Below are 115343 nucleotides of genomic sequence, written 5' to 3' on the forward strand. Positions count from 1 at the left end.
AGGCATCGCCGTGCCGATCGCCGGATGGCATCTCGTCTTTTTGTACCGCCATTTGTACGACGAAGGGGCGAAAGAAGCGCTGTTATGGCATTACCGAAAAACGGTCGTCTTCGACTTGGTTCGCTATGCTGTTTTGCATGGGGGATGCATCGTTCTTCTTGTCGCGGCGGTCATATGGATTCATGGAACGATGTTTCTCACCGCACCCGTGTTGGTGCACCTGTTTCTGCTGTTTTCGTTTTACCAGTTGATTGGGCTTGCCTTGTTAGGCGTCTTTGGCAGCCTAGATATCGCCTTATCGGTCATCGCGGTCTATACCTTTATGGAAGTCGCAACGCAAGGAACGTTCATGCCGTGGCCACATCTGTTTTTGTTTCAAGCGCCGGCCGATTCGCTGTCCCTCCTTCTCCCCATGATGTGGCTGGGGGCGGGCATCGTGATCGCCGCCATTTTGATTGGACGGGAGTTTTGGTAAACGAATTGGAAGCCATCGGCTGAATGTGGGAATGAGGAGCTTCTATGGAACGATGTCCGTTCGTTTAGTGCACCCGGCCGCATACTCCTCTTGTCGCTTCCATGGTCAGGAAGTGGGAAGTCGTTTCTCCTTTTTATCATGGCTAATTGAGATGGCCGCCGTAAATCGAAAAAAGCTCTCTATAAAGTCTTGACTGACTCCTTTTTGTCGCTTCATTTGTTTGCCATGGCGAATTATGCTACAATGCAAAAAGGATGAATGAGAAGGACAGGGGGATTTGGCACGGTGGCATACTATTGGCTCGCGGCGGCGGTCATCATCCTCGATCAATGGACGAAATGGCTTGTCGTCCGCTATATGCGACTTGGGGAAAGCATCCCGATCATCGACAACGTGCTCTACATTACGTCGCACCGCAATCGCGGGGCGGCGTGGGGCATGCTGGAAGGGCAGTTTTGGCTCTTTTATTTAATTACGGTGATCGTCGTGGCGGCGATCGTGATCTACATCCGCCGCCTGAAGCCTTCTGAACGCCTGGCGGGCGTAGGGCTTGGGCTGATGCTCGGTGGGGCGATCGGCAATTTTATCGACCGCGTATTCCGGAAAGAAGTGGTCGACTTTATTCATACGTACATCGGCACGTACAGCTTTCCGGTGTTCAATATCGCCGACTCGGCGCTGACCGTCGGCGTCATCTTGCTGTTTGTCCATATGTTTTTTTTCGCGACACCAGAGAAAGGGAATGAGTAGATGGACACGATCACGTTTCACATCGAAGACGAATATGACGGCGAACGAATTGATAAAGTGATCGCGGCGCTCAATGAGGAATGGTCGCGTTCGCAAGTGCAGCAATGGATCAAAAGCGGGCTTGTGACCGTCAATGGCGAGACGGTCAAGGCGAACTACAAATGCGAGGCAGGCGACGCGGTCGCCGTTTCACCGCCGGAGCCGGAGCCGCTTCATGTCGAGCCGGAGCCGATTCCGCTGGACATTTATTATGAGGATGAGGATGTCCTTGTCGTCAACAAACCGCGCGGCATGGTCGTCCATCCGGCGCCCGGGCATATGCGCGGCACGCTTGTCAACGCGCTTCTCGCCCATTGCCGCGACCTGTCTGGGATCAACGGCGTGCTTCGCCCCGGCATCGTCCATCGGATTGACAAAGACACATCAGGACTATTGATGGTGGCGAAAAACGACGCCGCCCACCGCTCGCTCGTTGAGCAGCTTGTGAACAAAACGGTGACGCGCCGCTACAAGGCGATCGTCCACGGCGTCATTCCACACGATTACGGGACGATCGACGCGCCGATCGGCCGCGACAAGCGCGATCGAAAGAAAATGGCCGTCACCGAGGAAAACGGCAAGGAAGCCGTCACCCATTTCCGCGTGCTCGAGCGGTTTCGCCATTATACGTATGTGGAGTGCCAGCTGGAAACGGGGCGGACGCACCAAATTCGCGTCCATATGAAATACATCGGCTATCCGCTCGCTGGCGACCCGCAATACGGGCCGAAAAAAACGCTCGCCATCGACGGCCAGGTGCTTCACGCCGGGGTGCTCGGCTTCCGTCATCCGAGAAGCGGCGAGTATTTGGAATTCGAAGCGCCGTTGCCGCCGGAGTTTGCTGAGCTGCTTGACTGGCTGCGAAAAAACGATTGACAAACGAACACGCCCCCTTTACAATGAAAACAGGTGAACAGGAACCTTTAAGTTCAGTCCTGTGAGGCTGAAAAGGGGTCGGAATGACAAAGAAGGGCGATGTATGCCCATCTTGTTTGGTGATAAGCGCGCCATCCCCCGCTTCACAGGCGGGGGGTTTTTTGTGCAAACGGAGGTGGCTTGGATGCAAAAGGCGGTCGTGATGGACGAACAGGCGATTCGCCGCGCTTTGACGCGCATCGCCCACGAAATCATCGAACGAAACAAAGGCATTGACGGCTGCGTGCTTGTCGGAATTAAAACGCGCGGCATTTACTTGGCGCGCCGCTTGGCGGAGCGGATCGAGCAAATTGAAGGGGCGTCCGTTCCCGTCGGTGAGCTTGACATCACCTTGTACCGCGACGATTTGACCGTGAAGACGGACGACCATGAACCGCTTGTGAAAGGAACGAATGTGCCGTTTCCGGTGACCGAGCGGAATGTCATTTTAGTTGATGACGTGCTCTTCACCGGCCGGACGGTGCGGGCGGCGATGGATGCGGTCATGGATTTGGGCCGCCCGGCGCGCATCCAGCTCGCCGTGCTTGTTGACCGCGGCCACAGGGAACTCCCGATCCGCGCTGATTTCGTCGGCAAAAACGTGCCGACCTCTCGTTCGGAACTGATCGTCGTGGAGCTTTCGGAAGTGGACGGCATCGATCAAGTCTCCATTCATGAAAAATAGCGAAGCACCCTTTTAAGCGCAGTCCCGTGAGGCTGCAAAAGGGGCGGAATCGTTTCGGCTGTTTCTGCACCCTCTTTGCGTCTTCGCGGGCAAAGAGGGATTTTTTTGTGCACACTAGAAAGCAAGCCTCGCTCATTTGATCAAAGGAGTGACGAAAGATGAACAAACCGGTGTTGGACATTCAAGACCGCCCGACTGTTGGGCAATGGATCACCTTAAGCCTTCAGCATTTATTCGCCATGTTCGGGGCGACGATTTTAGTGCCGTACTTAGTCGGCTTAGATCCGTCGATCGCCTTGCTGACAAGCGGGCTTGGAACATTGGCGTTTTTGCTCATTACGAAATGGCAAGTGCCGGCGTATCTTGGCTCGTCGTTCGCCTACATTGCGCCGATCATCGCGGCGAAAACGGCTGGCGGCCCGGGAGCGGCCATGATCGGCAGCTTCCTCGCCGGATTGGTGTACGGGGTTGTCGCCCTCATCATTAAAAAAGCCGGCTACCGCTGGGTGATGAAACTGTTGCCGCCGGTTGTGGTCGGCCCGGTCATCATCGTCATCGGCCTCGGCTTGGCCGGGACGGCGGTCGGGATGGCGATGAACGGCCCGGACGGCAAATACAGCTTGCTCCATTTCTCGGTGGCGCTCGTGACGCTCGCGGCCACGATCGTCTGCTCCGTGCTCGCGCGCGGCATGTTGAGCTTGATTCCGGTGCTTGTCGGCATTGTCGTCGGCTATCTCTACGCGTTGGCGGTCGGGCTCGTCGATTTGTCGAAAGTGGCGGCGGCGAAATGGTTCGAATGGCCGGATTTCCTGATCCCGTTTGCCGATTATCCGGTGCGCGTCACATGGGAGATCGTGATGCTCATGGTGCCGGTGGCGATCGTCACCTTGTCCGAGCATATCGGCCACCAGCTCGTCTTAAGCAAAGTCGTCGGCCGCGACCTCATTCAAAAACCGGGGCTGCACCGCTCGATTTTAGGGGACGGAACGGCGACGATGATCTCCGCCTTGCTTGGCGGTCCGCCGAAAACGACGTACGGGGAAAACATCGGTGTGCTGGCGATCACCCGCGTCTACAGTGTCTACGTGCTGGCCGGCGCGGCGGTCATCGCGATCGCTTTCGGCTTCGTCGGCAAAATCACGGCGCTGATCAGCTCGATTCCGACGCCGGTCATGGGCGGTGTGTCGATCTTGCTGTTTGGCATCATCGCCTCGTCCGGACTGCGCATGTTGATCGACAGCCGCGTCGATTTCGGCCAGACGCGCAATTTAGTCATCGCCTCGGTCATCTTGGTCATCGGCATCGGCGGAGCGGTGCTGAAAATCAGCGACAGCTTCCAAATTACCGGGATGGCGCTCTCGGCCATTGTCGGCGTCCTCCTCAACTTGATTTTGCCGGGGCGTCCGCAAGCCGCGGAAAACCTATTTGAAGAAAACCAGAGCGACCATGTCGCCTAATAGGAGAAAGCACCTTTTAAATTAAGTCCCGTGAGGCTTAAAAAGGTGTGAAAACAGGCGCATCCAGGGCCGGAGTGCACCTTCTTCGGCTCTGCCATGCGCCGATCGTCACACCTTGCCCAGCCGGCAAGGTGTTTTTTTGCAAAAAAAGAAAGGGAGAGAGGCCAATGACCCATCTTTTTACATTGAGCGAACTGCCGCTTTCCGACATCACCCGGCTGCTTGATGAAGCGGAAGCGTTCCGCAACGGGCGCGCTTGGCGCCCGGCGGCGCCGATGTACGTCGCCAACTTGTTTTTTGAGCCGAGCACGCGCACGAAATGCAGCTTCGAGATGGCGGAACGGAAGCTTGGGCTTCATGTCATCCCGTTTGACCCGGAACGCTCGAGCGTGCAAAAAGGGGAGACGCTGTACGATACGGTCAAGACGCTTGAGGCGATCGGCGTCGACGCCGTTGTCATCCGCCATCACGAAGATGCGTATTTCGAAGCGCTCCGCCATGCGGTCGGCATCCCGGTCATCAACGCAGGCGACGGCTGCGGGCACCATCCGACCCAGTCGCTCTTGGACTTATTGACGATCCGTCAGGAGTTTGGCGCCTTCACTGGCTTGACGGTGGCGATCATCGGCGACATCCGCCACAGCCGCGTCGCCCGCTCGAATGCGGAAGTGTTGACAAGGCTGGGGGCAAACGTCCTGTTTTCCGGACCGGAAGAGTGGAAAGATGAAACGAATCCGCACGGGACGTACGTCGACATCGATGAGGCCATCGCCTGCGCCGATGTCGTGATGCTTTTGCGCATCCAGCACGAGCGCCATGGGGAAACAATGGGGCTGACGAAAGAGGAGTACCATGCGCGGTACGGGCTGACGCTTGAGCGGGCGCGGCGGATGAAATCGGGCGCCATCATCTTGCATCCGGCGCCGGTCAACCGCGGGGTCGAAATCGCAAGCGAACTTGTCGAAGCGAAGGCATCGCGCATTTTTAAACAAATGGAAAACGGCGTCTACGTCCGGATGGCTGTCTTAAAACGGGCAATGGAAGGGAGAATGGAGCATGGGCGTATGGCTGAAAAATGGCATGTCGTTCAATAAAGATGGGGAATTGATGCGGACACATATCAAAATCGAACACGGAACCATTGCAGCGATCCTCTATGAACAGCCGCTGGAAGCGAATGAGGAGGACGTGATCGACGTTGGCGGCCGTCTCATCGTTCCTGGCCTGATCGACTTGCACGTTCATTTGCGCGAACCGGGCGGCGAAGCGAAAGAAACGATTGAGACAGGCACGCTCGCCGCGGCGAAAGGCGGCTTTACGACCGTTGCCGCCATGCCGAACACGAACCCAGCGCCGGATCGGAAAGAGCAGATGGAATGGCTGCAAGCCCGCATCCGCGAAACGGCGCGCGTCAACGTGCTTCCGTACGCGGCGATCACGATTGGGCAAAAAGGGGAGGAGCTGACCGATTTTGCGGCGCTAAAAGAAGCAGGGGCGTTCGCCTTTACCGATGACGGCGTCGGCGTCCAGTCGGCCGGGATGATGTTTGAAGCGATGAAACAGGCGGCGGCGCTCGATATGGCGATCGTTGCCCATTGCGAGGACGACACGCTGACAAACGGCGGAGCGGTGCATGACGGCGAGTTCGCCCGGCGCTATGGACTTCGCGGCATTCCATCCGTCTGCGAGGCGGTGCACATCGCCCGCGACGTCTTGCTTGCCGAGGCAGCCGGATGCCATTATCACGTCTGCCATATCAGCACGAAAGAATCGGTGCGCGTCGTCCGCGACGCGAAGCGGGCCGGCATCCGCGTCACCGCCGAAGTGACGCCGCACCATCTGCTCTTGTGCGATGAGGATATTCCAGGGCTTGATGCGAACTACAAAATGAACCCACCGCTGCGCAGCCGCGCGGACCGTGAAGCGCTCATGGAAGGGCTGCTCGACGGCACGATCGATTTTATCGCCACCGACCACGCGCCGCATACGGCTGCGGAAAAAGCGAAAGGCATCGAGGCGGCGCCGTTTGGCATCGTTGGGCTCGAAACGGCGTTTCCGCTCTTATATACCCATTTCGTCAAAACAGGCGTGTTTACATTAAAGCAGCTTGTCGATTGGCTGACGATCAAGCCGGCGCAATGTTTCGGCCTCAAGGCCGGGCGGCTTGCCGTCGGGGCGCCGGCGGATATTGCGGTCATTGATTTGGAAACAGAAGAAGCGATTGATCCCGAGACGTTTGCGTCCAAAGGGAAAAATACGCCGTTTGCCGGCTGGGTGTGCCAAGGCTGGCCGGTGATGACGTTTGTCGGCGGTACACTCGTATGGGAGAAAGGAAGGGCGTAAAGATGAAACGGCAGCTGATTTTAGAAGATGGTTCGTTTTTTGTCGGCGAAGCGTTTGGCAGCTTGAAAGAGACGACCGGGGAAGTCGTCTTTAACACCGGCATGACCGGATACCAAGAAATTTTGACCGATCCATCGTATTGCGGGCAAATCGTGACGATGACATATCCATTGATCGGCAACTACGGCATCAACCGCGACGACTTTGAAGCGATCCGCCCGCATGTGCACGGGTTCATCGTCAAAGAAGCGTGCGTGAAGCCGTCCAACTGGCGCGGAGAACTGACGTTGGACGAGTATTTGAAAGAAAAAGGCATCCCTGGCCTTTCCGGCATCGACACGCGCAAACTGACGCGCCTTATCCGCCAATACGGAACGTTAAAAGGGATGATCTGTGGGCTAGATGTCGATCCGGTGGAAGCAGCAGCCAAGCTGCGGGCGATGGAGTGGCCGCGCGACCAAGTGCGGCGCGTCTCAACGAAAAGCGCCTACCCGAGCCCGGGGCGCGGTGAGCGCATCGTCTTGATTGATTTCGGGATGAAACACGGCATTTTGCGCGAACTGAACAAGCGAAATTGCGATGTGATCGTCTTGCCGTACAACGCCACCGCTGAAGAGGTGCTCGGCTGGCATCCGGATGGGGTCATGCTTTCCAATGGACCGGGCGACCCGAAAGACGTGCCGGAAGCGATCGAGATGATCCGCGGGATTCTCGGCAAAGTGCCGCTCTTTGGCATCTGCCTCGGCCATCAGCTGTTCGCGTTGGCGTGCGGCGGGAATACGGAGAAAATGAAATTCGGCCATCGCGGCTCGAACCATCCGGTCAAAGACTTGCGCACCGGCAAAGTCGCCATCACGTCGCAAAACCATGGCTATACCGTCACGCACGAGTCGCTTTCTGGCACCCGGCTTGAGGTGACGCATATCGCCTTAAATGACGGCACGGTCGAAGGGCTGCGCCATCTCGATTTCCCGGCGTTTACGGTGCAATACCATCCGGAAGCGTCGCCGGGGCCAGAAGATGCCAATCCGCTGTTTGACGAGTTTTTGGCGCTCATCCGCCAGTTCAACAAGAAAGGAGAAGTCATCCATGCCTAAGCGCCGCGACATTGAAACGATTTTAGTCATCGGCTCGGGGCCGATCGTCATCGGCCAGGCGGCCGAGTTCGACTACGCAGGGACGCAAGCGTGCTTAGCCCTAAAAGAAGAAGGATACAAAGTCATTCTGGTGAACTCAAACCCGGCGACGATCATGACCGATACGGAAATCGCCGATAAAGTCTATATGGAGCCGCTGACGCTCGATTTTGTCGCCCGCATCATCCGCAAAGAGCGGCCGGACGCGATTTTGCCGACGCTTGGCGGCCAAACGGGCCTCAACTTGGCGGTTGAGCTCGCCAAGGCCGGCGTGCTTGAAGAGTGCGGCGTGGAAATTCTCGGCACGAAGCTCGAGGCGATCGAAAAGGCGGAAGACCGCGAACAGTTCCGCGCCCTCATGAACGAGCTTGGCGAGCCGGTGCCGGAAAGCGCGATTATTCACAGCCTGGAAGAGGCGTATGCGTTTGTCGAACAAATCGGCTATCCGGTCATCGTCCGCCCCGCGTTCACGCTCGGCGGCACGGGCGGCGGCATTTGCACGAACGAAGAAGAGCTTGTCGAGATTGTGTCAACTGGCTTGAAGATGAGCCCGGTGCATCAATGCTTGCTCGAGCGGAGCATCGCCGGCTACAAGGAGATTGAATACGAAGTGATGCGCGACGCCAACGACAACGCGATCGTCGTCTGCAACATGGAAAACATCGACCCGGTCGGCATTCATACGGGTGATTCGATCGTCGTCGCCCCGAGCCAGACGTTAAGCGACCGCGAATATCAGCTTTTGCGGAACGCGTCCTTGAACATCATCCGCGCCCTTGGCATCGAAGGCGGCTGCAACGTCCAGCTCGCGCTCGACCCGGACAGCTTCCGCTATTACGTCATTGAAGTGAACCCGCGCGTCAGCCGCTCGTCGGCGCTGGCGTCAAAAGCGACGGGGTATCCGATCGCGAAACTGGCGGCGAAAATCGCCGTCGGGCTGACGCTTGACGAAATGATCAACCCGGTCACCGGGAAAACGTACGCCTGCTTCGAGCCGGCGCTCGACTATGTGGTGACGAAAATTCCGCGCTTTCCGTTTGACAAATTTGAATCGGCGAACCGCCAGTTGGGCACGCAAATGAAAGCGACCGGCGAAGTGATGGCGATCGGCCGGACGTTCGAAGAATCACTGTTAAAAGCCGTTCGTTCGCTCGAGATCGGGGTGCATCATCTGGAATTGAACGAGGCGAAAACGGCCGCCGACGACGTGATGGAAAAACGGATCCGCAAGGCGGGCGATGAACGGCTCTTTTACATCGCCGAGGCGCTCCGCCGCGGGGTGACGGTGGAGACGCTGCATGAATGGAGCCAAATCGACCGCTTTTTCCTGCATAAGATTCAAAACATTATTGAGATGGAAACGGTCTTGAAAAACCACCCGGGCGACCTTGACGTGTTAAAAAAAGCGAAGGGGCTCGGCTTCTCCGATGCGGCGATAGCGGCGTTATGGAACAAAACGGAGCGCGACATTTACGCGCTGCGCCGCCAACGAGGCATCATGCCGGTGTACAAAATGGTCGATACGTGCGCAGCCGAATTCACGTCGGAAACGCCGTACTACTACAGCACGTACGAGGAAGAAAACGAATCGATCGTGACGGAAAAACCGAGCGTCATCGTGCTTGGCTCCGGCCCGATCCGCATCGGCCAAGGGATCGAATTTGACTATGCGACCGTCCATTGCGTCTGGGCCATTAAGCAGGCCGGCTATGAGGCGATCATCATCAACAACAACCCGGAAACGGTCTCGACCGACTTCAGCACGTCGGACAAACTGTATTTCGAGCCGCTGACGGCCGAAGACGTGATGCATGTCATCGACCTCGAGCAGCCGATCGGCGTCATCGTCCAATTCGGCGGTCAGACGGCCATCAACTTGGCGGCGGAACTCGAGGCGCGCGGCGTCCGCTTGCTTGGGACAACGCTTGAGGATTTGGACCGCGCCGAAGACCGCGACAAATTTGAACAGGCGCTCTCGGAACTCGGCATTCCCAAACCGGCCGGCAAAACCGCCGTTTCGGTCGAAGAAGCGGTCGCCATCGCCGAAGAAATCGGCTACCCGGTGCTCGTCCGTCCTTCGTACGTGCTCGGCGGCCGGGCGATGGAAATCGTGTACAATCGCGGCGAGCTGCTTCATTACATGGAACACGCCGTGCGCGTCAATCCGCAGCACCCAGTGCTTGTCGACCGCTACATCACTGGCAAGGAAGTCGAAGTCGATGCCATCGCCGACGGCGAGACGGTCGTCATCCCCGGGATCATGGAACATATCGAGCGGGCCGGCGTCCATTCCGGCGATTCGATTGCCGTCTACCCGCCCCAGACATTAAGCGCGGAAGTGATCGACAAGATCGCGGATTACACGATCCGACTGGCGCGCGGGCTGCATATTGTCGGGCTGTTGAACATTCAGTTTGTCGTCTCGGGAAGCGATGTCTACGTCTTGGAAGTGAACCCGCGCTCAAGCCGCACGGTGCCGTTTTTAAGCAAAATCACCGGCGTGCCGATGGCGAATCTCGCCACGAAAGCCATTTTAGGGACGAAGCTCGCCGAGATGGGCTATGAGACGGGCGTCTGCCCGGTGCGCCCTGGCGTGTACGTGAAAGTGCCGGTGTTCTCGTTTGCGAAATTGCGCAACGTCGACATTTCGCTCGGCCCGGAAATGAAATCGACCGGCGAAGTGATCGGCAAGGACGTGACGTTTGAAAAAGCGCTCTATAAGGGGCTTGTCGCCTCGGGCATCCATATCCAGCCGCATGGGGCGGTGCTGTTGACGGTGGCCGACAAAGACAAAGAAGAAGCGGTCGAGCTGGCGCGCCGCTTTGCCGACATCGGCTACCAGCTGTTGGCGACGAACGGCACGGCGGAAACGTTGAAAGCGGCCGGCATTCCGGTGACGGTCGTCAATAAAATCCACTCGGCGTCACCGAACATTTTAGATGTCATCCGCCAAGGGAAGGCGCAAGTCGTCATCAACACGCTGACGAAAGGGAAGCAGCCGGAAAGCGACGGCTTCCGCATCCGCCGCGAAGCGGTCGAAAACGGCATCCCATGCTTGACGTCGCTTGATACGGCAAGGGCGATGCTGCAAGTGCTCGAATCGATGACGTTTTCAACGACGGCGATGACGGAAGGGCTGGTGCGGTCATGATCGGCCGCGAACGAATGACGGTCGCAAGCCAGCGGTTGATCGCCGAGCGGACGTATGAATTGACGCTTTCAGGCCGCCTCGTGCAAGAGATGCGCCAACCGGGCCAGTTCGTTCATGTGAAAGTGGCCGCATCCGCCGATCCGCTCCTGCGCCGCCCGCTCAGCCTTTGCCATATCGACCACAAGCAGGGGCAATGCACGATCATTTACCGCCAGGAAGGGAAAGGCACGGCGCTGTTGGCGCAAAAACAGCCGGGCGACACGGTCGATGTGCTCGGCCCGCTCGGCAACGGCTTTCCGCTCGAGGCCGCGCCGGCGGGCAGCCGGGCGCTGCTAGTCGGCGGCGGCATCGGCGTCCCGCCGCTCTATGAACTGGCGAAACAGCTCACAAAGCGCGGCGTCAAAGTGGTGAGCGTGCTCGGGTTTCAAACGAAAGCGGCGGTCTTTTACGAAGAGGAATTTGCCGCGTTCGGCGAGACGCATGTCGCGACCGATGACGGCTCGCACGGAACGGCCGGGCGCGTCACCGATGTGATCGAAGCGCGCTCGCTCGAGTTTGACGTCTTGTACGCCTGCGGTCCGAAGCCGATGCTTCGGGCGCTTGCGGAACGGTTTCCGAACCGGCCGGTGTACGTGTCGCTCGAGGAGCGGATGGGCTGCGGCGTCGGGGCGTGTTTCGCCTGCGTCTGCCATGTGCCAGGGAGCGAGACGGCGTATAAAAAAGTATGCAGCGACGGCCCGGTGTTTCGGGCCGGGGAGGTGGTGCTATGAACCGGCTTGCGGTCGAACTGCCGGGTCTTTCGCTCAAAAACCCGATCATGCCGGCGTCCGGCTGTTTTGGATTTGGCCGCGAGTACGCCCGGTTTTACGATTTAAGCGTGTTAGGCGCCATTATGATCAAGGCGACGACAAAAGAGCCGCGCTTTGGCAACCCGACACCAAGGGTGGCAGAAACGCCGGGCGGGATGTTAAACGCCATCGGCCTGCAAAACCCCGGCCTTGACAAAGTGCTCGAAGAAGAACTGCCGTGGCTTGAACAGTTTGACGTACCGATCATCGCCAACATCGCTGGCTCGACGGTGGAAGAGTACGTCGAGGTAGCCGAAGCGATTTCCAAAGCGCCCAATGTCCATGCGTTAGAGCTCAACATTTCCTGCCCAAACGTGAAAAAAGGCGGGATTGCGTTCGGCACCGTGCCGGACGTGGCCGCGGAACTGACGCGGCTTGTCAAAGAAGTGGCGGCTGTCCCCGTGTATGTGAAGCTGTCTCCGAACGTCACCGACATCGTGGCGATGGCAAAAGCGATTGAACAAGCGGGCGCCGATGGCTTGACGATGATCAATACGCTCGTTGGCATGCGCATCGACGTGAAAACAGGCCGCCCCGTTTTGGCCAACGGCACCGGCGGCTTATCCGGCCCGGCGGTCAAACCGATCGCCATCCGCATGATTTACGACGTGAGCCAGGCGGTGTCGATTCCGATCATCGGCATGGGCGGCATTCAAACGGCGGAAGACGTGCTCGAATTTTTTTACGCCGGCGCGAGCGCGGTTGCCGTCGGAACGGCCAACTTTGTCGACCCGTTCGTCTGCCCGACGATCATCGCCGACTTGCCGGCGCTGCTCGATGAACTCGGGATCGGCCACATTTCCGAATGCATAGGAAGGAGCTGGAAGACTGGTGCACACGCCGTTCATTGTCGCGCTTGATTTTCCATCAAAACAAGAGGTGGAGCGGTTTTTGCGGCCGTTTGCCGGAACACCGCTGTTTGTGAAAGTCGGCATGGAGCTGTACTATCAGGAAGGTCCCGCCATCGTCGCGTTTCTCAAAGAACAAGGGCATGCCGTCTTTTTAGACTTAAAACTGCACGACATCCCGAATACGGTGAAACAAGCGATGAAAGGGCTCGCCCGTGTCGGCGCCGATTTGGTGAACGTCCACGCTGCCGGCGGCCGGTGCATGATGGAAGCGGCGATCGAGGGGCTTGACGCCGGCACGCCAAGCGGAAGAATGCGGCCGCGCTGCATCGCTGTCACCCAGCTGACGAGCACGGACGAGCGGATGCTTCACGAGGAGCTGTGGATTTCCCGCCCGCTTGTGGAAACAGTCGGCCATTACGCCGCCTTGGCGAACGAAAGCGGCCTTGACGGCGTCGTCTGCTCGGCGAACGAAGCGCCGCTCATCAAAGAACGGTGCGGCGCCTCGTTCCTCGCCGTCACCCCGGGCATCCGCTTTGCCGATGAGGCAGCGCACGACCAAGTGCGCGTCGTCACGCCAAAGCGCGCCCGCGAGCTCGGCGCCGACTACATTGTCGTCGGCCGCAGCCTCACCCGCGCCGCCGATCCGCTGAAAGCCTACGAACGCCTGCAGCACGAATGGAACGGAGGAGAGAAAGAATGAAACACGACATCGCCGCCAAATTGCTTGAAATCGGGGCGGTCGCCCTGCAGCCGAACGAACCGTTTACCTGGTCCTCGGGCTTGAAATCGCCGATTTACTGCGACAACCGCCTGACGCTCGCTTACCCCGACGTGCGCCGCCTGATCGCCGCCGGCCTCGCCGAGCTCATCCGCACCCAGTTTCCCGAAGCGGATCTCATCGCCGGCACCGCAACCGCCGGCATCCCGCACGCCGCCTGGGTGAGCGAACGGCTCGGGCTGCCGATGTGCTACGTCCGCAGCCAGGCGAAAGCGCACGGCAAAGGAAAACAAATCGAAGGCCAAGCCGAACCGGGTCAGCGCGTCGTCGTCATCGAAGACTTAATCTCGACGGGCGGCAGCTCGCTTGCGGCCGTCCGTGCCTTGAAAGAAGCGGGCTGCGACGTGCTTGGCGTCGCCGCCATTTTCACGTACGGGCTCGACAAAGCGAAACAGGCGTTTGCCGCAGAGAATTTGCCTGCCTACACGCTTACGGACTACAACACCCTCATCGAAACGGCCGTCCGCCTTGGCGCCGTCAGCGAGCACGACTTGGCGACATTGCGAAAATGGCGGGAGAATCCGGAGGAGTGGGGGAGCTAAAAGAGGAAAAGAGGAGCGCGGACCAAAGGATGGTTCGCGCTTTTGTCATGGACGAAGCGGGGAGATGACTCACTCGCCATCGGCGTCATTCCATGGGGAAAAACGGAGTGCGACAGCGTCTAATGTCGTCAATATTTCGTGGGTTTTCTGAACATGAGCAAGTTTCGCTCACCACCAAGCATGAACATAACCATTCGTGGATGGTTATGTTCACAGAAAAAACGGGTGGCTTGGCATTCAAATAAAATGATCATTTACAGCATTTCGCTTAGTGGTCACGATCATCATCACAAGCAACCATTCGCATTCTCCATTTCACCTACAAATATTTTACTCACACCTGCGGATTTCCCTGCTGGCAATCAAGATTGGAACCGTGCCGCCGTTTCGATTCAACCTTCCAAGCCAATTGATAAAATCGACATATCCGCTGTCTTCCGCGGCAATTACACGGGAACGGTATGGTTTGACGCGATCCGGCTCATGGAAGGAAACGTGGTGACGAAAAACAAATACGATGCCAGCGGAAATGATGTCACGGAAGAAGTGGATGAAGAAGGCTATGTGGCGAAAAAGAATTATGATGCCGTAGGAAACTTGTTAAGCGAGTACGATAAGAAAGGAAACAAGAAAGAGTACACGTATGATTGAAGAAGGGATATCTGACGTTAAAAAAGTTTTTCTATCCTGAAAATACCCGAACTTCAAAATGTGCAAGGTTTCAGAGTTCGACATAGCGGCATTTTCATCCCTTCGATGGTGACGAAATCTTTTTGTCATGGGAGTCTATATAGATCGTAAAGTGAATTTTCATCTCATGATGTACAATGAACGGGTATAATATGTTTAAAAGGATCCATCTTCCTTGAAAGGAGTGAAAACGTTATGGATTTTGTAAGAGTAATCAAAAACAGCAATGACTTAGAAAAGATCATCGATTTGCCTCAATCATTAAAAAATAGAAAAGTGGAAGTCATTATTCTTCCTTATGCGGATAAAGAAGATTTGGAACAGCCAAAAAAAAGGAATCTAAGAGGGGCTCTGTCCAAATATAAAAATGAGACTTTGCAAGCCCGAGAAAGCGATGCTTGGTCTAAAGCTGTGGTGGATCAATATGAAAATCATTGATGCGAATATTATTTTAAGATATCTGCTTAATGACCATGATGAGTTGTCGGGCAAAGCCGCAACGATTATTGAAGATAACAAAGTATTGTTGCTAAGAGAAGTAATCGTTGAAGTTGTTTATGTTCTTGAAAAAGTGTACAACGTAAAAAATGACGAGATCAGCGATATTCTTTTAGAATTGCTCAAATACGATAATATCGAGGTGGATGATATCGAGGTCGTAGAGGAGGCGCTTGCTCTGTTTGGCAAAAGGCGCTTGGACTTTGTCGATACCCTTTTATACGCCTATAACAAAGTGAAGGGATATCAAGTGTATACTTTTGATAAGAAGCTGGATAAGATGCTTGAGGAATAGCCGGCCATTACGGCTGTTGCGTTCTTCTTTTGGGGAATATGTAAGCGACAAAGGAGAAGATGCCGATGTCCTTGCCTCGGTTTTCCAATGTGTCGTACGAGCAATATTGGGCGTTGCGGGAACAAAGCGATGAGTGGCTTGAATATATTGATGGCGCTGTGTATATGGCTCCGTCGCCAAGCATCAAGCATCAGCTTGTTTCGAGCAACCTTCATACCGAATTGGGCCTTTATTTTCGTGGGAAGCCGTGCAACGTGTTTGCGGCGCCGACCGATATTGAACTGGCTAGCGACAAGTTTCCCGATCGCAAAGTCGTCATTCCGGATTTAAGCGTTATTTGCGATTCAAAAGGGTTTACGGAAACGAAGTATGTCGGCGTGCCTACTCTTATCGTTGAGATCTTGAGCCCTTCCAACCAGGCGCACGATTTAGTGACCAAATTCAATTTGTATATGGCGTACGATGTGAAAGAGTATTGGATCGTCAATCCGATGAAAGAGGCGATTACCGTCTATACGCTGAACGAGGAAGGACTGTATGAGCAGGCGGATGTGAAAGCGGGAACGGGTGTGGTGCAGTCGGCATGCTTTCCTGGGCTTCAAGTGGCTCTTGAGGATATGTTTCGTTGAGACGGATGGCAGACGTGCATGGAGTTGCATTCGTGATGGCGGCTTGTGGTTGACTCGACAAGTTTGCAAAGCGGGCTGTCCGTAAGGCCAATGCAGCTGGTCTTACAGACAGCCCGCTGTCTTTTATGCGGCACTAGACCGTTTCGGTTTGCGGGAGTTCGCGCAAATCGCCCGATGCCGTGTTGGGCGGCCATTGGGGCGGGTTTACGATGGTTTCGCCGCTTGTTCTTTTTGCCTCTGTTTCATGGCGCGGACGAGTTCTTCATCCGGCGTGACGTAGAGCGTTTGCTCGTTTTCGTAAATGACAAATCCCGGCTTGGCGCCGCTCGGTTTTTTTACATAGCGGATGCGCGTGTAGTCGACAGGCACGGAGCCGGAGTGGCGGGCCTTGCTGAAGTAGGCGGCAAGATTCGCCGCTTCCAAGAGCGTCTCGTCAGACGGCTGCTTGTTCCGGATGACGACGTGCGAGCCGGGAATGTTTTTCACATGCAGCCAAACATCGTCCTTATGGGCCAGCTTTGTCGTGAGATAATCGTTTTGTTTGTTGTTTTTGCCAACGAGTATTTCCGTGCCGTCGCTTGCGACGTAGCGGTCAAGCTCGGGCGCGGTTGGTTTGCGCTTTTTTGCTCCTTTCGCCGCGCGCGGGCGCAAATAGCCTTGTTCAATGAGCTCGTCGCGGATTTCCTCGACATCTTTCGGCGAGGCGGTTTCGAGCTGGCTTAAAATCGTGTCGCAATAGGCGATGTCTTCTTTCGTCCGCTCGATTTGTTCTTGAACGACGGCGAACGAGTTTTTCGCTTTTTGGTATTTTTGAAAGTACTGTTGCGCGTTCTCGGACGGCGATTTTTGCGGGTCGAGCGGAATGGTGATGGTGCCTCCGTTTTCGTCGTAGTAGTTTGCGACCTCGATTTCCGTCATGCCGCGCTTTATGGCGTACAAATGGGCGGTGAGCAGTTCGCCGTACAGTCGATAAACGTCGGCTTTCTTTGCTTCTTCGAGCGTCTGTTCGAGCTTTAGGAGCTTTTTCTCGTTTTTCGCCTTTTCGTTCGCCATGAGACGCTCGATGTCATGAGCTTGCTGCTTGACGCGGTCGCGCTCGGCCTTGCCGAAATAAAAGCGGTCCAATAGCTCGCTTGCACTCGCAAACGGTTGGCCTTCGATTTTTAAGTGCTTAAGCGGCAAAACGTAAAACCATTCTTTTTCCCCGTTCGTGTACATCATCGGGGCAAAGCGGCGGCGCCGAACGTCATCGATGAGCGCGAGGAAGCTTTTCGGCAGCGTCGTCCGGTTGGCGAGTCCAGCGCGGAACACCGCCTCATTGGCAAATAGCGGCGAAATGCCGCTGAAGGCGGAAACAAGCTGATGGGCGAGCTTGCCGGCGTGAAAGTCGATTTTTTTCAGCACCATTTCTTCCGTCGCCTCAAGCGGGTTCAGCTTGCCGTGCGTCGGTGGGGCGACGTACGGATGCCCGGGAAGCACCGTCCGGTAGCGGTTGACCGACGGCGGCAAATGTTTCAAGCTGTCGATGATCGTGTCGGTCGATGCATCAACGAGGATGATGTTGCTATGGCGGCCCATCACTTCAATGATGAGCCGCTTTGTCTGCACGTCGCCGAGTTCGTCGCGGCCTTTTGTGTCCATGACGATGATGCGGTCAAAATCGACTTGGCGGACCGCTTCGATGACGCTTCCTTCCAACTGTTTGCGCAGCCGCATGCAAAACATCGGTGGCTCGGATGGGTTGTTGTACGTTTCGTTTGTCAAATGGACGCGGGCGTACGTCGGATGCGCCGACAGCATCACTTTATGGTTATGGCCGCGGGCGCGCACAAGCAGCACGATCTCATACGCCGACGGCTGGTGGATTTTCGTGATCCGCCCGCCCGCAAGCGCCTCTTCGAGTTCACCGACAATGGCGTACGTAAACACTCCGTCAAAGGACATGGAAAACACCTTTCTATTTCGTTTGTTTGCTATTTCGATCTTACCATACGACCCGCCGTTTTGAACATTTCTTTGAATATTACCTGAAGACGGACGAAGATGCCCGACGAACATGTTGCATAAAATGGGGAGGCCCGCTTTTTTGACACGATTTTTTCCCTTATGGGGGAGATGGCGTGGCAAAGGGCCCCACGACTCCTTATGTTTGTGTCGCTAAACATCATGGCGGGGACTATCATTTTTTGGGACATGTATGAATAAGCATAGAGAAGCGGGAACGGCGTGCGAAAAAATGGAAGGACGGAGGGAGACAGATGCAATGGCATACGCTCGCGGCAAGCGATGTCGCGCACGAGACGAAGACGAATGTCAAGACCGGGCTTACTGCGGCGGAGGCGGAAAAACGGCTGCGGCAGTTCGGGTACAACGAGCTGGCGGAAGGGAAGAAGGAGTCGGCCATCGTTGTCTTTTTTCGCCAGTTTCAAGATTTTATGGTGCTTGTGTTGCTTTTGGCGACGGTGATTTCCGCGTTTTTAGGCGAGTATGTGGATGCGGTGGCGATTGTCGTCATCGTGATCATGAACGCCATCCTGGGGTTTATCCAGGAGTGGCGGGCGGAAAAGTCGCTTGCCGCCTTAAAACGGTTGTCCGCTCCGCAAGCGGTTGTGTTGCGCGGCGGGGAGTGGGTGAAAGTCCCCACGCGCGAGCTTGTTGTCGGCGATGTGGTGAGACTTGCAAGCGGCGACCGGGTCGGGGCCGACATCCGCTTGATTGAGGCGGCCGGCCTGGAAATCGAGGAGTCGGCGCTGACGGGCGAATCAGTGCCGGTGGCCAAATCCGCCGCCCCGCTTCATACGAAACAGGCGTCGCTCGGCGATTTGCACAATATGGCGTTTATGGGGACGCTCGTGACAAGAGGGAATGGGGTCGGGATTGTCATCGCCACTGGGATGAAAACAGCGATGGGACAAATCGCAACGATGCTCGAAGAGGCGGATGCGGGGGCAACCCCGCTCCAGCGCCGGCTCGAGCAGCTTGGGAAAATTTTGCTTGTCGTCGCATTGGCGCTGACGGCAGCGGTCGTGGCCGTAGGTGTCATTCAAGGGCACGACCTGTATGAAATGTTTTTGGCTGGTGTGTCGCTCGCGGTCGCCGCCATTCCGGAGGGGTTGCCGGCCATTGTGACGGTCGTCTTGGCGCTTGGCGTGCAGCGGATGATCAAACGAAACGCCATCGTCCGCAAGCTTCCGGCGGTGGAAACGCTCGGCTGCGCTTCGGTCATTTGTTCCGACAAAACGGGGACGATGACGGAAAACATGATGACCGTCACGCAAGTATGGGCAGGCGGGCGGACATTTGCGGTAAGCGGCGTTGGTCTTGAAACGGATGGCGAGTTTTCTGAACGCGGCCGGACGGTTGATCCGAACCGCGTTCCCCAGCTCGCTCGCCTGTTGACAATGGGGGTGCTTTGCAATAGTTCGGAGTTGAAAGAGGAAAACGGCCGGCGTTACGTCGACGGCGATCCGACGGAAGGAGCGCTGCTGGTCGCGGCGGCCAAAGCTGGATTGGCGAAAGGAATGCTTTTGCGTGAGTACACGATCGAACAGGAGTTTCCGTTTGATTCCGAGCGGAAAATGATGACGGTGATCGTCCGCGACCGAAACGGCCGTCGGTTTGTCGTGACGAAAGGGGCGCCCGATGTGCTGCTTGAGCGGGCGGACCGCCTTGAATGGAACGGCCGCGAGCAGATGCTGACCCCGGCGTGGAAAGAAACGATCGAGAAGGCGATTCGCCAGATGGCGTCTTCCGCCTTGCGCACGATCGCCGTCGCGTATCGGCTGCTTGCGGAAACGGAACGGATCGAGTCGGAGAAGGATGCGGAGACAAAGCTTCGGTTCCTCGGCGTCGCCGGCATGATCGATCCGCCGCGGCCTGAGGTGAAGCAAGCGGTGGCGCGATGCAAAGAAGCGGGCATGAAAACGGTGATGATCACCGGCGATCACGTGTTGACAGCCACCGCCATCGCCAAACAGCTTGGCGTGCTCCCGCCCGGCGGCAAAGTGATGGACGGGGCGATGTTGTCGAAGCTGTCGGTCGATGAGCTCGAACGCGTAGTTGATGAGATTTACGTGTTTGCCCGCGTCGCTCCCGAGCATAAGCTGAAAATCGTCAACGCCCTCAAGCGTCGCGGCCATATTGTCGCCATGACCGGCGACGGGGTGAACGATGCGCCCGCTCTGAAAGCAGCTGATATTGGCGTCGCCATGGGCCGTTCGGGGACGGAGGTGGCGAAAGAGGCGGCGTCGCTCGTTTTGTTGGATGACAACTTTGCGACGATTGAGGCGGCGATCGAAGAAGGGCGCAACATTTACGAAAACATCCGCAAGTTTATCCGCTACTTGCTCGCCTCGAACGTCGGGGAAATTCTCGTCATGTTGTTTGCGATGCTGCTTGCCTTGCCGCTGCCGCTCGTGCCGATTCAAATTTTATGGGTCAATCTTGTCACCGACGGTTTGCCAGCCATGGCGCTCGGGCTCGACCAACCAGAAGAAAACGTGATGAAGCGGCCGCCGCGCCGTCCCGATGAAGGGGTGTTCGCCCGCGGGCTCGGCTGGAAAATCGTAAGCCGCGGTGTTTTGATCGGCGTTGTTACGCTGGCTGCGTTTCTGACCGCCTATGAACGGAGCGGCGAGGATCTCGTTTACGCCCAGACGGCGGCGTTTGCGACGCTTGTGTTGGCCCAATTGATCCATGTGTTCGACTGCCGTTGCGACCATTCGGTTTTTGACCGCAGTCCGTTCGGGAACATATACCTTGTCGCGGCGGTGATCGTGTCGCTGCTTTTGCTCGTTGTCGTCATCTATTACCCACCGCTTGCCGCAGTGTTCCATACGAAGCCGCTCGCAGCGGTCGATTGGCTGCTCATCATTGGCTTGTCCGCCTTGCCGACATTTTTGTTTGCTGGCTCGCTTTTTACGAGAAAATAAAAGGATGGATATGTTATAATAAAAAGGGTGATAGAGGAACGCTCTATGACCTTTTCTTTTTCATCAAGGCAACGACGGATGTGATGATATGGTTTACAGCATGACCGGCTTCGGCGCAAGCACAAAAAAAACGGATCGTTTGATGGTGGCGGTGGAAATGAAATCGGTCAACCACCGGTTTTGCGAAATTTCCATTCGCCTCCCTAGACAATGGCTCGTGTTTGAGGATAAAATAAAGAAAGCAATTTTGCCGTACGTGCGGCGCGGAAAAGTGGAAGTGTTCGTCACGATCGCCGGCGAAGGACTTGTAAAGCGGAACGTACATATTGATTGGGATTTGCTCGGCCAATATTGGGCCGGGTTGCAGGAGGCAGCAAAGCGATTTGCCGTTGACGGCAGCGTGACGGCGGCCGAGCTGCTTCGGCTTGATGGGGCGGTCGAAGTTGTGGAAGAGGAAGGAGCGAACGAGGAGGTCGAGCCGCTGCTTTTGGCCGCTGTCGATGAAGCGGCAAAGGCACTTGTTGCCATGCGCCGGCGCGAAGGGGAGGCGCTTGCCGCGGATTTGCGCGCCCGTCTTCATGAAGTCGAAGCCGGGGTGGAAGCCATTGAACAGCGGGCGCCGCTTGTTATTGAACAATACCGCGAGCGGCTTGCGCGCCGCCTGCGCGAATGGGCGCCCGCTCCGGTCGATGAGGCGCGCCTGCTCACAGAAGTGGCGGTGTTTGCCGAAAAGGCGGACATTCATGAGGAATTGAAACGCATCCGCAGCCATTTGGCGCAAATGGCAGACGCCTTAGAAATGGACGAACCGATCGGGAGGAAGCTGGACTTTTTGGTGCAAGAGTTGAACCGGGAAGTCAACACGATCGGCGCCAAGGCAAACGACAGCCTGATTGCCGCGCAAGTCGTTGAGATGAAAAGCGTGCTTGAGAAAATGCGCGAGCAAGTGCAAAACGTGGAATAACTGTTTAAAACGACTTGTTGGCGGCAACAATATCGGATATGGCAGGTGGGCGTGTCATGATGATGAAATTTATCAATATCGGGTACGGAAACATGGTGTCAGCCGCCCGCATCATTACGATTGTCAGCCCTGATTCGGCGCCGATCAAACGAATCATTCAAGATGCGCGCGAAAGCGGCAAGCTCGTTGACGCGACGCACGGGCGGAGGACGCGCGCCGTCATCATCATGGACAGCGATCACGTCATTTTGTCGTCCGTGCAGCCGGAAACGGTGGCGAACCGCTTATATGGAAGCGACGATTTCTCCGAGGAAGGGTAGGGTTTTGGGCGTTGAAGAACGAACGTGGGTTGTTGATCGTCATGTCGGGTCCGTCTGGCGTTGGCAAAGGAACGGTGCGCAAGGCGCTGTTTTCGCAGCCGGACATCAATCTTCATTATTCGGTGTCGGTCACGACGCGCAAGCCGCGCGAAGGCGAAGTGGAAGGCGTCGACTACTTCTTCCGCACGCGCGAGCAGTTTGAACAAATGATTCGGGAAAACAAGCTGCTCGAGTGGGCGGAATACGTCGGCAACTACTATGGCACGCCGATCGACTACGTGGAGAAGACGCTTGCCGAAGGGAAAGATGTGTTTTTAGAGATCGAAGTGCAGGGAGCGATGAAAGTACGGCGGGCGTTTCCAGAGGCGCTCTTCATTTTCCTTGCTCCGCCAAGCCTCACGGAGCTTGAAAAGCGGATCATGGGACGCGGCACCGAGTCGAAAGAGCTGATTGAAAATCGGCTGCGGGCGGCGAAAGAGGAGCTTGAAATGATGGACGAGTACGACTATGTCGTGGAAAATGATGAAGTGGAGCTCGCCTGCGAGCGGATCAAGGCGATCGTCATCGCCGAACATTGCCGGCGCGAACGCGTCGCCGAGCGATATAAACGGATGTTGGGGGTGGAATGACGATGCTGTATCCTTCCATCGATTTGCTGATGCAAAAAGTCGATTCGAAATACAAGCTCGTCACGGTAGTGGCCAAACGGGCGCGTGAGCTGCAGGACGGTGCGGAGCTGATGGTGAAAAAGCCGGTGTCGAAAAAATTTGTCGGCCAGGCGCTCGAGGAAATTGCCGGTGACAAGGTCGAATTAGTGGAGGAGGAAAAATAACAACCTAGCTTTAGGTTGTTATTTTTTTCAATGTCGGGGGGTGGCCAACATGATCAAGGGAAAACATATTTTGCTTTGTGTGACCGGGGGGGTGGCGGCGTACAAGGCGGCGGCGCTCACCAGCCAGTTGACCCAGCGCGGCGCTGAAGTAAAAGTGATCATGACAGAAGGGGCGTGCCAGTTCATTACACCGCTCACGTTTCAAGCTTTGTCGCGCCAGGAAGTGTATGTCGATACGTTTGCCGAAAACAACCCGGCCGTCATCGCCCATATCGATTTGGCGGACTGGGCTGATCTCGTTTTGGTCGCACCGGCGACGGCCAATACGATAGCGAAGCTGGCCGCCGGCATCGCCGACAATATGGTGACGACGACGATTTTGGCGACGAAAGCGCCCGTCTGGATTGCTCCGGCGATGAACGTCCATATGTACGAGCATCCGGCCGTCCAGGCGAACATTGAGCGGCTCTGTAAGTTCGGCTACCGGTTCATCGAACCGTCGGAAGGCTACTTGGCGTGCGGCTACATCGGCAAAGGGCGTCTCGAGGAACCGGAGAACATCATTGCCCATATCGAGCGGTTTTTTGCCGGCGATCCGCCGCTGTTTCGCGGGAAGCGCATTCTTGTCACCGCCGGGCCGACGCGGGAGAAGCTCGACCCAGTCCGCTATTTCTCTAACTATTCGAGCGGAAAAATGGGCTACGCCATCGCCGAAGCGGCGGCCCGCTTCGGCGCTTCGGTGACGCTCGTCTCCGGACCGACGGCGCTCCCATCGCCCGATGGCGTCGAGACGGTGGCGGTTGAATCGGCGGAAGAAATGTATGAAGCGGTTTTGTCTCGCTTTGCGGAAACGGACATCGTGATCAAGGCGGCGGCGGTCGCCGATTATCGGCCGAAATATGTGGCGGCGTCCAAAATCAAAAAGCAACCGGGTGATTATGTGGTGGAGATGGAGCGGACGGTGGACATCTTGAAAGCGCTTGGTGAGCGGAAAACGGGACAGATTTTAGTTGGATTTGCCGCTGAGACGGACAACCTTGAACAGTATGCGTTAAAAAAGCTTGAAGAAAAGCGGCTTGATATGGTCGTCGCCAACAATGTCACCGAAGAAGGGGCAGGGTTTGCCGGCGATACGAACATCGTCACCATCTTCCGCCGCGACGGCGTCGTTCGGCCGCTGCCGCTCATGACGAAACGCGAGGCGGCCGAGGAAATTTTAAAAGAAATTCACGCGTATATCGAGGCGATTCGATGAAAGTAGCATCCGTGATTGTCGATGTCCCGTCCCGGCAGACGGACCGCCCGTTTGATTATTTGATTCCGGAACGCTGGCAAGGCATCATCCAGCCGGGCATGCGGGTGACGGTGCCGTTTGGGGCGCGGCGTTTGCAAGGGTTTGTCGTTGATGTGAAAGACCATTCCGACATCAAACAACTGAAACCGATTGAGCATGTGCTTGATGTCGTGCCGGTGTTAAACGAAGAGCTGCTTGATCTTGGCCGCTATTTAACGGAAACGACGCTTTGTTTTGCCATTTCGGCGTACCAGGCGATGCTGCCGGCAGCGATGCGGGCGAAATATGAAAAAACGCTCCGTTTGACAGATGAAGAGAAGAGAGAGAGGTTGCCGGATGAGGTAAAGCCGCTGTTTGCCGGGCGGACGGAAGCCGCTTGGAAAGAGGTTGAGGCGGCCGGTTTATGGCGGGCGGCGCAAAAAGCGGTGCAGCAGGGCGTGCTCGAGGCGGTCTACAAGGTGAAAGAAAAAGCGGGCAAGAAAACGGTGAAGCACGCCGCTCTTGCCATTCCATCGGAACAGGCGAAACAGGAGCTCGGGTCGCTGCCGGCAAGACAAAAAGAGGTGCTTTCATTTTTGCTTGAAAAAGGGAAGGCGGCGTCGGTTGCCGAACTGCAAGCGGTGCTTGGCGTCTCCTCAGCGCCGCTGAAAGCGCTCGTCGACAAAGGATTTGTGGTGCTGAACGATGTCGAGGTGTACCGCGACCCGTACGAGCATCGCACGTTTCAGCCGAGCGAGCCGCCGGCGCTCACCCAGGCGCAAGAGGCGGCGTTGGCGAAGATCGCCGCTTCGGTGCGCGCTGGGGAGCATCGCACGTTTTTGCTGTATGGCGTCACCGGCAGCGGGAAGACGGAAGTGTATATGCAGGCGATTGATGAAGCGTTGCGCCAAGGAAAGGAAGCGATCGTTCTCGTGCCGGAAATTTCGCTGACGCCGCAAATGGTCGAGCGCTTCAAAAGCCGGTTCGGCTCGAAAGTAGCGGTGCTTCACAGCGGGCTGTCGGTCGGCGAAAAATATGACGAATGGCGGAAAATTCACCGGAAAGAAGTGCAGCTTGTCGTCGGTGCGCGTTCGGCTGTGTTTGCCCCATTTGAAAACTTAGGGATGATCATCATCGATGAGGAGCATGAGACGAGCTACAAGCAAGAAGAAATGCCGCGCTATCATGCGCGCGATGTCGCCATTTACCGCGCTCGCCGCCACAGCTGCCCGGTCGTGCTTGGCAGCGCCACCCCCTCGCTTGAGACGTTCGCCCGCGCCGCCAAAGGGGTGTACGAGCTGCTCGAGCTGCCGGAGCGCATCAGCGACCGCGGCCTGCCGGACGTTCATGTCGTCGATATGCGCGAGGAGCTGCGAAGCGGCAACCGTTCGATGTTTTCACGCCGGTTGCTTGACGAATTGCGCCGCCGGCTTGAGCGCGGCGAGCAGGCAGTGTTGCTGTTGAATCGACGCGGTTATTCGACGTTTGTCATGTGCCGCAGCTGCGGCTATGTCATCCGCTGTCCGCACTGCGACATTTCGTTGACGTACCATCGCGCCGGCGAGCGGATGAAATGCCATTATTGCGGGCATGAAGAGCCGCTTGTCCCTCGCTGTCCATCGTGCGGAAGCGAACACATCCGCTTTTTCGGGACCGGCACGCAAAAAGTGGAAGAAGAACTGACGAGGTTGCTGCCGAAAGCGCGCGTCATCCGCATGGATGTCGACACGACCGGCCGCAAAGGGGCGCATGAAGAGCTGCTTTCCCGTTTTGCCGCCAAGGAAGCCGATATTTTGCTCGGCACGCAAATGATCGCCAAAGGACTTGATTTTCCGAACGTCACGCTTGTTGGTGTGCTGGCGGCCGACACGATGCTTCATTTGCCCGATTTCCGCGCCGCGGAAAAAACGTTCCAGCTGTTGACGCAAGTGAGCGGGCGCGCCGGGCGGCACGAGCTGCCCGGCGAAGTCATCATTCAGACGTATACGCCTGACCACTACAGCATTGAACTGGCCGCCCGCCACGACTACCGCGCCTTTTACCAGCGGGAGATGGCGCTGCGCAAAGCGCACGGCTATCCGCCGTACTATTATTTGACGCTCATTACCGCCGCCCACGAAGAGGCGCCGGCTGCGGCCAAAGCGGCGGAAAAGATCGCCGCCTATTTGCGCAAGCATCTGTCGCACGAAGCGGTCGTTCTCGGCCCGGTTGCCTCGCCAATCGCCCGTCTTCACGATAGATATCGCTACCAATGCATGATAAAATACAAACGGGAGCCGAATTTGACCGCGGCGCTCAAGGCGGTCATCGACCGCTACCAAGCCGATGCCGCCCATGGCGGAGTGACGATTACGGTCGACACGAATCCGTATATGATGATGTGAAGATGGAGGAATGACATTGGCCGTTTTGTCGATTGTGATGCATCCAAATCCAATTTTGGAACAGCCGTGCGCGCCGGTGACGATATTTGACCGTCGGCTCGGGCGGCTGCTTGACGATATGTATGAAACGATGCTTGCCGCTGACGGGGTGGGCCTAGCTGCCCCGCAAATCGGCGTCGCGGAACAGGTTGCGGTCGTTGATGTCGGAGATGAGCACGGACGCATTGAGCTCATCAACCCGGTCGTGATCGAGGCGCGCGGCGAACAAGTGGATGTTGAAGGCTGTTTGAGCTTTCCTGGTTTGTTTGGCGAAGTGCCGCGCGCGAAATTTGTGAACGTGCGGGCGCAAAACCGGCGCGGCCGCCCGTTTACGCTTTCCGCGACCGGTTTTTTGGCGCGCGCCCTGCAGCATGAAATCGACCATTTGCACGGCGTGCTGTTTACGTCGAAAGTGATTCGATATTGCGATCTTGAAGAATTGGAAGGATAGATGCCAATGACGAACATTGTGTTTATGGGAACACCTGACTTTGCCGTGCCGATTTTGCGCCAGCTGCTTGATGACGGTTATCATGTTGCAGCGGTCGTCACCCAGCCGGATAAGCCAAAAGGGCGGAAGCGCGAGCCCGTTCCGCCCCCGGTGAAAGTGGAAGCGGAGCGCCGCGGCATCCCGGTGCTGCAGCCGACAAAAATTCGCGAGCCGGAGCAATACGAACAAGTGCTGGCGTTTGCGCCCGATTTGATTGTCACGGCTGCGTTCGGGCAAATTTTGCCGAAAGCGCTGCTTGATGCACCAAAATACGGCTGCATCAACGTCCATGCCTCGCTTCTGCCCGAGCTGCGCGGCGGGGCGCCGATCCATTACGCCATTTGGCAAGGGAAAACGAAAACGGGCGTCACGATCATGTATATGGTGGAGCGGTTGGACGCCGGCGACATGTTAGCGCAAGTCGAAGTGCCGATTGCCGAAACGGATACGGTCGGCACGCTCCATGATAAATTGAGCGCCGCCGGGGCTAAACTACTATCAGAAACGCTTCCACTTTTATTGGAAGGAAACATTGCGCCCGTTCCGCAAGATGAGGAGAAAGCGACGTATGCGCCGAACATTCGCCGCGAGCAGGAGCGGATCGATTGGACGCAGCCCGGCGAAGCCATTTACAACCATATTCGCGCCTTCCATCCGTGGCCGGTCACGTATACAACGCAGGATGGGCACATTTGGAAGGTTTGGTGGGGTGAAAAAGTGCCGGCGCCCCGTTCGGCGCCGCCGGGCACGATTTTGGCGCTCGAGGAAAACGGCATTGTCGTGGCCACCGGCAATGAGACAGCCATTCGCATCACCGAATTGCAGCCGGCCGGAAAAAAACGGATGGCGGCGGGCGAATTTTTGCGCGGCGCCGGCAGCCGGCTGGCGGTCGGCATGAAGCTAGGAGAGGATCATGAACGTACGTGAACTTGCTTTAGATACGCTGTTAGCCATTGAACAAAAAGGAGCGTACAGTCATTTGCAATTAAACGAAGCCATTCAAAAAGGACGCCTTGACGGGCGCGATGCGGCGCTGTTGACCGAGATTGTCTACGGCACGGTGCAACGGCGCGACACGCTCGATTATTATTTGGCGCCGTTTTTGCGCAAGGCGCGCCGGCTTGAGCCGTGGGTGCGCGTGCTTCTTCGGTTGACGCTGTATCAAATGGTGTATTTGGATCGTGTTCCCGACCGCGCCGCCGTCTTTGAAGCGGTTGAAATCGCCAAACGGCGCGGCCATCGCGGCATTGCTTCACTTGTCAACGGCGTATTGCGGGCCATCGGCCGCGAGGGGCTGCCGTCGATCGAGGCGGTTGATGACGCGGGCAAGCGGCTCGCCCTTGCCACCAGCCATCCCGAGTGGCTCGTTCGGCGCTGGATCCAGCAATATGGTTATGAAGAAGCGGCGCGCATGTGCGAGACGAATTTGCGCCCGCCGCAATCAACGGCCCGCGTCAACCGGCTGCGTGCGACTGTCGAAGAAGCGCTTGAGCGGCTGCGCGCTGAAGGGATGCAGGCAATCCCTGGCCATGTCGCTCCGGAGGCCATCCGGGCGGAAAAAGGGAATTTGGCTCATACGGAGACGTTTCGCGCCGGTTGGCTGACGATTCAAGATGAAAGCTCAATGCTTGTCGCTCGAGCGCTCGACCCAGCCCCCGGCGAGCGGGTGCTTGACTGCTGCGCGGCGCCGGGCGGGAAAACGACCCATATCGCCGAGCGGATGGACGGGCGCGGCGAGGTCGTTGCTGTTGATATCCACGAACGTAAGGTAATGATGATCGAACAGCAGGCCAAGCGGCTCGGGCTTGACAACGTTGCGACGCTCGCCCTTGACAGCCGCCGGCTCGGCGAGCGGTTTGCCCCGGAATCGTTTGACCGCGTTTTGGTCGATGCGCCGTGCACTGGATTCGGCGTCATTCGCCGCAAACCGGAGATCAAATATACGAAAGGGAAAGACGCCATCGCCGCGCTTGTCGAGATTCAGCAAGCCATTTTGCGGGCGGCCGCCCCGCTTTTGAAAAAAGGCGGTACGCTTGTCTACAGCACATGCACGGTGGAGCGCGAGGAAAATGAAGAAGCCATCGCCCGCTTTTTAGCGGATCATCCGGACTTTTTCCTCGACGCCAGCCTTGCCGAACGGATGCCGGAACCGGTGCGGCCGCATGTGAAAGGCGGCATGTTGCAGCTTTTGCCGCATCATTTTGACTCTGACGGGTTTTTTATCGCCCGACTGCGAAAGAAGGTGTAAAAGCATGGAAATGGTTCGTCCGGCTGCCCGCCGCTCTGTCGGCGAAACGCAGCCTCCGTTGCCATCGATTTATTCGCTCACGCTAGACGAATTGAAGGAATGGCTTGTCGCTCAAGGCGAAAAGCCGTTTCGGGCCACGCAAATTTACGAGTGGCTGTATCAAAACCGTGTCACCGATTTTGCCGACATGACGAATTTGCCGAAGCGGCTGCGCGAACAGCTAGCGTCATCGTTTTCGATCACGACGTTGAAAACCGTGGTCAAACAAACGTCTAAAGACGGAACGATCAAATTTTTGTTTGAGCTCCATGACGGCTATTCGATCGAGACGGTGCTCATGCGTCATAACTACGGCAATTCGGTGTGCGTCACGACGCAAGTCGGCTGCCGCATCGGCTGCACGTTTTGCGCTTCGACGCTCGGCGGACTGAAGCGTCATTTAGAGGCGGGCGAGATCGTCGCCCAAGTCGTGCAAGTGCAAAAGGCGCTCGATGACACGAATGAACGCGTCAGCAGCATCGTCGTCATGGGCATCGGCGAGCCGTTCGACAACTACGATGCGCTCATCAAGTTTTTGCGCATCGTCAATCACCCAAAAGGGTTGAACATTGGCGCCCGCCATATCACCGTTTCCACCAGCGGCATCATCCCAAAAATTTACCAATTTGCCGATGAAGGAATGCAAGTCAACTTCGCCATTTCGTTGCATGCACCGACGAATGAGCTGCGGACGAAACTCATGCCGATCAATAAAGCGTACCCGCTGCCCAAGTTGATGGAGGCGGTTCGGTATTACATTGAAAAAACCGGCCGGCGCGTGACGTTTGAATACGGATTGTTCGGCGGGGTGAACGACCAGCTTGAGCACGCCGAGCAGTTGGCCGAGCTGATTAAAGGGCTGAAATGCCATGTGAATTTGATTCCGGTTAACTACGTGCCGGAGCGCAACTATGTGCGCACGCCGCGCAGCCAAATTTTCGCCTTTGAACGGGCGTTGAAAAAACATGGAATCAATGTCACCATTCGCCGCGAACATGGACACGACATCGATGCCGCCTGCGGACAGCTTCGCGCGAAGGAGCGAAAAGAGGAGACGAGGTGAATCGGATGCGAGCCGTTTTCCGAACTGACATCGGCCAAATTCGCGAACATAACGAAGACAGCGGCGGCGTATTTGTCAATCAAAGCGGCCAATATTTAGCGGTCGTCGCTGACGGGATGGGCGGCCATCGCGCCGGTGATGTGGCCAGTTCCATGGCGGTGGCGTATTTGCAGGAGCGATGGGAGAAAGAGAGTAGCCTTGCTTCGCCGGCTGAGGCGGAGCAATGGCTCAAGACGCAAATTGCGGCGGCGAACGAACAACTGTTTCGCCATGCCTGTTCCCACCCGGAATGTCAAGGAATGGGGACGACGGTCGTCGCCGCCGTTTGCGCTAATTCGTTTGCGACGGTTGCCCATATCGGCGACAGCCGCTGCTACGTGCTCAACAAAAGCGGAATTCAGCAGCTGACCGACGACCATTCGTTGGTCAATGAGCTCGTCAAAAGCGGGCAACTTTCGAAAGAAGCGGCTGAGCATCATCCGCGCAAAAACGTGCTGTTGCGGGCGCTTGGCACGGAACCGGCGGTGAAAATCGACGTGAAAACAGTGGCGCTCGACGAGGGCGACATGTTGTTGTTATGTTCGGACGGGTTGTCCAATAAAGTGCCGGAAGCGGACATGATACATATTTTGACGGGTGCCGGCACGCTGGAAGAGAAGGCGGAGGCGCTTATCCAGCTCGCCAACGGGCGGGGCGGAGAAGACAACATTTCGCTGGCGGTCATCGATGTTTCAGCGGAACGTGAAGGTGGGTGATCGGCGTGCTCATTGGAAAGCGATTGAATGACCGCTATAAAATCATCAGCCTCATCGGCGGCGGCGGCATGGCCAACGTGTATTTGGCCCGCGATATGATTTTGGAACGCGATGTTGCTGTCAAAGTGCTCCGCCTTGATTTTGCCAATGATGATCAGTTCATCAAACGGTTCCGCCGCGAGGCGCAAGCGGCGACGAGCTTAAACCATGAACATATCGTCTCCATTTATGACGTCGGCGAAGAGGAAGGCGTCTATTACATCGTCATGGAATATGTGCGCGGCGCGACGCTGAAGCAATACATCCAGCAGCACGCTCCGCTTCCGGTCGAACGGGCGCTTGGCATCATGGACCAGCTGACATCAGCGATCGCCCATGCCCATGAGAACGGCATCATCCATCGCGACATTAAACCGCAAAACATTTTGCTTGATGAGCACGGCAATGTGAAAGTGACCGACTTCGGCATCGCTGTGGCGATGAGCGGCACGACGATCACGCAGACCAACTCGGTGCTCGGTTCGGTTCATTATTTGTCGCCGGAGCAGGCGCGCGGGGGCATCGCTACTGAAAAATCAGACATTTATTCACTCGGCATTGTCATGTTTGAACTCGTCACCGGTCGGCTGCCGTTTTCCGGCGAATCAGCCGTTTCGATCGTGTTGAAGCACTTGCAGGCGGAAACGCCGTCGCCGAAGGCGTGGAATCCGGACATCCCGCAAAGTGTGGAAAACATTATTTTAAAAGCGACGGCGAAAGACCCGTTTTACCGCTACCAATCCGCGCGCGAAATGAACGAGGACATTCGGACAGCGCTGGATCCAAGGCGGCGCAATGAGCCGAAATTTACCATACCCGATGACGATGAGGAAGCGACGAAAGCCATTCCGATGATCAAACATGCGGAAAGCGCGGCGTTGGAGCAAGAGACGCTTGTGTACGAGGAAAAAACGAGCGAACCGGTTCATACGACGGGCGAACCGAAACCGAAGCGGAAACGGGTATGGATTGCCTGGCTTGTGGCTGCCTTGCTGTTCATTGGAGCTGCCGGCATCAGCGCGGTCACATGGATTCCGGACCTCATTTTTCCAAAAGAAGTGACGATGCCGAACGTGGTCAACAAAAACTATGATGACGCTGTTGAACAGCTGTCGTCGCTCGGTTTGGAAATCAAAGATACGATCGATGTAGAAGATGATCAAATCGAAGAAGGAAAAGTCGTGCGCACCGATCCAGAAGCCGGCATGACGGTGAAGAAAGGTGCCGGCGTCATTATTTATAAAAGCATTGGAAAAAAGAAAATCGAATTTCCAAGCTTCATTGGCGATGATATTGCTGCGGCGGAGGAGGAGCTGCGCGCCGAAGGATTTACCCGCATCACACGCAGCGGCCGCTACAGCGACAAGCCGGAAGGGACGATTTTGGATCAATACCCGTACGCCGGTGATGAAGTCGTGCCTGATGAAACGGAAGTGATGTTCACCGTCAGCCTCGGGCCGGAGAAGGTCACCGTTAAAGATTTGACTGGCTATACGGAAAAAAGCGTGCGCGACTACGGCGCGGATCAAGGGCTGCGCATTGACGTGAAGTACGAGTATTCGGACGAGGTGCCAGAAGGGCTTGTCATTTCGCAAACTCCAGCGGCGAACGAGCGGGTAAAAAAAGGGGAAACCATCACAGTCGTCATTTCCCGCGGGCCGGAGCCGAAGCCGTCCAAAACGGTAGTGAAAGAGATTATGATCCCATATGAACCGGCGATGCCGGGGCAAATGGTTGAAGCCCAGCTTTACATCCAAGATGCCACCCACAATATGTCAACGCCATACAAAACATACCGGCTGACGGCGCCAGCGACCGAGATGGTCGAGTTTGAAATTCCATATGGGGAGACCGCTTATTACCGCGTCATTGTCAACAATGTCGTCAAAGAGGAAGGATCGATCCCGTACCCAGAAAATAACGGAAAAAAGGGGTGAGGCTATGGCGGAAGGGCAAATCATTAAGGCGTTAAGCGGATTTTATTACGTCCTGTCCGAAGGCCGCGTGTTCCAATGCCGCGGGCGCGGTGTGTTCCGCAAGAAAAAAGTGACGCCGCTCGTCGGCGACCGCGTCGTTTTTCAGGCGACGAGCGAAACGGAAGGCTATATTTTGGAGATTGGCGAGCGGCAAAATGAGCTTGTGCGGCCGCCGATTGCCAACGTCGAACAGGCGATTTTAGTCTTTTCGGCTGTAAGCCCGGACTTCAGCGCCAAGCTGCTCGACCGCTTTCTTGTCTTGGTTGAATCGAAACGCATCACGCCGATCATTGTCATCAGCAAAATCGATTTGTTGGATGGCGAATCAAAAGAAGAGATTGCCCGCTACGTGCATGATTACCGGCGCATCGGCTACGACGTGATTGAAACGTCAGCAGTGACCAAGGGCGGCCTCGATGAACTGGCGTTGCGCCTTCGCGGCCGCGTCTCAGTCGTCGCCGGGCAGTCCGGCGTCGGCAAATCGTCCCTATTAAACGCGCTCCGTCCGGATTTGCGGTTGAAAACGGGCGACATTTCCACCCATTTAGGGCGCGGCAAGCATACGACCCGCCATGTCGAACTGCTTGAGGTCGCCGGTGGGCTTGTCGCCGACACCCCAGGGTTTAGTGCACTTGAGTTCGACCAGATCGAGCTTGACGAATTGCCGCATTATTTTCCTGAATTCCGAACGTACGGGGAAGGGTGCAAGTTCCGCGGCTGCCTTCATATCGCCGAGCCGAAATGCGCTGTGCGTGAGGCGGTCGAGGCCGGGGAGATTCCGTCGTACCGCTATGACCACTACGTTAGTTTTGTTGCCGAAATGAAAGAACGAAAGCCGAGGTATTGAACATGATTCGAATTGCGCCATCGATTTTATCAGCCGATTTCGCCCGCCTGGCTGAGGAGATTCGTTCGGTCGAGGAAGGCGGGGCGGATTGGATTCACGTCGATATCATGGACGGGCATTTCGTGCCGAATTTAACGTTCGGGCCGCCGGTCGTGGCCGCCATTCGACCGGTGACGAAGCTGCCGCTTGACGTCCATTTGATGATCGCCGACCCGGACCGATACATTCCGGCGTTTGCGAAAGCGGGCGCGGATGTGATTTCCGTCCATGTTGAGGCGTGCGTGCATTTGCATCGGACGATTCATTTTATCAAAGAACAAGGCGTCAAAGCCGGGGTGGTGCTCAATCCGCATACACCGGTCGAGATGATCCGCCATGTGATCGGTGATGTCGATCTCGTCTTGTTGATGACGGTCAATCCAGGGTTTGGCGGACAGGCGTTCATTCCGGCGGTCGTGCCAAAAATCCGTGAGGTCGCCCGGATGGCCAGCGAACAAAATAAAGAGGTCGATATTGAGGTCGACGGCGGCATCAATGCGGAAACGGCGCCGCTTTGCGTGGAAGCCGGGGCGAACGTGCTTGTCGCCGGCTCGGCCATCTACAATGAACGGGATCGAGCCGCCGCCATTCGCACGCTTCGCGAAGTGTGCGCCAACTAGCCAAAAAGGCAGCGCCGCTTTTGCCATCTTATCGAGCCGCAGGGTGATGAGAGCAAAGAAAAGGACGGAAGATGGCCGCCTCGGCCCTTGCTGAAAGGGGGAAACGCATGTGTTGATCCATATTGTCGGCGGCGGTCCGCGCCACCTTCTTCCCGATTTGCGCTCGTATGATGGGAACGATGTGCAGTGGGTCGGCGTCGACCGCGGTACGAAAGCGCTGCTGGATTTCGGACTCCGTCCGGTGCGGGCGTTTGGCGATTTTGATTCGCTGCCGGCAGAGGAGGTCAAGCGGCTAAGGGAGATGCTGCCGGAGCTTGACATTTGGCCGGCGGAAAAAGATAAAACGGATATGGAGATCGCTCTTGACTGGGCGGTTAGGCAGACAGATGGGGCCATCCGTCTGTTTGGGGCGACCGGCGGGCGGCTTGACCATTTGTTTGGCAACGTTGAGCTGCTGTTAAAGTACGCCGGGCGGCCCATTGAACTCATCGACCGGCAAAACGTGCTCACCGTCCATCTGCCCGGCGTGCATACGGTTGCGCGCGACGATCGATACCGCTATGTGTCATACATCCCGATTTCCGAAACAGTGGCGGAGCTTACGCTTATCGGATTTAAATATCCGCTAACAAACTGTCATATTTCCCGCGGTTCGACATTATGTATTAGTAACGAACTTATCCAATCTTCCGGTACTTTTTCGTTTTCAGAAGGCATATTAATGATGATAAGGAGCAGCGATTTTGCCGGCTGCCCGTAGTCGCGCTTGGCTTATGACGGAATATAATGGATAAGGAAATGGCGGGAAGCTCGTTATGATCGGTGTGAGGAGGGAATCGGGATGAAGTTTTATACGATCAAGCTGCCGAGATTTTTAGGCGGAATCGTGCGGGCGGTGTTGAACGCATTTAAAAAAGGATAAGAAAAAAGCACCATTTTTGGTGCTTTTTTGTTGCCGCCGAACAAAAGGAGGGTTGCAACCTTTTGGGCGGCTTCTTTTCGTTAGGCCGTTAGACGCGTTTCACTTTTCCAGATTTCAGCGCGCGCGCCGAAACCCAAACGCGTTTCGGTTTGCCGTCAACTAAAATGCGCACTTTCTGCAAGTTGGCTTTCCATGTGCGGCGGCTGGCGTTCATGGCATGCGAACGCGAGTTGCCGAACGATTTCTTCTTGCCGGTAATGAAGCACTTCGCCATCGTTTTTCCCTCCTTGCTTTCACATCCCTCTAAAAACACTATTATAATTTACCATACAACTGTAGGGATTGCAATAGACGTGCGGTTTTCTTTCAAGAAACTGTCCTTGACATATATTTCAGTTTTCGGCTAAATAATACTAGTGGGCGGACGGGAAGCGCTTTGAAAACAGAAAGCGTTATAGTACAATAGGGGTAGCTGTGCGAGATACGCAAAGGGGGAACGAGCATGTCGATCGAATGGCAAACGAAATACGGGCGCATCGAAGTCGCCAATGAAGTCATTGCGATGATCGCGGGGGGAGCTGCCGTCGATTGCTACGGCATTGTCGGAATGGCGTCGAAAAACCAAATTCGCGATGGGCTGTCGGAAATTTTGCGCCGGGAGAATTTTTCCAAAGGGGTTATTGTCCGCGAAGAAAACGGCGAGGTACATATCGATATGTACATCATCGTCAGCTACGGAACGAAAATTTCCGAAGTCGCTCATAACGTGCAGTCGAAAGTGAAGTACACGCTCGATCAGACGCTCGGGCTGGCGGTTCAGTCGATCAATATTTACGTTCAAGGGGTTCGGGTGTCAAACCCGTAGTAAGGAGGAGTTAGCCGGTGACAATGAGGACGCTTGACGGAAGACGATTTGCCGATATGGTGCAGCAAGGGGCCGCACATTTGGCGAACAACGCCAAGACGGTCGATGCGCTGAACGTCTTTCCGGTTCCAGATGGCGATACAGGAACAAACATGAACTTGTCGATGACGTCCGGGGCGAAAGAAGTGAAGGCGAATGCCTCCGACCATATCGGCAACGTCGCCGCGGCGCTGGCAAAAGGGCTGTTGATGGGGGCGCGCGGCAATTCCGGCGTCATTTTGTCGCAGCTGTTCCGCGGATTTGCCAAGGCAGTCGAAGGCAAACAAGCGGTGAACAGCTTCGAATTCGCCGCCGCTTTGCAGGCGGGGGTGGACACAGCCTATAAGGCGGTGATGAAGCCGGTTGAGGGGACGATCCTCACCGTTGCCAAAGAAGCGGCGCGCAAGGCGGTGGAGGTGGCAAAAAAAGAACGCGACGTGATCGCCGTGATGGAAGCGGCGCTCGCCGAGGCGAAAGCGGCGCTGCAGCGCACACCCGAATTGCTCCCGATCTTAAAGGAAGTCGGTGTCGTCGACAGCGGCGGTCAAGGGCTCGTATACATCTATGAAGGGTTTCTTGCTGCTTTGAAAGGAGAAATCGTGAGCGCCGCACGCGCTGAGGCGCGGATGGACGATCTAGTGAAAATGGTGCACCATCAAAGCGCGCAAAGCCATATTCATGCCGATGAGATCGAGTTTGGCTACTGTACGGAATTTATGGTCCGTTTTGAGCCCGAAAAGCTGGCCGAGCACCCGTTTTCCGAAGAAACGTTCCGCCGCGAGTTAAGCCAGTTCGGCGACTCCTTGCTCGTTGTCGCGGATGAAGAGCTTGTTAAGGTGCACATCCATTCGGAAACGCCGGGTGAGGTGCTGACATACGGTCAACGCTACGGCAGCTTGATCAATATTAAAATTGAAAACATGCGCGAACAACATGCCAACATCGTCGGCAAGGAGGCAAAAACGCTTCCTGGCGTTGCCAAAGAGGAAGCAAAGCCGTACGGCATCGTCGCCGTCGCCATGGGCGCTGGCGTGGCTGAACTGTTTCGGAGCATCGGTGCACACGCCATCATTGAAGGTGGGCAAACGATGAACCCGAGCACGGAAGAAATCGCTGACGCCATCCGCCTCGCCAACGCGGAAACGGTGTTTGTGCTGCCAAACAACAAAAACATTGTGATGGCGGCAAAACAAGCGGCGGAGCTTTCCGAACAGCGGGTGATCGTCATCCCGTCGAAAACGGTTCCGCAAGGTCTGGCGGCGCTCTTGGCGTTCAATCCGGCGCAATCGGCCGAGCAAAATGAGCGGGCGATGACGGCGGCGCTGTCGCGAGTGAAAACGGGGCAAGTGACATTTTCCGTGCGCGATACGACGATTGACGGCATCGAGATTCAAAAGGGCGATTACATGGGGTTATGGGATGACCGCATTATTGCCGCTGACAAAGACAAACTCGCCGTAACGAAGCGGCTGCTTGATGCGCTCATTGATGAAGAAAGCGAAATCGTGACCATTTTGTACGGCGAAGACGCAACGGAGATCGATGTGGAAACAGTCGTTGCCTATTTGGAAACAAAACATGACGGGGTCGAAGTGGAAGTGCATAACGGAAAGCAGCCGCTGTATCCATTTATCATTTCCGTCGAATAATATGTTAGAATAATAGAAGGGAGCATTCCCTTCTATTTTTCTTATTTTTCTGTTTTGTGGAGGAATAGCGGAGATGAAATACAAAAGCGTCTTTGATATCATTGGCCCGGTGATGGTCGGGCCGTCAAGTTCACATACGGCCGGGGCGGTGCGCATCGGTTTGGTTGCGCGCAAGTTGTTTGGCCGAAAGCCGACGTGGGCGCGCATTTCGTTTTACGGCTCATTTGCCGAAACGTATCGGGGGCATGGCACCGACGTTGCCATTGTCGCCGGGCTGCTTGGGTTTGACACGTTCGATGAACGTCTTCCGAATGCGCTTGAGATCGCCCGAGCGGAAGGTGTAGATGTGTCGTTTTCCGCCGAGGAGGCGATTCCGCATCATCCGAATACGGCGCGCCTGCGGATTGGCGATGATGAAGGCGAGCTTGAGCTCGTCGGCATTTCGATCGGCGGCGGCAAAATCGAAATCGTCGAATTGAATGGGTTTGCCTTGAAGCTGTCTGGCCACCATCCGGCGCTGCTCATTATGCATAATGACCGGTATGGGACGATTGGGGCGGTGGCTTCGGTGTTGGCGAAACAGAAAATCAACATCGGCCATATGGAAGTGTCGCGCAAGGAGAAAGGGAAAGAGGCGCTCATGGCGATCGAAGTTGACCAGCCGTTGACCGATGATCTGATTCAAGAATTGGAGCAGCTGCCGAACATCATTCAAGTGGCGAAGCTTGCGGATTGAAAAGAAATCGGTTTCATGTTGATGTGCATCAAAGAAGATAAGCCATGATGGAGAGAGGACAGGTGGGAATCAAATGTTTCGCAATGTGGCTGAACTTGTGGCGTTGGCCGAAAAGGACAGCATCAAAATCGCTGAAGTGATGATTCGTCAGGAAGTGGAAGTGAGCGGGCGAAGCCGGGAAGAGGTGATCGCGCAAATGGATCACCATCTAGCCGTCATGGAGCGCGCCGTCGAGAGGGGACTCGAAGGGGTTGTGTCCCGCTCCGGATTGACGGGCGGAGATGCGGTGCGGATGCAGCGTTATATTGAGGGCGGCCGTTTTTTGTCCGGAGAGACGATTTTAGACGCCGTCAGCAAAGCCATGGCGACCAACGAAGTGAACGCAGCGATGGGCGTCATTTGCGCCACGCCGACGGCTGGGGCGGCCGGCGTCGTCCCGGGGACGCTGTTTGCCGTGAAAGAGAAGCTGCGGCCGACAAGAATGGAAATGATTGAGTTTTTGTTTACAGCCGGGGCGTTTGGCTACATTGTCGCCAACAACGCCTCGATTTCCGGCGCCGCCGGCGGCTGTCAAGCCGAAGTTGGGTCGGCGGCCGGCATGGCCGCCGCGGCGCTGGTTGAGCTGGCCGGTGGGACGCCTGCTCAAGCGGCCGAAGCGATGGCCATCGCCTTAAAAAATATGTTGGGATTAGTATGCGACCCGGTTGCTGGCCTGGTCGAAGTGCCGTGCGTCAAGCGGAACGCGATGGGGGCGGCGAACGCCATGATCGCTGCGGATATGGCGCTAGCCGGCATTAAAAGCCGCATCCCGTGCGATGAAGTGATTGAAGCGATGTATCGCATCGGTGCAGCCATGCCGGTGGCGCTCAAAGAAACGGCGCAAGGGGGGTTGGCCGCGACGCCGACTGGCCGCGCCATTGCGGCCCGCATTTTCGGCGCTTCTGCGGCATCGAAGTGAACGAAGCGATGCAGCAGCCGGTGACGGCGGTCAAAGGCATCGGTGAAGAGACGGCGGCGGCGCTTGCCGACATCGGCATCGCGACGGTCGGTGAGCTGCTTGCGTACGCCCCGTACCGCTATGATGATTACAAACAAAAAGATTTGGCCGCCGTCCGCCATGAAGAAAAAGTGACAGTGGAAGGAAAAGTATACAGCGCCCCGCTGTTGACGTATTACGGAAAGAAAAAATCGCGCATTTCCTTCCGCATGCTGGCCGATCGCTACTTGATCACCGTCGTTTGTTTCAACCGTCCCTATTTGAAGGAAAAAATCGCCCTGAACGAGACGGTGACGGTGATCGGCAAATGGGACCGGCATCGGCAAACGATCAACGCCTACGAGCTTCGGTTCGGACCGGCTCCGGAGACCACCGGCATCGAGCCGGTTTACTCCGTGCGCAGCCCACTGACGGTGAAAACGATGCGCCGGTTGATGAAAGCGGCGTTCGAACAGTTTGGCGAGCACATTCCCGACCCGCTGCCGCCCGCTTTGCGCCGCGCTTATCGCCTTGTCGACAAACAAGAAGCGCTCCGCGCCCTTCATTTTCCGCGCACGCGCGAAGAATTGCATCAGGCGCGGCGCCGGCTCATCTATGAGGAGTTTTTGTTGTACCAGCTGAAAATGCAGGCGCTCCGTCGATTGATGCGCGATGAGCGGCGCGGCGTCGTTCATTCGTTTTCTGAAGAGCGGCTTTCGTCCTTTCTTTCCGGATTGCCGTTTGTCTTGACGAACGCCCAGCGCCGTGTCATCGGCGAAATTTTGGCGGACATGCGCTCGCCGCGGCAAATGAACCGGCTTTTGCAAGGCGACGTCGGTTCTGGCAAGACGGTCGTTGCCGCTGTCGCTCTTTACGCCGCCGCTTTGTCCGGATTTCAAGGAGCGCTGATGGTGCCGACGGAAATTCTGGCTGAACAGCACGCCCGCTCGCTCGCCGAGCTGTTTGCCGATACGGATGTGACGATCGCGCTCTTGACAAGCTCAGTGAAGGGAAAGCAGCGCAAAGCGGTGCTTGCCGAACTGGAAGAAGGAACAATTGATATCGTCGTAGGCACGCACGCCTTGATTCAAGAAGGAGTGCAGTTTCGCCGGCTCGGCCTCGTTATTACGGACGAGCAGCACCGGTTTGGCGTCGAACAGCGCCGCGTTTTGCGTGAGAAAGGGCATGCACCGGATGTATTGATGATGACGGCGACGCCGATTCCGCGCACACTCGCCATTACGGCGTTCGGCGACATGGACGTATCGGTGCTCGATGAAATGCCGGCCGGACGAAAAAAAGTCGAGACGTATTGGGTGAAGCATCATCAGTTCTCCCGCGTGCTCGATTTTATCGAAAAGGAATTGCGCCGTGGTCATCAGGCGTATGTCATCTGTCCGCTCATTGAGGAGTCGGACAAATTGGATGTGCAAAACGCCATCGATGTCCATAGCCAGCTTGTCCATTATTATCGCGGGAAATATGAGATCGGCTTGATGCACGGCCGGCTGTCGGCCGACGAAAAAGAACGCGTCATGAGGGCGTTCAGCGAAAACCGCATCCATGTGCTCGTCTCGACGACGGTCGTTGAAGTCGGCGTGAATGTACCGAATGCGACGGTGATGGTCATTTACGACGCCGAACGGTTTGGCCTCGCCCAGCTCCATCAGCTGCGCGGGCGGGTCGGGCGCGGCGACGCCCAGTCGTACTGCATTTTGATCGCCGACCCGAAATCGGAAGTCGGCAAAGAACGAATGCGCATCATGACGGAAACGGCCGATGGGTTTGTGTTGGCCGAAAAAGATTTGGAGCTGCGCGGTCCGGGCGATTTTTTCGGTACAAAACAAAGCGGGCTCCCGGAATTCCGCTACGGCGATCCAGTGCATGATTACCGCATTTTGGAAGTCGCCCGCCGCGATGCCGCCAAGCTCGTTTCCTCGGCCGCGTTTTGGCGCGATGAGGCGTACGCCGGGCTGCGCGCCGAGCTGGAAGCGTCCGGCATACTCGATGGGGAAAAGCTAGATTAATAGACAGGGGAGGAGGCGCCGGCGCATTCGCGCCCCGCTGTTTTTTATGGTAATTGATTTTTTGGCCAGTGGAAGCCTATATTTTTATTGCTCGGACGGAGGAGGCAGGAGATGCCTGTCCCACTATTTCGTTTGTGGGCCTCGAGGATGGAGCAGAAAGCCGTTTGGCGAGGGGGGCGTCGGATCCACAGCGGCCGACAGCATGTGGCGCTGTTCATTTTTTGTGCTTGCATTTCGTTTTTTGATATTATATATTACTTTTAGTACCTAGTCATAAAATCGGACGGTGTCACGAATCGATGAGAAAAAGCAAACGCGAACGGCAACGGTTGTTGCAGGAGACGATCCGGGAAAACCCGTTTATCACCGATGAAGAGCTCGCCGAAAAATTTTCGGTCAGCGTGCAGACGATCCGCCTTGATCGGCTTGAGCTGTCGATTCCCGAACTGCGTGAGCGCATCAAGAATGTCGCCCGCCAGTCGTTCGCTGATAAAGTGCGGGCGTTGCCGCTTGAAGAAGTGATCGGCGACATTATTGACATCGAGCCGGATGCGAGCGCCATTTCGATTTTCGATGTGAAAGAGGAGCACGTCTTTCGGCGCACCCGCATCGCCCGCGGCCATCATTTGTTCGCTCAGGCCAACTCGCTTGCCGTCGCTGTCATCCATGATGAACTGGCGCTGACAGCGAAAGCGACCATTCGTTTTGTGCGCCAAGTGAAAGAAGGGGAGCGGGTCGTAGCCAAAGCGAAAGTGACCGGAAAAACGGCGCACGGGCGCACAATCGTCGAGGTGAACAGCTACGTCGGCCAGGAGCTCGTCTTTTCTGGTACGTTTGAAATGTATCGTTCAAACATAGAGAAAAAGGATGGGGACAGCAATGAATATCGCGGTTGATGCCATGGGTGGAGACCATGCCCCGAGCGAAATCGTGCGCGGGGCGCTTATGGCCGCCGCCCATTTCCCTGACATCGAGATTACGCTGATTGGCGATGAAGAGAAAATTCGCCCGCATGTGACGGGTGAAGAGCGCATTTCGATCATCCACACCGACGAAGTGATCGAAGCAGATGATGAGCCGGTGCGGGCAGTGCGGCGCAAAAAGAACTCGTCGATGGTGCGCATGGCGGAAGAAGTGAAAGAAGGGCGCGCCGCTGCCTGCATTTCCGCCGGCAATACCGGGGCGCTCATGGCAGCCGGACTGTTTGTCGTCGGGCGGGCAGCCGGCATCGACCGCCCGGCGCTCGCCCCGACGCTGCCGACGTTGGATGGGCGCGGCTTTGTCTTTCTGGATGTCGGCGCCAACGTCGATGCAAAGCCGGAACATTTGCAGCAATACGCTTTGATGGGACATGTGTACGCAAAGAACGTGCGCGGCGTCGAAAAACCGCGCATCGGCTTGCTGAACGTCGGAACGGAAGACCAAAAAGGAAACGAAACAACGAAACGGGCGTTTGCCTTGCTCAAGGAAACGAACCTTCATTTCATCGGCAATGTCGAAGCGCGCGATCTGCTGCAAGGAGTGGCTGATGTTGTTGTCGCCGACGGCTTTGCCGGCAATGTTGCGTTAAAAACGATTGAAGGGACGGCGATGGCGCTCTTTTCCTTGCTCAAGCAGACGCTGACAAGCGGCGTCGCGGCGAAGCTGGCCGCCGCCGTCCTCAAGCCAAAGCTCGCCGGGCTGAAAAAAATGATGGACTACTCGGAGTATGGCGGCGCGGCGCTGTTTGGCTTAAATGCTCCGGTCATTAAAGCGCACGGGTCGTCCGATGCGAACGCCATCTTCCACGCCATCCGCCAGGCGCGAGAGATGGTGGTTCATGATGTCATCGGCACGATCAGAGCGGAGCTGGAACGGGCATAATCGGTAAAGGAGGAATCAAAAATGGGGAAAATCGCCTTTTTATTTCCTGGCCAAGGATCGCAGACGGTCGGCATGGCGAAAGACGCTGCCGAGCATGACGACCGCGCCCGTGCCGTCATCGCGGAGGCTGACGAGCGGCTTGGATTCGCGCTTTCCAAGCTCATGTTCAACGGACCGCAAGAAGAGCTGACGTTGACATATAACGCCCAGCCGGCGCTCTTGACCGCCAGCATCGCCTTGCTCCAGCTTGTCGACGGCGCTGGGCTGAAAGCGGACTATGTCGCCGGCCACAGCTTAGGCGAATATACGGCGCTTGTCGCCGCCGGCGCCATGTCGTTTGCCGATGCCGTCTACGCGGTGCGCCGCCGCGGTGAGCTGATGGATGAAGCGGTGCCGGCCGGTGAAGGGACGATGGCGGCGGTGCTTGGGATGGACGCTGATGCGCTTGAAGCAGTGACAAATGAAATCGCCGCCCAAGGCGATCCGGTCGAGCCGGCCAACTTCAACTGCCCGGGGCAAATTGTCATCTCCGGCTCGAAAGCCGGAGTGGAAAAAGCGGCTCAGCTTTTGAAAGAACGCGGCGCCAAACGCGTCATTCCGCTTGAGGTGAGCGGTCCGTTCCACTCCGCTCTCATGAAGCCGGCGGCAGAAAAACTGAAAGCGGTTCTTGACAGTTTGGTGATTCGTGACGCCGTCATTCCGGTCGTCGCCAATGTGACTGCTGAGCCGGTGACGAAAAAAGAGGACATCGCCCGCCTTCTCATTGAACAACTGTATTCGCCGGTGCGTTGGGAGCAGTCGGTGCGCACGCTTCTTTCGCTTGGCGTCGACACGTTTGTCGAAATCGGTCCGGGAAAAGTGTTGTCCGGCCTTGTGAAAAAAATCGACCGCAACGCCCGCGTTTATGCGGTGAACGATCTTGCTTCCTTCGAAGCGACCGTTGCGGCGCTGAAAGGGGAATAAAGCGATGCTCGAAGGAAAAATTGCTCTTGTGACCGGGGCGTCGCGCGGCATTGGCCGGGCGGTTGCTCTGGAACTTGCCCGCCAAGGGGCGAACGTTGCCGTCAATTACGCCGGCAGCGAGGCGAAAGCGAATGAAGTTGTCGAGGCCATCCGCTCGCTCGGCCGCGAAGCGATCGCCGTGCAGGCGGACGTCGCCCGCGCTGAAGATGTTGAGCGCATGGTGAAAACGACGATTGACCATTTTGGCCGCCTCGATATTTTGGTCAACAACGCCGGCATTACACGCGACAATTTATTGATGCGGATGAAAGAAGAAGAATGGGATGCCGTGATTAACACGAACTTAAAAGGAGTATTTCTTTGTACGAAGGCGGCAACGCGCCCGATGATGAAGCAGCGCTATGGGCGGATCGTCAACATTGCTTCGGTCGTCGGCGTGATCGGCAATCCGGGGCAGGCGAACTATGTCGCCGCCAAGGCCGGCGTCATCGGGCTGACGAAGACGGCGGCGCGCGAATTCGCCAGCCGCAACATCACCGTTAACGCCGTCGCACCAGGATTCATTACGACCGATATGACCGAAGCGCTCAGCCCGGAGCTGAAGGCGGAAATGTTAAAGCAAATTCCGCTCGCCCGCTTTGGCGAGCCGGATGATGTCGCCCGCGTCGTCGCTTTCCTCGCTTCCGACGCCGCGAGCTACATGACTGGACAGACGCTTCATGTTGACGGCGGCATGGTGATGCCGTAAGAAAAACAGTGCTAGTATTTTTTCTGCCAATCGACTATAATCATGAAGGGAGGTGAACGCAATGGCCGATGTATTGGAACGTGTAACGAAAATCATCGTTGACCGGCTGGGGGTTGACGAATCGCAAGTGACGCTCGAGGCGTCGTTTAAGGACGACCTGGGCGCTGACTCGCTCGACATCGTCGAACTCGTCATGGAACTTGAAGACGAATTCAACATGGAAATTTCCGATGAAGAGGCGGAAAAAATCGTCACAGTCGGAGACGCTGTGAACTACATAAAAAGTCGTCTGTAATGCTGCTTTTTTGCAAAGTCCCGTTGCTTCGAACGGGGCTTTCTCTGCTTTTTCAGGGATGCTCGGCGGGCCTTGCGGAAAAAAGCGCACGATTCCCGCTCGCGTAGCGGACCGGAGAACGGATATAATAGAAGAAGACACGGCCATTTTGTTCTGGAACGAAGTCGGAGGGCATTTTTATGTCAAAACAAAAAGATAAAGAGCGCATCCATGAAAAGAGGCGGGCGAAGTTTCAAGAGCTGCAAAAAAAAATCGGCATCACCTTTCGAAACGAAAAGCTGTTGATTCAAGCGTTCACCCATTCATCGTATGTGAATGAGCATCGGCGGCGGCTTCACGAAGACAATGAACGGCTTGAGTTTTTAGGCGATGCCGTGCTGGAGCTGACCGTTTCTCAATATTTATTTCAAAAGTTCCCGCATATGAGCGAGGGGCAATTGACGAAGCTGAGGGCGGCCATCGTCTGCGAGCCGTCGCTTGTGAAATTTGCCAACGCCCTGTCGTTCGGCGAGCTCGTCTTGCTCGGCAAAGGCGAGGAGCTGACCGGCGGGCGGACGCGTCCGGCGCTCTTGGCAGACGTCTTTGAGGCGTTCATCGGCGCTTTGTATTTGGATCAAGGAATGGACGCGGTCATCCGCTTTTTGGAGAAAACGATGTTTCCGAAAATTGATGAAGGTGCTTTTTCTCATGTGATGGATTTTAAAAGCCAGCTGCAGGAATTGGTGCAGCGGGACGGCAGCGGAACGCTTGAATACGCCATTTTGGAGGAAAAAGGTCCGGCCCACAACAAGGAGTTTGTCGCCCGCGTAGCGTTAAACGGCCAAGAGCTTGGCATCGGCGTCGGCCGCTCGAAAAAGGAAGCCGAACAACATGCGGCGCAAATGGCGCTCGAAACGTTGCAGGCTGCCGATCAGCAGTGAAGGCTGGCGCTGTTACGTCAGTCTTTTTTCTGTGAACGTGCGAAGGGATGGAGAGCAAACGCTGCTCATGGGTGTTTCGATGAACATGCGCGCCTTGAGCGGGGGAAGAAAGGCGTTTTTTTCGATAGCTCATATGGTAGGATGAAAAGATCGAACGTCTCGGTTTCCAAAAAGGGCTCCGGGGTGTTTGTGGTGGATCACAGTGGAAAGATGGTGAGGCGTCATACCATGTTCCTGAAACGATTGGATGTGATCGGCTTTAAATCGTTCGCCGACCGTGTATCGATCGAGTTTGTCCCTGGTGTGACGGCGGTCGTCGGTCCGAACGGGAGCGGCAAAAGCAACATTACCGATGCGATCCGTTGGGTGCTCGGTGAGCAATCAGCAAAATCGTTGCGCGGGGCGAAAATGGAAGACGTCATCTTCGCCGGCAGCGAATCGCGCAAGCCGCTCAATGTGGCTGAAGTGACGATCACACTCGACAATGAAGACGGCTTTTTGCCGCTTGAGTACCAGGAAGTGAGCGTGACCCGGCGCGTTTATCGCTCGGGGGAGAGCGAGTTTTTCATCAACCGCCAGCCGTGCCGTTTGAAAGACATCGTCGATTTGTTTCTCGATTCCGGGCTCGGCAAGGAGGCGTTTTCCATCATCGGCCAAGGCCGGGTCGAAGAGATTTTAAGCAGCAAACCGGAAGAGCGGCGCACGATTTTTGAAGAAGCGGCCGGCGTGTTGAAGTACAAGCTGCGGAAAAAAAAGGCGGAGGCGAAGCTAGCGGAGACGCAAGACAACTTGCACCGCGTCAACGATATTTTGCACGAGCTCGAACAGCAGCTTGAGCCGCTCCGCATGCAGGCGTCGCTCGCCAAAGAGTTTTTGGAAAAACGCGAAGAGCTCGAGCGATTTGAAGTGGCGCTGATGGTTCACGACATCGAGCAGCTGCGCGGGCAATGGAATGAGTTGAAGGAAGCGCTTGATGGGCACCAGCGGGACGAAGTGGCGCTGGCGGCGGCGTTGCAGAAAATGGAAGCCCAAATCGAACAGCTCCGCGATCAAATGACCGCCATTGACGAATCGATCGACGGTTTGCAGCAAGTGCTTCTTTTAGCCAGCGAAGAGCTTGAGAAGCTCGAAGGGCGGAAAGAAGTATTGAAAGAGAGAAAAAAGCATGCCGCGAGGCGAAAAGCGCAGCTGGACGACATAACGGCTGCACTGGCTGCGAAACGGCGCCGCTTGACGGAGCAGCTGCATGCCGAGCGGGAGGAACTCGCCCGGCTTGAGGCGGGCGCCGCAGCGCTCGAGCGGGAGCTGAAAGAAAAACAGGCTTTGTTTTCGGCGCATGAAGCCGACATTGAAGAAGAAATCGAGCGGCGAAAAGGTGATTACATCGACCTTGTTCATGAACAGGCGGCGTTGAAAAACGAACGCGCACATGTGGAGCAGGCGCTTGGCAAGCTGCATGCCAAACGGACGGCGCTCGATGAAGCGAACCGCCGCCATCTCGCCGAACGTGAACAGCTCGAGCAGAAGCGGGCGGCTTTATGGGCCGAGCAGACCCGCCTCGAACAGGCGCTGACGGAAGCGCATAACAGACAAGCCGCTCTCGCCGCGGCGCTCGCAGCGCAAAAAACGGAGCTCGAGCAGCATGAAGCGTTGCTGCATCAGGCGCGCCAATACCGGCAGCAAACCAAAGCGCGCCAGCAATGGTTGGAAGAGATGCAACATGATTATTCCGGTTTTGTCCAAGGAGTAAAAGAAGTATTAAAGGCGCGCGACCTTCTGCCCGGCATTCATGGCGCCATTGTTGAGCTCATTCGCGTGCCGGACCGCTATGAGACGGCGATTGAAACGGCGCTCGGCGGGGCGATGCAGCATATCGTCGTTGACAGCGAACAGGCGGCGCGGCAAGCGATTCACTATTTGAAAACGAACGGCTACGGGCGCGCGACGTTTTTGCCGCTTGACGTCATCCAAGCGCGCGCGCTTTCCGAACGGGAGCGGGCGGCGATTGACCGCCATCCGGCGTTTGTCGGCATCGCAAGCGAGCTCGTCGAATACGACCGCGCCTACAGGGCGGCGATCGCCCATTTGCTCGGCCATGTCATCGTGACAGCCGATTTAAAAGGCGCGAATGAGCTGGCCAAGCTTCTTCACTATCGCTATCGCCTCGTGACATTGGACGGTGATGTCGTCAGCCCTGGCGGGGCGATGACCGGCGGCGGGGCGGCGAAAAAGACCGCGTCGTTGCTAAGTCGAAACCGCGAGCTTGAGACGCTTTCGGCCAAACTGCAGGAAATGGATGAAACGATCGCTCGGCTTGAGCGGGCTGTTGCCGCAAAACGACACGAGCTGGCGGAGCAGGAAGCGCAGGCGGACGCGCTGCAAGAAGAGGTTGCGGCGCTTCGGGAGGCCCTGCAAAGACAAAAGGACGAGCAACGCGAGCTCGAATGGCAGAAAAAACGGATCGACGAGCGGCTCGCACTGTATGATGAAGAAAAGGCGAACGACGAGCGCGAAATGGCAGAGCTCAACCGCCGCCTCGGCGCCATTGACAGGCAGCTTGAGCAGCTTGCCGAGAAACTGCAGGCGATCGATGACGACATCAGCCGGCTGCAGGCGCAAAAACAGACGGAGCAAACGACGAAAGAGGCGCTCCAGGCAGCGATCACGGAGCAAAAAATCGCCTTGGCGGAAACGAAAGAGCGCGTGAAACATGCACGCCGGAAAGTGGAAGAATGGGAAGCGGAGCTTGCCGAAACGATCCGTGGGCTCAAAGAAGCAGAGCGCGAACGAGCCGCTTTGGATGCGGAAATGAAGGCGCCGGAATGGAACGAGGAAGAGATTGAGCAGCTGCGAAAGCAAAAGCTTGAGGACAAGCAAAAGACATTGGAGCTGATCGCGAGCCGTCGCGAACAGCGGCTCGATTTCCAACGCCGTCTTGAACATTTGGAACAGGAATGGAAAGAGACGAAGCGGCAGCATAAACAGCTCGCCGATGTCGTGAAAGACGAAGAAGTAAAGTTGAACCGGCTTGATGTGGAGCTTGAGAATTTGCTTGTCCGTCTGCGCGAAGAGTATGGGCTGTCGTTTGAAGCGGCTCGCTCCGCGTACCCGCTTGAGATCGGCGCCGATGAGGCGCGCAAGCGGGTGAAGCTGATCAAGCGCGCCATGGAGGAGCTCGGCACCGTCAACTTGGGGGCGATCGATGAATACGAACGAGTTTCCGAACGGCACCGCTTTTTAAGCGAGCAAAAAACCGATTTGGAAGAGGCGAAGGCGACGCTCCACCAAGTCATTGATGAAATGGACGATGAAATGAAAAAACGATTTTTCGCGACGTTTGAACAAATCCGCGCCCATTTTGGCGAGGTATTTGGCGAGCTGTTCGGCGGCGGGCGCGCCGATTTGCGGCTGACCGATCCGAACGACTTGCTTGAGACTGGGATCGACATCGTCGCTCAGCCTCCGGGGAAAAAGCTGCAACATTTAAGCTTGCTTTCCGGCGGCGAACGGGCGCTGACGGCGATCGCCCTCTTGTTTTCGATTTTAAAGGTGCGCCCGGTGCCGTTTTGCGTCCTTGATGAAGTCGAAGCGGCGCTTGATGAAGCGAACGTGCAGCGGTATGCCCAATATTTAAAACGGTTCAGCCGCGACACGCAGTTTATCGTCATCACCCATCGAAAAGGGACGATGGAAGAAGCGGACGTGCTGTACGGCGTCACGATGCAAGAATCGGGCGTCTCAAAGCTTGTTTCTGTCCGTTTGGAAGATTCGAAGGAGCTCGTGCGGTCATAATGGAAAGGAGGCGCTTTGGATGGGTTTTTTTCAAAAATGGAAAGAAAAATGGACAAAGCAAGCGGATGCCGTAACCGAAAAGTTTAAAGAAGGGCTGTCAAAAACGCGAAATTCGCTCGCCGGGAAAGTGAACGACCTCATCGCCCGTTATCGGAAAGTGGATGAAGCGTTTTTTGAAGAGCTTGAGGAAATTTTGATCGCCGCGGATGTGGGCGTCACGACCGTCATGGAACTTGTCGATGAGCTGAAAATGGAAGTGAAGCGCCGCAACATTCAAGACCCGGCGCAAATGCGCGACGTCATCGCCGAAAAGCTCGTTGACATTTACCGCGCCGGCGCCGATGACAAAGAACTTTCCGCTTTGAATATACAAGAAGGCGGGCTGACGGTCATTTTGTTCGTCGGTGTCAACGGCGTCGGCAAAACGACAACGATCGGCAAGCTCGCCCATAAGCTGAAATCGGAAGGGAAATCCGTCTTGTTGGCAGCTGGCGACACGTTCCGCGCCGGGGCGATCGAGCAGCTCGAAGCGTGGGGCGAGCGCGTTGGGGTCGACGTCATTAAGCAGGCGGCCGGCTCCGATCCAGCGGCGGTCATGTATGATGCGATTCAAGCGGCGAAAGCGCGCGGCGTTGACGTATTGTTATGCGACACGGCCGGGCGGCTGCAAAACAAAGTGAATTTAATGAAAGAGCTCGAAAAAGTGAAACGCGTCATCAGCCGCGAAATTCCGGGCGCTCCGCATGAAGTACTGCTTGTGTTGGACGCGACGACCGGGCAAAACGCGATGAGCCAAGCCAAGCTGTTTAAAGAAGCGACCGATGTGACCGGCATCGTGTTGACGAAGCTTGACGGCACGGCGAAAGGCGGCATCGTGCTTGCCATTCGCAACGAGATGGCCATCCCGGTGAAACTCGTCGGCCTCGGCGAGAAGATGGACGATTTGCAAGTGTTCGATCCAGAACAGTACGTCTACGGATTGTTTGCTGATTTGCTGGAATCATAAACAAGCCAACAGAGGGTGCTCCCAAAACAATGGAGCGCCCTTTGTTGTTGCGTCCACGGGAGTGTAACCGATAAGCCCTTTGTTCGTTCCATCCCTTGACACCTTGCCGAAAAGAAGGTACACTACATTTTTGTAAAGGTATTTTACTTAACAATGAGGGAGGGAGAGTCCGGTGCTGGAAAAAACGATGCGCATGAACTATTTATACGATTTTTACCAAGCGCTGTTGACGCCGAAACAGCGCAACTATATGGCGCTTTACTACTTGGACGACTACTCCCTCGGGGAAATTGCCGAACAATATGAGGTGAGCCGCCAGGCGGTGTACGATAACATCCGGCGTACAGAAGCGATGCTGGAGCAGTATGAAGAGAAGCTCGGGCTGCTGCGAAAATATGAACGGCGGCGGCAGATCATCGAGCGGCTGAAAGACTACATCAGCCGGCACTACGGTGCTGACGCCGAATTGGCGGCGCTAGTCCGCGAGCTTGACGAACTTGATTAAAAAAGGGGGTGGCCGCCATGGCGTTTGAAGGACTGTCTGAACGTTTGCAGCAGGTGATGAACCGCATCCGCGGCAAAGGGAAAGTCACCGAAGCGGATGTCAAAGAGATGATGCGCGAAGTGCGCCTTGCGCTTTTGGAAGCTGACGTCAACTTTAAAGTCGTCAAAGATTTCATCAGACAGGTGAGCGAGCGGGCTGTCGGGCAGGAAGTGATGAAAAGCTTAACGCCGGGCCAGCAAGTGATCAAAATCGTCAAGGAAGAGCTGACGGCGTTAATGGGCGGTGAGCAAAGCCAAATCGCTGTCGCGAAGAAACCGCCGACCGTTGTGATGATGGTCGGGTTGCAAGGGGCCGGGAAAACGACGACCACCGGGAAGCTGGCCAACTTGCTGCGCAAACGGCATAACCGGAAGCCGCTTCTGGTGGCTGCCGACGTTTACCGCCCGGCGGCGATCAAACAGCTTGAGACGCTTGGCAAGCAGCTCGACATGCCTGTCTTTTCGTTAGGCGAGCACGCCAATCCGGTTGAAATCGCGAAACAGGCGCTCGAGCGGGCGAAAGAAGAGCATTATGATTACGTGCTCATCGACACAGCCGGCCGCCTCCACATTGATGAAGCGCTCATGGATGAACTGAAGAAAATGAAAGAAGCGGTCAAGCCGGATGAAATTTTCCTCGTCGTTGACGCCATGACCGGGCAAGATGCCGTCAATGTCGCACAAAGCTTCCATGAGCAGCTCGGCATCACCGGGGTGATTTTGACGAAGCTGGACGGCGACACGCGCGGCGGGGCGGCGCTGTCGATTCGCGCCGTCACCGGAGCGCCGATCAAGTTTGCTGGGATGGGCGAAAAACTTGACGCTTTGGAGCCGTTCCATCCGGAGCGAATGGCGTCGCGCATTTTAGGCATGGGCGATGTCCTGACGCTCATCGAAAAAGCGCAGGCGGCCGTCGACGAAGAGAAGGCGAAGGAGCTCGAACAAAAAATGCGCACGGCCACCTTCACGCTTGACGACTTTTTGGAGCAGCTCGGCCAAGTGCGCAAGCTCGGACCGCTTGACGAACTGATTAAAATGCTGCCGGGCGCCAACAAAATCAAAGGGCTCGCCAACATCCAAGTCGATGAAAAGCAAATCGCCCGCGTTGAGGCGATCATCCGCTCGATGACGAAAGAAGAGAAAACGCATCCGGAAATCATCAACGCTAGCCGCAAAAAGCGGATCGCCAAAGGAAGCGGCACGACGGTGCAGGAAGTAAACCGGCTTTTGAAGCAATTTGACGAGATGAAAAAAATGATGAAAATGATGACGAATATGCCAAAAGGGAAAAAGAAAGGATTCCGTTTTCCATTTATGTAAATGAAGATCTGTTAAGCGAAAAACCTTTACAAACGGAAAAAGAATTGTTAATATACTATCTTGTGTGAACTCTATACGGAGGTGCGTACTGACTATGGCAGTAAAAATTCGTTTAAAACGCATGGGAACAAAGAAAAAACCATTCTATCGCATCGTGGTAGCTGATTCGCGCTCGCCGCGCGACGGTCGTTTTATCGAAACGATCGGCACGTACGATCCGGTCGCTGAGCCGGCGCAAGTGAAAATTGATGAGGAATTGGCGCTCAAATGGCTGCAAAACGGCGCCAAACCATCGGATACGGTGCGCAGCTTGCTGTCGAAGCAAGGCATTTTAGAGAAGTTCCATAACTTGAAATACGGCAAATAAGCGAGATGCACATGAAGCCGCTCATTGAAACGATCGTCAAGGCGCTTGTCGATCATCCGGAGGCGGTGGCGGTTGAGCGCCGCGAAGAAGAGACGGCCGTCATCTATGAGCTGTCCGTGCATGAAGACGACACTGGCAAAGTGATCGGCAAACAAGGGCGGACGATCCAGGCGATTCGCACGGTCGTTGCCGCCGCCGCGGCCGGATCGCCAAAGCGGGTTGTTGTGCAAGTGAAAGACAAAGGGTGAGGATGTTCCTCTCCCTTTTTTGATATGATGCCAAAGGGCGCAAAAATGACCCGGGTGCCGTTCATTCCGTGTCAAAAGGGGGAAGAGGATGAAGCTCATTCAAACGGTTGAGGTGCGGCAAATCGTCACCGAACGGAGCAAACAAGAGCTTGCCGCCGCGTTTTTGGCGCGCAAGCAGCAGCTCGAGCGCGAGTGCGACCAGCTTCGTTTTGAACAGAAACGAATGGAGAAAAGCGGAAACTATCCGCCCGCTTTAGTGAAACAATATTTTGCCAAAGAGATCGACGAGCGGATGGAGAAAATGAAACTGCTTGAGTTTCAGCTCGAACAATTACATATGCTACCGTTAGGGAGCGAATTGAAAGAGCGGGAAGTCGAGGCGCTCGTTGAGGTGAACGTCGGCGACCGTTGGGAAGAGGTGACAAAAACGCGCGCCATCATCATTGAAGACGGCGTCGTCAAAGAGATTCGCTAAGAAGGGATGAAAGCGATGGAACGATGGTTTAATGTCGGAAAAATTGTCAATACGCACGGCATTCGCGGCGAAGTGCGCGTCATTTCGCGCACCGACTTTCCTGAAGAACGGTATAAAAAAGGAAACAAGCTGTACATTTTCCGCGAACAGGACACGGAACCGATTGAAGTCACGGTGAAAAGCCACCGCGTCCATAAATCGTTTGACTTGTTGTCGTTTGAAGGCTATGACAGCATCAACGATGTGGAACGGTTTAAGGGAGCGATGCTGAAGGTGCCGGAAAGCCAGCTCGGCGAACTCGCGGAAGGGGAATATTATTTCCATGAGATCATCGGCTGCACTGTCGTGACAGAAGGCGGGGAGACCATCGGCGCGGTAAAGGAAATTTTGACTCCAGGGGCGAACGACGTCTGGGTCGTCCGGCGCGAAGACGGATCGGAAGCGCTCATTCCGTACATTGACGAGGTCGTTTTGCACGTCGATCCGGATCGGAAAACGATCATCATCCGGCCGATGGAAGGGCTGCTCGAGTGATGCGGATCGATATTTTAACGTTGTTTCCCGGCATGTTTTCCGGGGTGTTGAGCGAGTCGATTTTAAAGAAGGCGCAAGAAAAAGGGGCCGTCGACATCCGCCTTATTGATTTTCGCGAGTTTGCCGACAACAAGCATAAAACGGTCGACGATTATCCGTATGGCGGCGGCGCCGGCATGGTGCTCAAGCCGCAGCCGATTTTTGACGCGGTGGAACACGTGACGGCTGGATCGCCTGGCGCCCGCATCATTTTGCTTTGCCCGCAAGGCGAGCGCTACACGCAAAAAAAGGCGGAAGAGCTGGCGAAAGAAACGCATTTGGTGCTCATTTGCGGCCATTACGAAGGGTATGACGAACGCATCCGCCAATATTTAGCAACCGATGAAATTTCGATCGGCGACTATATTTTAACAGGCGGGGAACTCGGCGCCATGGTCATTGTCGACAGCGTCGTCCGTCTTCTCCCCGGGGTGCTCGGCAATGAGGCGTCGCCGGTCGATGACTCGTTCAGCTCCGGGCTGCTTGAGTATCCGCAATACACAAGACCGGCCGATTTCCGCGGCATGAAAGTGCCGGATATTCTGCTTTCTGGCAACCATCAGCTCATCGCCGAGTGGCGCGAGAAGGAATCGCTCCGGCGCACGTTTTTGCGCCGTCCGGACTTGCTCGATGAATATCCGCTTACAGACAAGCAAAAGCAATGGCTGAAAGAGTGGGAAAAGGAGCGCGAATAGCTATTGCCTGAGTCAACAGTTTATGCTATCATGTCTTTTGTGTGACCTTAAGCGATTGGCTTGAGGATGGAAAACGATGTTCCGCTGCAATGAAGAGATCATTGGCATGAACATCTGTGGAAGGAGTGGATCATGATGCATCATTTAATCCAAGAGATTACGAAAGAACAACTGCGGACGGATTTGCCGGATTTCCGCCCGGGCGACACGGTGCGCGTTCATGTGAAAGTCGTCGAAGGCAACCGCGAACGCATCCAAGTGTTTGAAGGTGTCGTCATTAAACGGCGCGGAGCGGGCATCAGCGAAACGTTCACGGTCCGCAAAGTGTCCTATGGCGTCGGCGTTGAGCGCACATTCCCGGTGCATACGCCGAAAATCGCCAAGCTGGAAGTCATCCGCCGCGGGAAAGTCCGCCGCGCGAAATTGTACTACTTGCGCGAACTTCGCGGCAAAGCGGCGCGCATCAAGGAAAATACGAACGCAGCGCAATAATGGACAACGGTGGATCACAGCGGAAAAGGAGCTTGCTTTCAAGCTCCTTTTTTCACTACCGCCAATGATGATTACGGTAGTGATCCACGACTGCAAACTTTGATTTAGGTGGGTGGACAATGGAACAGAAAAAAAGCGAATGGCGTGAATGGATGAAAGCGATCGTCGTTGCCGTCTTGCTCGCCGGGGGCATCCGCTACTTTATTTTCGCTCCGATCATCGTCGACGGTTATTCGATGATGCCGACATTACATAACCATGAGCGGATGATCGTCAATAAACTGGCGTATAAAATCGGCATGCCGCACCGTTTCGATATCATTGTTTTTCACGCTGAAGAAGGGAGAGACTATATTAAGCGAGTCATCGGCCTGCCGGGCGACCGAATTGAATACAAAAATGATACGCTCTATATCAATGGCAAGCCGTATGAAGAGCCGTATTTGGACGAGTATAAAAAGCAGTTGTCCGACGGCGGTCCACTGACGGAATCGTTCACTTTGGAGGAACTGACCGGGCGAAGCACGGTGCCGCCGGGGCATTTGTTTGTCATGGGCGACAATCGCCGTTTCAGCAAAGACAGCCGCCATATCGGCTTCATTCCGATGTCCAAAGTCGTTGGCAAGGCGAATCTTGTGTATTGGCCGTTGGCTGACGCCCGGATTGTGAAATAAACGAGGCAGGTGATGCCAATGACAGTGATTCAATGGTTCCCCGGCCATATGGCGAAGGCCAAGCGGGAAGTGCAAGAAAAATTAAAGTTGATCGACGTAGCGTTTGAGCTGCTTGACGCCCGTGTGCCGATGTCCTCGCGCAACCCGATGATCGACGAGATTCTCGGACAAAAGCCGCGCCTCATTTTGCTCAATAAGGCTGATATGGCCGATGAGGCGGTGACCGAACAGTGGATCCGCTATTTCCACGATCAAGGGCGGCTGGCTTTGCCCATCGATGCTCAAAGCGGAACAGGAGTCCGGCAAATCGCGGCGGCAGCGAAAGAGATGGTGAAAGACAAATTCGAGAAAATGCGGGCGAAAGGGATTAAAAACCCGCGCCCGGTTCGGGCGCTCATCGTCGGCATCCCGAACGTCGGCAAGTCGACGCTGATCAACCGGCTCGCCGGCCGCCATATCGCGAAAACCGGCGACAAGCCGGGGGTGACAAAAGCGCAGCAATGGATTAAAGTCGGCAAAGAAATGGAGCTGCTTGATACCCCAGGCATCCTATGGCCGAAATTTGAGGATGAGGACGTGGGCTACAAGTTGGCGGTAACCGGGGCCATTAAGGACGAAATTTTAAACTTGCAGGATGTCGCCGTCTATGCGCTCCGCTTTTTGTCGACCCACTATCCCAACCGGCTTGCGGAGCGCTACGGCCTTGATGACATTCCGGATGACATTGTCGCCTTGTTTGACGCCATCGGAAGGCGGCGCGGCTGCTTGACGTCAGGCGGCGCTGTTGACTACGATAAAGTGGCTGACATCGTTTTGTATGACATCCGCACGGAAAAATTAGGCCGCTTAAGCTTTGAAACGCCCGCTTCACGGACGTAGCGCGTCCGGCGGGCGTTTTTTGCCGGCGGCGCTTTACGGTCGGCCAAACAGAGCCGATAGTATAAGTAGAAGAGGGAGAGGAGCATGAAGCGGTATACGGTGAAAGACATTGAAGCGCTGCTTCCGAAGCTTGGCGAGGACGACCCGCGCTGGGAGATGCTGCGGCAGGATGAGCGAAAAAGCGTGCAGGCGCTTCTTGCCCGTTTTGAAAGGCAGAAAGCGCGCCGGCACGCCATCGAGCAGCGGTGGGAAGAACTGATGCGTTATGAGCGGGAACTATACGCCGCTGGCGTTAGACGGATCGCCGGCATTGATGAGGCCGGGCGCGGCCCGCTGGCCGGCCCGGTCGTCGCCGCCGCGGTCATCTTACCGAAAGACGCCTATTTGCCGGGGCTTGACGACTCGAAGCGGCTGACGCCGGAAAAGCGCGAGGCATTGTTTGCGCAAATTGAAGCGTGCGCCGTCGCCATCGGCATCGGCATCGTCAGCGCGGCGGAGATCGATGAAAGGAATATTTACGAAGCGACAAGGCAAGCGATGGCGAAAGCGGTGAACGCCCTTTCCCCGCCGCCTGAACATTTGCTTGTTGATGCGATGGCGGTGCCGTGCCCACTGCCGCAACAGCGCCTCATAAAAGGAGACGCCAACAGCGCTTCGATCGCTGCTGCGTCGGTCATCGCCAAAGTGACGCGCGACCGGTGGATGAAAGAACTGGATCGCCGCTATCCACAATACGGGTTCGCGCGCCATATGGGCTACGGAACGCCGGAACATTTCGAGGCGATCCGCCGCTACGGCGTTACGCCTGAGCACCGTCGTTCGTTCGCACCGGTGAGGGAGGTGCTCGAGGCGAGCGAGCAGCTCTAGAAGAAGGGATGGGACGAAATGGTCGAGCGCATGGAGCGGACGATGCCAACGACCGCTGTCCGCGACGCGACATCCAGCCGGCGGTTTCAGCCGGGGCAGGCCGTCGTCGGCCGAGTGGAGCGGGTCGAGGAGATGGAAACCGGGGAGCGGGCGGCGCTCGTCCGCGCTGGCGGACAGCTTGTGCGCGCCCGTTTGGAGGCGCCGCTTGCCGTCGGACGTTTGTATTTGTTTGAAATTCACGAACGACAAGGAACAATTTATTGGAAAGCCATTCCCCTTTCCGAACCGGCGTCTGCTCCGTCAGGTGAAGAGGCGGTGCGCCGGTGGCAAAAAGCGTGGAAACTGCCGGATGCGGCGCTGCCGGTGCTCCGCCAAGCGCTGAAAGCTGGCGCGGCTGCAACGAAAGAGGAAATTGCCGCACTGACTGAAGCGGTGAAAGAGACCGGCCAGCCGGACGCGGCCGAAGACGTGCTCGCCCATTTGTTTCGCCGCCGGCTGCCGTTCTCTTCAGCCGTGTTTCGCGCGCTATGGGCAGCCAAAACCGGGGTGCCGCTCGCTGAGGGTTTGGGGAAACTGAAAGCGGCCATTGCCGCCCTTTCCGCCCATCCGGCGGCGCTTGAGCTCATCCGGGCGATGGAGAAGTTTCTTTCACCGCCGCTGTCCGCTTACGAGGCGACCGTGCGTTTGTTGCTGTCAGGGGAGGAAGAGGCCGAAACGGCCCGCGCGCTTCTTGCCAGCCTTGGGCTCGCCCCGTTGCCGGAGGACCGACGCTTGGCGCTTCGGGAGGCGATGCAATGCCGCCGGTTTGCCGATATCATTCGGCAGCTCGGCTTGACGGACGAGGAGGCGTTTGTGGAACGGTGGGCCGCTCTCGATGCTGCCTATCAAAGCGGAGCGCTGCCCGCCGCGGAAGCGAAGTTGTGGGCGGCCGCTCGAGCGACGAGAGATCCGGCGCTGTCGCTGTTTTGCTGGCTGAGGCGAGCGGCCGTGCGGCTTGGGCTTGAGGATGAGGCGGCGCTCGTCCGTGTTGGGAAAATCGAGGATTTGCCTTCCGCCCCGTCGTTGAAACGGCTGCTTCTTCGCTTTCTTCATGAATCGGGGAGCGAAGGGGCCAAGAGGGCGGCCGAAGCGATTCTCGACCAGCTCGATGGCATGGCCATCGCTGCTGGCGGCGATGGGCTCATTGAGCACGTATGGATTTCGTTTCCATTGCCGCTTGGCGGCCGCAGCAGCGATTTTGCTGTGTGCTGGCAAGGAAGGAGGAAACAAGGCGGGACGCTTGATGCCGATTACAACCGCATTGTTTGTTGCCTGACGCTTGAAGAGCTGGGAGAGGTGATCGTTGATATGCGCGTGCAACGACGGATCGTCCACATCTCCATTTTTCACGATGATCCGCGGTTGGCGGTTGCTGCCGCGCGGATGGCTCCGCTTGTCAAAGAGCGGTTTCAGGCGCACGGCTATGCGCTTTCAGGCATTGATGTAAAGGCAACGCGTTCCGCCCCTCCTCCACCTTCCGTTTTTCTGTTTGCCGACAGTTGCAGCGAGGTGGATTGCCAAGCATGAACGAGGAGCGGAAAAAAGCAGTCGCCTTGTCTTACGATGCGGCACTTGACGCAGCTCCGATCGTCAAGGCGAAAGGGGTTGGCAAGGTCGCCGAAGCGATCATCGCCGCCGCCCGCGAGCACGGCGTGCCGATTCGCCAAGATCCGACGCTTGTTGAGCTGCTGGGGAAAGTGGAGATCAACGAAACGATCCCGGAGGAGCTGTACGCCTTAGTGGCTGAATTGTTCGCGTTTTTGTATCAGCTTGATCAGGAAGCGAAAGGAGAAAGAGCGGGGAAGGAGTGATGTTTCCGTTTCCCGCTTTCGTAATTTTGCGGCGAAACGGTGGACAAGCGCGAAATGTTAGGTATAAAATGAAAGCGCTAAGACTTTTTTGATTTTATACATAGGAGGTTGGCGCATGAACATTCATGAATACCAAGCAAAAGAAATTTTGCGAAGCTACGGTGTGAGCGTGCCGAACGGCCGCGTCGCGTTCACGGTGGATGAAGCGGTCGAAGCGGCGAAAGAGCTCGGCGCGCCGGTGTGTGTCGTCAAAGCGCAAATCCATGCCGGCGGGCGCGGCAAAGCGGGCGGGGTGAAAGTGGCAAAAAGCCTCGAGGAAGTCCGTACATACGCCAGCGAATTGCTCGGCAAAGTGCTCGTCACCCATCAAACCGGCCCGGAAGGAAAAGAAGTGAAACGGCTGTTGATTGAAGAAGGGTGCGACATCCAAAAAGAATACTACATCGGCCTTGTCGTCGACCGCGCCACCTCGCGCGTCGTGTTAATGGGGTCGGAAGAAGGCGGAACGGAAATCGAAGAAGTGGCGGCGAAAACGCCGGAGAAAATTTTTAAAGAATACATTGATCCAGCCGTCGGGCTCCAAGCGTTCCAAGCGCGCCGATTGGCTTTCAACATCAACATTCCGAAGCATCTCGTCAACCAAGCGGTCAAATTTATGATGGGCTTGTACCAAGTGTTTGTCGATAAAGACTGCTCGATCGCCGAAATCAACCCGCTTGTCGTCACCGGCGACGGCAAAGTGATGGCGCTTGATGCGAAGCTGAATTTCGATTCAAACGCCTTATACCGCCATCCGGACATCCTTGAATACCGCGACTTGGATGAAGAAGACCCGAAAGAAGTCGAAGCGTCGAAATACGACTTGAACTACATCGCTCTTGACGGCAACATCGGTTGCATGGTCAACGGCGCCGGCTTGGCGATGGCGACAATGGACATCATCAAATATTACGGAGGCGAGCCGGCCAACTTCCTCGATGTCGGCGGCGGCGCCAGCGAGGAAAAAGTAAGGGAAGCGTTCAAAATCATTTTGTCCGACCCGAACGTCAAAGGCATTTTCGTCAACATTTTCGGCGGCATTATGAAATGCGATGTCATCGCGAGCGGCATCGTCGCGGCGACGAAGCAAGTCGGTTTGACGCTTCCGCTTGTCGTCCGACTTGAAGGAACGAACGTTGAGCTTGGGAAAAAGATTTTGCAAGAGTCGGGCTTAAACATTATTGCGGCCGAATCGATGGCGGACGGAGCACAAAAAATCGTCGAGCTAGTACGTTAAGAAAGCGAGGGAGACACGTGAGCGTTTTTGTCAATAAAGATACGAAAGTGATCGTACAAGGGATTACCGGTTCGCAAGGGCTGTTCCATACAAAGCAGATGATCGAGTACGGGACGAACATCGTCGGCGGCGTCACGCCGGGCAAAGGCGGCACGGAAGTCGAAGGCGTGCCGGTGTTTGACACCGTTTCCGAAGCGGTCGAAAGAACGGGAGCGAACGCCTCGGTCATTTACGTTCCGCCGGCCTTCGCTGCGGATGCCATCATGGAAGCGGTCGACGCGGGACTCGACCTTGTTGTTTGCATCACCGAAGGCATTCCGGTGCTTGATATGGTGAAAGTGAAACGGTACATGGAGGGCAAAAAGACGCGCCTCATCGGTCCGAACTGCCCGGGCGTCATTACGCCGGAAGAGTGCAAAATCGGCATTATGCCGGGCTACATCCATAAAAAAGGACATGTCGGCATTGTTTCCCGTTCCGGCACGCTGACGTACGAAGCCGTTCACCAATTGACGCAAGCCGGCATCGGCCAATCGACGGCGGTCGGCATTGGCGGCGACCCGGTCAACGGCACGAACTTCATCGATGTGTTGAAGGCGTTTAATGAAGACGAAGAAACGTACGCGGTCATTATGATCGGCGAAATCGGCGGCACGGCGGAAGAAGAAGCGGCCGAATGGGTGAAAGCGAACATGACGAAGCCGGTCGTCGGCTTTATCGGCGGGCAAACGGCGCCTCCGGGCAAACGGATGGGCCATGCGGGCGCGATCATTTCCGGCGGCAAAGGCACGGCCGCAGAGAAAATCAAAAAAATGACCGAATGCGGCATTAAAGTGGCGGAAACGCCGGCCGTGATCGGCGAAACGCTCATTTCTGTGCTGAAAGAACGCGGCTTGTACGAGAAATGCAAAACGCACTAATGGTTTGGCCCCGCACGTTGCCGTGCGGGGTGTTGCATATCATGTCTATAGATGCAATTTGAAGCTTTCCCATTTGCCGCTTTTACAGAGCAATTGGATCGGCTGTCGGGCGACCGAACAACGCCGCTTAAAGACCCATGTATGGGTCTGTGAAGCGGGTGGCTGTTCGGTCTTCCGTCACGCCAAGGCGTGACGGGGAAGCCTGCGGCTTGCCTCCGACAGTCGAAAAAATAGACAGGCGACTTTTCCGTCAAGGATATGTTAAACGTTTTCGTTGCACCGATCGATCCATGCTGAAGGTGAAAAAAGAAAGGGGAGCAGTATGTACGATACGGTCCGCGACCGACTTATCCATCTCCATCATTGCCGCGGGGCAGGATGGAAGACGATTCATTCCTTGCTGAAGGTTGATCCGACGCTCACCGCTCCATTTTCTCTGCCTCCTCATGATCTCCGCCCGCTCGTTCCGCTTTCCGACGCTCAATGGACCGCTTTTTTCCATGATTTGTATTCCATCGATGTGCAACGTGTGATAAAAACATATATGGACCGGTGCATTCATGTGGTCACCGTGTTTGATCATGACTATCCGCCGTTGCTTCGGCATATTTATGCCCCGCCGTGGGTGCTGTATGCAAAGGGGGACTCCGCTTTGCTTCAGGAGCGGAAACTGATCAGCATCGTCGGCACGAGGCGGCCGACGAAGGAAGGAATCGAAGCGTTGAACAAATTGGTGCCGCCGCTTGTTGCCGCCGGCTTTACGATCGTCAGCGGGCTCGCGTTTGGGATTGACGTGTGCGCCCACCAACTTGCCGTCCAGCATGGCGGGTCGACGATCGCCGTCATCGCCGGTGGGCTGGACCACATTTATCCGAAAGAACATCGACCGTTCGCCACCCGGCTGATGAACGAACAGTTGGTCATCGCTGAGCATCCGCCGGCAACGCGCCCACAGGCATGGCAGTTTCCCGCGCGCAATCGCATCATCAGCGGGCTGTCGCTCGGCACGCTTGTCGTGCAGGCGAAGCGAAAAAGCGGTTCGCTCATTACCGCCGCGTATGCGCTTGAGCAAGGGCGGGAAGTGTTCGCCGTCCCCGGCCCGATCGGTTTGGCGGAATCCGCCGGGCCGAATACGCTCATTCAGCACGGGGCAAAACTAGTGCAAGAAGCGGCGGACATTTTGGATGAATTCCCGTACGTGTAATGCACATGTTTGACAAATGCGGCAATAATCATTAATAATAATGAAGATTTCAATTTACCTCCTAGGGGTGGAAGATGGATGTCAGACTACTTAGTTATCGTCGAATCGCCAACGAAAGCGAAGACGATCGAACGATACTTGGGAAAAAAATATACAGTCAAAGCGTCGATGGGCCACGTCCGCGATTTGCCAAAAAGCCAAATGGGCGTTGATATAGACCACGGCTACGAGCCGAAATACATTACGATCCGCGGCAAAGGCCAGGTGATCAAAGAGTTGAAAACGGCGGCGAAAAAAGCGAAAAAAGTGTTTCTTGCCGCCGACCCCGATCGCGAAGGAGAGGCGATCGCCTGGCATTTGGCCCACATGCTCGATCTGGACATTCACTCTGATTGCCGCGTTGTCTTTCATGAGATCACGAAGGATGCTATTCAGCAATCGTTTCAGCAGCCGCGCGCGATCAATATGAATCTTGTTGACGCCCAGCAGGCGCGGCGCGTGCTCGACCGCCTCGTCGGCTATAACATCAGCCCGCTCTTATGGAAAAAGGTGAAAAAAGGATTAAGCGCCGGCCGCGTCCAATCGGTGGCGCTGCGCCTCATCATCGATCGGGAACGAGAAATTCGCGAATTTCAGCCGGAAGAATATTGGACGATTCAAGCGACGTTTCAAAAAGAAGGAGAGACGTTTGCCGCCTCGTTTTACAGTATTGACGGACAAAAGCGCGATTTAAAGACGGAGGCGGATGTGAAAGCCGTGCTGGACCGCTTAAACGGAACGGCATTTGCGGTGAAAACGGTGACAAAACGAGAGCGCAAGCGCAGCCCCGTGCCGCCGTTTACGACGTCGTCGCTTCAGCAGGAAGCGGCGCGCAAACTGAATTTCCGGACGAAAAAGACGATGATGATCGCCCAGCAGCTGTACGAAGGAATCGATCTTGGCAGCGAAGGGACGGTCGGTTTGATCACGTATATGCGCACCGATTCAACGCGCGTCGCCGAGACGGCGCAGCAAGAGGCGGCGGCATATATCGAGGCGACGTTCGGCGCTATGTATGTCAACCAGGAAAAGCGGAAAGAGAAGAAAAGCACGAACGCCCAAGACGCCCACGAAGCGATTCGCCCGACATCGGCATTTCGCGATCCGGACAAAGTGAAACCGTATTTGACGCGCGACCAGTTTCGGTTGTATAAACTCATTTGGGAACGGTTCATCGCCAGTCAAATGGCGGCCGCCGTGCTTGACACCATGAGCGTCGAGTTGGAAAACAACGGTGTCGTGTTCCGCGCCAGCGGCTCGAAGGTGAAATTTCCAGGGTTTATGAAAGTGTATATTGAAGGAACGGACGATCAAACGGAAGAGCAGGACCGTATCCTCCCGGATTTGGAAGAAGAGGAAACGGTTGAGAGCGAAACGATCGAATCGAAGCAGCACTTTACTCAGCCGCCGCCGCGCTACACGGAAGCCCGCCTCGTCAAAACGTTGGAGGAACTCGGCATCGGCCGCCCGTCGACGTATGCCCCGACGCTTGATACGATCCAAAAACGCAACTATGTCGTCCTTGAGAACAAGCGGTTTGTCCCGACCGAGCTCGGCGAAATCGTTGTAGAGCTGATGCTCGAATTTTTCCCGGAAATTATCGATGTCGAGTTTACGGCGAAAATGGAAAAAGAATTGGACGAAATTGAAGAAGGGAAAGTGGAATGGATCAAAGTCGTCGACGAGTTTTACCGCGAATTTGAAAAACGGTTGAAAGTGGCGGAAAAAGAAATGCGCGCAGTTGAGATTAAGGATGAGCCGGCCGGCATTGACTGCGAGGTGTGCGGCAGTCCGATGGTGTACAAAATGGGCCGTTTCGGCAAGTTTATCGCCTGCTCGAATTTTCCGGAATGCCGCCATACGAAGCCGATCGTCAAACAAATCGGCGTCAAATGCCCGAAGTGCCATGAAGGAGAGATTGTCGAGCGCAACACGAAGAAAAAGCGGATCTTTTACGGTTGCAGCCGCTTTCCGGAGTGCGATTTTGTCTCCTGGGATAAGCCGCTTGCCCGCCCATGCCCGAAATGCGGCGGCCTGCTTGTCGAGAAAAAGTTAAAAAAAGGCGTGCAAGTGCAATGCACGGCCTGCGATTATGAAGAACAGCCGGAAACATAACGGAGTGTTGAACACAATTCAGAATTTTAGAAAAAAATAGTTGCGCTGCAACCAATCATATGGTACGATGTAGAGGCATTGCGGGGTGAGGCGATGAAAAATGCGACATTTGCGTTACAATTGTTCATGGAATATTTACAAATCGAGAAAAATTATTCACAATATACTATTGCGTGCTACCGGCGCGATATTGAGCAGTTTTTCCAGTTCATGAACGAAGAAGGGATCAATGAGCTTGACCAAGTCGCCTACAGCGACGTCCGCTTATATTTGACGAAACTGTATGGCCAGCATTTGGCCAGCCGTTCGGTCGCCCGTAAAATTTCCAGTTTGCGCAGCTTTTACAAATTTTTGATGCGCGAAGGGTGGGCGGCCGAAAATCCGTTTGCGCTCGCGACACTGCCGAAAAAAGAGCAAAAAATTCCTAATTTTTTATACCCAAAAGAATTAGAAGCATTGTTTCTTGTCAATGATGAAAATACGGCCCTAGGCCAGCGCAATGCGGCGCTGCTTGAGTTGTTGTACGCGACTGGCGCTCGGGTTAGTGAATGTTGTCACATACAGCTGTCTGATGTCGATTTTGTTGCGGAAACCGTGCTCATTCACGGCAAAGGAAACAAGCAGCGCTACGTTCCGTTCGGCCGTCCGGCCCGCGAAGCGCTTGAACGGTATATCCATAGGGGCCGACGCGAACTGACAAGAAAGCTGCCGGCGGACCACCGCTATTTATTTGTCAACGCCCGAGGCAATCCGCTCACGCCTCGGGGAGTGCGCCATATTTTGGATCGGATTGTCGAAGCCGCTGCGCTGACGCAAAACATCAGCCCGCACGTGCTTCGGCATACGTTTGCGACTCATTTGCTCAACGAAGGGGCCGATCTCCGTTCAGTGCAGGAACTGCTCGGTCATGCGCATTTGTCATCGACGCAAGTGTATACACATGTAACGAAAGACCGGCTGCGGCATATTTATTTGCAGGCGCATCCGCGGGCGTAACCCGCAGGCAAGGAGGGGAAATGATGGGAGCCTTTCATGCGACGACAATTTTTGCCATCCGCCATAACGGCGCATCCGCCATGGCTGGAGACGGCCAAGTGACGTTCGGCAATGCGGTCGTCATGAAGCATACAGCGAAAAAAGTGCGGCGGCTGTTCCAAGGAAACGTGCTCGCCGGTTTTGCCGGCTCCGTCGCTGACGCGTTTACGCTGTTTGAAATGTTTGAAGGCAAGCTCGAACAATGGAATGGCAACTTGCCGCGCGCGGCGGTTGAGCTGGCGAAAGAGTGGCGGAGCGATAAAGTGTTGCGCCGCCTCGAGGCGATGCTCATTGTTATGGACAAACAGCATTTGTTGCTTGTCTCCGGCACGGGCGAAGTGATTGAGCCGGATGATGGCATGCTTGCCATCGGCTCGGGCGGTCAGTATGCGTTGGCTGCTGGGCGTGCGTTGAAGAAGTACGCCGGCGGCTCGATGACCGCGAAAGAGATTGCCAAGGCGGCGCTCGAGATCGCTGCTGACATTTGCGTTTATACGAACGGCCATATTATTGTCGAAGAGCTGTAAAAAGGAGGAGGCCGATGATGGCGGAAACGTTGACTCCACGGCAGATTGTCGAAAAGCTCGATCAGTTCATCGTCGGGCAAAAAGAGGCAAAAAAGGCGGTGGCGATCGCGCTTCGCAACCGGTACCGCCGCAGTTTGCTCGATGAAAAATTGCGCGATGAAGTGATGCCGAAAAACATTTTAATGATCGGCCCGACCGGGGTCGGGAAGACCGAGATCGCCCGCCGGCTCGCCAAACTCGTCGGCGCCCCGTTCATCAAAGTCGAAGCGACGAAATTCACCGAAGTCGGTTATGTCGGGCGCGACGTCGAATCGATGGTGCGCGATTTGGTGGAAACGTCAGTTAGGCTCGTGAAAGAACGAAAAATGAACGAAGTGAAAGACAGGGCTGAACAGCAGGCGAACAAGCGGCTTGTTGAACTGCTTGTTCCGGGCAAGCCAAAGCAGACAATCAAAAATCCGCTTGAGCTGCTGTTTGGCGGCCAAGGAGCCCAAGCGGACAACAGCTACAGCCATGAGGATGAACAGGTGGAACAAAAGCGGCGCCAAGTTGCTTGGCAGTTGGCAAACGGGCAGTTGGAAAACGAGATGGTGACGATTGAAATCGAGGAACAGACGCCGTTATGGTTTGACTTTTTGCAAGGGGCAGGCATTGAGCAGATGGGGATGAACATGCAGGACGCCTTGAGCAGCCTCATGCCGAAGCGGCGCAAAAAGCGGCGTCTCAAAGTGAGTGAAGCGCGCAAAGTGCTCATCAACGAGGAAGCGCAAAAGCTGATCGACATGGATGAAGTGACGCAAGAGGCCGTCCGCCTGGCTGAACAGTCCGGCATCATTTTTATCGATGAAATCGACAAAATCGCCCGCAGCGGAGCGGTGTCCGGCTCGGCCGACGTCTCGCGCGAAGGGGTGCAGCGCGACATTTTGCCAATTGTCGAAGGGTCGACCGTCATGACGAAGTACGGACCGGTGAAAACAGACCATATTTTATTCATCGCCGCCGGCGCGTTCCATATGGCGAAACCGTCGGATTTGATCCCTGAGCTGCAAGGCCGTTTCCCGATCCGCGTCGAACTTGCGAAACTTTCGGTCGACGATTTCGTAAGAATATTAGTCGAGCCGAATAACGCGCTCATTAAACAATATCAAGCTCTTTTGGCAACAGAAGGTATAAGTCTTGAATTTTCTGACGATGCTATTCGTAAGATTGCCGAGGTGGCGTTTGAAGTAAACCAGACGACCGACAACATCGGTGCGCGCCGGTTGCACACGATTTTGGAAAAACTGCTGGAAGACTTGCTGTTTGAGGCGCCGGACATCGGAATCGACAAGGTCGTCATCACACCGCAATATGTCGAGCAAAAACTCGGCAGCATCGTCAAAAACAAAGATTTAAGCGAGTTTATTTTATGAGGAGGAGATGAAATCAATGAACTTGCTAGAGAAAACGCGGAAAATCAACGCCATGTTGCAAAAGGCGGCCGGGCGGCCGGTCAATTTTAAAGAAATGGCAGAAACGCTTTGCGAAGTGATTGAAGCCAATGTGTTTGTCGTCAGCCGCCGCGGCAAACTGCTTGGATTCGCCATTAAACAATCGATTGAAAACGAACGGATGAAGCGAATGCTGGAGGAGCGCCAGTTTCCGGAAGAATACACGAAAAACTTGTTCAACATTACGGAAACGTCTCCTAATATTGATATTAATAGCGAATATACGGCGTTTCCAGTGGAAAATCGTGACTTGTTCAAAACCGGCTTGACGACGATTGTTCCGATCAACGGCGGAGGCGAGCGGCTCGGCACGCTCATTTTATCGCGCCTTGACCGCGAGTTTGACAATGACGATCTCATTTTGGCTGAATACGGTGCGACGGTCGTCGGCATGGAAATTCTGCGTGAAAAGGCGGAAGAAATTGAAGAGGAAGCGCGCAGCAAGGCGGTCGTGCAAATGGCGATCAGCTCCCTTTCTTACAGCGAGCTTGAGGCGATCGAACACATTTTTGAGGAGCTTGACGGAACGGAAGGACTGCTTGTCGCGAGCAAAATCGCCGACCGCGTCGGCATCACCCGCTCGGTCATTGTCAATGCTCTGCGCAAACTAGAAAGCGCCGGCGTGATCGAATCGCGTTCACTCGGCATGAAAGGAACGTACATTAAAGTATTGAACGACAAGTTTTTAAGCGAACTTGAAAAATTGAAATCGAGCTGAACGGCGCAGCCGCCTAAGCCCGCTGGGTATTTTGGCCCGGCGGGTTTTTTGTTTTGACAAACATCCTTGGCATCGTTTTTCTGTCTCATGGCATCGTCGAAAAATAGTACCAAGTTCCGTCTATACATTGGGTTTTCTTTCCCGTAAAATGAAAACTAGCAGAAATTGTCGAAAAATAGGAGAAAAGAGGGGATTCCATTGGCGCTCTTTTCAGCGACGATCGGTTGGCTTGAACAAGGGCTTCGCTACGCTGCGCTTCGCCAACAGGCGATCGCCGACAACATCGCCAACGCCGATACGCCGGGCTATAAGGCGAAAGATGTGCGCTTTCAGGCTGAATTGGAACGGGCGTTTCGGCTTGAGGCCAAACGGACGAATCCGAAGCATTTTTCGTTTCCAAACGAACAAAATGGAAAAATCATCGTGACGACGGACACAACGGTGAGTTACAATCATAATGGAAACAGTGTCGATATCGATCAGGAAATGTCAAAACTAGCAGAAAACCAAATTTATTACAATGCCTTAATCGAGCGGCTCAACGGCAAATTTACAACGTTGAAAACAGTGATTAAAGGAGGGAAATAACGGGTGTCTTTGTTTCAAAGTCTAAACATTTCGGCTTCGGCGTTGACCGCCCAACGGTTGCGCATGGACGTGATCGCCTCCAACATCGCTAACGTCGATACGACGCGCGCCCGCCTTGTCAACGGCGAATGGGAGCCGTACCGCCGCAAAATGGTCATCATTGAACCGCGCAGCGGGTCGTTTTCGGGCTATTTGCAGGCTGCGCTCGGCCGTGCCGACGCGGTGGACGGCGGAGTGCGGGTGCGCGAAATTGTCGATGATCCGGCGCCGTTTAAACTCGTCTACGACCCGAATCACCCGGATGCGGGCGCCGACGGCTATGTGCGTCTGCCAAACGTCGACCCGCTGAAAGAAATGGTGGACTTGATCGGGGCGACGCGTTCGTATGAGGCGAACGTTACGGTGTTGAATGCTTCAAAAGGAATGCTCATGAAGGCGCTCGAGATCGGGAAATAGCATGCGAGGGGGATAAACGATGATTGATGGAGCAAGCCGCATTGGGCTGACGATGTCTTCCGCCGTTTCGCCCCCAGCGAAGCCGGCTGAGGCGCAAAAGCAATTCGCCGCATTTTTCAAAGAGGCGCTCAACCGCGTGAACGAAGCGCAAATTCAAGCCGATGCGCTGACGGAAAAGCTCGTTCGCGGGGAGAACGTTCAGTTGCATGATGTGATGATCGCCGCGCAAAAAGCGAGCATCACGCTGCAGCTGACGCTGGAGATCCGCAACAAAGCGATCGAGGCGTATCAAGAAATGATGCGCATGCCATTGTAGCAGCAATGAATCGCAATACATACGGAAGCCGCCGCCATTGTTGCGCTATGGCGGCAGGTATTGGATCATCGGGGGAATTGTATGAGAAGGAAATGGAAAGAGTGGTGGAGCCGCGCTCGCGCGTTTTGGCAGGAACGGACAAAAAAGCAGAAATGGCTCGTGCTCACTGCGGCAGCGGCCGTGCTTTTGGCCGTTGGCGTCGGCGTCTTTTTCGCCACAAGGACGGAAATGGTGCCCCTCTACAGCAATTTGTCGCCGCAAGAAGCGGGGCAAATTAAAGCAACGCTTGACCAGCGCGGCGTTCCGGCCGAAGTGGCGGACGGCGGGACGACGATTAAAGTGCCGAAAGAGCAAGTGGACGCGCTGAAAGTCGAGCTCGCTGCTGAAGGCATCCCGAACAGTGGAGTCATTGACTATTCATTTTTCGGCCAAAACGCGAGCTTCGGCATGACGGATAACGAGTTCAATATGGTGAAGCTGAAGGCGATGCAAACGGAGCTCGCCAACTTGATCAAGACGATCGACGGCGTCGAGGACGCCAAAGTCATGATCAACCTTCCGCAGCCGAGCGTATTCGTTTCCGATGAGAAAGGGGAAGCCTCGGCTTCGATCGTGCTGAAGACGAAGCCGGGCTATCAATTCAGCGACGAGCAAATCAAAGCGCTCTATCATCTCGTCGCCAAAAGTGTTCCGAATCTCTCTACAGATAATATCGTCATTATGAATCAGTTTTTTGAGTATTACGATTTAAAAAACGACGGCGAAAATTCGACAGGAACGACATTCGCCTCGCAGCAGCAAATCAAAAAGCAGATCGAGCGCGACATTCAACGCCAAGTGCAGCAACTGCTCGGCACGATGATGGGGCAGGATAAAGTCGTCGTTTCCGTGACGGCGGATGTCGACTTTACGCAGGAGAAACGAGAAGAAAATTTGGTTTCTCCAGTGGACGAGAAAACGAAGCAAGGTATTGCCGTCAGCGTTCAGCGCATTAAAGAGACGTACTCCGGGAGCGGTGCGCCGCCCGGAGGCGCCGCTGGAACGGGCGCGAACGAAGTGCCGGGCTACCAAAACGCAAACGGCGCAACAAACGGCAACTATGAACGAACCGAAGAGACGATCAACAATGAGGTAAACAAAATCAAAAAGCAAATCGTCGAAAGTCCATATAAAATCCGCGACCTAGGCATCCAAGTGATGGTCGAGCCGCCTGACCCTAATGATCCGAACTCGCTGCCGCCCGAGACGGTCAATGATATTCAAAAACTGCTAGGAACGATCGTTCGGACGTCAATTGACAAAAGCGAGGCGCAAACGCTCACTGATCAAGACATCAACAACCGCATCGTCGTTTCGGTGCAAAAATTCAACGGCAAGCCGACATTCACCGAATCAACGCCGGACCGGCCGGCGTGGTGGTGGTATGCGGCCGGTGCAGGAGCGCTGTTGCTCGTTGCCTTGCTGTTGTTCCTCTGGCTGCGCCGCCGCCGTGAAGACGAGGAAGAGGAAGAAGAACACTTGTTCACTCCGCCGCTTTCGACGGAGCCGGATTTGCCGGAGCCGCCGGAGACGGAGGCAGCGTTGCGCCGTCGACAGCTTGAGCGGCTGGCGAAAGAAAAGCCGGATGAGTTTGCAAAATTATTAAAAACGTGGCTATCGGAAGAGTAGGGGGAACGGCGTATGGCAAAGCGCGAACGAAAAGGCGGGCTGTCGGGCAGGCAAAAAGCAGCCATCTTGCTTATTTCCCTCGGCCCGGATGTGTCGGCCTCTGTCTATAAACATTTATCCGAGGAAGAGATTGAGAAGCTGACGCTAGAAATTTCCAACGTCCGTCAAGTGACGGCCGAACAAAAAGAGGAAGTGCTTGAAGAGTTTCGACAGCTCGCCTTGGCGCAAGATTACATTGCCCAAGGCGGCATCGCCTATGCGAAAGAAGTGCTTGAAAAAGCGCTCGGCCCGGATAAGGCGATGCAGATCATCAACCGCCTGACATCAGCGCTGATGGTGCGGCCGTTTGATTTCGCCCGCAAAGCCGACCCGATGCAGCTGTTAAACTTCATTCAAAATGAACATCCGCAAACGATCGCTCTGATTCTTTCGTATTTGGAGCCGGCACAGGCAGGGCAAATTTTATCGGCGCTGCCGCAGGAAATGCAGGCGGATGTCGCCCGGCGCATCGCGCTGATGGACAGCACATCGCCGGAGATTATCAACGAAGTCGAGCAAATTTTGGAGCGGCGGCTGTCCGCGACCGTCGTGCAAGATTACACGCAAGCCGGCGGAATTGAGGCGGTCGTGGAAGTGCTGAACCAAGTCGACCGGAGCACGGAGCGGACGATTTTGGATGCCTTGGAAATTCAAGACCCGGAACTGGCCGAGGAAATTAAAAAACGGATGTTTGTCTTTGAAGATATCGTGACGCTCGATCACCGCGCCATTCAGCGCGTCATCCGCGAGGTGGACAACAACGATCTCATGTTGGCGCTGAAAGTAGCGAGCGACGAAGTGAAAAACATTATTTTCCGCAACATGTCGACAAGAATGGCCGAGACGTTCAAAGAAGAAATGGAATATATGGGGCCGGTTCGGCTGCGTGATGTCGAGGAGGCGCAATCGCGCATCGTCGCCGTGATCCGTCGTCTCGAAGAGGCCGGAGAAATCGTCATCGCGCGCGGGGGAGGAGATGATATTATTGTCTAACGTCATTAAAGCGCCGAATTTGGCGGCGCGCGCTGGGAAAAAGACGATCGTCGTGCAGCGCCATGTTTCCGATCTTCCATTGTCCGTCGACGATCGGCAGAGGGAGATGGAAGCGGTCGCCGCCGCCAAGGAAGAAGCAGCCAAGCTTCGCCGCCAGGCAGAGCAATATTACGAATCGGTGCGCGAGCAGTTGGCCCGCGAAAAAGAGGAATGGCAGCGGGAGAAAGAGCGTCTCATGCAGGAAGCGCGCGCCCGCGGGTATGAAGACGGCTATGCGGCTGGGCGCGAGGAGGCTTTGAGCGAGCACCGCGCGTTGATCGAGCAAGCCCGCCGCTTGGCGGAGCGAGCGAACACCGAATTTTACGCTCGCATCGAATCGACGGCTGAGGCGATGCTGGAGGTGGCGTTAAAAGCGGCCGAACGCATTATCGGCGCCGCGCTTGAGGGCGATCGAAACGCTTTTTTGCCGCTCGTGCACCAAGCGTTGCAGGAAGTGCGCCGGCAAACGGAAGTGGCCGTTTATGTGCATCCGCACGGCTACGAAATAGTGGCAGAGCAAAAGGAGCTGTTGAAATCTCTGTTTCCGCATCGCGTTGATCTATTCATCTACCCGGACGATGCGCTTCCTGAATATGGATGTGTCGTGGAGACGCCGTTTGGGCGCATCGAGGCGAGCGTCGATGTACAGCTTGAGCGGCTGCGCGAGGCGCTCTACCGGCGATTGAAGGAGGGAGCGTTTTCTGAACTGGCAGGCGCTTCTTGATGAAATAGACGCTATCGACTTGTATAAACGGTTTGGCAAAGTGTCGCGCGTCATCGGCTTGATGATGGAATCGAAAGGACCGAAAAGCTCGATTGGCGATCTTTGTTACATCCATGAACAGAGCGGATGCCGGAAAATTCCCGCCGAAGTCGTCGGCTTTCATGAACAGCACGTCTTGCTTATGCCGTTTTCCGCCATGTCTCATATCGCTCCCGGCTGCCTTGTCGAAGCGACCGGCCGGCCGCTTGAAGTGCACGTCGGCGATGCGCTCATTGGCATGGTTCTTGATCCGCTCGGCCAACCGCTTGACGGGAGCCCGTTGCCGCCCGGGCTGAAGCCGGTGTCGGTCGAACGCGATCCGCCCAATCCGCTCGCTCGGCCGCCGATTGTCGAACCGCTTGAAGTTGGCATCCGCGTCATCGACAGTCTGCTTGCCGTCGGCAAGGGGCAACGCGTCGGCATTTTTGCCGGCTCGGGCGTCGGCAAAAGCACGCTCATGGGAATGATCGCCCGCCATACGTCGGCTGATGTGAACGTCATCGCCTTAATCGGCGAGCGTGGCCGCGAAGTGCGCGAGTTTTTAGAGCGCGACCTTGGCCCGGACGGCTTGGCCCGCTCGGTCGTCGTCGTCGCCACGTCCGACCAGCCGGCGCTGATGCGCGTCAAAGGCGCCTATACGGCAACGGCGATCGCCGAATATTTCCGCGACCAAGGGGCGGATGTTATGCTCATGATGGACTCGGTCACCCGCGTCGCTATGGCGCAACGGGAGATTGGCCTTGCCGTCGGTGAGCCGCCGACGACGAAAGGCTATACGCCATCGGTCTTCGCCCTCCTGCCAAAGCTGCTTGAACGGGCTGGAACGAACGCTTCCGGCACGATCACCGCGTTTTATACGGTGCTTGTTGACGGCGATGACATGAATGAGCCGATCGCTGATGCGGTGCGCGGCATTTTGGATGGCCATTTTGTGTTGGAACGCCAGCTGGCGAACAAAGGGCATTACCCGGCGATTAACGTGCTCAAAAGCGTCAGCCGCGTCATGCCCCACATGATCAGCGCAGAGCACCGCGAAGCGGCAAACCGGTTCCGCCGCCTTCTGTCCACTTATATAGATTCGGAGGATTTGATTCAAATCGGGGCGTACAAACGGGGGTCGTCCCAAGAAATTGATGAGGCGATCGAATTTTATCCGCAAATGATGGCGTTTTGCCGCCAAAACATCGATGAAAAAACGACGCGCGCCGAAAGCATTGATGCCCTGTTGCGCTTGTTGTCGGTTCGGTGAGAAATCGCGCGCCATTTTCAGACGATGAAAGGGTGAACAAATGTGACGCCGACGTTTCGGCTGCAAAAAGTGCTGGCGATGAAAGAAAAAGAAAAAGAAAAGGCGCTTGGCGAATACGAGGAGGCGGTCCGCCGGTTTGAGCAGGCAGCCGAAACGCTTTACCGCCTGCTCAAGGAAAAAGAAGAATGCGCGGCGGCTCGGGATGAACAGCTTCAAGCCGGCCTGTCCGTTGGAGACATTCGCCTTAGGCTGCAATATATGGCGAATTTAGAGCGGATGATCGACCATTATCAGCTCGTCGTCATGCAGGCGCGCGAGCAGATGCAGCGCCGGCAGCAGCGTTTGATGGAATTGAATATCGAAGTGAAAAAATACGAAAAAATGCGTGAGCGCATTAAGCGGTGGGCCGAGCAGCTTGAGAGGGAAGCGGAACGCCGCCTGCTCGATGAAATGGCGGTTCAACGTTTTGCAAGGCAAGGAGAGGTATAGATGGCGGAGAGCAAAGTTGAACAGGAAATGCAGGCGAGTTGGTGGCAATGGCTGTTGTTTGTCATTGTCATTCCGAGTGCGTTTGCTGCCTCCTTTCTGTTGTTGATTTTAAACATTGCCGGCGTTGATGTGGCCAAGGCGGCAAAGCAGTGGACAATAAAGGCGCCGTTTGTCTCCGAGTGGATCAACTGGAGCAAAAGGGAGAAAGCTTTGCAAAAAACGATTGAAGCTCAGCAGCAGACAATCAACCAGCAAAAACGAACGATCGCCGACCAACAAAAGCAAATCAAGCAGTTGAAAAACGAATTGGCGGCAAAGGAAAAGGAAATCGCCCAGCTGTCTGCGCCAAGCGGGAAAACGGACGCTCAGGCTGAGCCTGTTGACGAGCCGGCCTTGACGGAAGAAGATGTCGCCGGCATGTATGACGCCATGTCGGAAAAACAGGCGGCGGCTATTTTAGCGGAACTGCCTGAGAGCGAAGCGCTCCGTGTACTGAGCCAGATTGACGGCGACAAAGCGGCAGCCATTTTGGAACAAATGCCGGCTGGGCAGGCGGCGAAACTGTTGGCATCGTTAAGCAAAAGGGCGATGGGGAAGGAGACGGCCGAATGAAAGTAACGATCACAGCAAACGCGCCGCTATCGGCAGGCGCTATGGCGGTGAAAAAAGAGGCGGAAAACGCAAACGTGTTTGCGGCGTTGCTTGCGCACAAGCAACAAGAGTTATTGCCCGCTGGGGCAGAGACTAGCTTGTTTCAAGAGGAGTCGAACAAAAACAAAGAGCCAGATTGGCAAAATGGCGGAATGGAAACGGGCGCAGCCGGACAACCATCTTCAGCGGAAAAGAAGCCGGCGCAAATCGAATCATTGTGGCTTGCCCCTTCCATCGTGGCTGCTTGGGCTGTTGCTCCAATTTCGGCAGCTGCAGGCGCGCCGCTTTTGGCGGCGGATCAGCAGGCGGAAGGGAAAACTAGTGATCATTGGGCATTTCCGTTTGTCGGTGCGATGAATGGTGAAGAAACGATTGCCGCTCAGCCGGCGGCTGATGAAGCGGGATTTGAACGTGCGTTCATAACCGACGGACGGAAAAGTGGTCATATCGATGCTGAATCTTTTTCGTCTTCCAGCGGAAAAACAGGGATGTTTCCACCGCTCCTGAGCGACGGCGACCAGCGTCCATTCCATGAGCAGGGAGGCAACAGGCCGGTTGTCGCGCTGCCTAACGGAGCTTCTTCCGTCCGTCCGGCTGGCGAAAAAGACATTTCGCTGCCAAAAAGGGGGGACAAGGGACATGGCGGCGAGGCCGCTCCTTCATTCACCACTCCCCCTGCGCTTTTATCACCCTCCTCTTCATCTGTCGGGCTGATCGGCGAGATGCCGGCGTCAGCTGGCGGAAGCGTCGCTGATCAAGTCGCCCACGCGCTAAGGTCGGCGCGGTGGATGAAGTTGCCAAACGGTGTCATGCAGCTTGTCATCCGTCTGCATCCGGAACATCTCGGGACGGTGACGGTGAAAATGACAGAGGAAGGTGGAAAGCTCGCCGCCAAGCTGCTCGTGGCGAACGACGCGGTGAAAGAGTTGCTCTACGCTCATTTGCCGCAGCTTGCTCAGCAGCTTGATGCGAGTTCCATCACGGTCGAAAAATGGACCGTTTGGTCGGATTATGACCGCTCCGCTATGCCGCCGTATTCCGGGAACCGCCAAGGAGGACAGCAGCAGGGCGAATCGCGGCAAAAACAAAAGCGGGAGCCATCATCTTCCTTCCCGTTTGCGCTAGACGGGATCGAAGCTGACGCATAAGGGGGAAAAGAACGAGGATGACAACGAATGCGATTGATGGCAGCTTATGGCTGGCAAACGCGGTTCAGCCGGAACGGAAAACGGGCAATCAAATTTTAGGAAAAGACGACTTTCTCAAAATTTTGCTCGCTCAGCTAGAAAACCAAGACCCGCTCAATCCGATGGAAGATAAAGATTTTATCGCGCAAATGGCGAGCTTCTCCTCGCTTGAGCAAATGATGAACATCGCCAATTTGATGCAGCAATGGATGCAAGCGTCAAGCCGCGATGCGCTTTTGCGCTACAGCGAGTGGATCGGCAAAACGGTGCACTGGCAAGACGGCGAGACGATGATGAGCGCCGTCGTTCAATCGGTCATGCAAAAAGACGGCCAAGTGACCCTTGGGCTTGATAACGGGACAACGATTGCCGCGGATGCGGTCGTGAAAGTTGAACAAAAAGGATAAAAAGGGGAGAGAAAACCGATGCTTCGTTCCATGTATTCCGGAATCGGCGCCATGCGCAACTTCCAAACGAAGTTGGATGTCATCGGCAACAATATTGCCAATGTCAATACGTACGGGTTTAAAAAAGGACGAACGATTTTCAAAGATTTGATGAGCCAGACGATTTCTGGAGCAAGCGGGCCCAATGCCGGCCGCGGCGGGACGAATCCAAAGCAGGTCGGGCTCGGTTCGCAGCTGGCGGCGATCGACACCGTCCATACGCAAGGCAGCTTGCAAACGACCGGGCGCGTGCTTGATTTGGCGATTTCTGGAGACGGTTTTTTCGTCGTCGGCGACGCTTCCGGCAACAATCGCATGTATACGAGAGCCGGGAATTTTTATCTCGATTCGCAAGGCTATATTGTCAATGCCGATGGCCAATATTTGCTCGGCACAGGAAATGTCCGCCTGCAAGTTGCGCCCGATGCGAAAAGCTTGAGCATCGGAGCCGATGGCACGGTCAACATCGTCAATGCTTCTGGAAATTTACAGCCGATAGGCACGATTCAGCTGGCCAAATTTGCAAACAATGACGGATTAGAAAAAGCCGGCAACAACTTGTTCCGCGAAACGACAAACTCCGGCACGCCGACGACAGGGGCGCCAGGGGCAAACGGAACAGGAACGATCATGTCTGGTACACTTGAAATGTCCAACGTCGACCTTGCCGAGGAATTCACGGAGATGATCGTCGCCCAACGCGGCTTCCAGGCGAATACGCGCATCATTACGACATCGGATGAAATTTTGCAAGAGCTTGTCAACTTGAAAAAATAGAATAGGAGGTAGGGCGTGAGCGGCGTCTTGCGCCTGCTGGCCGATGATTTCGTTAACGAAGCTCAACGGCAAACGGTTTGTGCTCAATGCGTTGTACATCGAACAAATTGAAGCGTTTCCTGATACGACCGTGACGCTGACGAACGGAAAAAAATTCGTCGTCCGCGAAACGGTCGAGCAAGTGGCCGCACGAGCAAGCGAATTTTACCGGCAGCTTGGCGTGTTTCGCTTACCGAAAGCAGGAGGATTGGACAATGAAAGGGAATAAAGCAATCAAAACGATGATCATTGTGCTGGCGGTCATCGCTTTGGCTGGCACGGCGGCGCTTGTTGCGGTGATGAAGATGGGGAATGCGGAAAAACAAGGGGAGCCAAGCGCCGACGAGCTAGCGGAAAGCTCGATCGACATTCCGGAAATGACAACGAACTTGGCGGACGGACGGTATATTAAAATCTCATTTAAAATCCAGACCGACAGCGCCAAAGCGCGGGAAGAGGCGGAAAAACGCGACTTTCAAATTAAAGACGCGATCATCGAACAGCTCTCGCAGATGAAAGCGGCCGACTTTAAAGGAAAAGAAGGGCTGACGGCGTTGAAAGAGCGGCTGAAGCGCGAGATCAACGCGTTGATGCAGGAAGGGAGAGTGGAGAACGTCTATATTACCTCTTTTATTCTCCAGTAGCCCTGCCATCTGAAGGGGGGAAATGAAATGACAGCCGGGGAAGTATTGTCGCAAAGCGAAATTGACGCGTTGCTCGCTGCGCTTTCTGCAGGAGAAATGAGCGCGGAGGAGCTGAAAAAGGAAGAGGAAGGCCGACGCGTCAAAACGTATGATTTCCGGAGGGCGCTTCGGTTTTCCAAAGACCAAATCCGCAGCCTGACGCGCATTCATGAGAATTTCGCCCGCTTGTTGACGACGTTTTTTTCCGCCCAGTTGCGCACGTATGTGCAAATTTCGGTCGCATCGGCCGACCAAATTCCATACGAAGAATTTGTCCGCTCCATCCCGAAAATGACGATCATCAATGTCTTTGAGGTGCCGCCGCTCAACGGGCATGTCCTTTTGGAAGTCAACCCGAACATCGCTTACGCTATGCTTGACCGGGTGATGGGCGGGCGCGGCGTCGGCATGGATAAAGTGGACCATTTGACCGAGATTGAAACACGCATCATGTCCAATTTGTTTGATAAGGCGTTCACCCATTGGCGCGACGCTTGGGAATCGGTGGCGGAAGTCGACCCGCTCTTTGTCGATTTTGAAGTCAATCCGCAGTTTTTGCGCATGATCGCGCCGAACGACACCGTCGTCGTCATTTCGCTCAACACGCAAATCGGCGAAGCGCGCGGCATGATGAATGTGTGCATTCCGCATGTCGTCTTGGAGCCGATTATGCCGCGGCTGTCGGTGCATTACTGGATGCAGGCGCAAAAAAAAGAGCGTTCCCCCGAGGAAGCGAAACGGATCGAACAGCGGATCCGCGCGGCAAAATTGCCGATTATCGCCGAACTGGGAACGGCGGTCATCACGGTCAATGAATTTCTTCAACTCGAGGCCGGCGATGTCATTCAGCTCGAGCAGTCGATTCATGAGCCGCTCGTGGTCAAAATCGGCCATATTCCAAAGTTTATCGGCCAGCCGGGGAAGCGGAACAAAAAGCTGGCGGTGCAAATTTTAGCGATGATCGAGGGGGACGAAGACGACCATGATGAATGATGGAATGTTGTCGCAGGATGAAATTGATGCTTTGTTGCGCGGAATGGACAGCGACGGCCATGTTCCGGCGCTCCATGATATTCTGACTCCGCTCGAGCAAGACGCCCTTGGGGAAATCGGCAATATTTCTTTCGGCAGTTCGGCTACCGCGTTGTCAATGTTATTGAACCAAAAGGTGGAAATTACGACGCCAAGCGTGTCCATTATCGAGCGCACAAGCGTCGCCGATGAATTTCCACAGCCATATGTCGCCATCCAAGTCAACTATACGGAAGGACTGCTCGGAACAAACTTGCTTGTCATTAAGCAGCAAGACGCGGCGATTATCGCTGATTTAATGCTTGGCGGCGACGGAACGGCGGCCGATGGCCCGCTCGGAGAGATTCAGCTGAGCGCTGTTCAAGAAGCGATGAATCAAATGATGGGCTCGGCGGCGACGTCGATGTCGACCGTCTTTGGCAAGCGGGTCGATATTTCCCCGCCGACGCTCCATCTGCTTGATTTGGCGGAAGGAAAAGGGATGGAATATTTGCCGGACGAAGATTTTTTCATTAAAGTGTCGTTTCGGCTGAAAATCGGCGAGTTGATCGACTCAAGCATTATGCAGCTGTTGCCGATCGATTTCGCGAAAGAATTGGTTGCCCAATTGCTCGGCTCGTCGCTTGAGGAGCCGGGGACCGCGGAAGTCAATCCCAAGCCGTCGGCGGATGCGCGGCCGTTTAGCGAGCCGCATCCTGTTCCGACTTACGCTCAGGCGAACAGCGGTGCGGCCGTTTCAGAAGCGGCGAGCCGCGCGACGGATGAACCGCCGGCTGGGCGCGCGGACAAGGAGAGGGATGGTGCAACCGCGCGGCATATTCAAACCGCCGATTTCGTCGAGTTCGATGCCCCGCCGCTTGCGGCAACGGAGGCGCGCAATTTGGAGCTGCTGTTTGATGTGCCGCTGCAGGTGACGGTTGAACTCGGACGGACGAAGCGTTCAGTGCAGGAAATTTTGCAGCTGTCGACTGGATCGATCATTGAGCTCGATAAGCTGGCCGGCGAACCGGTCGACGTGTTTGTCAACAACAAGCTGATCGCTAAAGGCGAGGTTGTCGTCATCGATGAAAATTTCGGCGTCCGCATCACGGACATCATCAGCCAAAGCGATCGGTTAACACGGCTAAAATAAACAGGCGTTTGGGAGGTAAGGGGACATGGCAAGAGTGCTTGTCGTTGATGATGCGGCATTTATGCGCATGATGATTAAAGACATTTTGACGAAAAACGGACATGAAGTCGTCGCCGAAGCGGCCGATGGGCGGCAGGCGATCGAGAAATACAAGGAAACGCGGCCTGATGTAGTGACAATGGATATTACGATGCCGGAGATGGATGGGATTACGGCGCTCAAGGAAATTAAAAAAATCGACAGCAACGCCAAAGTCATTATGTGCTCAGCGATGGGGCAGCAGGCAATGGTGATTGATGCCATTCAAGCCGGGGCGAAAGATTTTGTGGTCAAGCCGTTCCAAGCGGACCGCGTCATCGAAGCGATCAACAAAACGATCGGGTGAGCGATCAGAGGTGGAGACTATGGCAATCTGGCGCTGGGCGGCCGTTTTGCTGGCAGCATCCATCGCTTTAGGGCCGGTGCCGGCATCGGCCGCCCAAAGCCCGACGGTCGCCGACTGCCTGCAGCATCCCGATTCATGCGGGCCGTCAGCTCCTTCCGGGCAACAGACAAAACAGACAGCGAATCAAGCCGCTGATGCGGTTTCCGCTTCCGATGTGCTTCGGCTCATCGGCGCGACCGCCTTTGTTCTCTTCCTTCTTTATGCGCTGTTTCAATGGCTTTCCCGCCGTCAGCTGTTCGTTTCCGGCCAAAAAGGCGCCATCGAGCACCTTGGGGGAACAAGCGTCGGGGCGAACCGCTCTGTGCAGCTGATTAAAGTCGGCCGCCGGCTGCTCGTCATCGGCGTCGGCGATTCGATTCAGTTGCTTAAGGAAATTGAAGATGAAGACGAAATCAATGAGCTGTTAGCGCAGCATCGCGAACGGTTGGAACGGATGGCGGAGTTCGACCGGCTTGGCTCCCTCCTTCGCGGTGGGTGGACGGTGAAATCAAAGCGGAAAAGAGGTTCGCTGTCATCGTTTTCGGCGCTGTTGGCTGAGGAGATGAAGCAAATGGCCGAAAAGCGAAACGAGTGGCTCAATCGGTTGAAGAAGAAAGGGACGGCGGGCGATGAGTGAATTTGTCCATATGTTTGATTCGATGGCTCCCGAGCACGTGTCGACAGCGGTGAAGCTTCTTCTGCTGCTCACCGTGTTGTCGATCGCTCCCGGCATTTTAATTATGATGACATGTTTTACGCGCATCGTCATCGTTTTGTCGTTTGTGCGCACGGCGCTCGGCACGCAGCAGATGCCGCCGAACCAAGTGCTCGTCGGGCTCGCGCTGTTTTTAACATTTTTCATTATGGCGCCAACCTGGAAAGAAATCAACGACCAGGCATTGCAGCCGCTGTTTGCTGACAAAATTGATTTGGAGGAGGCGTACGAACGGGCGGCTGTTCCGCTGAAGCAGTTTATGAGCCAATACACAAGGCAGGAAGATTTGGCGCTGTTTTTATCGTACAGCGGCGCCAAACAGCCGAAAACGGTCAACGACATCCCGATGACCGCGCTCGTGCCGGCGTTTGCCATCAGTGAGTTGAAAACGGCGTTTCAAATGGGCTTTATGATTTTTATTCCGTTTTTAGTCATCGACATGATCGTCGCCAGCGTCTTAATGTCGATGGGAATGATGATGCTGCCGCCAGTGATGATTTCGCTGCCGTTTAAAATTTTATTGTTTGTCCTTGTTGATGGCTGGCATTTGGTCGTCAAATCATTGTTGCAAAGTTTTCAATAAAGATAGGTGGCGTTTATGAGTGCCGATTTCATCATCCGCCTTGCTGAACAAGGCGTGTATATCGTGCTTGTCGTCTGCGGGCCGCTCTTGTTGTTGTCCCTTGCCGTCGGGCTTGTCGTCAGCATTTTTCAGGCTGCGACGCAAATTCAAGAGCAGACGCTCGCGTTTGTGCCGAAAATCGTCGCCGTCTTGCTTGGGCTTGTGTTCTTTGGGCCGTGGATGCTCTCGAAAATGGTGTCGTACGCGCACGATATTTTCAACAATCTTGCTTCGTTTATAGGCTGATCGGCGATGGAACAAGTATGGACTTATTTTCCGGCGTTTTTGCTCGTCTTTGTCCGCGCCGCTTCATTTCTCGCGGCGATGCCTCTGTTTTCCTATCGGACCGTGCCGGCTTCGTATAAAGTCGGACTGGCGTTTTTGTTCAGCTGGCTGTTGTTTTTGGCGATGCCCAAACCGGTGTTGGCGCTTGACGGCGTGTACGTATTGCTTGTCGTAAAAGAGGCGCTTGTCGGGCTGGCGCTTGGGTTGCTGGCGGCGATCCTCATGGCGGCGGTGCAAATCGCCGGCGGCTTGATCGATTTTCAAATCGGGTTTGCCATCGCCAACGTCATCGACCCGCAAACCGGAGCGCAAAGCCCGCTGCTTGGCGAATATCTTCATTTGCTGGCGCTTTTGCTTTTGCTTATGCTTGACGGGCACCATTTGCTGCTTGACGGCATGTTTTACAGCTATCATTGGTTGCCGCTTGACCGCCTGCCGCACGTTGCTGACGGTCGGGCGGTGGAATACGCGGTGCGGGCGTTTGCTGCGATGTTCGCCGCCGCTGTGCAAATGGCCGCCCCGCTTGTCGGATCGCTCTTTTTAGTCGACGTGGCGCTTGGCATCATCGCCCGCGCGGTGCCGCAAATGAACATTTTCGCGGTCGGCTTTTCCGCCAAAACGGCGGCGGCGTTTTTGCTCCTGTTGGCGGGGATTGGGACGATATTGCTTGCGGCGCGCAGTGTATTTCACTTCATGTTTGCCTCGTTGCGCGAGTTGATGCGGCTGTTGGGGGGCGGATAAGATGGGCGAGTGGCGGCTCGATTTGCAATTTTTCGCTGGGGAAAAAACGGAAAAGGCGACGCCTCGCAAACGGCAAGAAGTGCGGGAAAAAGGACAGGTGGCCAAAAGCGGTGATGTCGTCTCCGCTTCCGTGTTGCTTGCTTCATTTCTTGCTTTGTCCTTGGCGGGGGCGTACGAGCGGGACGGTCTGCTGCGGTTGTTCGCCCGCGCCTTGTCCGATTCTGCCTCCCCTTCGTTGACGGTTGACTCGCTTCACCGGCTGTTTCTTGACTGGCTTTCCCATGCATCCTTGCTTTTGGCGCCGCTGTTCGCCGCCGCAGTGCTGGCGGCTGGGTTGGCCAACTTTTTGCAAATCGGCGCCTTGTTCACCGTTGAACCGTTAAAAATGGATGGGAACCGCCTCAATCCCGTGCAAGGAATGAAACGGCTGTTTTCGTTGCGCGCCTTGGTCGAGCTGTTGAAATCCGTGTTAAAAGCTGGAATCATCGGTGCGGTCGTGTTTGCGGCGCTGTTGGCCGAACGAAGCGAGCTTGCGGCGCTCGTTTCCAAGACGCCGGGTGAGGCTTTGACTGTCGTCGGCGGCTTGACGGTGAAAATGGGGCTGTACGCCGCGGGGGCGCTCTTGTTTTTAGCGCTGTTTGATTACTTGTATCAGCGGTTTGAATTTGAAAAAAGCATCCGCATGTCCAAACAGGACATTAAAGATGAATACAAAAAGACGGAAGGCGATCCACTCATCAAATCGCGCATCAAGCAAAAACAGCGTGAGATGGCGATGAGGCGGATGATGCAGGAAGTGCCGAACGCGGATGTCGTCATTACCAACCCGACGCATTACGCCGTTGCCCTCAAGTATGAAGACGGCAAGATGGAAGCGCCAGTCGTCGTCGCGAAAGGGGCGGATTATATGGCGTTGAAAATCAAGGAAGTGGCGAAAACCCATGGCGTCGTGACGGTCGAAAATCGCCCGCTTGCGCAGGCGCTCTACCGCCAGACGGAAGTCGGCGACATGATTCCAGAGGCGTTTTTTAAGGCAGTGGCGGAAATTTTGGCGTACGTCTATCGGCTCAAAGGAAACGTGTAGCAACAAGGAGAGAAAACCATGCAAGCGCAAATCAAAGATTTATCCGTATTGTTTCTTGTCGTGCTCATCGTCGCCATGCTCGTCATCCCGCTGCAGACATGGCTGTTGAGCGTCTTGATCATCATCAATATTTCCCTTGCCTTGCTTGTATTGCTGACGGCGATGAACACGAAAGAGCCGCTTGAGTTTTCCATTTTTCCGTCATTGCTTTTAGTGCTGACGCTGTTTCGGCTCGGGCTGAATGTGTCAACCACCCGCTCGATTTTAAGCAAAGGGGAGGCGGGCGGCGTCGTTGAAACGTTCGGAACGTTCGTCGTTGGCGGCGATGTTGTCGTTGGGTTTGTCGTGTTTTTGATTTTGGTCATCATCCAGTTTGTTGTCATCACCAAAGGGGCGGAGCGCGTCTCGGAAGTGGCGGCCCGCTTTACGCTCGATGCGATGCCCGGCAAACAGATGAGCATTGACGCCGATTTGAACGCCGGCATGATTTCGGAGCAAGAAGCCCGAAAGCGGCGGGAAAAAGTGGCGCAAGAAGCCGACTTTTACGGAGCGATGGACGGGGCAAGCAAATTTGTGAAAGGCGACGCCATCGCCGGCATCATTATCGTCGTCATCAACATGTTGTTTGGCATGGTGATCGGCGTTGTGGAGAAAGGAATGGATATAGGGGAGGCGGCAAAGCGCTACACGCTTTTGACGGTCGGCGACGGCATCGTCAGCCAAATTCCGGCGCTGTTGATTTCCACGGCGACCGGCATCATCGTCACCCGGGCGGCGTCGGACAGCAACTTGAGCGGCGATATTATGCGCCAGCTGTTCGCGTTTCCGAAAATGTTGTACGTCACGGCAGGAACGATTTTCCTGCTCGGCTTGTTTACGCCGATCAACGACTTGTTGACGATGCCGATTGCCGGGCTGCTGGCGCTTGGCGGCTACCGATTTATCGAGCGGCAAAAGCAAGAAGAAGCGGCATTGGCCGCTCCGGAAGAGGAGGCGGCGGCCGCCGACGAATTGAAAAGCCCGGAAAGCGTCATCCAACTGCTGCATATTGATCCGATTGAATTTGAGTTCGGCTATGCGCTCATTCCGCTCGCTGATGCCAATCAAGGCGGGGATTTGCTTGACCGGATCGTCATGATTCGCCGTCAGCTCGCGCTCGAGCTTGGCATTGTCATCCCGGTTGTGCGCATTCGCGACAACATCCAGTTGCAGCCGAATGAATACCGGATCAAAGTGAAAGGAGAGGAAGTGGCGCGCGGCGAGCTGCTGCTTGACCATTATTTGGCGATGAGCCCCGGAGTTGACGATGATTCGATTGATGGCATTGACACCATCGAGCCGGCGTTTGGTCTGCCGGCGAAATGGATTTCCGAGACCGTCAAAGACCGGGCGGAAATGCTTGGCTATACAGTCGTCGACCCGCCATCGGTCGTCTCGACACACTTAACGGAGGTGCTGAAAGCCCATGCCCACGAACTGCTGGGGCGTCAGGAAACAAAACAGCTGATCGATCATTTAAAAGAATCGTATCCGGTGCTTGTCGACGATGTGACGCCGAATCCGTTGTCTGTCGGCGACGTGCAAAAAGTGCTCGCCAAGCTGCTGAAAGAGAAAGTGTCGATCCGCAACTTGCCGCTCATTTTTGAGGCGCTTGCCGATTTTGCCCGCCTGACCAGCGACACCGATTTGTTGACGGAATACGTCCGCCAAGCGTTGGCGCGGCAAATCACCTCGCAGTACGCCGTGCCGGGCGAGCCGCTGCGCGTCATTACGCTGTCGGGCAGGGCGGAAAAAACGATCGCCGACGCCGTGCAGCAAACCGAACACGGCCGCTATTTGGCGCTCGAGCCGGCGCGGGCGCAGGCATTTGTGGAAGCGGTCGCCGCGGCGCTTGAACGCTATCCGTTCGCCGGCCAGACGCCGATTTTGCTCTGCTCCCCGGCGGTGCGCATGTACGTCCGACAGCTGACCGAGCGCCATTTTCCGACTGTTCCGGTGCTGTCGTACAACGAGCTTGAAGCGGATGTCGAAGTTCAAAGCGTGGGGATGGTGGAAATCGAATGAAAGTGAAAAAATTTGTCGCCCCGTCCATGAACGAAGCGATGAAAATGGTTCGCGCCGAACTTGGCCGCGACGCCGTCATTTTGCACTCGAAAGTCGTGCAGACCGGCGGATTTTTCGGTCTGTTTGCGAAAAAAAAGATCGAAGTGTTGGCCGGCGTTGATCCGGATCCACTGCCGCTGCGTCAGCCGAGTGCCGCCGCGTCTTTGACGCGTCAGCCGAGTGCTGCGTCCTTTGCCCCTTTGCCGGCGGCCGAGCGGGAGGAAGACGGCTCGCTTGCCCGTGAGATCGAGGAAGTCAAGGCGCTCATCCGTCAGTTCAACGCCCGCTCGTCTTCGCTTTTGTATCCTCCACCGCTTGCGGAAGCGGAACGGCGCCTCGTTCGGCAAGGGATGGCGGATGTGTACGTCCGCCAAGTGATGGATCGCCTGCTTGAACGGTGGTATGCCGACAAAGACGGCCGGTCGCCCGCTGCGGTCTCCGCCTGGACGAAAGAAGCGGTGCGCGATCTATTGTCGACGCTTCCGTTTGTCAAAACGGCGGAGCAAAAAAAGTATATGATTTTGCTTGGTCCGACCGGGGTTGGAAAAACGACGACGCTCGCCAAAATGGCAGGGCGCGCCGTCCTCGAGCAAGGGAAAAAAGTCGGGTTCATCACGGTCGACACGTACCGGATCGCCGCCATCGACCAACTGAAGACGTATGCCGACATTTTGCACGCTCCGTTGGAAGTATGCTACAATGCCGACGATTTTCGGACGGCGAAGCGGAAATTGGCCGGCTGCGATCTCGTGTTCGTCGATACGGCTGGCCGCAACTTCCGCAATCCGCAATACGTGGATGAACTGCAGCAAACGCTCGAGTTTGACAGCGAAACGGAAACGTTTCTTGTATTCGCCGCCACGGGAAAGTATGACGATATGAAAACGATTTACAACCACTTTTCCCACCTGCCGATCGATCGGCTGATCGTGACGAAGCTCGATGAGACGGACTCGTTTGGAACGATCGTCAATGTGTTGCTTGACAGCCGGCTTGCCGCCGCCTATTTCACGAACGGGCAAAATGTGCCGGACGACATGGTGGAAGCGTCCGCAGACCGGCTCGTTCATCTGCTGTTTGGGGCGGAGCGATGGTGAGCGATCAAGCAGAACGGCTGCGCTATGAGCTGGGCCGCCGGCGCCAGCCGGCGGCGGGGCCGCGGACCATCGCGGTGACGAGCGGGAAAGGCGGAGTCGGCAAGTCAAACCTTTCGCTCAATTTTTCGCTGTCGCTCTCGAAGCTCGGGTTTCGCGTCTTGCTGCTTGATATGGACATCGGCATGGGCAACATCGACATTTTGCTCGGCCAGTCGTCGCCATTGACGCTTTCGGATTGGTTTTCCGCGCGGTTGCCGCTTTCCGAGCTGGTAAAAAGCGGACCGGAGCATCTATCGTATATTGCTGGGGGGACGAGCGCCGCGCAATGGTTGAGTGTCGATCGATCCGCTATCGACTATTTGTTGGCCGAGCTGCAGACGGTGGCGTCGCGATATGATTATCTCATTTTCGATATGGGGGCGGGTGCCTCAGAAGAACGATTGTATTTTTTAAAGTCCGTCGACGATGTGTTTATTGTCACGACGCCGGAGCCGACCGCGATGATGGATGCGTACGCCATGATGAAATATATGCACACCGCCGGCAGCGAGGCTCCGTTTTCCGTCATCGTCAACCGCGCCGGCAGCGAGCGGGAAGGATATGGCGTCTTTTCGCGCCTGCAGCATGCCGCCAGTCGGTTTTTCCATAAAGACATCGCCTTGCTTGGCGTCGTTCCTGAAGACCGGATGGTCGCGCGCTGTGTCGTCCGGCAAACGCCGTTTGTTCTCTTTGATCCAGCGGCGAAGGCGAGCCGGGCAGTGCGTCAAATGGCGTGCCGCTATGCGGCGGGAGGAGAAAAAGAGCCGGAGCGGGCTCCCCGCTTTTTTGCGAAGCTGCGTCAACTTTTGCTAGAAAGGTAGAGACGGAACATGAAGACGATCAAGGTGCTTGTCGTCGATGACTCGGCGTTTATGCGCAAATGGATCAGTGATTTTTTGTCCGAGCATCCGCGCCTCGAAGTCATCGGAACAGCTCGCAACGGCCGGGAGGCGCTCGAGAAAATCGCTGCCCTAAGGCCGGATGTCGTGACGCTTGATGTGGAAATGCCGGTCATGAACGGACTCGAAACGTTGCAGCGCATCATGCGGGACCATCCCGTGCCGGTCGTCATGGTGTTAAGCACGACGACCGAAGGGGCGGAAAACACGATCGCCGCCATGCAGTACGGGGCGGTCGACTTTGTCGCTAAGCCGTCCGGACCGATTTCGCTCGATTTGTACAAAGTGAAAGACGAGCTGATTGGCAAAGTGCTGCACGCGAGCGAAGCGAACGTGGCTGCCTTGACTGCCCCGCGCCGCCAACGTCCGTCTTGGCGCCCATCGTTCAAAGCGGCGGCGCAGCCGCAACAGGCCATCGTCGCGATCGGCACTTCCACCGGCGGCCCGCGCGCGCTCGAGACGGTGCTGACGCAGCTTCCGCCCGATCTAGCCGCTCCGGTCGTCGCTGTCCAGCATATGCCCAAAGGATTTACGACATCGCTCGCCAACCGGCTTGATGCGCTTGCCGCGATCACGGTCAAGGAGGCGGAAGACGGGGAAGTGCTGCAAAATGGCACCGCCTATATCGCGCCAGGCGGCGTCCATCTCATCGTTCGCGAAGAAGGCGGCGCACTTAAAGCCCGTTTCGACGAATCGCCGCCGCGCGCCGGCCATCGTCCGGCTGTTGACGTGTTGTTCGAGTCGCTCGCTGCCATTCGCCGCTGTCGGAAAATCGCGGTGATTATGACCGGCATGGGAAGCGACGGAACAGTAGGGTTGAAAATCCTGAAGGAAAGCGGGAACACAAAAGCGATCGCGGAAGCGCGCGAGACAGCCGTTGTCTTTGGGATGCCAAGAGCGGCGATCGAGGCTGGCGTCGTTGATGTCATCGCACCGCTTGACAGCATCGCCGCTGCCATCGTCCAATCGATCGGGGAGTGAGGGGGAAACGGCATGGACATGAGCCAATATTTGGATTTATTTATTGATGAAAGCAAAGAGCATTTGCAGGCGATCAACGAGCGGCTGTTGGAACTTGAAAAAACGCCGGAGGACATGTCTGTGGTGAATGATATTTTCCGTTCGGCCCATACGTTGAAAGGCATGTCCGCCACGATGGGGTTTGAAGATTTGGCCAATTTGACGCACCAAATGGAAAACGTGCTCGATGGCATACGCAATCGGCGGCTTTCCGTTACCCCGGAATTGCTTGACGTCATTTTTGAGGCCGTCGACCATTTGGAGGCGATGATCAGTTCCATCGCTGCAGGCGGCGACGGAACGCGCGATGTAAGGAGAACAGTCGAACAGCTGAAACGAATCGAGCAAGGGGAGATGCCCAACAAGCAGGCAGCAAGAGAAGAACCGCCCCTTGAACATGCGTATGGGGAATTTGAATACCATGTGCTCGAGCAGGCGAAGGAGCAGGGATTTTCCGTCTACGAAATCCGCGTTCGGCTTCGCGATGACTGCTTGTTGAAAGCAGCGCGCGTCTATATGGTGTTTGAACAGCTGAATGAAGTCGGAGAAATTGTGAAAGCAACGCCGCCGGTCGAGATGCTGGAGGAAGAACAGTTTGACCGGGAGTTTCTCGTTACGGTCGTATCCAAAGCGCCAGCCGATGAGTTGCAAAAGCGGCTGATGGGCATTTCGGAAATTGATGACGTCAAGGTGTCTAGGCTATCGAGCGATGAACCGTCGGCAGAAAGTGAGAAAGCGGCTGCGCCCCAACAACCGGCCGCTATGGAGCAGGCCGCGGCCGTTCAAGCCGAAGCAGAGGCGCCGGAAAAACAAACAGTAAAACAGGCGACGAAAACGATCCGCGTCAACATTGAACGGCTCGATCGGTTGATGAACTTATTTGAAGAATTGGTTGTTGATCGCGGTCGGCTTGAGCAAATTTCCCGCGAGCTGAACCATGCCGAATTGACGGAAACGGTCGAGCGGATGTCTCGCATCTCGAGCGATTTGCAGACGATCATTTTAAATATGCGCATGGTGCCGGTCGAAACGGTGTTCAACCGCTTTCCGCGCATGGTGCGCCAGCTCGCCCGCGAGCTCGGCAAAAAGGTGCGTCTTGACATCATCGGCGCGGATACCGAGCTTGACCGGACGGTGATCGATGAAATCGGCGACCCGCTTGTCCATTTGATCCGCAATGCGCTCGACCACGGCATCGAAGCGCCGGACGTCCGGGCGGCGCGCGGAAAGCCAGAAGAAGGGATCATTCAATTGCGAGCGTACCATAGCGGCAACCATGTCTTTATTGAAATCGAAGATGACGGCGCCGGCATTTCCCGGGAGAAGGTGCTGCAAAAGGCGAAAAGCCGCGGCATTGTCTCGCCGCAGGCGGCGGAGCATTTGAACGATCAGCAAATTTACGAGCTTATTTTCGCTCCCGGCTTTTCGACCGCTGAAAAAGTTTCGGACATTTCCGGCCGCGGCGTCGGTTTGGATGTCGTCAAAAGCACGATTGAATCGCTCGGCGGCACCGTTTCGGTCGATTCGCAGCCTGGAAAAGGGTCGCTCTTTTCCATTCAGCTGCCGCTCACATTGTCGATCATTTCGGTGTTGCTCGTTCAAATCGCTGAGGAAACGTACGCGATTCCGCTGTCATCGATCATTGAGACGGCGCTGGTGAAAAAGGAAGAGATTTTTTCCGCCCACAACCAGCCGGTCATCGATTTTCGCGGCAAAATCGTGCCGCTCGTCCGCCTGAAAGACGTCTTCGCTGTTCCTGGAGCGGCCGATGACGGAGATGCGGTGGCGGTCGTGATCGTCCGGAAAGGGGAAAAACTGGCGGCGCTGGCGGTCGACTCGTTTATCGGGCAGCAAGAAGTCGTGTTGAAATCGCTAGGAAACTATTTATCTTCCGTTTTTGCCATCTCGGGGGCGACGATTTTGGGAGACGGCCGAGTGGCGCTGATTATCGACTGCAACGCGCTCGTGAAGTAGGAGATGGCCGTGTCGGTGCGGGGGCGCCTATGGCGTTGATCTGCCGTTTTCAGTGGCATGTCGAAAAAAAGGGGGAGGATTGGATGACGGCCAGCGTGCAAGCAGACTGGAAAGTGATTGCGTTTCGCTTGAAAGAAGAAGAATATGCTCTGCCGGTGCAGCATGTCCGTTCCATCGAGAAAATGCAGCCGATCACGCGCGTGCCGGGGACGGCCCATTATGTAAAAGGGGTCATCAACTTGCGCGGTGTTGTGACGCCGATCATCGATTTGCGCGAGCGGTTCGGGTTTGCCCCCGAACCATATGGGGAACAGACGCGGATCATTATCGTTGCTCTTGAGGATATGGAAGTCGGGCTCATCGTCGATGCCGCGAATGATGTCCTTGATCTGCCGGCGGAAAGCATCGAACCGCCGCCAGAGGCAATTGGCTCCGTTGAGGCAAGTTACATCGACGGCGTGGCGAAAGTGGAGAATCGGCTCCTCATTTTGCTCGATTTGGCGAAAGTGCTCGACCGATAACCCGTGGAGAGGAGCATTGACATTGGACGATATTCGCAACTTGACGGGGATGCATATTGACATTTTGCGCGAAATCGGCAACATTGGCGCCGGCAACGCGGCGACGGCTTTGTCGACGTTGCTAAACAAAAAAATTGAAATGGCGGTGCCGCGCGTTCAAATTGCGACGTTTGCCGAAATGATGGAATCAATCGGTGGACCGGAACAAATAGTGGCGTGCGTCTATTTGCGCATCGAAGGAGAAGCGCCGGGAAACATGTTTTTCGTGCTGCCGCCGGAACAGGCTGAGCGTTTTGTCCGCCGGATGATTGGCGATGACTCGTTTTCGTTTCAAGGAGAAGCCCATGAGCTTGGCTGCTCGGCGCTTCAGGAGCTCGGCAATATTTTAGCCGGCTCGTATTTGTCGGCATTGGCTGACTTTACGCGGCTCAACTTGCACCCGTCTGTGCCGGCATTGGCCATTGACATGATCGGAGCTGTGCTGTCGTTTGGGTTGCTTGAGCTGTCGCGCGTTGGCGATTACGCCATTTTGATTGACACAGCCATTTATGATGAACGGCGCCCGGACGAAAGCATCAACGGCCATTTCTTTCTTCTGCCTGACCCCGAGTCGTTTTCCACTATCTTTCGAGCGTTAGGTGTGGATGGTCTATGAGCACAGCGCAGGCTGTCAAAATCGGCATTGCGGAAATGGAGGTCGTCATAGCGCCGAATGTCATCCGCACGTGCGGGCTTGGGTCGTGCGTCGGCGTCGTCATTTACGATGCAGGCAAGGCGGTTGCCGGCATGGCGCATGTCATGCTTCCGCATTCCTCGATGGCGCGCGGCGGAGTCATCAATGCGGCCAAATACGCTGATACGGCGGTCGAGGCGCTCGTTCAGCTTGTCATGGCCGCTGGCGGGCGGAAAGGGATGCTGAAAGCGAAGCTGGCTGGCGGGGCACAAATGTTTTCGTTTTCGGCAGTTGGCGGCGATATGATGCGCATTGGCGCGCGCAATGTGGAGGAAGTGAAAAAGCAGCTCGAGCGGCTTCACATTCCAGTCGTCGCCGAAGATGTCGGGGGCCATAGCGGCCGCACGATCGAATTTAATCCGCAGACGGGCGTGCTCTCCATCCGCACCGCCGCTCAAGAAATAAAGGAAATATGACTAGGATGCGCCGTTTCCGCAAGGCAAGGGGGAGAAGAATGGGAAGCGCGCTAAAAGGAGAAGAACGGAAATATTGGGAGGAGTGGATCCATGGCCGCGACCGTCGCGCGGCCGAGGAGCTGGTGCAGCGCTATATGCCGCTTGTTTTCTACCACGTACAGCGGCTTTCGGCGACGCTGCCGAGCTCCGTGCCGAAGGATGAGCTCGTCAGCCTTGGACTCGTCGGCTTATACGATGCGTTGGAGAAATTTGATCCATCGCGTGATTTGAAGTTCGACACGTACGCCTCGTTTCGCATCCGCGGCGCCATCTTAGACGGTTTGCGCAAAGAAGACTGGCTGCCGCGCAGCATGCGCGATAAGGCAAAAAAAATTGAGGAAGCGATCGAGCGGCTTGAACAGCGGCACATGCGATCGGTGACGGCGAAAGAGATCGCCGCTGAGCTCGGGATGACGGAAGAGGAAGTGCAGGCGGCGGCGAGTGAAACGTTTTTTTCCCATTGGCTGCCGCTCGGGCAGACGACCGTCGACGAAGATGAAGGACTGCTTTCGGTTCGCGACGACCGCGCTCCGCTTCCCGAGGAGCAAATCGTTAAGCAGGAAATGATCGAAAAGCTGGCTGAAGCCATCGGACAGCTGAATGAAAAAGAGCAGCTCGTCATCAGTTTGTTTTATAAAGAGGAGCTGACGTTTACAGAAATCGGGAGCCTTTTGCATTTGTCGACATCAAGAATTTCGCAAATTCATGCGAAAGCGCTTTGGAAACTGCGCCGCTTTTTTGAAAAAGAGCCATGAGGGGAGAGAAAAAGCGATGGACATCCAGCTTCCAGCGTTGCAAAGCGTCATGCCGAAAGCGCCCGACGCGGAAAGGCTTCAAGCTTCGACGCAACAACACTCCTATGCAGTGCAGGCGCAAATGGCAACTGCCGGCCAAAAGCGGGCGGAGCGTGCGCGCCGTCGGGTGACGGATAAACGAACGAGCGCCCGTCTTGAGCAGGAGGCGTCCCGTTTTGGAGGACACCCTTATAAAGGAAAAACGATCGACATTCAAGGATAGTGAACATCATGATGGCATTTTGGCTAACGATCAGTTTGCTGCTGCACGCCTTGTCGTTTTGGTTGATCATTGTGCTTTTCCTTCGCCTGTCGCGGCTTGGCGAGGCGGAGAGGCGGGCCGAGGAGCTCGAGGAAGCCATGACCGCTTATCTCGCTGCTTGGAAGGAAGAAAACGAGCGATTTTTGGCTGAACTTGACTCGTTGCTTGGCAGCGGAGCGGCTCCATTCGTTTCTGCACCGGAAACGAACGATGCGCCCAGTGTGCAACGGGGCGCAAACGGGAAAGAGACGGCGTCCATGCTGGGGGCAGGAGGCGGTGAAATCGGAGGGGGGTTCGAAAAGCGAACAGCGGAAGCAAAAAAGGAGGAAAACGAGCCGGCGGAGCGGGGAGAAACCGAAAAACGCACAGAAACAAGCCGCCCAAGCGCCGCTCCGGGCTATTTCCCAGACATCGGAACGGTCAAGGATGTGCTCGAACTTTCACTCACCCGACCAGCGGACGCGAGTGAGCTTGCTCGCCGCCTATATGCGGAAGGGGCGACGGTCGAGGAAATTGCCAAACAGCTCGGCAAAGGGAAAACAGAAGTCGAGCTATGGCTCAAATTTGCGCAAAAAACGAATCAATAGGCGAATAACAGCTTGATTTGCCGCTTGCAGTTGTGATATATTTTTTCATGGTGTGAATACACACGCCTGATGATTTCAGCAACGGTGCTGGCAACGCCAGTCTTGCTGAAAGATGAGGCAGGCGGAGGACCAAAAACCACTAAGGAAACAGGAGGAGCATACATGTCGGTTATTTCGATGAAACAACTGCTTGAAGCTGGCGTCCACTTTGGACATCAGACGCGCCGTTGGAATCCGAAGATGAAAAAATACATTTTCACGGAGCGCAACGGCATCTATATCATCGACTTGCAAAAAACGGTGAAAAAAGTCGAGGAAGCATACAACTTCGTCCGCGAATTGGCGGCGAATGGCGGCAAAATTTTGTTCGTCGGCACGAAAAAACAAGCGCAAGAGTCGGTGAAGGAAGAAGCGGAACGCTGCGGCATGTTTTATGTCAACCAACGCTGGCTCGGCGGCACGCTGACGAACTTCGCTACGATCCAAAAGCGGATCAAACGGCTGCGTGAAATTGAAAAAATGGAAGAAGATGGGATATTTGACGTTCTGCCGAAAAAAGAAGTCATTCGCTTGAAAAAAGAAAAAGAGCGTCTTGAGAAGTTTTTGGGCGGCATCAAAGACATGAAAGAGCTGCCGGATGCGTTGTTTGTCATTGACCCGCGCAAAGAGCGGATCGCGGTGGCGGAAGCGCGCAAGCTGAACATCCCGATCATCGGCATCGTCGACACGAACTGCGATCCGGATGAAATTGACTATGTCATTCCGGCCAACGACGACGCCATCCGCGCTGTTAAGCTGTTGACTTCGAAAATCGCCGACGCCGTGCTTGAGGCGAAACAAGGCGAAGAAGCGGCCGTCGCAGCAGAGTAACGATGCACAAGAAAGGTGATAAGAGGGGAAAGCCTTTTATCACCTTTTTTTGAGACAGAAATGAGCAACTTTTGGCTATACTAACGAATAAGGGCAAAACGGGAAGCCGCTGCCGGCACCGATACATATACGGGACAATGAGAAGGAGGATTTTTTTATGGCGATTACAGCACAAATGGTGAAAGAACTGCGCGAAAAAACAGGCGCAGGCATGATGGACTGCAAAAAGGCGCTCACCGAAACAAACGGTGACATGGAGAAAGCGATCGACTGGCTGCGCGAAAAAGGAATTGCCAAAGCGGCGAAAAAAGCGGACCGCATCGCGGCCGAAGGGATGGCGTACATCGCGGTGGAAGGCAATACCGCCGTCATTTTGGAAGTGAACTCGGAAACGGACTTCGTTGCGAAAAACGAAGCATTCCAAACGCTTGTCAAAGAGCTGGCCGCCCACTTGCTGAAACAAAAGCCGGCTTCGCTTGATGAAGCGCTCGGTCAAACGATGGACAACGGCTCGACCGTCCAAGACTACATCAACGAAGCGATCGCTAAAATTGGTGAAAAAATTACGCTTCGCCGCTTTGCCGTCGTCAATAAAGCGGACGGCGAAACGTTCGGTGCGTACTTGCACATGGGCGGGCGCATCGGCGTATTAACGTTATTAGCCGGCAATGCGAGCGAAGACGTCGCCAAAGATGTGGCCATGCACATTGCCGCACTTCATCCGAAATACGTCTCGCGCGACGACGTGCCGCAGGAAGAGATTGCGCATGAGCGTGAAGTGTTGAAGCAGCAAGCCTTAAACGAAGGCAAGCCGGAGAAAATCGTTGAAAAAATGGTCGAAGGCCGGCTGAACAAGTTTTACGAAGACGTCTGCCTGCTCGAGCAAGCGTTCGTGAAAAACCCGGATGTGACGGTGCGCCAATACGTCGAATCGAACGGAGCAACAGTCAAGCAGTTCATCCGTTACGAAGTCGGCGAAGGGCTCGAAAAACGCCAAGACAATTTTGCAGAAGAAGTCATGAGCCAAGTCAGAAAACAATGACGGACCGCAACAGGGAACACGCGCGTGTTCCCTGTTTTTCAAAGTGATTCGCATCATGGAGGTTGGACATGGAACAGCCAAAATACAAACGCGTCGTGTTAAAGTTGAGCGGGGAAGCGCTCGCCGGAAAGCAAGGGTTTGGCATTCAACCGGCGGTCATTCAGTCGATCGCCAAACAAGTGAAAGAAGTCGTTGAACTGGGCGTCGAGGTCGCCATCGTCGTCGGCGGCGGCAACATTTGGCGTGGAAAAACAGGAAGCGAAATGGGCATGGACCGGGCGACGGCCGATTACATGGGCATGTTGGCGACGGTGATGAACGCCCTCGCCTTGCAGGACAGCCTTGAGCAGCTCGGCGTGGAAACACGGGTGCAAACATCGATTGAAATGCGGCAAGTGGCTGAACCGTACATTCGCCGCCGGGCGATTCGCCATCTTGAGAAAAAACGAGTTGTCATTTTCGCCGCCGGCACAGGCAACCCGTACTTTTCGACCGATACGACCGCGGCGCTCAGGGCGGCGGAAATCGAGGCGGACGTCATTTTAATGGCGAAAAACAACGTCGATGGCGTCTACAGCGCCGACCCGAACGTCGACGCCAATGCGGTCAAATACGATGAGCTGTCGTACTTGGACGTCATCAAGCAAGGGCTCGGCGTCATGGATTCGACTGCTTCCTCGCTTTGCATGGACAACAACATTCCGCTCATCGTCTTCTCGATTATGGAAGAAGGCAATATTAAACGCGCTGTGTTAGGTGAAAACATCGGAACGATCGTAAGGGGGAAATAACGATGGCAAAGCAAGTGATCCAACAGGCGAAAGAAAAGATGGATAAAGCGGTGCAAGCGTTCACCCGCGAGCTGGCAAGCATTCGCGCCGGACGGGCGAACGCAGGGCTGCTTGAGAAAGTAACCGTTGACTATTACGGCGTGCCGACGCCAATCAACCAACTGGCCTCCATCAGTGTGCCGGAAGCGCGGCTGCTTGTCATTCAGCCGTACGACAAATCGGCCATTAAAGAAATGGAAAAAGCGATTTTAGCATCGGATTTAGGGCTGACGCCATCGAATGACGGATCGGTCATTCGTCTTGTCATTCCGCCGCTCACCGAGGAACGGCGCCGCGAGCTCGCGAAGCTTGTCAAAAAGTATTCAGAAGACGCGAAAGTCGCGGTGCGCAACATCCGCCGCGATGCGAACGATGAATTGAAAAAACTCGAGAAAAACGGCGAGATTACGGAAGATGAGCTCCGCAGCTACACGGACGAAGTGCAAAAGCTGACCGATGACCACATCGCCAAAATTGACGCCATCACAAAAGAAAAAGAAAAAGAAGTGATGGAAGTATAGGCAAAACCATGCAAACCCTCTATGTTGATGGAGGGTTTTTTTGCTATAATGGAAAGGCAAAACACGATCCCGGAGGACTCGTATGTTCAATAAAATGCGAAAAACAAAAGAGAAAGACGTCCCGGTGACGAAAGAAGAGGTGCTCAGGCATCCGATGCCGAACCACGTCGCCATCATTATGGACGGAAACGGGAGATGGGCGAAAAAGCGGGCGCTGCCAAGGGCGGCCGGCCATTACGAAGGCATGCAAGTTGTGCGCAAAATCACTCGTTTTGCGAATGAGCTGGGGATTCAGATTTTGTCGCTTTACGCGTTTTCGACAGAAAACTGGAAACGTCCGAAAAGTGAAGTCGATTATTTGATGAAGCTGCCGGAACAGTTTTTGACGACGTTTCTTCCCGAGCTCGTCGCCGAAAATGTCAAAGTCCAAGTGATCGGTCATGCGGAGGCGCTGCCTGATCATACGCGCCGGGCGGTCGAGAAAGCCGTGAAGGAAACAAGCGGCAACACCGGCCTTGTGTTAAACTTTGCCCTTAATTATGGAAGCCGGGCGGAAATCACTGCCGCCGTAAAGCAGATCGCCAAAGACGTTGAACGCGGGATGCTCGCGCCGGAAGACATCACCGAGCCGCTCATTTCCTCGTACTTGATGACGAGCGGGCTCGCTGACCCTGACTTGCTCATCCGTACGAGCGGGGAGATTCGCTTGAGCAATTTCATGCTTTGGCAGTTGGCGTATACGGAACTTTGGTTTACGGATGTCTTATGGCCGGATTTTACGGAGCAACATTTCTTAGAGGCGATTGCCGCTTACCAGCGGCGCGACCGCCGATTTGGAGGAGTGTCAGCGCGATGAAGCAGCGAATCATCACCGGAGTCATAGCGGCGGCGCTCTTTTTGCCGATTGTTATTTTTGGCGGATTTCCGTTTATAATAGTAACATATATATTGGCCACGATTGGGCTGTTTGAATTGTTGCGGATGAAAGGGATGCACCCGTTGTCGTTTGTCGGGGCGGCTGGATTGATCGCCCTTTGGCTGTTGCTCGTTCCCGCCCGTTACGGCGGCGAGTGGTTGGCGTCTGGGACCGCCAAATTTGGCGTGCTCGCCGCTTTGGCTTTTTTGCTGCTTGTCGGCACAGTCGTGACGAAAAATGCGCTCTCGTTCGATGAGGCGGCGTTTGTCGTTTTGGCGGTCGTCTATGTCGGCGTAGGGTTTTTCTGTTTCGGCGCTGTTCGTTTGGTTGGGTTCGTGTACTTCGTTTATGCCTTGTTTGTCATTTGGGCGACTGACATTGGGGCGTATTTCTTTGGCCGCGCGTTTGGCCGGCGCAAGCTATGGCCGGAGATCAGCCCAAAAAAAACGGTGGAAGGCGCCATCGGCGGCATCGCTTCCGCGGCTGTTGTCGCTGCGATTTACGAGTGGGCGGCGGCGCCGTTTGGCAGTTTGGCGGCCGCGCTTGGCGTCGCGTTGCTGCTGTCGGCGTTCGGTCAGCTCGGCGATTTGATCGAATCGGCATTTAAGCGCCATTACGGCGTCAAAGATTCCGGGGCGATTTTGCCGGGACATGGCGGCATTTTAGACCGGTTTGACAGCTTGCTGTTCGTGCTGCCGCTGTTGTACATATTGCTTGAAATCGCACGATAAGTGGGTGAGGAGTGAAACGATTGAAATATATTAGTATATTAGGGGCGAGCGGATCGATCGGCACACAGACGCTCGATGTCATCCGCGCCCATCCGGACGAATTCCGCTTGGCCGCCGCATCGGTCGGGAAAAATATCGAGGCGGCGAGGCGGCTGATCGCTGAATTTTCCCCAAGTCTTGTCGCCGTCGCTGACCGCGATGCGTATGAAGTGCTCTCTCGCGAGTACCGCGGGCGGACGGCGATCGTGTACGGGGAGGAAGGATTGATTGAAGCGGCCGTTTGCCCACAAGCCGATGTTGTCGTCACCGCCGTCGTCGGCAGCGTCGGCCTCGTGCCGACGCTGAAGGCGATTGAAGCGGGAAAAGCGATCGCCCTCGCCAACAAAGAGACGCTCGTTGTCGCCGGACATCTCGTCATGGCTGCAGCCAAGCGGCGCGGCGTGCCGCTGTTGCCGGTTGACAGCGAACATTCCGCCATTTTTCAATGTCTGCAAGGAGAAAAGATTGAACAAGTTGACAAACTCATTCTGACCGCATCCGGCGGCAGCTTCCGCGACAAGACGCGCCGAGAGCTCGCTCATGTGACGGTCGAGGAGGCGCTCCGCCATCCGAACTGGTCGATGGGGGCAAAAATTACGATTGATTCGGCGACAATGATGAATAAAGGGTTTGAGGTCATTGAGGCTCATTGGCTGTTCGGGCTGCCGTATGAGCGGATCGAGGTCGTTTTGCATCGAGAAAGCATCATCCATTCGCTCGTTGCGTTTCGCGATACAAGCGTGTTGGCCCAGCTCGGCGAGCCGGATATGCGCGTTCCGATCCAATATGCGCTTGCGTATCCAAAGCGGTTGCCGCTCCCGTCCGCCAAGCCGCTTGATTTAATCTCGCTTGGGGCGCTCCATTTCGCCCCGGTTGATTTCGACCGCTATCGCTGTTTGCGTCTCGCCTATGAGGCTGGCAAGCGCGGCGGCTCGCTGCCGACGGTGTTGAATGCGGCCAATGAGGAGGCGGTGGCGGCGTTTTTAGCCGGGCGCATTCCATTTTTGGCCATCGAGGAGTGGATTGAACGCGCGCTCGAGCGCCATCGGCCAGTGAGCGATCCGCAGCTTGAGGACATTCGCGAAATCGATGCGGACGCGCGCGCCTACGTTCGCTCACTACTATCATAAAGGTGGTTGAAACGTTGGAATCGATCATTTCATTTATCATCGTCTTTGGTGCCCTCGTCTTTTTTCACGAGCTCGGCCACTTGTTGCTAGCAAAACGGGCCGGCATTTTGTGCCGCGAATTTGCCATCGGCTTCGGGCCGAAAGTGTTTTCGTTTAAGAAAAACGAAACGGTGTACACGATCCGCCTTCTCCCGCTTGGCGGCTTCGTCCGCATGGCCGGCGAAGACCCGGAGACGATTGAATTGAAGCGTGGGCAAGTCGTCGGCCTCTTGCTTGATGGCAGCGGCCAAGTGGAAAAAATCGTCCTCAACCATAAGGACGATTATCCGAATATCCGCGTTGTGGAAGTGGAAGAGGCTGATTTAGAGCATGGAATGTATGTGACCGGCTATACGGACGGCGAGCGGTTCGAGCGGTTTACGGTCAAGGAGCCGGCATTTTTCGTCGTCGACCGCCAAGAGATTCAAATCGCCCCGTACCATCGCCAATTTGCGGCAAAAACGCTCGGACAGCGAACGATGACGATTTTGGCCGGACCGCTCGCCAACTTTCTCTTGTCGCTCGTTGTCTTTATCATCATCGGCCTTTTGCAAGGCTATCCGGTCGACAAGCCGGTGATCGGCGAGCTGACGCCGGAAGGAGCGGCGCGCGCTGCCGGCTTGAAGCAAGGGGATGAAGTGATCGCCATTAACGGCGAACGGATGGAAACGTGGACGGAAATCGTCAACACGATTCGCGCCCATCCGGGAGAACCGCTTCAGTTTCAAATTGAGCGGAATGGGAAAGAACGGAGTGTGACGGTCACTCCGGAGGCGAAAACGGTGCAAGGGGAGACGATCGGCTTGATCGGCGTCTATCAGCCGATGGAAAAATCGGTGTTGGGCTCGATCAAGCAAGGGCTGGTTGAGACGTACTACTGGACGCGGGAAATTGTAACGGGGCTCGGCCAATTGATCACCGGCCAGTTTCAGCTTGACATGCTGTCCGGACCGGTCGGCATCGCCGTATCGACCGGCAAAGTTGCTGAGTCCGGGATCTACTACTTGATGAAATGGGGCGCGATTTTAAGCATCAACCTGGGGATTGTCAACTTGTTGCCATTGCCGGCGCTAGACGGCGGGCGGCTCCTCTTTTTCGCCATTGAAGCGGTGCGCGGCAAGCCGGTCGACCGGCAAAAAGAAGGAATGGTCCATTTTATCGGCTTCGCCCTGCTTATGCTGCTCATGCTCGTTGTGACATGGAATGACATTCAAAAATTTTTCCTATAGAGAGAAAACGAGGTGGCTAATGGATGAGACAAAGTCAAGCATTTATTCCGACGTTGCGTGAAGTGCCGGCGGATGCGGAAGTGAAAAGCCATCAGCTCCTGCTGCGGGCCGGCTTCATTCGTCAAAGTGCAAGCGGCGTCTATACGTTTTTGCCGCTTGGGCAGCGTGTTTTGCAAAAAGTGGAAGCCATCATTCGCGAGGAAATGAACCGGATTGGAGCGATGGAGCTCTTCATGCCGGCCTTGCAGCCGGCTGAGCTTTGGCAGCAGTCCGGCCGCTGGTACTCGTACGGGCCGGAGCTGATGCGCTTAAAAGACCGGCACGAGCGCGATTTCGCCCTCGGGCCGACGCATGAGGAAATGATCACGGCGATCGTCCGCGACGAAGTGAAAACGTACAAGCGGCTGCCGCTTGTCTTGTATCAAATCCAAACGAAATTCCGCGATGAAAAGCGTCCGCGTTTTGGGCTGTTGCGCGGCCGCGAGTTCATGATGAAAGACGCCTACTCGTTCCATACGTCGAAAGAAAGCTTGGATGAAACGTACAACAACATGTATGAGGCGTATGCGAACATTTTCCGCCGCTGCGGATTGAACTTCCGCGCCGTCATCGCCGACTCGGGGGCGATTGGCGGCAAAGATACGCATGAGTTTATGGTGCTCTCGGACATCGGCGAAGATACGATCGCCTACTCCGATGCGTCTGACTATGCCGCCAACATCGAGATGGCGCCGGTCGTGGCGACGTACGAAAAAAGCGATGAGCCGCCAGCCGAATTGAAAAAAGTGGCGACGCCGGGGCAAAAAACGATCGCTGAAGTCGCTTCGCACTTACAAATATCGCCGGAGCGCTGCATCAAATCGCTTTTGTTCAATGTGGACGGCCGCTATGTGCTCGTTCTCGTCCGCGGTGATCATGAAGCGAACGAGGTGAAGGTGAAAAACGTGCTCGACGCGACGGTCGTCGAATTGGCGACGCCGGAAGAAACGGAGCGGGTGATGAACGCTCCAATCGGCTCGCTCGGCCCGATCGGCGTCAGCGAAGACGTCACTGTGATCGCGGACCATGCTGTCGCCGCCATCGTCAACGGCGTTTGCGGTGCGAACGAGGAAGGATACCATTACATCGGAGTCAACCCGGGCCGCGATTTTGCCGTCAGTCAATACGCCGATTTGCGCTTCGTAAAAGAAGGCGACCCGTCTCCAGATGGCAAAGGGACGATCCGCTTCGCCCGCGGCATTGAAGTCGGGCATGTGTTTAAGCTGGGGACAAAATACAGCGAAGCGATGAACGCCGTCTATTTGGATGAAAACGGCCAAACGCAGACGATGATCATGGGTTGCTACGGCATCGGCGTATCAAGATTGGTGGCCGCGATCGCCGAACAGTTTGCTGACGAACACGGGCTCGTGTGGCCGGCTTCGGTCGCGCCGTTTCACATCCATTTGCTGACAGCGAACGCAAAAAGCGATGAACAGCGTGCGTTGGCGGAAGAGTGGTATGAAAAGCTCGGACAGGCTGGGTTTGAAGTGTTGTATGACGACCGCCCCGAACGGGCCGGGGTGAAGTTTGCCGACAGCGATTTGATCGGCATTCCGCTCCGCGTCACCGTCGGCAAGCGAGCGGGCGAAGGCGTTGTGGAAGTAAAAGTGCGGAAAACAGGCGAGACGTTCGATGTGCCGGTCAGCGAGCTTGTCGACACTGCGCGCCGTCTCCTTCAATCATGAGTGCCGGCGCTGGCGAAAAAGAATTCTGTCTTTTTCGCCGGCGCTTTTGTTATGGTATGATTGATTATAGAAAGAGAATGATGTTGAGAGGGGAACAAACGGACGTCATGGTGACAAAAGAGCAAAAAGAGCGGTTTCTCATCCTGCTTGAGCAGCTGAAGATGACGTCGGACGAATGGATGCCGCATTTTCGTGAGGCCGCCATTCGCAAAGTCGTAATCGATAAAGAGGAGAAAAGCTGGCATTTTTACTTTCAGTTCGCCAACGTGCTGCCGGTTCATGTATACAAAACGTTTGTCGATCGGCTGCAAACGGCGTTCCGCCATATCGCCGCCGTCCGCCATACGATGGAGGTTGAAGCGCCGCGCGTGACAGAGGAGGATGTGCAGGCGTATTGGCCGCTTTGCCTTGCCGAGCTGCAAGAAGGCATGTCGCCGCTTGTCGATTGGCTCAGCCGGCAGACGCCGGAGCTGAAAGGAAACAAGTTGCTTGTCGCCGCCCGCCATGAAGCGGAAGCGCTGGCGGTCAAACGGCGGTTCGCCAAAAAAATCGCTGATGTGTACGCTTCGTTTGGGTTCCCCCCCCTTCAGCTTGACGTCAGCGTCGAGCCGTCCAAGCAAGAAATGGAACAGTTTTTGGCGCAAAAACAGCAAGAGGACGAAGAGCGAGCGCTTGCTGTACTGACCGATTTAGCGAGGGAAGAAGAAAAGGCCGCGTCTGCGCCGCCGTCCGGTCCGCTTGTCATCGGCTATCCGATCCGCGACGAGGAGCCGGTGCGGCGGCTTGAAACGATCGTCGAAGAAGAGCGGCGCGTCGTTGTGCAAGGCTATGTATTTGACGCCGAAGTGAGCGAATTAAAAAGCGGCCGCACGCTGTTGACCATGAAAATCACAGATTACACGAACTCGATTTTAGTCAAAATGTTCTCGCGCGACAAAGAGGACGCCGAGCTCATGAGCGGCGTCAAAAAAGGCATGTGGGTGAAAGTGCGCGGCAGCGTGCAAAACGATACGTTCGTCCGTGATTTGGTCATCATCGCCAACGATTTGAACGAAATCGCCGCAAACGAACGGCAAGATACGGCGCCGGAAGGGGAAAAGAGGGTCGAGCTCCATTTGCATACCCCGATGAGCCAAATGGACGCGGTCACCTCGGTGACAAAACTCATTGAGCAAGCGAAAAAATGGGGGCATCCGGCGATCGCCGTCACCGACCATGCCGTTGTTCAGTCGTTTCCGGAGGCCTACAGCGCGGCGAAAAAACACGGCATGAAGGTCATTTACGGCCTTGAGGCGAACATCGTCGACGATGGCGTGCCGATCGCCTACAATGAAACGCACCGCCGTCTTTCGGAGGAAACGTACGTCGTCTTTGACGTCGAGACGACGGGCCTGTCGGCTGTGTACAATACGATCATTGAGCTGGCGGCGGTGAAAGTGAAAGACGGCGAGATCATCGACCGGTTCATGTCGTTTGCCAACCCTGGACATCCGTTGTCAGTGACAACGATGGAGCTGACTGGGATCACCGATGAGATGGTGAAAGACGCCCCGAAGCCGGACGAGGTGCTAGCCCGTTTTGTTGACTGGGCCGGCGATGCGACGCTTGTTGCCCACAACGCCAGCTTTGACATCGGTTTTTTAAACGCGGGCCTCGCTCGCATGGGGCGCGGCAAAATCGCGAATCCAGTCATCGATACGCTCGAGCTGGCCCGTTTTTTATACCCGGATTTGAAAAACCATCGGCTCAATACATTGTGCAAAAAATTTGACATTGAATTGACGCAGCATCACCGCGCCATCTACGACGCGGAGGCGACCGGGCATTTGCTTATGCGGCTGTTGAAGGAAGCGGAAGAGCGCGGCATACTGTTTCATGACGAATTAAACAGCCGCACGCACAGCGAAGCGTCCTATCGGCTTGCGCGCCCGTTCCATGTGACGCTGTTGGCGCAAAACGAGACTGGATTGAAAAATTTGTTCAAGCTTGTGTCATTGTCGCACATTCAATATTTTCACCGTGTGCCGCGCATCCCGCGCTCCGTGCTCGTCAAGCACCGCGACGGCCTGCTTGTCGGCTCGGGCTGCGACAAAGGAGAGCTGTTTGACAACTTGATCCAAAAGGCGCCGGAAGAAGTCGAAGACATCGCCCGTTTTTACGATTTTCTTGAAGTGCATCCGCCGGACGTGTACAAGCCGCTCATCGAGATGGATTATGTGAAAGACGAAGAGATGATCAAAAACATCATCCGCAGCATCGTCGCCCTTGGTGAGAAGCTTGACATCCCGGTCGTCGCCACCGGCAACGTCCATTACTTGAACCCAGAAGATAAAATTTACCGGAAAATCTTAATCCATTCGCAAGGCGGGGCGAATCCGCTCAACCGCCATGAGCTGCCGGATGTGTATTTCCGTACGACGAATGAAATGCTTGACTGCTTCTCGTTTTTAGGGCCGGAAAAAGCGAAGGAAATCGTTATCGACAACACGCAAAAAATCGCTTCGTTAATCGGCGATGTCAAGCCGATCAAAGATGAGCTGTATACGCCGCGCATCGAAGGGGCGGACGAGGAAATCCGGGAAATGAGCTACCGGCGGGCGAAGGAAATTTACGGCGACCCGTTGCCGAAACTTGTTGAAGAGCGGCTTGAGAAGGAGCTAAAAAGCATCATCGGCCATGGCTTTGCCGTCATTTATTTGATCTCGCACAAGCTGGTGAAAAAATCGCTCGATGACGGTTATCTTGTCGGGTCGCGCGGATCGGTCGGCTCGTCGTTTGTCGCGACGATGACGGAAATCACCGAGGTCAATCCGCTGCCGCCGCATTACGTTTGCCCGAACTGCAAGCATTCGGAGTTCTTTAACGACGGTTCGGTCGGCTCAGGGTTTGATTTGCCGGATAAAAACTGTCCGCGATGTGGGACGAAATACAAAAAAGACGGGCACGACATCCCGTTTGAGACGTTTCTCGGCTTTAAAGGCGACAAAGTGCCGGATATCGACTTGAACTTTTCCGGCGAATACCAGCCGCGCGCCCACAACTATACGAAAGTGCTGTTTGGCGAAGACAACGTCTACCGCGCTGGGACGATTGGCACGGTCGCCGACAAAACGGCGTACGGATTTGTCAAAGCGTATGCGAGCGATCATAATTTGCAGCTGCGCGGCGCGGAAATCGACCGGCTCGCGGCTGGCTGCACCGGGGTGAAGCGGACGACCGGGCAGCATCCGGGCGGCATCATCGTCGTCCCGGATTATATGGAAATTTACGATTTTACGCCGATTCAATATCCGGCCGATGACACGTCCTCCGAATGGCGGACGACCCATTTCGACTTCCATTCGATCCACGACAATTTGTTGAAGCTCGATATTCTCGGGCACGACGATCCGACGGTCATCCGCATGCTGCAAGATTTAAGCGGCATCGATCCGAAAACGATCCCGACCGACGACCCGGATGTGATGGGCATTTTCAGCAGCACCGAGCCGCTTGGTGTTACGCCGGAGCAAATCATGTGCAATGTCGGCACGATCGGCATTCCGGAGTTTGGCACGCGCTTCGTTCGGCAAATGTTGGAAGAGACAAGGCCAAAAACGTTTTCCGAACTCGTGCAAATTTCCGGTTTGTCGCACGGCACCGATGTGTGGCTCGGCAACGCGCAAGAGCTCATTCAAAACGGCACTTGCACGTTATCGGAAGTCATCGGCTGCCGCGACGACATTATGGTCTATTTGATTTACCGCGGCCTCGAGCCGTCGCTCGCTTTTAAAATCATGGAATCCGTGCGCAAAGGAAAAGGCTTAACGCCGGAGTTTGAAGCAGAAATGCGCAAACATGACGTGCCGGAGTGGTACATCGATTCATGCAAAAAAATCAAGTACATGTTCCCGAAAGCGCACGCCGCCGCCTACGTGTTAATGGCGGTGCGCATCGCCTACTTTAAGGTGCACCATCCGCTTTTGTATTACGCGTCGTACTTTACGGTGCGGGCGGAGGACTTTGACCTTGACGCCATGATCAAAGGGTCAGCCGCCATTCGCAAGCGGATTGAGGAAATCAACGCCAAAGGCATTCAGGCGACGGCGAAAGAAAAAAGCTTGCTCACGGTTCTTGAGGTGGCCTTAGAGATGTGCGAGCGTGGATTTTCTTTTAAAAATATCGATTTGTACCGCTCGCAGGCGACGGAATTCGTCATTGACGGCAATTCTCTCATTCCGCCGTTCAACGCCATTCCGGGGCTTGGGACGAACGTGGCGCAGGCGATCGTGCGCGCCCGCGAGGAAGGCGAGTTTTTGTCGAAGGAGGATTTGCAGCAGCGCGGCAAAGTATCAAAAACGCTGCTGGAGTACTTAGAAAGCCGCGGCTGCCTTGACTCGCTTCCGGACCATAACCAGCTGTCGCTGTTTTAGTGGAAACGCCGCCGCTGAAGGAAGCGGACAGCGCTCTTTCGTCTGGGCGGCAGTTTCCCGTTGCAATATATTTCCCAATGTGTTATAGTTTTAGTGGAATTGGCAAAGATAATGGCAAGCAAAGAGTGGGGAAACCCACTCTTTCGTCTTGAATGGACACCCGTCTCTCGTTCATTCCCCGCCCTGTGCAGGGGATTTTCTCATTATGCCATGCATGCACGTTTGCTCGGTAAGGAGGAACACAATGAGCAAAAAGGTGACAGAAACGGTCGAACAACTCGTCACACCGATCTTGGACGAAATGGGGCTTGAACTCGTCGATATTGAATATGTGAAGGAAGGGAAAAATTGGTTTTTGCGCGTTTTCATTGACTCTGACGATGGCGTCGATATTGAACAATGCGGTGCTGTCAGCGAAAAATTGAGCGAAAAGCTGGATGAAGTCGACCCGATTCCGCATAACTATTTTTTGGAAGTGTCATCGCCCGGAGCGGAGCGGCCGCTGAAAAAGGCAAAAGATTTTGCCAAAGCCATTGGGAAACATGTATATATCAAAACGTATGAACCCATTGAAGGAGAAAAGCAGTTTGAAGGCGAACTAACCGCTTTTGACGGAACGACCGTGACGCTGTTGGTCAAAGACCGCGGACGGCAAAAAACGGTCGCCATTCCGTATGAAAAAGTGGCAAGCGCCCGATTAGCCGTCATTTTCTTCTAATCGCAAAAGGGGGATTTTTGTTGCATGAACACGCAATTGCTTGAGGCGTTAGCCGATTTGATGCGGGAAAAAGGCATCAGCAAAGAAGTTGTCATGGAAGCGATCGAAGCGGCGATCGTTTCGGCGTATAAACGCAATTTCGGACAGGCGCAAAACGTGCGCGTCGATCTCAATATGGACACCGGCACGATCCGCGTGCTCGCCCGCAAAGATGTCGTCGAAGAGGTGACCGACCCGCGCCTTGAAATTTCGCTTGAGGACGCGCAGCGGATCAATCCGAACTATCAAATCGGCGATGTCGTCGAGCTCGAAGTGACGCCGCGCGATTTCGGGCGCATCGCCGCGCAGACGGCGAAGCAAGTCGTCACCCAGCGCGTGCGCGAGGCGGAGCGGAGCATCATCTACGCCGAATTTGTCGACCGTGAAGAGGACATTATGACCGGCATCGTCCAGCGCGTTGACCCGCGCTTTGTCTACGTCAGCCTCGGCAAGGCGGAGGCGCTCCTGCCGGCAAACGAACAAATGCCGAATGAAACATATAAGCCGCACGACCGGTTGAAAGTATACATTACGAAAGTGGAAAAAACGACAAAAGGGCCGCAAATTTTCGTCTCCCGCACCCACCCGGGACTGTTGAAACGGCTGTTTGAGCTCGAAGTGCCGGAAATTTACGACGGAACGGTCGAGATTAAATCGATCGCCCGCGAAGCCGGCGACCGTTCGAAAATTTCCGTCCACTCCGACAACCCGGAAGTCGATCCGGTCGGCGCGTGCGTCGGACCGAGAGGGCAACGCGTGCAGGCCATTGTTGATGAGCTGAACGGAGAAAAAATCGATATCGTCCGCTGGTCGGCCGATCCGGTGGAGTTTGTCGCCAACGCGTTAAGCCCGGCGAAAGTGCTGCGCGTCATTGTCAACGAAGAGCAAAAGGCGACGACGGTCATCGTTCCGGACTATCAGCTGTCGCTCGCCATCGGCAAACGCGGGCAAAACGCGCGGCTGGCGGCGAAATTGACCGGCTGGAAAATCGATATTAAAAGCGAATCGGAAGCGCGGGAGATGGGCATTGATCCGCATGCGCCAACCACTTCGCTTGATTTCAGCGATGCGGCGGCCGATAATGAAAATAGCGAAGAAAACGGCCCATCGTTTGATCAATCGGCGGAAATCGAGTGAGGGGGAATGAAAAATGGCAGCGCAAAAGAAAATTCCGTTGCGCAAATGCGTCGTCACTGGAGAGATGAAGCCGAAACGGGAGATGGTGCGCATCGTCCGCTCGAAAGAGGGGGAAGTGTCGATCGACCCGACCGGCAAAAAGGCGGGGCGCGGCGCGTATATTACCCTTGATCCGGAATGCATTTTGCAGGCGAAAAAGAAAAACATTTTGGCCCGCCATTTAAAAGCAGACATCGCCGATGCGATTTATGACGAATTGCTCGCCTTGGCGGAAAAGGAGAAACAGGCCGGACATGAAGCATAACCGTTGGGCATCGATGCTTGGATTGGCGCAGCGGGCGGGCAAAGTCGTCTCCGGCGAGGAGCTTGTCGTCAAAGAAGTGCAGCGGGGCCGGGCGCGGCTCGTCTTGCTTTCGCAAGACGCATCGGTCAACACCGAAAAAAAAGTAACGGATAAATGCACGTTTTATGGCGTCCCGCTTTGCAAAGTGCCGGACCGGTATACGCTTGGCGGCGCGATCGGCAAGGACGCCCGCGTCGTTGTCGCTGTCACCGACGAAGGGTTTGCGCGCCAATTGCAGACGATGCTCGACCGATCTTAATGGGGGTGAATGTATGTCGAAAATGCGTGTGTATGAATACGCGAAAAAACAGAACGTGCCAAGCAAGGACGTTATTCATAAATTGAAAGAAATGAACATTGAAGTGAACAACCATATGGCGATGCTGGAGGCTGATGTCGTCGAAAAACTCGACCATCAATATCGCCCGAACGCCGGGAAAAAAGAAGAGAAAAAAGCGGAAAAGAAAACGGAGAAGCCGAAACGGCCGACGCCGGCGAAAGCGGCCGATTTTGCTGATGAGGAAATTTTTGACGACAGCAAAGAAGCGGCGAAAATGAAACCGGCGAAGAAAAAGGGAGCGCCAAAAGGGAAGGAAACGAAAAAAACCGAGGCGCAACAGCAAGAAAAGAAACTGCTCCAAGCGGCGAAAAAGAAAGGAAAAGGGCCGGCGAAAGGGAAAAAGCAGGCAGCACCAGCCGCAAAACAAGCGCCGCAGCCGGCGAAAAAAGAAAAAGAGCTGCCGAAAAAAATTACGTTTGAAGGCTCGCTTACCGTGGCCGAACTGGCGAAAAAGCTTGGCCGCGAACCGTCGGAAATTATTAAGAAGCTGTTTATGCTCGGCGTGATGGCGACAATCAACCAAGATTTAGACAAAGACGCCATCGAGCTCATCTGCTCGGATTACGGGGTTGAAGTCGAAGAAAAAGTGACGATCGATGAGACGAACTTTGAAGCGATCGAAATTGTCGACGCGCCGGAAGATTTGGTTGAACGGCCGCCGGTCGTGACGATCATGGGGCACGTCGACCATGGGAAAACGACGTTGCTTGATGCGATCCGCCATTCCAAAGTGACGGAGCAAGAAGCCGGCGGTATTACGCAACACATCGGTGCGTATCAAGTGACGGTCAATGACAAAAAAATTACGTTCCTCGATACGCCGGGGCATGAAGCGTTTACAACGATGCGGGCGCGCGGCGCGCAAGTGACCGATATCGTCATTCTTGTCGTTGCCGCGGATGACGGGGTGATGCCGCAGACGGTGGAAGCGATCAACCACGCCAAGGCGGCAAACGTGCCGATTATTGTCGCCATCAACAAAATTGATAAGCCGGAAGCGAACCCGGACCGCGTCATGCAAGAATTGATGGAATACAACCTCGTTCCAGAAGAATGGGGCGGCGATACGATTTTCTGCAAGTTGTCGGCGAAAACGAAAGAGGGCCTTGATCATCTTTTGGAAATGATTTTGCTTGTCAGTGAGATGGAAGAATTAAAAGCCAACCCGAACCGGCGCGCGGTCGGTACGGTGATCGAAGCGAAGCTTGATAAAGGGCGTGGCCCGGTGGCAACGCTTTTGATTCAAGCGGGAACGTTGCGTGTCGGCGATCCGATCGTCGTCGGCACAACATACGGGCGCGTGCGCGCGATGGTGAACGACAGCGGCCGGCGCGTCAAAGAGGCGACTCCGTCGATGCCAGTCGAAATTACTGGGCTGCATGAAGTGCCGCAAGCCGGCGACCGCTTCATGGTGTTTGAGGATGAGAAAAAGGCGCGGCAAATCGCGGAGGCGCGGGCGCAGCGGCAGCTGCAGGAGCAGCGAAGTGTCAAAACGCGCGTCAGCTTGGATGATTTGTTCGAACAAATTAAGCAAGGCGAAATGAAAGAGCTGAACTTGATCGTCAAAGCCGATGTTCAAGGATCGGTTGAGGCGCTTGTCGCCGCCTTGCAAAAAATCGATGTGGAAGGCGTGCGGGTGAAAATCATCCACGCGGCGGTCGGCGCCATCACCGAATCGGACATTTCGCTGGCGACGGCATCGAACGCCATCGTCATCGGCTTTAACGTCCGTCCGGATGCAAACGCAAAGCGCGCCGCTGAATCGGAAAAAGTCGACATCCGTCTCCATCGCATCATTTACAATGTCATCGAGGAAATTGAAGCGGCGATGAAAGGGATGCTCGATCCGGAGTACGAGGAAAAAGTGATCGGCCAGGCGGAAGTGCGGCAAACGTTCAAAGTATCGAAAGTCGGCACGATCGCCGGTTGCTATGTCACTGACGGCAAAATCACCCGCGACAGCAAGGTGCGCCTCATTCGCCAAGGCATCGTCGTCTACGAAGGGGAAATCGATTCGCTCAAGCGGTATAAAGACGATGTGCGCGAGGTGGCGCAAGGGTATGAATGCGGGCTGACGATCAAAAACTTCAATGATATTAAAGAAGGAGATGTCATCGAAGCATACGTCATGCAGGAAGTGGCTCGGGCATGATCGGCTTCGCCGCGTGCGAATGCATCATCTACAACGCCCGATCGCTCAAGGATAAACGGGCCGTCCTGCAGCGAGTGATGACAAGAATCCGGCAAAAATATAACGTCTCTGTGGCCGAAATCGATCATCAAGACGCATGGCAGCGAGCGACCATCGGTCTTGTCGCCATTACGTCCA

At 55.4% G+C, this 115343-nt stretch carries 119 protein-coding genes (2 of these 119 cut by a window edge); 117 read left to right on the forward strand and 2 right to left on the reverse strand.

The window, feature by feature from the left end:
* The 17 genes from DI44_RS10725 to DI44_RS10650 form a co-directional block, all read left to right on the forward strand.
* Positions 1 to 475, forward strand: the 3' portion of a protein-coding gene (locus DI44_RS10725) for a hypothetical protein (protein WP_033025045.1). The gene continues 158 nt to the left of window position 1, outside the view; 475 of the gene's 633 nt are visible here — the last part of the coding sequence; its start codon lies beyond the left edge, outside the window; its stop codon occupies positions 473 to 475.
* 258 nt (positions 476 to 733) lie between these two features.
* Entirely contained in the window at positions 734 to 1225 is a 492-nt protein-coding gene (gene lspA, locus DI44_RS10720) for a signal peptidase II (RefSeq protein WP_081823170.1), read from the forward strand.
* On the forward strand, positions 1226 to 2140 hold the full coding sequence (locus DI44_RS10715; protein ID WP_033025047.1) for an RluA family pseudouridine synthase: 915 nt from the start codon (positions 1226 to 1228) through the stop codon (positions 2138 to 2140).
* Positions 2141 to 2324: 184 nt separating this feature from the next.
* Positions 2325 to 2864 (forward strand): bifunctional pyr operon transcriptional regulator/uracil phosphoribosyltransferase PyrR, encoded by a 540-nt coding sequence (gene pyrR / locus DI44_RS10710; RefSeq protein ID WP_011230647.1) that lies wholly within the window; start codon positions 2325 to 2327, stop codon positions 2862 to 2864.
* A 158-nt stretch (positions 2865 to 3022) separates the two neighbouring features.
* Positions 3023 to 4321 (forward strand): solute carrier family 23 protein, encoded by a 1299-nt coding sequence (locus DI44_RS10705; RefSeq protein WP_011230648.1) that lies wholly within the window; start codon positions 3023 to 3025, stop codon positions 4319 to 4321.
* A gap of 167 nt (positions 4322 to 4488) precedes the next feature.
* On the forward strand, positions 4489 to 5415 hold the full coding sequence (locus DI44_RS10700) for an aspartate carbamoyltransferase catalytic subunit (protein WP_033025048.1): 927 nt from the start codon (positions 4489 to 4491) through the stop codon (positions 5413 to 5415).
* Positions 5378 to 6664: a dihydroorotase gene (locus tag DI44_RS10695; RefSeq protein WP_033025049.1), complete on the forward strand. Its 1287-nt coding sequence runs from the start codon at positions 5378 to 5380 to the stop codon at positions 6662 to 6664. Before DI44_RS10700 ends, DI44_RS10695 begins: the two co-directional genes overlap by 38 nt.
* Before the next feature lie 2 nt (positions 6665 to 6666).
* A complete protein-coding gene (locus DI44_RS10690) occupies positions 6667 to 7761 on the forward strand; it encodes a carbamoyl phosphate synthase small subunit (protein ID WP_033025050.1) in 1095 nt (364 codons plus the stop codon).
* The gene (gene carB / locus DI44_RS10685) at positions 7754 to 10951 is read left to right on the forward strand and encodes a carbamoyl-phosphate synthase large subunit (protein ID WP_033025051.1); all 3198 of its coding nucleotides are present in this window, start codon (positions 7754 to 7756) and stop codon (positions 10949 to 10951) included. Before DI44_RS10690 ends, carB begins: the two co-directional genes overlap by 8 nt.
* On the forward strand, positions 10948 to 11721 hold the full coding sequence (locus tag DI44_RS10680; RefSeq protein ID WP_033025052.1) for a dihydroorotate dehydrogenase electron transfer subunit: 774 nt from the start codon (positions 10948 to 10950) through the stop codon (positions 11719 to 11721). The genes carB and DI44_RS10680 overlap by 4 nt, the downstream gene beginning before the upstream one ends.
* Positions 11718 to 12659, forward strand: coding sequence for a dihydroorotate dehydrogenase (locus tag DI44_RS10675; protein WP_033025054.1), 942 nt, complete (start codon positions 11718 to 11720; stop codon positions 12657 to 12659). The genes DI44_RS10680 and DI44_RS10675 overlap by 4 nt, the downstream gene beginning before the upstream one ends.
* On the forward strand, positions 12631 to 13350 hold the full coding sequence (gene pyrF, locus DI44_RS10670; protein ID WP_020755317.1) for an orotidine-5'-phosphate decarboxylase: 720 nt from the start codon (positions 12631 to 12633) through the stop codon (positions 13348 to 13350). The genes DI44_RS10675 and pyrF overlap by 29 nt, the downstream gene beginning before the upstream one ends.
* Positions 13347 to 13970, forward strand: coding sequence for an orotate phosphoribosyltransferase (gene pyrE / locus DI44_RS10665; protein ID WP_033025055.1), 624 nt, complete (start codon positions 13347 to 13349; stop codon positions 13968 to 13970). The genes pyrF and pyrE overlap by 4 nt, the downstream gene beginning before the upstream one ends.
* A 153-nt stretch (positions 13971 to 14123) precedes the next feature.
* Positions 14124 to 14621: an RHS repeat domain-containing protein gene (locus tag DI44_RS19425; RefSeq protein WP_190304882.1), complete on the forward strand. Its 498-nt coding sequence runs from the start codon at positions 14124 to 14126 to the stop codon at positions 14619 to 14621.
* A 234-nt stretch (positions 14622 to 14855) separates the two neighbouring features.
* Entirely contained in the window at positions 14856 to 15098 is a 243-nt protein-coding gene (locus DI44_RS10660; RefSeq protein WP_011230660.1) for a hypothetical protein, read from the forward strand.
* Complete coding sequence (locus tag DI44_RS10655; RefSeq protein WP_033012322.1) at positions 15085 to 15453, forward strand: PIN domain-containing protein; 369 nt, start codon at positions 15085 to 15087, stop codon at positions 15451 to 15453. The genes DI44_RS10660 and DI44_RS10655 overlap by 14 nt, the downstream gene beginning before the upstream one ends.
* A 65-nt stretch (positions 15454 to 15518) precedes the next feature.
* Positions 15519 to 16082 carry a Uma2 family endonuclease gene (locus DI44_RS10650; protein ID WP_014195408.1) on the forward strand — a complete coding sequence of 188 codons (564 nt, stop codon included), beginning with the start codon at positions 15519 to 15521 and terminating at the stop codon, positions 16080 to 16082.
* Positions 16083 to 16286: 204 nt separating this feature from the next.
* Here the strand turns inward: DI44_RS10650 and DI44_RS10645 are convergent, their stop codons facing one another.
* Positions 16287 to 18026, reverse strand: a complete 1740-nt coding sequence (locus DI44_RS10645) for an NFACT RNA binding domain-containing protein (protein WP_033025057.1) — start codon at positions 18024 to 18026, stop codon at positions 16287 to 16289.
* A gap of 314 nt (positions 18027 to 18340) precedes the next feature.
* Between DI44_RS10645 and DI44_RS10640 the strand changes: the two genes are divergently transcribed.
* The 17 genes from DI44_RS10640 to spoVM all read left to right on the forward strand — a co-directional run bounded on the left by DI44_RS10640 (position 18341) and on the right by spoVM (position 35863).
* The gene (locus tag DI44_RS10640) at positions 18341 to 21013 is read left to right on the forward strand and encodes a cation-translocating P-type ATPase (protein ID WP_033025058.1); all 2673 of its coding nucleotides are present in this window, start codon (positions 18341 to 18343) and stop codon (positions 21011 to 21013) included.
* A gap of 88 nt (positions 21014 to 21101) precedes the next feature.
* Positions 21102 to 21977 carry a YicC/YloC family endoribonuclease gene (locus DI44_RS10635; protein WP_013523365.1) on the forward strand — a complete coding sequence of 292 codons (876 nt, stop codon included), beginning with the start codon at positions 21102 to 21104 and terminating at the stop codon, positions 21975 to 21977.
* A gap of 56 nt (positions 21978 to 22033) precedes the next feature.
* Positions 22034 to 22297, forward strand: a complete 264-nt coding sequence (locus tag DI44_RS10630) for a DUF370 domain-containing protein (protein ID WP_011230666.1) — start codon at positions 22034 to 22036, stop codon at positions 22295 to 22297.
* 11 nt (positions 22298 to 22308) lie between these two features.
* Positions 22309 to 22926: a guanylate kinase gene (gene gmk, locus DI44_RS10625; RefSeq protein WP_011230667.1), complete on the forward strand. Its 618-nt coding sequence runs from the start codon at positions 22309 to 22311 to the stop codon at positions 22924 to 22926.
* Between the two features lie 2 nt (positions 22927 to 22928).
* Positions 22929 to 23129, forward strand: coding sequence for a DNA-directed RNA polymerase subunit omega (gene rpoZ / locus DI44_RS10620; RefSeq protein WP_011230668.1), 201 nt, complete (start codon positions 22929 to 22931; stop codon positions 23127 to 23129).
* Between the two features lie 49 nt (positions 23130 to 23178).
* A complete protein-coding gene (gene coaBC, locus DI44_RS10615; RefSeq protein ID WP_033025059.1) occupies positions 23179 to 24384 on the forward strand; it encodes a bifunctional phosphopantothenoylcysteine decarboxylase/phosphopantothenate--cysteine ligase CoaBC in 1206 nt (401 codons plus the stop codon).
* Entirely contained in the window at positions 24381 to 26786 is a 2406-nt protein-coding gene (gene priA, locus DI44_RS10610) for a primosomal protein N' (protein WP_011230670.1), read from the forward strand. Before coaBC ends, priA begins: the two co-directional genes overlap by 4 nt.
* 16 nt (positions 26787 to 26802) lie before the next feature.
* Complete coding sequence (gene def, locus DI44_RS10605) at positions 26803 to 27276, forward strand: peptide deformylase (RefSeq protein WP_033025060.1); 474 nt, start codon at positions 26803 to 26805, stop codon at positions 27274 to 27276.
* Positions 27277 to 27282: 6 nt separating this feature from the next.
* Positions 27283 to 28242, forward strand: a complete 960-nt coding sequence (gene fmt, locus DI44_RS10600) for a methionyl-tRNA formyltransferase (protein WP_014195414.1) — start codon at positions 27283 to 27285, stop codon at positions 28240 to 28242.
* Complete coding sequence (gene rsmB / locus DI44_RS10595) at positions 28229 to 29563, forward strand: 16S rRNA (cytosine(967)-C(5))-methyltransferase RsmB (RefSeq protein ID WP_011230673.1); 1335 nt, start codon at positions 28229 to 28231, stop codon at positions 29561 to 29563. Before fmt ends, rsmB begins: the two co-directional genes overlap by 14 nt.
* A 4-nt stretch (positions 29564 to 29567) precedes the next feature.
* A complete protein-coding gene (gene rlmN / locus DI44_RS10590; protein WP_020278167.1) occupies positions 29568 to 30665 on the forward strand; it encodes a 23S rRNA (adenine(2503)-C(2))-methyltransferase RlmN in 1098 nt (365 codons plus the stop codon).
* A gap of 5 nt (positions 30666 to 30670) precedes the next feature.
* Complete coding sequence (locus DI44_RS10585; RefSeq protein ID WP_011230675.1) at positions 30671 to 31420, forward strand: Stp1/IreP family PP2C-type Ser/Thr phosphatase; 750 nt, start codon at positions 30671 to 30673, stop codon at positions 31418 to 31420.
* A 5-nt stretch (positions 31421 to 31425) separates the two neighbouring features.
* Positions 31426 to 33396, forward strand: a complete 1971-nt coding sequence (pknB, locus tag DI44_RS10580) for a Stk1 family PASTA domain-containing Ser/Thr kinase (RefSeq protein ID WP_011230676.1) — start codon at positions 31426 to 31428, stop codon at positions 33394 to 33396.
* A 4-nt stretch (positions 33397 to 33400) separates the two neighbouring features.
* Positions 33401 to 34282: a ribosome small subunit-dependent GTPase A gene (gene rsgA, locus DI44_RS10575; RefSeq protein WP_014195416.1), complete on the forward strand. Its 882-nt coding sequence runs from the start codon at positions 33401 to 33403 to the stop codon at positions 34280 to 34282.
* Between the two features lie 2 nt (positions 34283 to 34284).
* Positions 34285 to 34941: a ribulose-phosphate 3-epimerase gene (gene rpe, locus DI44_RS10570; RefSeq protein WP_014195417.1), complete on the forward strand. Its 657-nt coding sequence runs from the start codon at positions 34285 to 34287 to the stop codon at positions 34939 to 34941.
* 109 nt (positions 34942 to 35050) lie between these two features.
* On the forward strand, positions 35051 to 35701 hold the full coding sequence (locus tag DI44_RS10565; protein WP_033025061.1) for a thiamine diphosphokinase: 651 nt from the start codon (positions 35051 to 35053) through the stop codon (positions 35699 to 35701).
* Positions 35702 to 35782: 81 nt separating this feature from the next.
* A complete protein-coding gene (spoVM, locus tag DI44_RS0117040) occupies positions 35783 to 35863 on the forward strand; it encodes a stage V sporulation protein SpoVM (RefSeq protein ID WP_011230680.1) in 81 nt (26 codons plus the stop codon).
* A gap of 88 nt (positions 35864 to 35951) precedes the next feature.
* Here spoVM and rpmB read toward each other — a convergent pair whose 3' ends face one another.
* Positions 35952 to 36137, reverse strand: a complete 186-nt coding sequence (gene rpmB, locus DI44_RS10560) for a 50S ribosomal protein L28 (protein ID WP_011230681.1) — start codon at positions 36135 to 36137, stop codon at positions 35952 to 35954.
* A 228-nt stretch (positions 36138 to 36365) separates the two neighbouring features.
* Between rpmB and DI44_RS10555 the strand changes: the two genes are divergently transcribed.
* The 83 genes from DI44_RS10555 to DI44_RS10145 all read left to right on the forward strand — a co-directional run.
* A complete protein-coding gene (locus tag DI44_RS10555; RefSeq protein ID WP_011230682.1) occupies positions 36366 to 36728 on the forward strand; it encodes an Asp23/Gls24 family envelope stress response protein in 363 nt (120 codons plus the stop codon).
* A gap of 17 nt (positions 36729 to 36745) precedes the next feature.
* Positions 36746 to 38416, forward strand: a complete 1671-nt coding sequence (locus tag DI44_RS10550; RefSeq protein WP_014195419.1) for a DAK2 domain-containing protein — start codon at positions 36746 to 36748, stop codon at positions 38414 to 38416.
* 73 nt (positions 38417 to 38489) lie between these two features.
* Entirely contained in the window at positions 38490 to 39152 is a 663-nt protein-coding gene (sdaAB, locus tag DI44_RS10545; protein WP_011230684.1) for an L-serine ammonia-lyase, iron-sulfur-dependent subunit beta, read from the forward strand.
* A gap of 73 nt (positions 39153 to 39225) precedes the next feature.
* A complete protein-coding gene (gene sdaAA / locus DI44_RS10540; protein WP_011230685.1) occupies positions 39226 to 40110 on the forward strand; it encodes an L-serine ammonia-lyase, iron-sulfur-dependent, subunit alpha in 885 nt (294 codons plus the stop codon).
* Positions 40107 to 42155, forward strand: a complete 2049-nt coding sequence (gene recG, locus DI44_RS10535) for an ATP-dependent DNA helicase RecG (RefSeq protein WP_033025062.1) — start codon at positions 40107 to 40109, stop codon at positions 42153 to 42155. Before sdaAA ends, recG begins: the two co-directional genes overlap by 4 nt.
* A 299-nt stretch (positions 42156 to 42454) precedes the next feature.
* Positions 42455 to 43051 carry a transcription factor FapR gene (fapR, locus tag DI44_RS10530; protein WP_011230687.1) on the forward strand — a complete coding sequence of 199 codons (597 nt, stop codon included), beginning with the start codon at positions 42455 to 42457 and terminating at the stop codon, positions 43049 to 43051.
* Entirely contained in the window at positions 43035 to 44018 is a 984-nt protein-coding gene (gene plsX / locus DI44_RS10525) for a phosphate acyltransferase PlsX (protein ID WP_033025063.1), read from the forward strand. The genes fapR and plsX overlap by 17 nt, the downstream gene beginning before the upstream one ends.
* 21 nt (positions 44019 to 44039) lie before the next feature.
* Entirely contained in the window at positions 44040 to 44981 is a 942-nt protein-coding gene (gene fabD / locus DI44_RS10520) for an ACP S-malonyltransferase (RefSeq protein WP_011230689.1), read from the forward strand.
* A 4-nt stretch (positions 44982 to 44985) separates the two neighbouring features.
* Positions 44986 to 45729, forward strand: coding sequence for a 3-oxoacyl-[acyl-carrier-protein] reductase (gene fabG / locus DI44_RS10515; protein WP_011230690.1), 744 nt, complete (start codon positions 44986 to 44988; stop codon positions 45727 to 45729).
* 61 nt (positions 45730 to 45790) lie between these two features.
* Positions 45791 to 46024 carry an acyl carrier protein gene (locus DI44_RS10510; protein ID WP_011230691.1) on the forward strand — a complete coding sequence of 78 codons (234 nt, stop codon included), beginning with the start codon at positions 45791 to 45793 and terminating at the stop codon, positions 46022 to 46024.
* Between the two features lie 179 nt (positions 46025 to 46203).
* Entirely contained in the window at positions 46204 to 46944 is a 741-nt protein-coding gene (rnc, locus tag DI44_RS10505) for a ribonuclease III (protein ID WP_033025067.1), read from the forward strand.
* 228 nt (positions 46945 to 47172) lie between these two features.
* Entirely contained in the window at positions 47173 to 50736 is a 3564-nt protein-coding gene (gene smc / locus DI44_RS10500; protein WP_033025068.1) for a chromosome segregation protein SMC, read from the forward strand.
* Positions 50737 to 50755: 19 nt separating this feature from the next.
* Entirely contained in the window at positions 50756 to 51742 is a 987-nt protein-coding gene (gene ftsY, locus DI44_RS10495; RefSeq protein WP_033025069.1) for a signal recognition particle-docking protein FtsY, read from the forward strand.
* 172 nt (positions 51743 to 51914) lie between these two features.
* Positions 51915 to 52247, forward strand: coding sequence for a putative DNA-binding protein (locus tag DI44_RS10490; RefSeq protein ID WP_013523384.1), 333 nt, complete (start codon positions 51915 to 51917; stop codon positions 52245 to 52247).
* A gap of 17 nt (positions 52248 to 52264) precedes the next feature.
* Positions 52265 to 53605 carry a signal recognition particle protein gene (ffh, locus tag DI44_RS10485; protein WP_033025070.1) on the forward strand — a complete coding sequence of 447 codons (1341 nt, stop codon included), beginning with the start codon at positions 52265 to 52267 and terminating at the stop codon, positions 53603 to 53605.
* Positions 53606 to 53699: 94 nt separating this feature from the next.
* Entirely contained in the window at positions 53700 to 53972 is a 273-nt protein-coding gene (gene rpsP / locus DI44_RS10480; RefSeq protein ID WP_011230697.1) for a 30S ribosomal protein S16, read from the forward strand.
* 11 nt (positions 53973 to 53983) lie between these two features.
* A complete protein-coding gene (locus DI44_RS10475) occupies positions 53984 to 54220 on the forward strand; it encodes a KH domain-containing protein (protein WP_011230698.1) in 237 nt (78 codons plus the stop codon).
* A gap of 88 nt (positions 54221 to 54308) precedes the next feature.
* Positions 54309 to 54695 carry a YlqD family protein gene (locus tag DI44_RS10470; RefSeq protein WP_011230699.1) on the forward strand — a complete coding sequence of 129 codons (387 nt, stop codon included), beginning with the start codon at positions 54309 to 54311 and terminating at the stop codon, positions 54693 to 54695.
* 15 nt (positions 54696 to 54710) lie between these two features.
* A complete protein-coding gene (gene rimM / locus DI44_RS10465; RefSeq protein ID WP_033025072.1) occupies positions 54711 to 55229 on the forward strand; it encodes a ribosome maturation factor RimM in 519 nt (172 codons plus the stop codon).
* Complete coding sequence (trmD, locus tag DI44_RS10460; RefSeq protein ID WP_011230701.1) at positions 55229 to 55963, forward strand: tRNA (guanosine(37)-N1)-methyltransferase TrmD; 735 nt, start codon at positions 55229 to 55231, stop codon at positions 55961 to 55963. Before rimM ends, trmD begins: the two co-directional genes overlap by 1 nt.
* A 135-nt stretch (positions 55964 to 56098) precedes the next feature.
* Positions 56099 to 56455, forward strand: coding sequence for a 50S ribosomal protein L19 (gene rplS / locus DI44_RS10455; RefSeq protein WP_013145772.1), 357 nt, complete (start codon positions 56099 to 56101; stop codon positions 56453 to 56455).
* Between the two features lie 119 nt (positions 56456 to 56574).
* On the forward strand, positions 56575 to 57129 hold the full coding sequence (gene lepB / locus DI44_RS10450; RefSeq protein ID WP_011230703.1) for a signal peptidase I: 555 nt from the start codon (positions 56575 to 56577) through the stop codon (positions 57127 to 57129).
* A 12-nt stretch (positions 57130 to 57141) separates the two neighbouring features.
* Positions 57142 to 58008, forward strand: coding sequence for a ribosome biogenesis GTPase YlqF (gene ylqF / locus DI44_RS10445; RefSeq protein WP_013145770.1), 867 nt, complete (start codon positions 57142 to 57144; stop codon positions 58006 to 58008).
* An 84-nt stretch (positions 58009 to 58092) separates the two neighbouring features.
* A complete protein-coding gene (locus DI44_RS10440; protein ID WP_013523388.1) occupies positions 58093 to 58875 on the forward strand; it encodes a ribonuclease HII in 783 nt (260 codons plus the stop codon).
* Positions 58876 to 58893: 18 nt separating this feature from the next.
* The gene (locus tag DI44_RS10435; RefSeq protein ID WP_033025073.1) at positions 58894 to 60441 is read left to right on the forward strand and encodes a flagellar hook-length control protein FliK; all 1548 of its coding nucleotides are present in this window, start codon (positions 58894 to 58896) and stop codon (positions 60439 to 60441) included.
* Complete coding sequence (locus DI44_RS10430; RefSeq protein ID WP_033025074.1) at positions 60438 to 60725, forward strand: EscU/YscU/HrcU family type III secretion system export apparatus switch protein; 288 nt, start codon at positions 60438 to 60440, stop codon at positions 60723 to 60725. Before DI44_RS10435 ends, DI44_RS10430 begins: the two co-directional genes overlap by 4 nt.
* A 115-nt stretch (positions 60726 to 60840) precedes the next feature.
* A complete protein-coding gene (gene sucC, locus DI44_RS10425; protein ID WP_011230708.1) occupies positions 60841 to 62001 on the forward strand; it encodes an ADP-forming succinate--CoA ligase subunit beta in 1161 nt (386 codons plus the stop codon).
* 17 nt (positions 62002 to 62018) lie between these two features.
* On the forward strand, positions 62019 to 62921 hold the full coding sequence (gene sucD, locus DI44_RS10420) for a succinate--CoA ligase subunit alpha (RefSeq protein WP_011230709.1): 903 nt from the start codon (positions 62019 to 62021) through the stop codon (positions 62919 to 62921).
* A gap of 322 nt (positions 62922 to 63243) precedes the next feature.
* Positions 63244 to 64125, forward strand: coding sequence for a DNA-processing protein DprA (gene dprA / locus DI44_RS10415; RefSeq protein WP_033025075.1), 882 nt, complete (start codon positions 63244 to 63246; stop codon positions 64123 to 64125).
* 78 nt (positions 64126 to 64203) lie between these two features.
* Positions 64204 to 66279 carry a type I DNA topoisomerase gene (gene topA / locus DI44_RS10410; RefSeq protein WP_033025076.1) on the forward strand — a complete coding sequence of 692 codons (2076 nt, stop codon included), beginning with the start codon at positions 64204 to 64206 and terminating at the stop codon, positions 66277 to 66279.
* A 93-nt stretch (positions 66280 to 66372) separates the two neighbouring features.
* Entirely contained in the window at positions 66373 to 67275 is a 903-nt protein-coding gene (gene xerC / locus DI44_RS10405) for a tyrosine recombinase XerC (protein WP_033025077.1), read from the forward strand.
* A 23-nt stretch (positions 67276 to 67298) separates the two neighbouring features.
* Positions 67299 to 67841 carry an ATP-dependent protease subunit HslV gene (gene hslV, locus DI44_RS10400; protein WP_011230713.1) on the forward strand — a complete coding sequence of 181 codons (543 nt, stop codon included), beginning with the start codon at positions 67299 to 67301 and terminating at the stop codon, positions 67839 to 67841.
* A gap of 17 nt (positions 67842 to 67858) precedes the next feature.
* A complete protein-coding gene (hslU, locus tag DI44_RS10395; protein ID WP_013523393.1) occupies positions 67859 to 69253 on the forward strand; it encodes an HslU--HslV peptidase ATPase subunit in 1395 nt (464 codons plus the stop codon).
* A gap of 16 nt (positions 69254 to 69269) precedes the next feature.
* Positions 69270 to 70049, forward strand: coding sequence for a GTP-sensing pleiotropic transcriptional regulator CodY (gene codY, locus DI44_RS10390; RefSeq protein WP_011230715.1), 780 nt, complete (start codon positions 69270 to 69272; stop codon positions 70047 to 70049).
* Positions 70050 to 70247: 198 nt separating this feature from the next.
* Positions 70248 to 70637: a flagellar basal body rod protein FlgB gene (flgB, locus tag DI44_RS10385; RefSeq protein WP_011230716.1), complete on the forward strand. Its 390-nt coding sequence runs from the start codon at positions 70248 to 70250 to the stop codon at positions 70635 to 70637.
* 3 nt (positions 70638 to 70640) lie between these two features.
* On the forward strand, positions 70641 to 71093 hold the full coding sequence (gene flgC, locus DI44_RS10380; protein ID WP_011230717.1) for a flagellar basal body rod protein FlgC: 453 nt from the start codon (positions 70641 to 70643) through the stop codon (positions 71091 to 71093).
* A gap of 19 nt (positions 71094 to 71112) precedes the next feature.
* On the forward strand, positions 71113 to 71409 hold the full coding sequence (gene fliE / locus DI44_RS10375; RefSeq protein WP_011230718.1) for a flagellar hook-basal body complex protein FliE: 297 nt from the start codon (positions 71113 to 71115) through the stop codon (positions 71407 to 71409).
* Between the two features lie 81 nt (positions 71410 to 71490).
* Positions 71491 to 73077 (forward strand): flagellar basal-body MS-ring/collar protein FliF, encoded by a 1587-nt coding sequence (gene fliF / locus DI44_RS10370; RefSeq protein WP_011230719.1) that lies wholly within the window; start codon positions 71491 to 71493, stop codon positions 73075 to 73077.
* Positions 73078 to 73089: 12 nt separating this feature from the next.
* Positions 73090 to 74109, forward strand: a complete 1020-nt coding sequence (gene fliG, locus DI44_RS10365; protein ID WP_011230720.1) for a flagellar motor switch protein FliG — start codon at positions 73090 to 73092, stop codon at positions 74107 to 74109.
* On the forward strand, positions 74093 to 74872 hold the full coding sequence (fliH, locus tag DI44_RS10360; RefSeq protein ID WP_033025079.1) for a flagellar assembly protein FliH: 780 nt from the start codon (positions 74093 to 74095) through the stop codon (positions 74870 to 74872). The genes fliG and fliH overlap by 17 nt, the downstream gene beginning before the upstream one ends.
* Positions 74850 to 76160: a flagellar protein export ATPase FliI gene (gene fliI / locus DI44_RS10355; protein ID WP_081823172.1), complete on the forward strand. Its 1311-nt coding sequence runs from the start codon at positions 74850 to 74852 to the stop codon at positions 76158 to 76160. The genes fliH and fliI overlap by 23 nt, the downstream gene beginning before the upstream one ends.
* 42 nt (positions 76161 to 76202) lie before the next feature.
* Positions 76203 to 76649 (forward strand): flagellar export protein FliJ, encoded by a 447-nt coding sequence (fliJ, locus tag DI44_RS10350; RefSeq protein WP_011230723.1) that lies wholly within the window; start codon positions 76203 to 76205, stop codon positions 76647 to 76649.
* Positions 76650 to 77261 (forward strand): MgtE protein, encoded by a 612-nt coding sequence (locus DI44_RS10345; RefSeq protein ID WP_033025083.1) that lies wholly within the window; start codon positions 76650 to 76652, stop codon positions 77259 to 77261.
* Complete coding sequence (locus tag DI44_RS10340) at positions 77258 to 78448, forward strand: flagellar hook-length control protein FliK (protein ID WP_033025084.1); 1191 nt, start codon at positions 77258 to 77260, stop codon at positions 78446 to 78448. The genes DI44_RS10345 and DI44_RS10340 overlap by 4 nt, the downstream gene beginning before the upstream one ends.
* 17 nt (positions 78449 to 78465) lie before the next feature.
* Positions 78466 to 78894, forward strand: a complete 429-nt coding sequence (gene flgD / locus DI44_RS10335) for a flagellar hook assembly protein FlgD (RefSeq protein ID WP_011230726.1) — start codon at positions 78466 to 78468, stop codon at positions 78892 to 78894.
* An 18-nt stretch (positions 78895 to 78912) separates the two neighbouring features.
* The gene (flgG, locus tag DI44_RS10330) at positions 78913 to 79710 is read left to right on the forward strand and encodes a flagellar basal body rod protein FlgG (protein ID WP_033025085.1); all 798 of its coding nucleotides are present in this window, start codon (positions 78913 to 78915) and stop codon (positions 79708 to 79710) included.
* A gap of 43 nt (positions 79711 to 79753) precedes the next feature.
* A complete protein-coding gene (locus tag DI44_RS10325) occupies positions 79754 to 79978 on the forward strand; it encodes a flagellar FlbD family protein (RefSeq protein WP_033025086.1) in 225 nt (74 codons plus the stop codon).
* Entirely contained in the window at positions 79965 to 80393 is a 429-nt protein-coding gene (gene fliL / locus DI44_RS10320; RefSeq protein WP_033025087.1) for a flagellar basal body-associated protein FliL, read from the forward strand. Before DI44_RS10325 ends, fliL begins: the two co-directional genes overlap by 14 nt.
* A 27-nt stretch (positions 80394 to 80420) precedes the next feature.
* On the forward strand, positions 80421 to 81425 hold the full coding sequence (gene fliM / locus DI44_RS10315) for a flagellar motor switch protein FliM (RefSeq protein WP_033025088.1): 1005 nt from the start codon (positions 80421 to 80423) through the stop codon (positions 81423 to 81425).
* Complete coding sequence (fliY, locus tag DI44_RS10310; RefSeq protein ID WP_033025089.1) at positions 81415 to 82596, forward strand: flagellar motor switch phosphatase FliY; 1182 nt, start codon at positions 81415 to 81417, stop codon at positions 82594 to 82596. Before fliM ends, fliY begins: the two co-directional genes overlap by 11 nt.
* A 25-nt stretch (positions 82597 to 82621) precedes the next feature.
* Positions 82622 to 82981: a response regulator gene (locus DI44_RS10305; protein ID WP_033025091.1), complete on the forward strand. Its 360-nt coding sequence runs from the start codon at positions 82622 to 82624 to the stop codon at positions 82979 to 82981.
* 19 nt (positions 82982 to 83000) lie between these two features.
* Positions 83001 to 83657: a flagella biosynthesis regulatory protein FliZ gene (gene fliZ, locus DI44_RS10300; RefSeq protein ID WP_033025092.1), complete on the forward strand. Its 657-nt coding sequence runs from the start codon at positions 83001 to 83003 to the stop codon at positions 83655 to 83657.
* Entirely contained in the window at positions 83650 to 84318 is a 669-nt protein-coding gene (gene fliP / locus DI44_RS10295; protein WP_015374414.1) for a flagellar type III secretion system pore protein FliP, read from the forward strand. The genes fliZ and fliP overlap by 8 nt, the downstream gene beginning before the upstream one ends.
* Positions 84319 to 84333: 15 nt before the next feature.
* Entirely contained in the window at positions 84334 to 84603 is a 270-nt protein-coding gene (gene fliQ / locus DI44_RS10290; protein ID WP_011230735.1) for a flagellar biosynthesis protein FliQ, read from the forward strand.
* A 6-nt stretch (positions 84604 to 84609) separates the two neighbouring features.
* Complete coding sequence (gene fliR, locus DI44_RS10285; protein WP_033025093.1) at positions 84610 to 85383, forward strand: flagellar biosynthetic protein FliR; 774 nt, start codon at positions 84610 to 84612, stop codon at positions 85381 to 85383.
* Position 85384: 1 nt separating this feature from the next.
* Positions 85385 to 86467 carry a flagellar biosynthesis protein FlhB gene (gene flhB / locus DI44_RS10280; RefSeq protein ID WP_013523406.1) on the forward strand — a complete coding sequence of 361 codons (1083 nt, stop codon included), beginning with the start codon at positions 85385 to 85387 and terminating at the stop codon, positions 86465 to 86467.
* 18 nt (positions 86468 to 86485) lie between these two features.
* Positions 86486 to 88531 (forward strand): flagellar biosynthesis protein FlhA, encoded by a 2046-nt coding sequence (gene flhA / locus DI44_RS10275; protein ID WP_014195462.1) that lies wholly within the window; start codon positions 86486 to 86488, stop codon positions 88529 to 88531.
* Positions 88528 to 89667 carry a flagellar biosynthesis protein FlhF gene (flhF, locus tag DI44_RS10270; protein WP_033025094.1) on the forward strand — a complete coding sequence of 380 codons (1140 nt, stop codon included), beginning with the start codon at positions 88528 to 88530 and terminating at the stop codon, positions 89665 to 89667. The genes flhA and flhF overlap by 4 nt, the downstream gene beginning before the upstream one ends.
* Positions 89661 to 90527: a MinD/ParA family protein gene (locus DI44_RS10265; RefSeq protein ID WP_014195464.1), complete on the forward strand. Its 867-nt coding sequence runs from the start codon at positions 89661 to 89663 to the stop codon at positions 90525 to 90527. Before flhF ends, DI44_RS10265 begins: the two co-directional genes overlap by 7 nt.
* A gap of 9 nt (positions 90528 to 90536) precedes the next feature.
* Positions 90537 to 91586: a chemotaxis response regulator protein-glutamate methylesterase gene (locus DI44_RS10260; protein ID WP_014195465.1), complete on the forward strand. Its 1050-nt coding sequence runs from the start codon at positions 90537 to 90539 to the stop codon at positions 91584 to 91586.
* A 12-nt stretch (positions 91587 to 91598) separates the two neighbouring features.
* Positions 91599 to 93599 (forward strand): chemotaxis protein CheA, encoded by a 2001-nt coding sequence (locus tag DI44_RS10255; RefSeq protein ID WP_015374419.1) that lies wholly within the window; start codon positions 91599 to 91601, stop codon positions 93597 to 93599.
* Between the two features lie 83 nt (positions 93600 to 93682).
* Positions 93683 to 94120, forward strand: coding sequence for a chemotaxis protein CheW (locus DI44_RS10250; RefSeq protein WP_011230743.1), 438 nt, complete (start codon positions 93683 to 93685; stop codon positions 94118 to 94120).
* 22 nt (positions 94121 to 94142) lie between these two features.
* Complete coding sequence (locus tag DI44_RS10245; protein WP_014195467.1) at positions 94143 to 94775, forward strand: chemotaxis protein CheC; 633 nt, start codon at positions 94143 to 94145, stop codon at positions 94773 to 94775.
* Positions 94772 to 95269, forward strand: a complete 498-nt coding sequence (locus DI44_RS10240; RefSeq protein ID WP_014195468.1) for a chemotaxis protein CheD — start codon at positions 94772 to 94774, stop codon at positions 95267 to 95269. Before DI44_RS10245 ends, DI44_RS10240 begins: the two co-directional genes overlap by 4 nt.
* A gap of 38 nt (positions 95270 to 95307) precedes the next feature.
* The gene (locus DI44_RS10235; protein WP_033025095.1) at positions 95308 to 96063 is read left to right on the forward strand and encodes a FliA/WhiG family RNA polymerase sigma factor; all 756 of its coding nucleotides are present in this window, start codon (positions 95308 to 95310) and stop codon (positions 96061 to 96063) included.
* Positions 96064 to 96079: 16 nt separating this feature from the next.
* A complete protein-coding gene (locus DI44_RS10230) occupies positions 96080 to 96325 on the forward strand; it encodes a hypothetical protein (protein ID WP_011230747.1) in 246 nt (81 codons plus the stop codon).
* A gap of 8 nt (positions 96326 to 96333) precedes the next feature.
* Positions 96334 to 96951 (forward strand): hypothetical protein, encoded by a 618-nt coding sequence (locus tag DI44_RS10225; RefSeq protein WP_014195470.1) that lies wholly within the window; start codon positions 96334 to 96336, stop codon positions 96949 to 96951.
* 162 nt (positions 96952 to 97113) lie between these two features.
* Positions 97114 to 97821: a 30S ribosomal protein S2 gene (rpsB, locus tag DI44_RS10220; protein ID WP_013145737.1), complete on the forward strand. Its 708-nt coding sequence runs from the start codon at positions 97114 to 97116 to the stop codon at positions 97819 to 97821.
* A 157-nt stretch (positions 97822 to 97978) separates the two neighbouring features.
* Complete coding sequence (tsf, locus tag DI44_RS10215; protein ID WP_011230750.1) at positions 97979 to 98863, forward strand: translation elongation factor Ts; 885 nt, start codon at positions 97979 to 97981, stop codon at positions 98861 to 98863.
* Between the two features lie 68 nt (positions 98864 to 98931).
* On the forward strand, positions 98932 to 99654 hold the full coding sequence (gene pyrH, locus DI44_RS10210) for a UMP kinase (protein ID WP_011230751.1): 723 nt from the start codon (positions 98932 to 98934) through the stop codon (positions 99652 to 99654).
* Between the two features lie 2 nt (positions 99655 to 99656).
* On the forward strand, positions 99657 to 100214 hold the full coding sequence (gene frr, locus DI44_RS10205) for a ribosome recycling factor (RefSeq protein ID WP_011230752.1): 558 nt from the start codon (positions 99657 to 99659) through the stop codon (positions 100212 to 100214).
* A gap of 82 nt (positions 100215 to 100296) precedes the next feature.
* Complete coding sequence (locus DI44_RS10200) at positions 100297 to 101070, forward strand: isoprenyl transferase (RefSeq protein ID WP_014195472.1); 774 nt, start codon at positions 100297 to 100299, stop codon at positions 101068 to 101070.
* Complete coding sequence (locus DI44_RS10195) at positions 101067 to 101861, forward strand: phosphatidate cytidylyltransferase (RefSeq protein ID WP_033025096.1); 795 nt, start codon at positions 101067 to 101069, stop codon at positions 101859 to 101861. The genes DI44_RS10200 and DI44_RS10195 overlap by 4 nt, the downstream gene beginning before the upstream one ends.
* A 20-nt stretch (positions 101862 to 101881) precedes the next feature.
* Positions 101882 to 103030 (forward strand): 1-deoxy-D-xylulose-5-phosphate reductoisomerase, encoded by a 1149-nt coding sequence (gene dxr, locus DI44_RS10190; protein ID WP_033025097.1) that lies wholly within the window; start codon positions 101882 to 101884, stop codon positions 103028 to 103030.
* A gap of 2 nt (positions 103031 to 103032) precedes the next feature.
* Complete coding sequence (rseP, locus tag DI44_RS10185) at positions 103033 to 104298, forward strand: RIP metalloprotease RseP (protein ID WP_176202387.1); 1266 nt, start codon at positions 103033 to 103035, stop codon at positions 104296 to 104298.
* A 23-nt stretch (positions 104299 to 104321) separates the two neighbouring features.
* Positions 104322 to 106025 (forward strand): proline--tRNA ligase, encoded by a 1704-nt coding sequence (locus tag DI44_RS10180; RefSeq protein ID WP_013523414.1) that lies wholly within the window; start codon positions 104322 to 104324, stop codon positions 106023 to 106025.
* A gap of 107 nt (positions 106026 to 106132) precedes the next feature.
* Positions 106133 to 110437, forward strand: a complete 4305-nt coding sequence (locus DI44_RS10175; RefSeq protein WP_033025120.1) for a PolC-type DNA polymerase III — start codon at positions 106133 to 106135, stop codon at positions 110435 to 110437.
* A gap of 244 nt (positions 110438 to 110681) precedes the next feature.
* Positions 110682 to 111155, forward strand: a complete 474-nt coding sequence (gene rimP / locus DI44_RS10170; RefSeq protein WP_015374427.1) for a ribosome maturation factor RimP — start codon at positions 110682 to 110684, stop codon at positions 111153 to 111155.
* 24 nt (positions 111156 to 111179) lie between these two features.
* Positions 111180 to 112331: a transcription termination factor NusA gene (gene nusA, locus DI44_RS10165; protein ID WP_033025099.1), complete on the forward strand. Its 1152-nt coding sequence runs from the start codon at positions 111180 to 111182 to the stop codon at positions 112329 to 112331.
* Between the two features lie 13 nt (positions 112332 to 112344).
* On the forward strand, positions 112345 to 112635 hold the full coding sequence (locus DI44_RS10160) for a YlxR family protein (protein WP_033025100.1): 291 nt from the start codon (positions 112345 to 112347) through the stop codon (positions 112633 to 112635).
* The gene (locus DI44_RS10155; protein WP_033025101.1) at positions 112625 to 112933 is read left to right on the forward strand and encodes a YlxQ family RNA-binding protein; all 309 of its coding nucleotides are present in this window, start codon (positions 112625 to 112627) and stop codon (positions 112931 to 112933) included. Before DI44_RS10160 ends, DI44_RS10155 begins: the two co-directional genes overlap by 11 nt.
* Before the next feature lie 13 nt (positions 112934 to 112946).
* Positions 112947 to 115166: a translation initiation factor IF-2 gene (gene infB, locus DI44_RS10150; RefSeq protein WP_033025102.1), complete on the forward strand. Its 2220-nt coding sequence runs from the start codon at positions 112947 to 112949 to the stop codon at positions 115164 to 115166.
* A protein-coding gene (locus DI44_RS10145; RefSeq protein ID WP_011230764.1) for a DUF503 family protein crosses the window boundary here: on the forward strand, positions 115163 to 115343 show its 5' portion. The gene runs 98 nt beyond the window's last position; only the first 181 of its 279 coding nucleotides appear in the window; it begins with the start codon at positions 115163 to 115165; the stop codon falls past the right edge of the window. Before infB ends, DI44_RS10145 begins: the two co-directional genes overlap by 4 nt.

The sequence above is a fragment of the Geobacillus sp. CAMR5420 genome (assembly GCF_000691465.1).
GTDB lineage: Bacteria > Bacillota > Bacilli > Bacillales > Anoxybacillaceae > Geobacillus > Geobacillus thermoleovorans.

Coding starts and splice junctions, on each gene's coding strand:
- lspA (WP_081823170.1), top strand. CDS start 734: ATGAGAAGGACAGGGGGATTTGGCACGGTGGCATACTATTGGCTCGCG.
- DI44_RS10715 (WP_033025047.1), top strand. CDS start 1,226: ATGGACACGATCACGTTTCACATCGAAGACGAATATGACGGCGAACGA.
- pyrR (WP_011230647.1), top strand. CDS start 2,325: ATGCAAAAGGCGGTCGTGATGGACGAACAGGCGATTCGCCGCGCTTTG.
- DI44_RS10705 (WP_011230648.1), top strand. CDS start 3,023: ATGAACAAACCGGTGTTGGACATTCAAGACCGCCCGACTGTTGGGCAA.
- DI44_RS10700 (WP_033025048.1), top strand. CDS start 4,489: ATGACCCATCTTTTTACATTGAGCGAACTGCCGCTTTCCGACATCACC.
- DI44_RS10695 (WP_033025049.1), top strand. CDS start 5,378: ATGGGCGTATGGCTGAAAAATGGCATGTCGTTCAATAAAGATGGGGAA.
- DI44_RS10690 (WP_033025050.1), top strand. CDS start 6,667: ATGAAACGGCAGCTGATTTTAGAAGATGGTTCGTTTTTTGTCGGCGAA.
- carB (WP_033025051.1), top strand. CDS start 7,754: ATGCCTAAGCGCCGCGACATTGAAACGATTTTAGTCATCGGCTCGGGG.
- DI44_RS10680 (WP_033025052.1), top strand. CDS start 10,948: ATGATCGGCCGCGAACGAATGACGGTCGCAAGCCAGCGGTTGATCGCC.
- DI44_RS10675 (WP_033025054.1), top strand. CDS start 11,718: ATGAACCGGCTTGCGGTCGAACTGCCGGGTCTTTCGCTCAAAAACCCG.
- pyrE (WP_033025055.1), top strand. CDS start 13,347: ATGAAACACGACATCGCCGCCAAATTGCTTGAAATCGGGGCGGTCGCC.
- DI44_RS19425 (WP_190304882.1), top strand. CDS start 14,124: ATGAGCAAGTTTCGCTCACCACCAAGCATGAACATAACCATTCGTGGA.
- DI44_RS10660 (WP_011230660.1), top strand. CDS start 14,856: ATGGATTTTGTAAGAGTAATCAAAAACAGCAATGACTTAGAAAAGATC.
- DI44_RS10655 (WP_033012322.1), top strand. CDS start 15,085: ATGAAAATCATTGATGCGAATATTATTTTAAGATATCTGCTTAATGAC.
- DI44_RS10650 (WP_014195408.1), top strand. CDS start 15,519: ATGTCCTTGCCTCGGTTTTCCAATGTGTCGTACGAGCAATATTGGGCG.
- DI44_RS10645 (WP_033025057.1), bottom strand. CDS start 18,026: ATGTCCTTTGACGGAGTGTTTACGTACGCCATTGTCGGTGAACTCGAA.
- DI44_RS10640 (WP_033025058.1), top strand. CDS start 18,341: ATGCAATGGCATACGCTCGCGGCAAGCGATGTCGCGCACGAGACGAAG.
- DI44_RS10635 (WP_013523365.1), top strand. CDS start 21,102: ATGGTTTACAGCATGACCGGCTTCGGCGCAAGCACAAAAAAAACGGAT.
- DI44_RS10630 (WP_011230666.1), top strand. CDS start 22,034: ATGATGATGAAATTTATCAATATCGGGTACGGAAACATGGTGTCAGCC.
- rpoZ (WP_011230668.1), top strand. CDS start 22,929: ATGCTGTATCCTTCCATCGATTTGCTGATGCAAAAAGTCGATTCGAAA.
- coaBC (WP_033025059.1), top strand. CDS start 23,179: ATGATCAAGGGAAAACATATTTTGCTTTGTGTGACCGGGGGGGTGGCG.
- priA (WP_011230670.1), top strand. CDS start 24,381: ATGAAAGTAGCATCCGTGATTGTCGATGTCCCGTCCCGGCAGACGGAC.
- fmt (WP_014195414.1), top strand. CDS start 27,283: ATGACGAACATTGTGTTTATGGGAACACCTGACTTTGCCGTGCCGATT.
- rsmB (WP_011230673.1), top strand. CDS start 28,229: ATGAACGTACGTGAACTTGCTTTAGATACGCTGTTAGCCATTGAACAA.
- rlmN (WP_020278167.1), top strand. CDS start 29,568: ATGGAAATGGTTCGTCCGGCTGCCCGCCGCTCTGTCGGCGAAACGCAG.
- DI44_RS10585 (WP_011230675.1), top strand. CDS start 30,671: ATGCGAGCCGTTTTCCGAACTGACATCGGCCAAATTCGCGAACATAAC.
- rsgA (WP_014195416.1), top strand. CDS start 33,401: ATGGCGGAAGGGCAAATCATTAAGGCGTTAAGCGGATTTTATTACGTC.
- rpe (WP_014195417.1), top strand. CDS start 34,285: ATGATTCGAATTGCGCCATCGATTTTATCAGCCGATTTCGCCCGCCTG.
- spoVM (WP_011230680.1), top strand. CDS start 35,783: ATGAAGTTTTATACGATCAAGCTGCCGAGATTTTTAGGCGGAATCGTG.
- rpmB (WP_011230681.1), bottom strand. CDS start 36,137: ATGGCGAAGTGCTTCATTACCGGCAAGAAGAAATCGTTCGGCAACTCG.
- DI44_RS10555 (WP_011230682.1), top strand. CDS start 36,366: ATGTCGATCGAATGGCAAACGAAATACGGGCGCATCGAAGTCGCCAAT.
- sdaAB (WP_011230684.1), top strand. CDS start 38,490: ATGAAATACAAAAGCGTCTTTGATATCATTGGCCCGGTGATGGTCGGG.
- sdaAA (WP_011230685.1), top strand. CDS start 39,226: ATGTTTCGCAATGTGGCTGAACTTGTGGCGTTGGCCGAAAAGGACAGC.
- fapR (WP_011230687.1), top strand. CDS start 42,455: ATGAGAAAAAGCAAACGCGAACGGCAACGGTTGTTGCAGGAGACGATC.
- plsX (WP_033025063.1), top strand. CDS start 43,035: ATGAATATCGCGGTTGATGCCATGGGTGGAGACCATGCCCCGAGCGAA.
- fabD (WP_011230689.1), top strand. CDS start 44,040: ATGGGGAAAATCGCCTTTTTATTTCCTGGCCAAGGATCGCAGACGGTC.
- fabG (WP_011230690.1), top strand. CDS start 44,986: ATGCTCGAAGGAAAAATTGCTCTTGTGACCGGGGCGTCGCGCGGCATT.
- DI44_RS10510 (WP_011230691.1), top strand. CDS start 45,791: ATGGCCGATGTATTGGAACGTGTAACGAAAATCATCGTTGACCGGCTG.
- rnc (WP_033025067.1), top strand. CDS start 46,204: ATGTCAAAACAAAAAGATAAAGAGCGCATCCATGAAAAGAGGCGGGCG.
- smc (WP_033025068.1), top strand. CDS start 47,173: ATGTTCCTGAAACGATTGGATGTGATCGGCTTTAAATCGTTCGCCGAC.
- ftsY (WP_033025069.1), top strand. CDS start 50,756: ATGGGTTTTTTTCAAAAATGGAAAGAAAAATGGACAAAGCAAGCGGAT.
- ffh (WP_033025070.1), top strand. CDS start 52,265: ATGGCGTTTGAAGGACTGTCTGAACGTTTGCAGCAGGTGATGAACCGC.
- rpsP (WP_011230697.1), top strand. CDS start 53,700: ATGGCAGTAAAAATTCGTTTAAAACGCATGGGAACAAAGAAAAAACCA.
- DI44_RS10475 (WP_011230698.1), top strand. CDS start 53,984: ATGAAGCCGCTCATTGAAACGATCGTCAAGGCGCTTGTCGATCATCCG.
- DI44_RS10470 (WP_011230699.1), top strand. CDS start 54,309: ATGAAGCTCATTCAAACGGTTGAGGTGCGGCAAATCGTCACCGAACGG.
- rimM (WP_033025072.1), top strand. CDS start 54,711: ATGGAACGATGGTTTAATGTCGGAAAAATTGTCAATACGCACGGCATT.
- trmD (WP_011230701.1), top strand. CDS start 55,229: ATGCGGATCGATATTTTAACGTTGTTTCCCGGCATGTTTTCCGGGGTG.
- rplS (WP_013145772.1), top strand. CDS start 56,099: ATGCATCATTTAATCCAAGAGATTACGAAAGAACAACTGCGGACGGAT.
- lepB (WP_011230703.1), top strand. CDS start 56,575: ATGGAACAGAAAAAAAGCGAATGGCGTGAATGGATGAAAGCGATCGTC.
- ylqF (WP_013145770.1), top strand. CDS start 57,142: ATGCCAATGACAGTGATTCAATGGTTCCCCGGCCATATGGCGAAGGCC.
- DI44_RS10440 (WP_013523388.1), top strand. CDS start 58,093: ATGAAGCGGTATACGGTGAAAGACATTGAAGCGCTGCTTCCGAAGCTT.
- DI44_RS10435 (WP_033025073.1), top strand. CDS start 58,894: ATGGTCGAGCGCATGGAGCGGACGATGCCAACGACCGCTGTCCGCGAC.
- DI44_RS10430 (WP_033025074.1), top strand. CDS start 60,438: ATGAACGAGGAGCGGAAAAAAGCAGTCGCCTTGTCTTACGATGCGGCA.
- sucC (WP_011230708.1), top strand. CDS start 60,841: ATGAACATTCATGAATACCAAGCAAAAGAAATTTTGCGAAGCTACGGT.
- dprA (WP_033025075.1), top strand. CDS start 63,244: ATGTACGATACGGTCCGCGACCGACTTATCCATCTCCATCATTGCCGC.
- topA (WP_033025076.1), top strand. CDS start 64,204: ATGTCAGACTACTTAGTTATCGTCGAATCGCCAACGAAAGCGAAGACG.
- xerC (WP_033025077.1), top strand. CDS start 66,373: ATGAAAAATGCGACATTTGCGTTACAATTGTTCATGGAATATTTACAA.
- hslV (WP_011230713.1), top strand. CDS start 67,299: ATGGGAGCCTTTCATGCGACGACAATTTTTGCCATCCGCCATAACGGC.
- hslU (WP_013523393.1), top strand. CDS start 67,859: ATGGCGGAAACGTTGACTCCACGGCAGATTGTCGAAAAGCTCGATCAG.
- codY (WP_011230715.1), top strand. CDS start 69,270: ATGAACTTGCTAGAGAAAACGCGGAAAATCAACGCCATGTTGCAAAAG.
- fliE (WP_011230718.1), top strand. CDS start 71,113: ATGATTGATGGAGCAAGCCGCATTGGGCTGACGATGTCTTCCGCCGTT.
- fliF (WP_011230719.1), top strand. CDS start 71,491: ATGAGAAGGAAATGGAAAGAGTGGTGGAGCCGCGCTCGCGCGTTTTGG.
- fliG (WP_011230720.1), top strand. CDS start 73,090: ATGGCAAAGCGCGAACGAAAAGGCGGGCTGTCGGGCAGGCAAAAAGCA.
- fliH (WP_033025079.1), top strand. CDS start 74,093: ATGATATTATTGTCTAACGTCATTAAAGCGCCGAATTTGGCGGCGCGC.
- DI44_RS10345 (WP_033025083.1), top strand. CDS start 76,650: ATGGCGGAGAGCAAAGTTGAACAGGAAATGCAGGCGAGTTGGTGGCAA.
- DI44_RS10340 (WP_033025084.1), top strand. CDS start 77,258: ATGAAAGTAACGATCACAGCAAACGCGCCGCTATCGGCAGGCGCTATG.
- flgD (WP_011230726.1), top strand. CDS start 78,466: ATGACAACGAATGCGATTGATGGCAGCTTATGGCTGGCAAACGCGGTT.
- flgG (WP_033025085.1), top strand. CDS start 78,913: ATGCTTCGTTCCATGTATTCCGGAATCGGCGCCATGCGCAACTTCCAA.
- DI44_RS10325 (WP_033025086.1), top strand. CDS start 79,754: ATGATTTCGTTAACGAAGCTCAACGGCAAACGGTTTGTGCTCAATGCG.
- fliL (WP_033025087.1), top strand. CDS start 79,965: ATGAAAGGGAATAAAGCAATCAAAACGATGATCATTGTGCTGGCGGTC.
- fliM (WP_033025088.1), top strand. CDS start 80,421: ATGACAGCCGGGGAAGTATTGTCGCAAAGCGAAATTGACGCGTTGCTC.
- fliY (WP_033025089.1), top strand. CDS start 81,415: ATGATGAATGATGGAATGTTGTCGCAGGATGAAATTGATGCTTTGTTG.
- DI44_RS10305 (WP_033025091.1), top strand. CDS start 82,622: ATGGCAAGAGTGCTTGTCGTTGATGATGCGGCATTTATGCGCATGATG.
- fliZ (WP_033025092.1), top strand. CDS start 83,001: ATGGCAATCTGGCGCTGGGCGGCCGTTTTGCTGGCAGCATCCATCGCT.
- fliP (WP_015374414.1), top strand. CDS start 83,650: ATGAGTGAATTTGTCCATATGTTTGATTCGATGGCTCCCGAGCACGTG.
- fliQ (WP_011230735.1), top strand. CDS start 84,334: ATGAGTGCCGATTTCATCATCCGCCTTGCTGAACAAGGCGTGTATATC.
- fliR (WP_033025093.1), top strand. CDS start 84,610: ATGGAACAAGTATGGACTTATTTTCCGGCGTTTTTGCTCGTCTTTGTC.
- flhB (WP_013523406.1), top strand. CDS start 85,385: ATGGGCGAGTGGCGGCTCGATTTGCAATTTTTCGCTGGGGAAAAAACG.
- flhA (WP_014195462.1), top strand. CDS start 86,486: ATGCAAGCGCAAATCAAAGATTTATCCGTATTGTTTCTTGTCGTGCTC.
- flhF (WP_033025094.1), top strand. CDS start 88,528: ATGAAAGTGAAAAAATTTGTCGCCCCGTCCATGAACGAAGCGATGAAA.
- DI44_RS10265 (WP_014195464.1), top strand. CDS start 89,661: ATGGTGAGCGATCAAGCAGAACGGCTGCGCTATGAGCTGGGCCGCCGG.
- DI44_RS10260 (WP_014195465.1), top strand. CDS start 90,537: ATGAAGACGATCAAGGTGCTTGTCGTCGATGACTCGGCGTTTATGCGC.
- DI44_RS10255 (WP_015374419.1), top strand. CDS start 91,599: ATGGACATGAGCCAATATTTGGATTTATTTATTGATGAAAGCAAAGAG.
- DI44_RS10250 (WP_011230743.1), top strand. CDS start 93,683: ATGACGGCCAGCGTGCAAGCAGACTGGAAAGTGATTGCGTTTCGCTTG.
- DI44_RS10240 (WP_014195468.1), top strand. CDS start 94,772: ATGAGCACAGCGCAGGCTGTCAAAATCGGCATTGCGGAAATGGAGGTC.
- DI44_RS10235 (WP_033025095.1), top strand. CDS start 95,308: ATGGGAAGCGCGCTAAAAGGAGAAGAACGGAAATATTGGGAGGAGTGG.
- DI44_RS10230 (WP_011230747.1), top strand. CDS start 96,080: ATGGACATCCAGCTTCCAGCGTTGCAAAGCGTCATGCCGAAAGCGCCC.
- DI44_RS10225 (WP_014195470.1), top strand. CDS start 96,334: ATGATGGCATTTTGGCTAACGATCAGTTTGCTGCTGCACGCCTTGTCG.
- rpsB (WP_013145737.1), top strand. CDS start 97,114: ATGTCGGTTATTTCGATGAAACAACTGCTTGAAGCTGGCGTCCACTTT.
- tsf (WP_011230750.1), top strand. CDS start 97,979: ATGGCGATTACAGCACAAATGGTGAAAGAACTGCGCGAAAAAACAGGC.
- pyrH (WP_011230751.1), top strand. CDS start 98,932: ATGGAACAGCCAAAATACAAACGCGTCGTGTTAAAGTTGAGCGGGGAA.
- frr (WP_011230752.1), top strand. CDS start 99,657: ATGGCAAAGCAAGTGATCCAACAGGCGAAAGAAAAGATGGATAAAGCG.
- DI44_RS10200 (WP_014195472.1), top strand. CDS start 100,297: ATGTTCAATAAAATGCGAAAAACAAAAGAGAAAGACGTCCCGGTGACG.
- DI44_RS10195 (WP_033025096.1), top strand. CDS start 101,067: ATGAAGCAGCGAATCATCACCGGAGTCATAGCGGCGGCGCTCTTTTTG.
- DI44_RS10180 (WP_013523414.1), top strand. CDS start 104,322: ATGAGACAAAGTCAAGCATTTATTCCGACGTTGCGTGAAGTGCCGGCG.
- DI44_RS10175 (WP_033025120.1), top strand. CDS start 106,133: ATGGTGACAAAAGAGCAAAAAGAGCGGTTTCTCATCCTGCTTGAGCAG.
- rimP (WP_015374427.1), top strand. CDS start 110,682: ATGAGCAAAAAGGTGACAGAAACGGTCGAACAACTCGTCACACCGATC.
- nusA (WP_033025099.1), top strand. CDS start 111,180: ATGAACACGCAATTGCTTGAGGCGTTAGCCGATTTGATGCGGGAAAAA.
- DI44_RS10160 (WP_033025100.1), top strand. CDS start 112,345: ATGGCAGCGCAAAAGAAAATTCCGTTGCGCAAATGCGTCGTCACTGGA.
- DI44_RS10155 (WP_033025101.1), top strand. CDS start 112,625: ATGAAGCATAACCGTTGGGCATCGATGCTTGGATTGGCGCAGCGGGCG.
- infB (WP_033025102.1), top strand. CDS start 112,947: ATGTCGAAAATGCGTGTGTATGAATACGCGAAAAAACAGAACGTGCCA.